This window comes from Waltera sp., assembly GCF_046969025.1.
In the GTDB taxonomy this organism is placed as follows: Bacteria; Bacillota; Clostridia; order Lachnospirales; family Lachnospiraceae; genus Acetatifactor; species Acetatifactor acetigignens.
This window is the reverse complement of record NZ_JBKVQF010000011.1, coordinates 1-107,572: the sequence shown is the minus strand read 5'-3', so window position 1 is coordinate 107,572 and position 107,572 is coordinate 1. Positions and strand designations below refer to the sequence as shown.

96 protein-coding genes are annotated in these 107,572 nt (G+C 46.6%); 11 read left to right on the top strand and 85 right to left on the bottom strand.

Annotation, left to right across the window (positions count from 1 at the left end; translation table 11 throughout):
- Positions 1 to 332: 332 nt before the first annotated feature.
- The 14 genes from gatB to gnpA form a co-directional block, all read right to left on the bottom strand.
- Entirely contained in the window at positions 333 to 1,778 is a 1,446-nt protein-coding gene (gene gatB, locus ACLTOH_RS08145; RefSeq protein ID WP_412223899.1) for an Asp-tRNA(Asn)/Glu-tRNA(Gln) amidotransferase subunit GatB, read from the bottom strand.
- Positions 1,779 to 1,783: 5 nt separating this feature from the next.
- The gene (gene gatA / locus ACLTOH_RS08140; protein WP_412123685.1) at positions 1,784 to 3,217 is read right to left on the bottom strand and encodes an Asp-tRNA(Asn)/Glu-tRNA(Gln) amidotransferase subunit GatA; all 1,434 of its coding nucleotides are present in this window, start codon (positions 3,215 to 3,217) and stop codon (positions 1,784 to 1,786) included.
- Between the two features lie 87 nt (positions 3,218 to 3,304).
- The gene (gene gatC / locus ACLTOH_RS08135) at positions 3,305 to 3,598 is read right to left on the bottom strand and encodes an Asp-tRNA(Asn)/Glu-tRNA(Gln) amidotransferase subunit GatC (protein WP_118502249.1); all 294 of its coding nucleotides are present in this window, start codon (positions 3,596 to 3,598) and stop codon (positions 3,305 to 3,307) included.
- 149 nt (positions 3,599 to 3,747) lie between these two features.
- Positions 3,748 to 5,484 carry an aspartate--tRNA ligase gene (gene aspS / locus ACLTOH_RS08130; protein ID WP_118730560.1) on the bottom strand — a complete coding sequence of 579 codons (1,737 nt, stop codon included), beginning with the start codon at positions 5,482 to 5,484 and terminating at the stop codon, positions 3,748 to 3,750.
- A 497-nt stretch (positions 5,485 to 5,981) separates the two neighbouring features.
- On the bottom strand, positions 5,982 to 7,031 hold the full coding sequence (locus ACLTOH_RS08125) for a spermidine/putrescine ABC transporter substrate-binding protein (RefSeq protein WP_118668983.1): 1,050 nt from the start codon (positions 7,029 to 7,031) through the stop codon (positions 5,982 to 5,984).
- Between the two features lie 94 nt (positions 7,032 to 7,125).
- On the bottom strand, positions 7,126 to 7,926 hold the full coding sequence (locus ACLTOH_RS08120) for an ABC transporter permease (RefSeq protein WP_022312858.1): 801 nt from the start codon (positions 7,924 to 7,926) through the stop codon (positions 7,126 to 7,128).
- Positions 7,927 to 7,929: 3 nt separating this feature from the next.
- Complete coding sequence (locus ACLTOH_RS08115) at positions 7,930 to 8,808, bottom strand: ABC transporter permease (RefSeq protein ID WP_022312859.1); 879 nt, start codon at positions 8,806 to 8,808, stop codon at positions 7,930 to 7,932.
- Positions 8,783 to 9,778: an ABC transporter ATP-binding protein gene (locus ACLTOH_RS08110; RefSeq protein ID WP_022312860.1), complete on the bottom strand. Its 996-nt coding sequence runs from the start codon at positions 9,776 to 9,778 to the stop codon at positions 8,783 to 8,785. The genes ACLTOH_RS08115 and ACLTOH_RS08110 overlap by 26 nt, the downstream gene beginning before the upstream one ends.
- A 192-nt stretch (positions 9,779 to 9,970) precedes the next feature.
- Complete coding sequence (locus ACLTOH_RS08105) at positions 9,971 to 11,260, bottom strand: right-handed parallel beta-helix repeat-containing protein (protein ID WP_022312861.1); 1,290 nt, start codon at positions 11,258 to 11,260, stop codon at positions 9,971 to 9,973.
- Positions 11,211 to 11,684, bottom strand: a complete 474-nt coding sequence (locus tag ACLTOH_RS08100) for a hypothetical protein (RefSeq protein WP_022312862.1) — start codon at positions 11,682 to 11,684, stop codon at positions 11,211 to 11,213. Before ACLTOH_RS08100 ends, ACLTOH_RS08105 begins: the two co-directional genes overlap by 50 nt.
- Positions 11,684 to 12,472, bottom strand: coding sequence for a carbohydrate ABC transporter permease (locus ACLTOH_RS08095; RefSeq protein ID WP_182426979.1), 789 nt, complete (start codon positions 12,470 to 12,472; stop codon positions 11,684 to 11,686). The genes ACLTOH_RS08100 and ACLTOH_RS08095 overlap by 1 nt, the downstream gene beginning before the upstream one ends.
- Positions 12,473 to 12,482: 10 nt before the next feature.
- Positions 12,483 to 13,361: a carbohydrate ABC transporter permease gene (locus ACLTOH_RS08090; RefSeq protein ID WP_022153577.1), complete on the bottom strand. Its 879-nt coding sequence runs from the start codon at positions 13,359 to 13,361 to the stop codon at positions 12,483 to 12,485.
- Positions 13,362 to 13,434: 73 nt separating this feature from the next.
- Positions 13,435 to 14,790 carry an ABC transporter substrate-binding protein gene (locus ACLTOH_RS08085; protein WP_118668979.1) on the bottom strand — a complete coding sequence of 452 codons (1,356 nt, stop codon included), beginning with the start codon at positions 14,788 to 14,790 and terminating at the stop codon, positions 13,435 to 13,437.
- 70 nt (positions 14,791 to 14,860) lie between these two features.
- Positions 14,861 to 17,020, bottom strand: coding sequence for a 1,3-beta-galactosyl-N-acetylhexosamine phosphorylase (gene gnpA, locus ACLTOH_RS08080; protein ID WP_412223893.1), 2,160 nt, complete (start codon positions 17,018 to 17,020; stop codon positions 14,861 to 14,863).
- Between the two features lie 309 nt (positions 17,021 to 17,329).
- On the opposite strand from gnpA, the gene ACLTOH_RS08075 reads away from it, so the two are divergent.
- Complete coding sequence (locus ACLTOH_RS08075; protein ID WP_118502231.1) at positions 17,330 to 18,172, top strand: helix-turn-helix domain-containing protein; 843 nt, start codon at positions 17,330 to 17,332, stop codon at positions 18,170 to 18,172.
- Positions 18,173 to 18,248: 76 nt separating this feature from the next.
- On the opposite strand, the gene ACLTOH_RS08070 is transcribed toward ACLTOH_RS08075, so the two are convergent.
- From ACLTOH_RS08070 to glnA, 5 genes are all read right to left on the bottom strand, one after another.
- Entirely contained in the window at positions 18,249 to 19,364 is a 1,116-nt protein-coding gene (locus tag ACLTOH_RS08070) for a DUF6056 family protein (RefSeq protein WP_412223891.1), read from the bottom strand.
- Positions 19,365 to 19,402: 38 nt separating this feature from the next.
- Positions 19,403 to 20,623, bottom strand: coding sequence for an LL-diaminopimelate aminotransferase (locus ACLTOH_RS08065; RefSeq protein ID WP_337631589.1), 1,221 nt, complete (start codon positions 20,621 to 20,623; stop codon positions 19,403 to 19,405).
- Between the two features lie 86 nt (positions 20,624 to 20,709).
- Entirely contained in the window at positions 20,710 to 21,597 is an 888-nt protein-coding gene (dapF, locus tag ACLTOH_RS08060; RefSeq protein ID WP_118537393.1) for a diaminopimelate epimerase, read from the bottom strand.
- 84 nt (positions 21,598 to 21,681) lie between these two features.
- On the bottom strand, positions 21,682 to 22,230 hold the full coding sequence (locus ACLTOH_RS08055) for an ANTAR domain-containing response regulator (protein ID WP_227064140.1): 549 nt from the start codon (positions 22,228 to 22,230) through the stop codon (positions 21,682 to 21,684).
- Positions 22,231 to 22,404: 174 nt separating this feature from the next.
- Positions 22,405 to 23,739 carry a type I glutamate--ammonia ligase gene (gene glnA / locus ACLTOH_RS08050; RefSeq protein WP_412223890.1) on the bottom strand — a complete coding sequence of 445 codons (1,335 nt, stop codon included), beginning with the start codon at positions 23,737 to 23,739 and terminating at the stop codon, positions 22,405 to 22,407.
- A gap of 196 nt (positions 23,740 to 23,935) precedes the next feature.
- On the opposite strand from glnA, the gene ACLTOH_RS08045 reads away from it, so the two are divergent.
- Complete coding sequence (locus ACLTOH_RS08045) at positions 23,936 to 24,517, top strand: hypothetical protein (RefSeq protein ID WP_412223888.1); 582 nt, start codon at positions 23,936 to 23,938, stop codon at positions 24,515 to 24,517.
- 160 nt (positions 24,518 to 24,677) lie between these two features.
- Here the strand turns inward: ACLTOH_RS08045 and ACLTOH_RS08040 are convergent, their stop codons facing one another.
- The 37 genes from ACLTOH_RS08040 to ACLTOH_RS07860 form a co-directional block, all read right to left on the bottom strand.
- Positions 24,678 to 25,415, bottom strand: a complete 738-nt coding sequence (locus ACLTOH_RS08040; protein ID WP_412223886.1) for a hypothetical protein — start codon at positions 25,413 to 25,415, stop codon at positions 24,678 to 24,680.
- Positions 25,416 to 25,849: 434 nt separating this feature from the next.
- Positions 25,850 to 27,241: a glycosyltransferase family 2 protein gene (locus ACLTOH_RS08035; protein WP_412223885.1), complete on the bottom strand. Its 1,392-nt coding sequence runs from the start codon at positions 27,239 to 27,241 to the stop codon at positions 25,850 to 25,852.
- Positions 27,238 to 28,329, bottom strand: coding sequence for a polysaccharide pyruvyl transferase family protein (locus ACLTOH_RS08030; protein WP_412223883.1), 1,092 nt, complete (start codon positions 28,327 to 28,329; stop codon positions 27,238 to 27,240). Before ACLTOH_RS08030 ends, ACLTOH_RS08035 begins: the two co-directional genes overlap by 4 nt.
- Positions 28,329 to 29,771, bottom strand: coding sequence for an alkaline phosphatase family protein (locus ACLTOH_RS08025; protein WP_412223881.1), 1,443 nt, complete (start codon positions 29,769 to 29,771; stop codon positions 28,329 to 28,331). Before ACLTOH_RS08025 ends, ACLTOH_RS08030 begins: the two co-directional genes overlap by 1 nt.
- Position 29,772: 1 nt before the next feature.
- Positions 29,773 to 30,579 (bottom strand): radical SAM protein, encoded by an 807-nt coding sequence (locus ACLTOH_RS08020; protein WP_412223879.1) that lies wholly within the window; start codon positions 30,577 to 30,579, stop codon positions 29,773 to 29,775.
- 2 nt (positions 30,580 to 30,581) lie between these two features.
- A complete protein-coding gene (locus ACLTOH_RS08015; protein ID WP_412223876.1) occupies positions 30,582 to 31,844 on the bottom strand; it encodes a radical SAM protein in 1,263 nt (420 codons plus the stop codon).
- 23 nt (positions 31,845 to 31,867) lie between these two features.
- Positions 31,868 to 32,578 carry an NTP transferase domain-containing protein gene (locus tag ACLTOH_RS08010; protein ID WP_412223873.1) on the bottom strand — a complete coding sequence of 237 codons (711 nt, stop codon included), beginning with the start codon at positions 32,576 to 32,578 and terminating at the stop codon, positions 31,868 to 31,870.
- 29 nt (positions 32,579 to 32,607) lie between these two features.
- Positions 32,608 to 33,477, bottom strand: a complete 870-nt coding sequence (locus ACLTOH_RS08005) for a hypothetical protein (RefSeq protein ID WP_412223871.1) — start codon at positions 33,475 to 33,477, stop codon at positions 32,608 to 32,610.
- Positions 33,478 to 33,485: 8 nt separating this feature from the next.
- Positions 33,486 to 34,448, bottom strand: a complete 963-nt coding sequence (locus tag ACLTOH_RS08000) for a glycosyltransferase family 2 protein (RefSeq protein ID WP_412223870.1) — start codon at positions 34,446 to 34,448, stop codon at positions 33,486 to 33,488.
- Positions 34,430 to 35,206: a glucose-1-phosphate cytidylyltransferase gene (gene rfbF / locus ACLTOH_RS07995; RefSeq protein WP_412223868.1), complete on the bottom strand. Its 777-nt coding sequence runs from the start codon at positions 35,204 to 35,206 to the stop codon at positions 34,430 to 34,432. Before rfbF ends, ACLTOH_RS08000 begins: the two co-directional genes overlap by 19 nt.
- A 164-nt stretch (positions 35,207 to 35,370) precedes the next feature.
- On the bottom strand, positions 35,371 to 37,566 hold the full coding sequence (locus ACLTOH_RS07990; RefSeq protein ID WP_412223867.1) for a glycosyltransferase: 2,196 nt from the start codon (positions 37,564 to 37,566) through the stop codon (positions 35,371 to 35,373).
- Positions 37,567 to 37,667: 101 nt separating this feature from the next.
- Positions 37,668 to 39,101 (bottom strand): flagellin, encoded by a 1,434-nt coding sequence (locus ACLTOH_RS07985; protein ID WP_412223865.1) that lies wholly within the window; start codon positions 39,099 to 39,101, stop codon positions 37,668 to 37,670.
- Positions 39,102 to 39,395: 294 nt separating this feature from the next.
- Positions 39,396 to 39,923 (bottom strand): hypothetical protein, encoded by a 528-nt coding sequence (locus tag ACLTOH_RS07980; RefSeq protein WP_412223864.1) that lies wholly within the window; start codon positions 39,921 to 39,923, stop codon positions 39,396 to 39,398.
- Positions 39,924 to 40,447: 524 nt separating this feature from the next.
- Positions 40,448 to 41,671 (bottom strand): ATP-binding protein, encoded by a 1,224-nt coding sequence (locus tag ACLTOH_RS07975; protein ID WP_412223862.1) that lies wholly within the window; start codon positions 41,669 to 41,671, stop codon positions 40,448 to 40,450.
- A 192-nt stretch (positions 41,672 to 41,863) separates the two neighbouring features.
- Positions 41,864 to 42,337, bottom strand: a complete 474-nt coding sequence (locus ACLTOH_RS07970) for a flagellar protein FliT (RefSeq protein ID WP_262593861.1) — start codon at positions 42,335 to 42,337, stop codon at positions 41,864 to 41,866.
- The gene (fliS, locus tag ACLTOH_RS07965; protein WP_178049957.1) at positions 42,337 to 42,723 is read right to left on the bottom strand and encodes a flagellar export chaperone FliS; all 387 of its coding nucleotides are present in this window, start codon (positions 42,721 to 42,723) and stop codon (positions 42,337 to 42,339) included. The genes ACLTOH_RS07970 and fliS overlap by 1 nt, the downstream gene beginning before the upstream one ends.
- A 1-nt stretch (position 42,724) precedes the next feature.
- Positions 42,725 to 44,278, bottom strand: coding sequence for a flagellar filament capping protein FliD (gene fliD / locus ACLTOH_RS07960; protein WP_412223861.1), 1,554 nt, complete (start codon positions 44,276 to 44,278; stop codon positions 42,725 to 42,727).
- A 12-nt stretch (positions 44,279 to 44,290) separates the two neighbouring features.
- Positions 44,291 to 44,848, bottom strand: coding sequence for a flagellar protein FlaG (locus ACLTOH_RS07955; protein ID WP_412223859.1), 558 nt, complete (start codon positions 44,846 to 44,848; stop codon positions 44,291 to 44,293).
- Positions 44,849 to 44,890: 42 nt separating this feature from the next.
- Positions 44,891 to 45,802, bottom strand: a complete 912-nt coding sequence (locus tag ACLTOH_RS07950; protein ID WP_337545120.1) for a hypothetical protein — start codon at positions 45,800 to 45,802, stop codon at positions 44,891 to 44,893.
- Positions 45,803 to 46,144: 342 nt separating this feature from the next.
- Positions 46,145 to 46,363 (bottom strand): carbon storage regulator CsrA, encoded by a 219-nt coding sequence (gene csrA, locus ACLTOH_RS07945; RefSeq protein WP_117464631.1) that lies wholly within the window; start codon positions 46,361 to 46,363, stop codon positions 46,145 to 46,147.
- 1 nt (position 46,364) lies between these two features.
- On the bottom strand, positions 46,365 to 46,823 hold the full coding sequence (gene fliW / locus ACLTOH_RS07940) for a flagellar assembly protein FliW (protein ID WP_337415101.1): 459 nt from the start codon (positions 46,821 to 46,823) through the stop codon (positions 46,365 to 46,367).
- 32 nt (positions 46,824 to 46,855) lie between these two features.
- The gene (gene flgL, locus ACLTOH_RS07935; protein ID WP_412223857.1) at positions 46,856 to 48,427 is read right to left on the bottom strand and encodes a flagellar hook-associated protein FlgL; all 1,572 of its coding nucleotides are present in this window, start codon (positions 48,425 to 48,427) and stop codon (positions 46,856 to 46,858) included.
- A 206-nt stretch (positions 48,428 to 48,633) separates the two neighbouring features.
- Entirely contained in the window at positions 48,634 to 50,553 is a 1,920-nt protein-coding gene (gene flgK, locus ACLTOH_RS07930) for a flagellar hook-associated protein FlgK (RefSeq protein WP_412223855.1), read from the bottom strand.
- 24 nt (positions 50,554 to 50,577) lie between these two features.
- Positions 50,578 to 52,308, bottom strand: coding sequence for a flagellar hook-associated protein FlgK (gene flgK, locus ACLTOH_RS07925; RefSeq protein ID WP_412223853.1), 1,731 nt, complete (start codon positions 52,306 to 52,308; stop codon positions 50,578 to 50,580).
- A gap of 49 nt (positions 52,309 to 52,357) precedes the next feature.
- Entirely contained in the window at positions 52,358 to 52,876 is a 519-nt protein-coding gene (locus ACLTOH_RS07920; RefSeq protein ID WP_022312250.1) for a flagellar protein FlgN, read from the bottom strand.
- Positions 52,877 to 52,880: 4 nt separating this feature from the next.
- Entirely contained in the window at positions 52,881 to 53,156 is a 276-nt protein-coding gene (flgM, locus tag ACLTOH_RS07915; RefSeq protein ID WP_022312249.1) for a flagellar biosynthesis anti-sigma factor FlgM, read from the bottom strand.
- Positions 53,157 to 53,294: 138 nt separating this feature from the next.
- Entirely contained in the window at positions 53,295 to 54,407 is a 1,113-nt protein-coding gene (locus tag ACLTOH_RS07910) for an ABC transporter substrate-binding protein (RefSeq protein WP_227064350.1), read from the bottom strand.
- Positions 54,408 to 54,439: 32 nt separating this feature from the next.
- A complete protein-coding gene (locus ACLTOH_RS07905; RefSeq protein WP_148446514.1) occupies positions 54,440 to 56,137 on the bottom strand; it encodes a methyl-accepting chemotaxis protein in 1,698 nt (565 codons plus the stop codon).
- A 104-nt stretch (positions 56,138 to 56,241) separates the two neighbouring features.
- Positions 56,242 to 57,267, bottom strand: a complete 1,026-nt coding sequence (locus ACLTOH_RS07900; protein WP_022312246.1) for an ABC transporter permease — start codon at positions 57,265 to 57,267, stop codon at positions 56,242 to 56,244.
- Position 57,268: 1 nt separating this feature from the next.
- A complete protein-coding gene (locus ACLTOH_RS07895; RefSeq protein ID WP_412223851.1) occupies positions 57,269 to 58,369 on the bottom strand; it encodes an ABC transporter permease in 1,101 nt (366 codons plus the stop codon).
- Complete coding sequence (locus ACLTOH_RS07890; RefSeq protein ID WP_119624302.1) at positions 58,362 to 59,861, bottom strand: sugar ABC transporter ATP-binding protein; 1,500 nt, start codon at positions 59,859 to 59,861, stop codon at positions 58,362 to 58,364. The genes ACLTOH_RS07895 and ACLTOH_RS07890 overlap by 8 nt, the downstream gene beginning before the upstream one ends.
- A gap of 256 nt (positions 59,862 to 60,117) precedes the next feature.
- Positions 60,118 to 61,176, bottom strand: coding sequence for an ABC transporter substrate-binding protein (locus tag ACLTOH_RS07885; protein ID WP_119623416.1), 1,059 nt, complete (start codon positions 61,174 to 61,176; stop codon positions 60,118 to 60,120).
- Positions 61,177 to 61,352: 176 nt separating this feature from the next.
- Positions 61,353 to 62,792, bottom strand: a complete 1,440-nt coding sequence (locus ACLTOH_RS07880; protein ID WP_119623415.1) for a sensor histidine kinase — start codon at positions 62,790 to 62,792, stop codon at positions 61,353 to 61,355.
- Positions 62,793 to 62,819: 27 nt separating this feature from the next.
- Entirely contained in the window at positions 62,820 to 64,424 is a 1,605-nt protein-coding gene (locus ACLTOH_RS07875; RefSeq protein WP_412223848.1) for a response regulator, read from the bottom strand.
- Positions 64,425 to 64,551: 127 nt separating this feature from the next.
- Positions 64,552 to 66,048, bottom strand: coding sequence for an L-arabinose isomerase (gene araA / locus ACLTOH_RS07870; RefSeq protein ID WP_022311773.1), 1,497 nt, complete (start codon positions 66,046 to 66,048; stop codon positions 64,552 to 64,554).
- Between the two features lie 265 nt (positions 66,049 to 66,313).
- On the bottom strand, positions 66,314 to 67,396 hold the full coding sequence (locus ACLTOH_RS07865) for a GntR family transcriptional regulator (RefSeq protein ID WP_412223847.1): 1,083 nt from the start codon (positions 67,394 to 67,396) through the stop codon (positions 66,314 to 66,316).
- 82 nt (positions 67,397 to 67,478) lie between these two features.
- Positions 67,479 to 68,603 (bottom strand): 5' nucleotidase, NT5C type, encoded by a 1,125-nt coding sequence (locus tag ACLTOH_RS07860; RefSeq protein WP_117464797.1) that lies wholly within the window; start codon positions 68,601 to 68,603, stop codon positions 67,479 to 67,481.
- Between the two features lie 358 nt (positions 68,604 to 68,961).
- Between ACLTOH_RS07860 and ACLTOH_RS07855 the strand changes: the two genes are divergently transcribed.
- The 4 genes from ACLTOH_RS07855 (at position 68,962) to ACLTOH_RS07840 (ending at position 73,157) form a co-directional block, all read left to right on the top strand.
- A complete protein-coding gene (locus ACLTOH_RS07855; protein WP_412223846.1) occupies positions 68,962 to 69,489 on the top strand; it encodes a hypothetical protein in 528 nt (175 codons plus the stop codon).
- A 131-nt stretch (positions 69,490 to 69,620) separates the two neighbouring features.
- Complete coding sequence (locus tag ACLTOH_RS07850; RefSeq protein ID WP_022311777.1) at positions 69,621 to 70,091, top strand: MarR family winged helix-turn-helix transcriptional regulator; 471 nt, start codon at positions 69,621 to 69,623, stop codon at positions 70,089 to 70,091.
- 153 nt (positions 70,092 to 70,244) lie between these two features.
- Positions 70,245 to 71,087, top strand: a complete 843-nt coding sequence (locus ACLTOH_RS07845; RefSeq protein WP_227064586.1) for a DegV family protein — start codon at positions 70,245 to 70,247, stop codon at positions 71,085 to 71,087.
- Positions 71,088 to 71,231: 144 nt separating this feature from the next.
- Entirely contained in the window at positions 71,232 to 73,157 is a 1,926-nt protein-coding gene (locus tag ACLTOH_RS07840; RefSeq protein ID WP_412223843.1) for an EAL domain-containing protein, read from the top strand.
- 142 nt (positions 73,158 to 73,299) lie between these two features.
- On the opposite strand, the gene ACLTOH_RS07835 is transcribed toward ACLTOH_RS07840, so the two are convergent.
- From ACLTOH_RS07835 to ACLTOH_RS07750, 18 genes are all read right to left on the bottom strand, one after another.
- Positions 73,300 to 75,033, bottom strand: coding sequence for a carbon starvation protein A (locus tag ACLTOH_RS07835; RefSeq protein WP_118537423.1), 1,734 nt, complete (start codon positions 75,031 to 75,033; stop codon positions 73,300 to 73,302).
- Between the two features lie 146 nt (positions 75,034 to 75,179).
- Positions 75,180 to 75,692 (bottom strand): hypothetical protein, encoded by a 513-nt coding sequence (locus tag ACLTOH_RS07830; RefSeq protein WP_022311781.1) that lies wholly within the window; start codon positions 75,690 to 75,692, stop codon positions 75,180 to 75,182.
- A gap of 293 nt (positions 75,693 to 75,985) precedes the next feature.
- Complete coding sequence (locus tag ACLTOH_RS07825; protein WP_117464798.1) at positions 75,986 to 76,303, bottom strand: DUF1622 domain-containing protein; 318 nt, start codon at positions 76,301 to 76,303, stop codon at positions 75,986 to 75,988.
- A 109-nt stretch (positions 76,304 to 76,412) separates the two neighbouring features.
- Complete coding sequence (gene sufU, locus ACLTOH_RS07820; protein WP_022152742.1) at positions 76,413 to 76,844, bottom strand: Fe-S cluster assembly sulfur transfer protein SufU; 432 nt, start codon at positions 76,842 to 76,844, stop codon at positions 76,413 to 76,415.
- Complete coding sequence (locus ACLTOH_RS07815; RefSeq protein ID WP_412223839.1) at positions 76,834 to 78,057, bottom strand: aminotransferase class V-fold PLP-dependent enzyme; 1,224 nt, start codon at positions 78,055 to 78,057, stop codon at positions 76,834 to 76,836. The genes sufU and ACLTOH_RS07815 overlap by 11 nt, the downstream gene beginning before the upstream one ends.
- Positions 78,058 to 78,073: 16 nt before the next feature.
- On the bottom strand, positions 78,074 to 79,174 hold the full coding sequence (locus tag ACLTOH_RS07810) for a SufB/SufD family protein (RefSeq protein ID WP_412223838.1): 1,101 nt from the start codon (positions 79,172 to 79,174) through the stop codon (positions 78,074 to 78,076).
- Between the two features lie 25 nt (positions 79,175 to 79,199).
- On the bottom strand, positions 79,200 to 80,612 hold the full coding sequence (gene sufB, locus ACLTOH_RS07805) for a Fe-S cluster assembly protein SufB (RefSeq protein WP_022152745.1): 1,413 nt from the start codon (positions 80,610 to 80,612) through the stop codon (positions 79,200 to 79,202).
- A gap of 17 nt (positions 80,613 to 80,629) precedes the next feature.
- A complete protein-coding gene (sufC, locus tag ACLTOH_RS07800) occupies positions 80,630 to 81,376 on the bottom strand; it encodes a Fe-S cluster assembly ATPase SufC (protein ID WP_227064582.1) in 747 nt (248 codons plus the stop codon).
- Positions 81,377 to 81,591: 215 nt separating this feature from the next.
- A complete protein-coding gene (locus ACLTOH_RS07795; protein WP_412223836.1) occupies positions 81,592 to 83,679 on the bottom strand; it encodes a heavy metal translocating P-type ATPase in 2,088 nt (695 codons plus the stop codon).
- A gap of 82 nt (positions 83,680 to 83,761) precedes the next feature.
- Complete coding sequence (locus tag ACLTOH_RS07790; RefSeq protein WP_412223834.1) at positions 83,762 to 84,064, bottom strand: DUF6110 family protein; 303 nt, start codon at positions 84,062 to 84,064, stop codon at positions 83,762 to 83,764.
- A 139-nt stretch (positions 84,065 to 84,203) separates the two neighbouring features.
- A complete protein-coding gene (locus tag ACLTOH_RS07785) occupies positions 84,204 to 85,214 on the bottom strand; it encodes a DnaJ C-terminal domain-containing protein (RefSeq protein ID WP_412196092.1) in 1,011 nt (336 codons plus the stop codon).
- A 235-nt stretch (positions 85,215 to 85,449) separates the two neighbouring features.
- On the bottom strand, positions 85,450 to 86,631 hold the full coding sequence (locus ACLTOH_RS07780) for a D-alanine--D-alanine ligase family protein (protein ID WP_337413896.1): 1,182 nt from the start codon (positions 86,629 to 86,631) through the stop codon (positions 85,450 to 85,452).
- Positions 86,632 to 86,706: 75 nt separating this feature from the next.
- Positions 86,707 to 88,284, bottom strand: a complete 1,578-nt coding sequence (locus tag ACLTOH_RS07775) for a UDP-N-acetylmuramoyl-tripeptide--D-alanyl-D-alanine ligase (RefSeq protein ID WP_412223833.1) — start codon at positions 88,282 to 88,284, stop codon at positions 86,707 to 86,709.
- Positions 88,281 to 89,051, bottom strand: coding sequence for an alpha/beta fold hydrolase (locus tag ACLTOH_RS07770; protein ID WP_118730530.1), 771 nt, complete (start codon positions 89,049 to 89,051; stop codon positions 88,281 to 88,283). Before ACLTOH_RS07770 ends, ACLTOH_RS07775 begins: the two co-directional genes overlap by 4 nt.
- A gap of 93 nt (positions 89,052 to 89,144) precedes the next feature.
- Complete coding sequence (locus ACLTOH_RS07765) at positions 89,145 to 89,438, bottom strand: hypothetical protein (protein ID WP_022312961.1); 294 nt, start codon at positions 89,436 to 89,438, stop codon at positions 89,145 to 89,147.
- A gap of 7 nt (positions 89,439 to 89,445) precedes the next feature.
- Positions 89,446 to 90,609 carry a hypothetical protein gene (locus ACLTOH_RS07760; protein ID WP_249326513.1) on the bottom strand — a complete coding sequence of 388 codons (1,164 nt, stop codon included), beginning with the start codon at positions 90,607 to 90,609 and terminating at the stop codon, positions 89,446 to 89,448.
- The gene (locus tag ACLTOH_RS07755; protein WP_022312959.1) at positions 90,602 to 91,309 is read right to left on the bottom strand and encodes a M15 family metallopeptidase; all 708 of its coding nucleotides are present in this window, start codon (positions 91,307 to 91,309) and stop codon (positions 90,602 to 90,604) included. The genes ACLTOH_RS07760 and ACLTOH_RS07755 overlap by 8 nt, the downstream gene beginning before the upstream one ends.
- Before the next feature lie 162 nt (positions 91,310 to 91,471).
- Positions 91,472 to 92,866 (bottom strand): ATP-binding protein, encoded by a 1,395-nt coding sequence (locus ACLTOH_RS07750; protein ID WP_118730527.1) that lies wholly within the window; start codon positions 92,864 to 92,866, stop codon positions 91,472 to 91,474.
- 341 nt (positions 92,867 to 93,207) lie between these two features.
- Between ACLTOH_RS07750 and ACLTOH_RS07745 the strand changes: the two genes are divergently transcribed.
- Entirely contained in the window at positions 93,208 to 94,314 is a 1,107-nt protein-coding gene (locus ACLTOH_RS07745; protein ID WP_412223829.1) for an endonuclease/exonuclease/phosphatase family protein, read from the top strand.
- 284 nt (positions 94,315 to 94,598) lie between these two features.
- Positions 94,599 to 95,516, top strand: a complete 918-nt coding sequence (locus tag ACLTOH_RS07740; RefSeq protein WP_118502145.1) for a calcium/sodium antiporter — start codon at positions 94,599 to 94,601, stop codon at positions 95,514 to 95,516.
- Positions 95,517 to 95,616: 100 nt separating this feature from the next.
- On the opposite strand, the gene ACLTOH_RS07735 is transcribed toward ACLTOH_RS07740, so the two are convergent.
- The 11 genes from ACLTOH_RS07735 to ACLTOH_RS07685 form a co-directional block, all read right to left on the bottom strand.
- Entirely contained in the window at positions 95,617 to 95,787 is a 171-nt protein-coding gene (locus ACLTOH_RS07735) for a hypothetical protein (RefSeq protein ID WP_178773571.1), read from the bottom strand.
- Between the two features lie 169 nt (positions 95,788 to 95,956).
- Positions 95,957 to 96,346 (bottom strand): DUF1284 domain-containing protein, encoded by a 390-nt coding sequence (locus ACLTOH_RS07730; RefSeq protein ID WP_412223826.1) that lies wholly within the window; start codon positions 96,344 to 96,346, stop codon positions 95,957 to 95,959.
- Positions 96,347 to 96,360: 14 nt separating this feature from the next.
- On the bottom strand, positions 96,361 to 96,927 hold the full coding sequence (locus ACLTOH_RS07725; protein ID WP_022152695.1) for a biotin transporter BioY: 567 nt from the start codon (positions 96,925 to 96,927) through the stop codon (positions 96,361 to 96,363).
- A gap of 119 nt (positions 96,928 to 97,046) precedes the next feature.
- The gene (locus ACLTOH_RS07720) at positions 97,047 to 98,624 is read right to left on the bottom strand and encodes a GGDEF domain-containing protein (protein ID WP_412223824.1); all 1,578 of its coding nucleotides are present in this window, start codon (positions 98,622 to 98,624) and stop codon (positions 97,047 to 97,049) included.
- Positions 98,625 to 98,684: 60 nt separating this feature from the next.
- Positions 98,685 to 99,551 (bottom strand): TIGR02452 family protein, encoded by an 867-nt coding sequence (locus ACLTOH_RS07715; protein WP_337413858.1) that lies wholly within the window; start codon positions 99,549 to 99,551, stop codon positions 98,685 to 98,687.
- Complete coding sequence (locus ACLTOH_RS07710) at positions 99,538 to 100,368, bottom strand: metallophosphoesterase (protein WP_412223822.1); 831 nt, start codon at positions 100,366 to 100,368, stop codon at positions 99,538 to 99,540. Before ACLTOH_RS07710 ends, ACLTOH_RS07715 begins: the two co-directional genes overlap by 14 nt.
- Before the next feature lie 117 nt (positions 100,369 to 100,485).
- Entirely contained in the window at positions 100,486 to 101,625 is a 1,140-nt protein-coding gene (locus ACLTOH_RS07705; protein ID WP_412223821.1) for a type II toxin-antitoxin system HipA family toxin, read from the bottom strand.
- A complete protein-coding gene (locus tag ACLTOH_RS07700; protein WP_243026346.1) occupies positions 101,609 to 101,851 on the bottom strand; it encodes a helix-turn-helix domain-containing protein in 243 nt (80 codons plus the stop codon). The genes ACLTOH_RS07705 and ACLTOH_RS07700 overlap by 17 nt, the downstream gene beginning before the upstream one ends.
- Positions 101,852 to 101,949: 98 nt before the next feature.
- On the bottom strand, positions 101,950 to 102,360 hold the full coding sequence (locus ACLTOH_RS07695) for a peptide deformylase (protein ID WP_412223819.1): 411 nt from the start codon (positions 102,358 to 102,360) through the stop codon (positions 101,950 to 101,952).
- 22 nt (positions 102,361 to 102,382) lie between these two features.
- Positions 102,383 to 102,724 carry an arsenate reductase family protein gene (locus ACLTOH_RS07690; protein ID WP_118537462.1) on the bottom strand — a complete coding sequence of 114 codons (342 nt, stop codon included), beginning with the start codon at positions 102,722 to 102,724 and terminating at the stop codon, positions 102,383 to 102,385.
- A 206-nt stretch (positions 102,725 to 102,930) separates the two neighbouring features.
- A complete protein-coding gene (locus ACLTOH_RS07685) occupies positions 102,931 to 104,472 on the bottom strand; it encodes a bacteriophage abortive infection AbiH family protein (RefSeq protein ID WP_412223817.1) in 1,542 nt (513 codons plus the stop codon).
- Between the two features lie 326 nt (positions 104,473 to 104,798).
- Here ACLTOH_RS07685 and istA point away from each other — a divergent pair, with 326 nt between their 5' ends.
- From istA to ACLTOH_RS07670, 3 genes are read left to right on the top strand one after another with little or no spacing between them, the layout of a single operon-like run.
- Positions 104,799 to 106,319, top strand: coding sequence for an IS21 family transposase (gene istA / locus ACLTOH_RS07680; protein WP_412223901.1), 1,521 nt, complete (start codon positions 104,799 to 104,801; stop codon positions 106,317 to 106,319).
- Positions 106,312 to 107,079, top strand: a complete 768-nt coding sequence (gene istB, locus ACLTOH_RS07675; protein WP_412223815.1) for an IS21-like element helper ATPase IstB — start codon at positions 106,312 to 106,314, stop codon at positions 107,077 to 107,079. Before istA ends, istB begins: the two co-directional genes overlap by 8 nt.
- The gene (locus ACLTOH_RS07670) at positions 107,072 to 107,428 is read left to right on the top strand and encodes a hypothetical protein (RefSeq protein ID WP_412223813.1); all 357 of its coding nucleotides are present in this window, start codon (positions 107,072 to 107,074) and stop codon (positions 107,426 to 107,428) included. Before istB ends, ACLTOH_RS07670 begins: the two co-directional genes overlap by 8 nt.
- The last annotated feature ends 144 nt before the right edge of the window (positions 107,429 to 107,572 follow it).

The following is a 107,572-nucleotide window of genomic DNA, read 5'->3' as shown; positions in this document are numbered from 1 at the left end:
AATGTAGATTACGCCCCGCTTGTCGGAAACTTCCGGGGCTCAACAGAGAAAAAACGTAAATTACAGGGCATTTCGTAACGTAGGCTATAATAAATGCCGCGATGCCCACCGCGGAAGGATGTTCCGTTTGCTGTGGACGTTCGTGGATTTGAAACTACCATCCGCAATGAGCCACGCTATTCATAAGATTGTCAGCAAAGAACGCTGCCAATCTTATTTCATATCGCGGCGTTCGCCGCATCTCGGCATAAGTAAAGACAGCGAATTGTGCGCAAGCGCCCATCGCTGTCTTCACTATGCCTATGCGCGGCTATGCTTTCGTAACTTTCCAGTTACAGCAGTTCCTTCAGCATCTGGTTGACGCTGGCGGGGTCTGCCTTGCCTTTCATGGCCTTCATGGTCTGGCCTACCAGGAAGCCGATGGCTTTCTCTTTGCCGTTGTGGTAATCCTCGACAGACTGGGAATTAGCGGCAATGACTTCCTCCACGACTTTACGCAATGCGCCTTCGTCATTGACGGTCTTTAGTCCCTTCTCTTCCACATACTGTTCGGGATCTACATCTTCCTCAAACATCACCCGGAATACTTCTTTTGCTACAGAAGAGTTGATGACTTTGCCGTCTACCAGCGTGATCAGCCTGCTCAGATGCTCCGGTGAGAACCGGATGTCCTCCGGCTCCATCTCTTTTTCTTTTAACAGGCGCATAGTCTCCACCATCAGCCAGTTGGACACCTTCTTGGGCTGGCTTCCCAGTGCCACGGAAGCTTCAAAGATATCTGCCAGATGCTTGGAGCCGGTGATGATCTCGATGTCGTATTCCGGAATATCGTATTCTTCCTTGTAACGCTTCATTTTCTCGGTGCGGAATTCCGGCTGTCTGCTGCGGATGCTTTCCAGCCACTCATCGCTGATATAGACCGGTACCAGGTCAGGATCCGGGAAGTAACGATAATCCTGTGCATCCTCCTTGGAACGCATCGCATAGGAATATTCCTTATTATCATCCCAGCGTCTGGTCTCCTGAATGACCTCTTTGCCGGCCTCCAGCAGATCGATCTGCCGTTCCCGCTCCCCCTGAATGGCTCTGGCGATGGCCTTGAAGGAATTCAGGTTCTTCATCTCGGTACGGGTTCCGAACTTTTCCGCTCCCAATTCTCTCACGGACAGGTTCACGTCCGCACGCATGGAGCCTTCCTGAAGCTTACAGTCGGACGCTCCCAGATACTGGATCAGCAGACGTAATTTTTCCAGATAAGCAATAACCTCCTCTGCACTGCGCATATCCGGTTCGGATACGATCTCGATCAGAGGCACACCGGAGCGGTTGTAGTCCACCAGTGTGCAATCTTCCCAGTCGTCATGCACCAGTTTACCGGCATCCTCCTCCATGTGGATCTCGTGGATACGCACCGGTTTCGTGTAAGTGTTACCGTCCTCTCCCGCTACCTCGATCTCTACGGAACCGTTGCGGCAGATAGGCAGGTACAGCTGGGAGATCTGATAGTTCTGCGGGTTATCGGGATAGAAATAATTCTTACGATCGAATTTACAATACTGTGTGATGGTGCAGTTGGTCGCAAGACCTACTGCCACCGCATATTCCACCACCTGTTTGTTCAGCACAGGAAGAGATCCCGGCATACCGGTACACACCGGGCAGGTATGAGTGTTGGGTCTGCCGCCGAACGCCGTGGAACAGCCGCAGAATATTTTCGTCTTCGTGGCAAGCTCTACATGCACTTCCAGACCAATTACTGTTTCATATTGTTTTGCCATGTTGCTTACCTCCTCTGCTCATAGGTATAGGCTGCACGGATCAGTGTCTTCTCTTTGAAGCAGTCACCGATGAGCTGCATGCCGATAGGCAGTCCCTTGGAATCCGTGCCGCAGGGAACGCTGATACCGGGCAGTCCCGCCAGGTTGATGGAGATGGTGTAGATGTCTCCCAAATACATCTTGATAGGATCCGCCAGACTGCTGCCCAGCTTCGGTGCCGTGGTGGGTGCCACCGGCCCAAGGATTACATCGTATTTTGAAAATGCCTCATCAAAAGCCTTCTTGATCAATGCTTTTACGCGGAGTGCCTTCAGATAATAAGCATCATAATAGCCGGAACTTAACACGAAGGAGCCCAGCATGATACGACGCTTCACCTCGGGTCCAAAGCCCTGGGAACGGCTTCTCTTGTACATGGTATGCAGATCCTCCGCATCCTGCGCACGGTAACCGTATTTTACACCATCGAAACGTTCCAGGTTGGAGCTGGCCTCTGCAGCCGCGATCGTATAGTAAGTGGGAATCGCATAGTCCACCAGACTTAAATCGAACTCCTCCACTTCTGCCCCCTGTGCTTTCAATACTTCCGCTGCTGCCAGTACCGCATCTCTTACCTCAGGATCCAGTCCTTCCCCGAAATAGTCTCTGGGAATACCAATCTTCATTCCCTTCACATCCGCTACCAGTGCGGAGGTGAAATCTGTGTTCTCCCGCTTCATGGAAGTGGAGTCCTTAGGGTCATGGGAGGTGATGGCCTCCAGTACGGTGGCACAGTCCGTCACGTCCTTCGTCAGCGGTCCGATCTGGTCCAGAGAGGAACCATAAGCAATCAGTCCGTAACGGGATACCGTTCCGTAGGTGGGCTTCATGCCGACGACTCCGCAATAAGATGCGGGCTGTCGAATGGAACCGCCGGTATCGGAACCCAGTGCTGCAAAGCATTCCTGCGCTGCTACTGCCGCTGCAGAGCCGCCGGAGGAACCGCCGGGCACATGCTCCGGGTTTCTGGGATTCTTTGTCACTCCGTAATAAGAAGTCTCCGTGGTGCTGCCCATGGCAAACTCATCCATATTGGTCTTGCCCAGAATCACTGCGCCTGCCTTTTCCAGATTCAGCACTGCTTCCGCACTGAAGGTCGGCACAAAATTCTCTAAGATTTTAGAAGAGCAGGTAGTCAGGGTTCCCTCGGTGCACATATTGTCTTTGATAGCAAAGGGAACCCCGGCCAGAGGCCCGGTCAGTTCGCCTGCTTCGATTTTTTTCTGTACTTCCGCTGCCTGCTGCAATGCCTTTTCCCGTTCTACGGTCACATAGCAGTGGTAGGTATCTTCGCTGGCTGCGATCTTATCCAGAACGGCCTGCGTGGCTTCCACCGCCGTAGTCTTACCTTCCCGGATCGCCTTAGCCAGCTCTACTGCTGTCAGGGATAAAATATCCATATCCATTCTCCTTTTTTAATGTCTGATGGAAAACCATTACCGCCTAAATGCTGTAACCAGATTATAAAGCGGTATTCTACCCGATTTCTAATCAAAAGTCTTTGGTACCACAAACATGTTGTCCTTCTCGCCGGGGGCATTGGCCAGGGTCTGTTCACTCTCATCCCCATTGGTCACCACATCCTCACGGAAGACATTCTGAACCGGGAATACATGAGACATAGGTTCCACTCCCGTTGTATCCAGTTCGCTTAGTTTGTCGATATAGTCCAGCATTCTGCCCATATCCTTTTTCGCCGCTTCCTTCTCTTCATCAGAAAGCTCAAGTTTTGCCAGAATGCCTACATATTCTATGGTCTCGTCACTGATCACGTTCGCCATACTAATTTCCATTCCTTTCCATTCCTGCATGTTTTCAGGTGCTTTCCTACGAAACTCATAGCACCCTGTGCAGTCACAAATTGACGCGTACCATCAGAACTTCTTCACGAAAGAGCCTCTGCTCTGAGTAATCAGAAGTTCTTTCCGCACTAATCTCTCACTTTAATGTGTACCTCACGCAGCTGCTGTTCCGTCACTTCGCCGGGAGCCCCGCACATCAGATCCTGTGCATTGCCGTTCATGGGGAAAGCGATCACCTCACGGATGTTATCCTCGTTCCGAAGCAGCATGATCATACGATCCACGCCGGGAGCCATTCCCGCATGAGGGGGGGCTCCGAACTGGAACGCCTGATACAGTGCTCCAAACTTGGTCTTTAATGTCTCTTCGTCATAACCTGCAATGGCGAACGCTTTTTTCATGATCTCGATGTCATGGTTACGTACTGCACCGGAGGACAGTTCCACGCCGTTGCATACGATGTCGTACTGATAAGCCAGGATCTCCAGCGGATCCATGGTGTTCAGTGCTTCCAGACCGCCCTGGGGCATAGAGAACGGATTGTGGGTGAATCCGATCTGCTTCGTCTCGGGATCCAGCTCAAACATCGGGAAATCGTTCACATAGCAGAAACGGTAAGCATCCTTCTCGATCAGATTCAGTTTCTCGCCCAGCTCAGTACGGATATGACCGGCATAGTAGTTCGCCTTATCCTCTTTGTCCGCAATAAAGAAGATGGTATCTCCGGCCGAAAGTCCTGCCATTTCTGCCAGTTCTCCCTTCATCTCTTCGGGAATAAACTTATCGATGGGTCCCTTGTAGCTCATATCCTCTGCCACTTCGAGATAACCAAGTCCACCCATACCAAGAGAAGTTGCAAAGCTTAGCAGCTTCTCATGGAAGCCTTTGGACATCTCCGCATGTACCTTGATGGCACGGACGGTTCTGCCGATAAACGGCTTAAACGTACATCTCTGGAAAAACTCCGTCACATCCATAATTCTCAAAGGATTGCGCAGATCCGGCTTGTCACAGCCGAACTCCAGCATGGCCTGTTTGTAACTGATGATGGGGAACGGTGTCTCAGTGATCCTGCTGCCTTCGGGAGCAAATTTCTCAAAGGTATCATGCAATACTTCCTCGCCGACCTTGAAGACATCCTCCTGGGTCACGAAGCTCATCTCGAAGTCCAGCTGATAGAACTCTCCGGGAGATCTGTCTGCTCTGGCATCCTCATCACGGAAGCAGGGAGCGATCTGGAAATACTTATCGAAGCCGGAAGCCATAAGCAGCTGCTTATACTGCTGCGGTGCCTGGGGCAGCGCATAGAATTTTCCTTTAAATTTTCTGCTGGGAACAATATAGTCTCTGGCGCCCTCGGGAGAAGAAGCACACAGGATCGGGGTCTGGATCTCCAAAAATCCCATGTCCGTCATCTTCTGGCGCAGATAACTGATCACCTTGGAACGAAATACAATGTTATCCTTTACTTTTGCATTTCTAAGGTCAAGATAACGATATTTTAATCTCACATCTTCCCGGATCTCTTTAGACGTCTGGATCTCGAAAGGAAGCTGTTTATATACTCTTCCCAACACATCGATCTTGTGTGCTTCCAGTTCGATGGTGCCGGAAGGAATCTTCGGGTTGTAGGTCTCTTCGTCTCTGTGTTCCATAAGACCGGTAATGGACAGGCACATTTCCTTGGTGATGCCCTTTAAAAGCTCCGGCTTACGGATGACCACCTGTAACACACCGTACATATCCCGCAGATCGATAAAGGATACGCCGCCGTGGTCACGGATGTTCTCCACCCAGCCTGCCACCTGCAAAGTCTGTCCGATCTGCTGTTCACTGATCTCTTTCATTGTTAAATCTCTGTACATATCGCACCTCCTGTTATATAGTGTCCCGAATGTGCGCTCCCTGTACAGCTTATTTTTGAATACAAAAAGCCCCGGGACATGTTAAAACATATCCCGGGACGAATCATCTAATCCGTGGTACCACCCGAATTGACAGGCGCCTTTGCCTATCCACTTTTGTCACTTAACGCGTGCAACGTGTCATCCTAGCTGCATGTGATATTCTGCAGTTCAGATCACCTGCTCCGGAGTGTTCCCTTCGCCAGCTTCCGCAAACAGCGCTCTCAGTCGGTGACGCTGTATTCCTGTCGTTTCCCTTGGCAAGAGTCTCTTTCATAGCATTTACAAAATAGTTTTTCAACTTAGATTTATAATATTCGCACAAATCAAATCTGTCAAGCGTTTTTTCATTGTAACAGTTCAGCCATGGACATATCCGAGCGCAAAAATCATGCTTGCATGATTTTTCGAACGAATATGTTCATGAGATGAGCGCCGGTTTATGAGCAAAGGGGGGGCTAGTTGCATGCACTCTTGAACTGATTCCAGATCTCCGCATGCAGATCCTCTGCCTCCTGGGAGATATTCTGCACGATCTCGCCCTCCGCTGCATCTTCCGGCAATACGATCATTTTCTTCATGTCGTCGGAAATATACTCTTCCGCAGCTTTGTTGGTGCAGTAGTAGCCGATATACTCATAGCATTTCGCCGCATTCTCAGGATCGTTGATATAGTCCAAAAATGCATAAGCCGCATCTGCATTGGGTGCCTGGGAAGGTATAAATCCGGCCATAATGCCGAAGCCCAGTCCCTCCTTGGGATATACCACTTCCAGATCCGGTCTCGCCTGCAGTGCCGCAGATACCTGGGAAGTATACAGGAACGCTGCTGCCACCTCGCCGCTGATCAGATAATCCTGCGTATTATTGTCATTGATCACACGGATATTGGGAGCCAGACTCAGAAGCTTCTCTCCTGCTGCCCGGATCACATCCAGATCCTCGGTGTTGAAGGATTCTCCCATGGTCTTTAAGGTGATGCCGTCGATAACACGATAGTTTGCCGTCAGTGCCACGTTATTTTCCAGTGCCGGATTCCACAGATCCTCATAGCCTGTGATCTTCACATCCGTCAGTCCCGGATCGTATACGATCAGAGGTATGCCCGCTCCGTAGGGCACGGTATATTCGTTCTTCGGGTCATAGAACTGAGACATAAATACAGGATTCAGGTTATCATAAGTACTGATCCTGGAAGTATCCAGCTTCTGAGCCAGGCCCTCCTGAATGGCCAGCTCAATGATATAGTCATCCGCAATGACCAGATCGTAATCACCGCCCTTGGTTTCTTCCAGCTTCGCCAGCATGTCTTCATCATAATCAAAGTTGGAATAATTGATACGGATACCGGTCTCTTTTTCAAAACCATCTAAAATCTCCTGGGGGAACATGCCGTCCCAGGTATAGAGATTCAGTTCTCCCTTATCTTCTTTCCCGCCTGCTCCACAGCCGGTAAACAACGTGGCCAGCATGGTCGCTGCCAACAGCATTGCCAGCTTTTTCTTCATAATCTCCTCCTTCGATACAGTTCTCCTGCATCATCTGCTATGCATTTTTATGTTGTTATTTATCCGCAATTGCATTTGCGGAATCGTTCTTTCCTCATTTTCCCCCGGCAGCTTTCTCTACAGCTGTCTGCGACTTACGTCCCAGCACATACGCTCCCGCCAGACACAACAATATCACAAACAGCATCACTGTTGCAAGTGCATTGATCTCCGGGGTCACGCCGGTCTTTAATTTCGTATAGATCTTCACCGGCAGGGTGTTGACCTTCGGTCCGGTGACGAAAATACTGATCACCACATCATCGAAGGACATGGCAAATGCAAGCAGCACTCCCGACAGGATCGCCGGCAGGATCTGCGGCAATATCACATCCCGGAATACCTGCCATTTTGTGGCTCCCAGATCCAGTGCCGCCTCTTCCAGCGACCGGTCCATTCCCACCAGTCTCGCCCGCACCATGGTAAAAATATAGGGCACACAGAACGTGGTATGGGCGATCACCAGAGTAACCATGCCAAAGGGCAGTCCCATCAGGGAAAATACGGATAAAAATACCATTCCCAGAATGATCTCCGGGATCATGATGGGCAGCGTGGACACATAGGCCACGGCATCGTCCAGTTTCCGTTTTCTGCGGCTCATCCCCAGTGCTCCCGAAGTGCCAATCAACACCGCAAAGGCACAGCTAAGTACCGCAAGGATCAGGCTGTTAATCAGTGCTTCCCCCAGATCTCTGTCCCGGAACAACTCCCGGTACCATTTCAGGGAAAAGCCTTCCCACACAGAGGTCAGTTTGGAAGCATTGAAGGAATACACCACCGTCAGCAGGATTGGAATATAGGTCAGCACTGTGATCACCGCCACATATACAAAGGGCCATTTTTTCTTTTTCATACGCTACATCATCCCTTCCAGCTGTGAGGTTCCGGTGATCTTGCGGTACAGGCGGATCATCACGGAAGTCAGTATCATCAACACCGCAGACAGCGCCGCCGCAAAAGGCTGGTTCCGCCCCTTGGTGATCTGTTCCTGGATCACACTGCCTACCAGCACGATCTTATTGCCGCCCAGAATATCCGCTATGAAAAACAGTCCCATGGACGGAATAAAGGACAGCACCACGCCGGACAAAAGTCCCGGCAGCGTCAGCCGGAAGCTGACGGTCCAGAAGGCTTTCCACGCCGAGGCTCCCAGATCTCTGGAGGCTTCCACCAGAGAGACATCCAGCTTCTCTGCACTGGAATACACTGCCAGGATCATAAAAGGCAGCAGGGAATAAACCATTCCCACTACCACTGCCGGATAAGTGTAAAGCAGCTTTAACGGCCGATCGGTCAGATGCAGTCCCATCAATATCTTATCCAGCACACCGTTGCTTCGGAAGACAATGATCCAGCCGTAGAGGCGGATCAGCGCACTGGTCCAGAACGGGATCATGATGAGCAGCAGCATTCTCCGTTTCCAGACAGCGTTCATTTTCGCCATGAAATAACCGTATGGATACCCGATCAGTGCCACGAAAAAGGTGGCAGTAAATGCCAGCTTCAACGACTGCCAGAAAGTATCCAGATACAGCGGTTCCAATATTCTCTTATAATTGTCCAGGGTGAATGTAAAGTCCACGCCCCAGACCTGTGCTCTCTGTAAAAAGCTCAAAAGGAACAGATACAGGATCGGCAGAGCCACGAACAGAATCGTGAACACATACATAGGGATCATCAGTCCGACATTCCCGCTTCTCCTGCGGCTGTTACTTGTGATTTTCGTCTTTGTCATTATCTATTACCTTTACTGCGTCTTTCGCATCCCAGCCGATCTGCACCTTCTGTCCCGGCTGTAAGTCATTGTCGATTCCATAGCGGCTGGCGGTCAGAGTCTGTCCGTCCGGCAGGCCAAACAGAATGCGCAGCTGCCCTCCGGCAAAGCTTTTTTCCACCACGACAGCCTCCTGTGTGCAGGCTGCCTCCCCGTTCATCAGAATGTTTTCCGAGCGGATGGCAAAAGTCTCCCCATTTTTATGCAGAATATTCGCATTTCCCACAAAATCCGCCACATAGCTGGTCTGCGGCTGATAGTACACCTCATTGGGCGTCCCCAGCTGTTCCAGGATGCCTTCGTGCATGACACCGATGCGGTCCGACATATTGATGGCTTCTTCCTGATCGTGAGTGATGTAAATAAACGTGATCCCCAGCTGCTTCTGCAGACGTTTCAGTTCCAGCTGCATCTGCCTGCGCAGCTTCAGATCCAGTGCTCCCAGCGGTTCATCTAACAGCAATACTTTCGGCTCATTGATCACCGCTCTGGCAATGGCAATACGCTGCTTCTGTCCACCGGACAGCTGATCCGGCATCCGTTTTCCATACCCTTCCAGCTGTACCAGACGAAGGGCCTGCTCCACTCTCTCTGCAATCTCTGCCTTGGGAACTTTTCGGATCTTCAATCCATATCCTACGTTGTCCGACACATTCATATGCGGAAACAGGGCATAATTCTGGAACACCGTATTGACATCCCGTTTGTTCGGCTCACGGTTCGTAATGTCCTGTCCTTCCAGGATCACCTGTCCGACATCCGGCAGTTCCAACCCCGCAATAATACGCAGCGTCGTGGTCTTGCCGCAGCCAGAAGCTCCCAACAGGGTAATAAATTCTCCCTGTGCCACCTCCAGATCAATGCCTTTTAATACTTCTGTATTGTCAAATGATTTCCGGATCTGCCGAAGTTGTAATATACTTTCGCCCATGCACCGGCTCCTTTCCTCATTTTCATATATCATTTTTGATACAGATTCTACCGTATTTTTTTATCTCAGTCAATCCTTTATCCCCAGGCAATAAAAACGCTAAAAACAGGCTGCCGGCTTCAGAGCCGCCAGAATATCAGGCATTAAAAAATGCCAAGCCACAGGTTTTCATCCTGGGCTCAGCACCATATTTTACAACTCAACAACCCGGTCATTCACCTGTGTAAAGCTGCCTCCGTCCATATTTTTACGTACAAAGGGAACCCCCCTGCGCACATAGTATACATTATCCTGAAGCAGGGCATCCGGATTCTCTGACGGGCTGATCGTACCACCGAGATCATCATAGCTGATATTATCGCGGAAGGTATTATGGATCGCCTCCTGCAGACAGAACATCACACAGCCGCCTTCATTCTGCCTGCTGTAATTGGATTCATACACCGTTCCGTCCCCGGAATCCGCATCATATGCCATGCCGTCCTGATTGAGTCTGGTGTCCGTGACTTCATTATAACGAAACAGGGCATCCTTGCATTTCCAGGGCCAGATCCCGGCTGCCACTTTTCCCATCCGGTCACCCGGCTCGCAATAGATCCGGTCATTGATCTCGCAGGCCACAGAGTCTGCCATATTATGCTCCACCAGAGGACGCAGGGCATACATCGGCGTGATCCCATCCCCACCGGCCTCTTTTACATAATTATTCCGTATCTGCATATTTTCATGTCCATAGTTCAGAAAAACGGCTTCCGTAAGCTCTGCCCCCCGGAACTTATCATGGGCATAGGTATAGCCTGCTGCAATTCCCCAGCGGCTGACCCGGTGCACGAAGCATCCTTCAATAACGATATCCCGATACCGTGCCACACCCGTCAGCTCCTCACATTCCGGGCGGAGCGCTGTCATATAGATCCCACCGTTGTTCATGTGTTTATCGTAGACATTCCCATGGACATCATGGATCCACAGATTCCTAAGTGTAATGCCGCTCCGCACCCCTTTGTCCTTAGCTGCCACAGCCACACCGGTACGGTTCATTTTCTCACCCAAGCTATAACGCTCTCCCGGGATCATGCTGCCTTCATTCGTGATCTCCAGATCCTCGACCACAATATGCTCTGCATCGTACAAAAGCACTGCGGAAGATACATAGCCGTGATACACATGCGTAGGTGCATCCAGCGGGGTCCCATAATCCTGATACCAGATCCCCTGTCCGCAGGCATCGATCCGCGGCGGTGCATCTGCTGTGCCGTACGCTCCGATCACGATCGGTGCCTCTTTCGTACCGCTGTCTGTCACATGCAGATATTGTCCGTAAAATACACTGCCCCGCTCCAGCAGGACACGGTCGCCCGGCTGCAGGTGTCTTCGATTGACAGCAGACAGACTGGCAAACGCCGTACTGCATGTGCGTCCGTCATTTTCATCACTGCCTGTTCTCTGACTCACATAATATGTCGCAGATAAGCCTGTCATATGCATCCTCCCGTAACCGTTTCTCAATGATCTGTGACACCTCCTCATAGGTAAAATAATCCCCATGATAGCGTCCGAACAGATCTCTATTCTGTTCGTAAAAATCCCGTTTCTCCTGCTCCGTGAAATCCGGGCAATAACCACCTTCCCGGACCTTCTCACACGGCTGCACAAAATCCAGCTTCAGGCGGGTCAGCTCATATTGCAGATACGCCGGTGCGGAAAAATAATGCGGTCCGTAGAACCGCTGTCCTTCCTGTTCCATTCTCCGCAGCTCTTCATTGTGCTTCTGTCGTCGGGTCTCCAGACCCTCCATGGTGGGATCCTCGATCAGGCCCATTCTATGCGCCAAAAGGAAGGCTCCCTGAGCCTTCCTGATATGCGCCTGTGTCATAGTTTCCTGTTTTTGCATTTTCTGTTGCATTATTTCACTGCTCCCGTAATTCCATTTGCAAAGCTCTTCTGTAAACACAGGAAGATGATCGCTGTAGGAAGTGTACAGATCAATACTCCCAGCATCAGCATACCATAATCCACACTGTATCCACTCTTCAGATTGGCTACTAACATCGGCATGGTGATCGCCTTGCTGTCCTGTAAAATGATCGTCGGCCACAGATAATTATTCCACGCATTCATAAATGTAACCGTCATCGCCGCTCCATAGGTAGATTTCATCACCGGGATGAACATCCGGAAGAAAATCTGTATTTCGCTCAGACCTTCCAGTCTGGCAGCCTCGATAATATCATGAGGGAAAGAACGTGCCGCCTGTCTGAAAAGCATGATCATAAACGGAGTCGAGATGGATGGCAGTGCCAGTGCGATCCAGGTATTTACCAGCTTCCAGGAGGTAAACATCTTGAACAGGGGGATCATGATCGCTACGAACGGAAGCATCATTGCCAGCAGCAGAATACTCATCAGAATATCCTTGCCCTTATCATGATAGATCTCAAATCCATAACCGGCAATGGAACAGATCAGCAGTGTCACAACCGTGATCACGATCGCATTGCGGAAGGAATTAAACATTGCAAGTCCGAGATTCTGCATGTCGACCAGGGTCTTGAAATTCTCGATCATATAGGTACCCGGGATCAAGCGTCCTCTTACCACATCAATACTCTGGTTAGTCGCGCCGCACAGCATATAATACAGCGGAAATGCTGACAGAAAACTTGCTATCACTAAGATCGTGTAGGAAATCATTTGTTTGAATTTAGTCACGTTTGTCACCCACCTTCATCTGAATTGCAGACAGAACCGCTACCATCACAAGTATGCATACAGACAACGCTGCCGCATAATTAAATTTCGGTGTCTCCACAAAGGAGATATTGTAGATGTAATGCGCCAATGTCATTGTAGATTTTCCGGGACCGCCTGCTGTCAGGTTCATAGACTCATCGAACAGCTGCAGTGTTCCCGAAGTAGACATGATCGCCGTCATCAGAATGGTCGGCTTTAACAACGGTATCGTGATCTTCATAAACTGCTGGAACGGTGTCGCGCCGTCGATGTAGCTTGCCTCATATACAGAATAATCGATATTCTGTAATCCTGCCAGATAGAATACCATATTATATCCGGTCCATCTCCAGATCAGTGCGATCACGATGACCCAACGCGCCGGCCATGTACTCTGGAACCAGTCCACAGAAGACAGTCCGATGGCCATCAGCACTCTGTTGACCACTCCATCCGGAGCAAACAATGACTTAAATATCATGGAATAAGATACCAGTGACGTTGCACACGGAAGAAAGATCAAAGTGCGGAAAATACCTTTCCCTTTTATCTTAGGATTATTCAGCAGCTGCGCCAGCATCAGTGCGAGCACAAGCATGATCGGTACCTGAATCACAAAATAAAAGAAGGTATTGAACAAGCATTGCTGGAATGTTTTATCCTTGAAGATTCTGGCATAATTCGCTACACCATTAAAGACTCCTCCTGTCTTCCGGAAAGAAAGAAGGATGGCCTGTGACATCGGATAGAAACAAAATACAAATATTAAAATCGATGCCGGGAGCAGGAATGCCCATCCGGTCAGATTATGCCTTTTTTCCAAACTTAATTTTGCTTTCTTCTTTTCCATGTTTCTCTCCTACAACAGTACCGGGAACGCACTGCTGCACCCCCGGTACTATCCAGTTTCCATACTCTGGTGATTATTCAGCGATATTAAACTCTACGGTATCCTGAGCGTTTTTGATCTCTGTATCGATATCAGCGTTCTTCTGGACAACGTTGGTGATTGCATCTGTCAGTGCGCTTCTGATGTCAGAGTAGTATGCACCGTAGTCAATTCCGGGAACATGTCCGGCGAACTCTACGATATCCTTGTACACTGCCTGACCGCCGTAGAACTCATTGCCCTCATTATAGGTCTCAGACTGTGCTGCGGGCAGGTAACTTGCGATCGCTCCTGCATTTACCAGCAGATCATCGTATAAATCTACATCCGCACCAAAGGTAGCGTTCAGGAAATCAAATGCCAGATCGGTATTTTTGCAGTTAGAAGATACTGCCCAGCTTGCACCACCGCAGTTAGCGTAGTTGGTTGCGCCTTCTACATCATCTAACTTAGGCATATTCACGATTGCCCATTTACCTGCCTGATCCTCTGCTGCCTGAATGGAGGACATGATCCAGCAGCCCTGGATAACGCCTGCAGCAGTACCCTTGTTCATGGAAGCGATATACTGATCCCAGTCGGTATAATCTGCCATGATTCCTTCATCGATCAGCTGCTTATAGGTCTCGATTGCTTTCTTCAGTGCTGCGTTGTCAACCAGTGTCACCTTTCCATCCACCATGGGAGAAGCGCCTGCAGACTGTAACATCTCGATCACAATCTCAGAACCGCCGGAGCAGGTCAGCATGGGAACATCATTCGCAGCCATTACCTTCTTGGACAGCTCCATGAACTCAGACCATGTGGTATCCTTGAAATCTTCTACCTTAAGGCCTGCTGCTTCTACCATATCGGAACGGATCGCCATGATGGTAGCACCATTATCAAAAGGAATACCATAATGTGTTCCATCTACAGTGGAGTCAGCCAGCTTACCCATGGAAAACTGGGAGAAATCAATTCCGCAGTCATCCAGTGCTGTGAAGATTCCGGGATAATTGGTTGCATTTTTGTGGAAGGAATAATCCTGCATCAGGAAGATATCAGGTAAAGTGCTGTAATCACCTGCTTCAGCCGCTGTGATCAGAGCAGTCTCGATATCGCTATATACCTTCTCCTGAATGTCTAACTTGAAGTTGGGATGATCCACCTGATATGCCTTCTCTGCCTGCTTCATTGCATAGACATTGAAGTTAGGATCCCAGCACCATACGGTCAGTGTCTCGTCTTCTGCGGAAACAGTCGTTTCTGCTGCTGCCTCTGTTTCCTTGGATGTCTCGCTGGGTGCTGCGCTCTGCACATCATTGCCGGCAGGCTTGCTGCCACATCCGGTCAGCATGGACATAGCCATTGCCGCTACTAAGAGCACGCTTAATACTTTCTTTTTCATCTTAAATAACCTCCTTATACTTGTAAAGTACTACCTTATAAAATATGAAACGCCTTTTGCCTTCCATAAGTTACCTGTCTTCCATATCGTCCACCCAACGCATTTCGCCGGGTTTCAGATCCAACACATATGCACATTTTCCTTTGATATACAGCTCTGTGTGCTGTGCCTGTGCCGAGTTGTTGATCACTGCGATCTTGCCGGTCTTCTGGAATACCGTTACTTCGGTATCCACATTCGTTACATAGTAACGTTTCATCTCCTGCTCCATGCCGGCTGCATAATAGATTGCCCGAAGCAGAAGTCTGCAGTTCTGGGGAGAATACGGAAGACCTGCAAAATATACGCTGTGTCCTCTGCCATATTCATTGACCACCAGCTGGCTGTATTCCCCATCCATCGCAAGGATCTGATAATGTCCGCCCTGTGCATAGACGCGGCTGGTGCCCTCGCCGAAATCTAAGCTTCCGTCAATATCCTCTAAGATAAAGTGATCGTCATTTTTCTCATTATATTTGTCCGTACTGAGAGAGAAGCACATCTCGCGGTCTACACCGAGCACATCGGACAATTGGAAATATCTTCCCTGATACTGATAAGCGGTAGGCTCACCCACACCGATGAAGCCACCTCCCTGATCCACAAAGCGTCTGATATTGGTCAGGACCTTTTCGTCGATCCAGTTCTCCGCGCCGCTGAATGCTGTGTACGCATCCCCGACATTAATGATGACCTTGATTTCCTCAGGGATGCCATTCCTGACATCATCAAAGGAAATGAACTCGACCTCAAAAGGCATTCCGCTTAAGCATTCCAGTACTCCCTCTGCGGAATAAGTTTCCCTGTGCCAGATCGCATGATGTACCTGATTGGACATCCACCTTCTCTGACTGCCCCAGCAGTTCAGGATCGCCACCTTGAAAGGTGCCACATAGGAAGCTGTCCCCTGCATATTTTCATGGATCTCCCGAAACTGCGTTACTACATTTTGTATTTCATCAATGAAACCGGGCCAATTACTTGCCAGCTTCAGATAGCCGCCATATCCAATCCTGTCCAGGGGAGACCTGAGTAATGCACGCCTTGCTTTTCTCCAGTTATCCCTTGCCTCTCCGATCGGGTCACCACCCTCGCAGAACACATCCGGGAAAAAGTAAGGTAACAGCCGTCCTTCGGTATAATCCACTCCCTTGATATCAGAGATCATGCGGAGTGTCACACCGCTTCCGACAGAGCCTACCACTGCATCCAGTCCGATGCCTGCGAAATATTTACCGTAGGGCTCTGTTCCGATCCAATGATCTCCGAGGAACATCATAGCTTCCTTGCCATAAGAATGTACAATGTCTACCAGCTCCTTCGCCAGCGCACATACCTCGATCTGCTGGAACTCTATGAAATCCAGGAACTGTTTGCTGGGAACGCGGAACATGCTGTTGTGATATCCCTGATCCACAATGTACTCCGGGCGGAATTTGTAACCTGCCCATTTTTCAAACTGTTCCAGGATATAGGGGCTCACACTTGCGCTGTATCCAAACCACTCTACAAATTTTTCCCGCTTCTTGTCATCGAAGGTCAGTGTAAACTGATGGAAAAAGGTAGTGAAGCGGACCACATCGATATGAGGATTGTCTTCACACCATTTTCTCAGCTTGTCTTTGACATACTGTTTGGTCTTGGGCTGTCTCACATCGTAAGTGAGCTGATGCGGTGTATCCTTCCAGTCATTCGTGATGAAATTGTACATGTGTACCGGATCCCAGATCAAAAATGCCAGAAAGCTTACCGTATACTCATGATAGGGGATCGTACGGATCTCCACTTCACCGGATGCCTCATCAAATTCCCATGCATCCGTCGGCACCACTTCACCGGTCGTTCTGTCGATCACTTCCCACCAACGCTTCGGATCGTCCAGCGTATTGACCTTAAGCTGCTCCGTATGGAAGCCTTCCATCAGTCGGATGCGGAGTGTTTCCCCTCTGGCGGTGATGCGGTTGCTGATCAGGTATTCCTGCTGGATCTCCTCCGGATGCTTCATTGCCCACGCATTATCCTTTCGCGTGGTATAATAAGTTGCATATTTCTTCACCGGCTCTGACAAAAGTGCTTCCGGCATTTCGGTTCCGTCACAGTCTCTTAAAGCGTCTGCACCCAGAAGATTTTTTAAGCGTATCGTTTCGTCAATGATGTCTGCATCGGTCGGCAGCGTCAGTCTTCCTGTCATCGCATGGTTTCCTCCCATCACTTTTGTACTATCTTGCAGCTGATGACTAAAGTATATCGGCTTCCTGACCTGATATCAATTTCTTTGTTGCTTGTTTTGTTATGTTTATTGCTATTTTGTTACTAAAATAGTGGATTTTTTGAAATGATTATGTATAATATGCTTATCATGATCATACATATTTTTATTTTTTCGTCTTTATTACGAATGTTTTTGTGAAATGTTGTTCTTTTTATATATTTAATATAAAAAATACGATAGATTGGAAAATAGTACACAATAAAAATAAGATAAAGAAGGTATCTGGTTATGAGTAATGAATTTATCAATATCGGCTCCGCAAACAGTTCTCCGGAACATTTTCAGCTGCGTTACATCTCCATCTCCAAATACGAAGGTGACTGGCAGTCCCTTCCGCATACACATCACTTTTCAGAACTGTTCTATGTCCTGCGGGGTGAGGGAGCCTTCTATATAGAGAATGAAAAGGTGCCTGTGAAGACGGACGATCTGGTCATCATCAATCCTTATGTAGAGCACACGGAGAAAACGCTTCCCAACGATCCCATGGAATATATCGTATTCGGTGTGGACGGACTTGCATTTTCGTTTTCCGGTGCGGGGCAAGACAACCCGAAGGGCTACAGCTTCTACAGCTACGGCTCTGATAAAAAACAGTTCATCAACTTTGCCCAGCTGATGATGCAGGAATTCCGCGACAAGCTTCCCGGCTTTGAACAGGTATGTCACGGACTGCTTCAGGTGCTCCTGGTATATATTTCCCGGAAGCAGAACCTGTCCGTCATCTCTGACTCCTCCTTCCAGTTGTCCAAGGAATGTGCTCTGGCGAAGCGTTATATCGATTCCAACTATTCCCAGAACATTACACTGGATTCCCTGGCGGAGATCACACATATCAACAAATTCTATCTGGCACATTCCTTTACCGAATGTGTCGGGCAGTCTCCGATCAATTACCTGACAGACCGGAGGCTGGAAGCCTGCAAGGAGCTTCTGGTATCCTCCAATCTGTCGGTAGCTCAGGTAGCCACCAGCGTCGGCTTTTCTTCGCAGTCTTATTTCTCGCAGATCTTCCGTAAAAAGACCGGCATGACACCGCGCCAGTACCGGAGCCGGTATGCCAGAAAATAATGTGTACACTCATAAAAGACCTCACTACCGGCGCATCTGCAGACTGTGAGGTCTTTTATAATGGACATTTATTCACTTATTTGATCCATCCCCAGCATAATCCCAGGTATTCCACCAGAAAATACATGCCCCGCAGCCATACCAGCACGGCACAGCCATAGAACATCCAGACATTTTCTTTCTGCCTGTCTGCGATTTTTCCCGTCATGGATAAAATCGCACAAATCAACAAAACCATCGTTCCGAAAGCCGCCCGATCCGGATAGTGTGGGGACAGGATCATGGCACCCCAGGACAACAGTGCCCCCAGCAATAGCAGCACTGTATTTCTGCCCAGGTTTTCTTTCAGAATGCCTTTGCAGACGATCAGTGCAAATACCGTAAGCAGCAGGGCAGGGAACAGATACTCCATAATTCCCTTCGCTTCTGCGTAGCAACGCAGATACATTCTCCACAGCAGGCTGTAGGCTTCTTCCCCCGTCTCCCCGCTGCGGACAAAATTGCCCGGTGCAGCGATCATCAAAATGGTTCCCGCCAGGCAGCTGATGTTTCCCAGATACATCCACACCGGAGCTTTTTTGTGCTCTCTGTGTCTTAACAGGATCACCAGAAGACTCAGGAGCCATACCGCAGGCCCCATATTCTCATTGCTCCAGCCTGCGATCAATCCCAGTGGAAGGATCCAGATGACGATGCCGGGAAGATTTTTTTCCTCATATTTCAGATAACAGAACAAAAATGCCAGCAGAAAACCCGCCATATACAGATAATTCGCTGCTCCGGCTTCCCAGAACATACTCATTTTCCAGTTGGCATTCAGCCCCAGGATCATCCCCAACGCTGCAAACCAGTACGGGAGCTTACGTCTGTCTGCTATCATGCAGGCCAGCCATCCCAACAGCAGTGTCATTCCTGTATTCAGGATATCCGCCCAGTGTTCTCCGGCCAGCAGGATCAGCTGCAGCAGTGCATGCGCCATGCTTCTGCCGCCCCAGTTGAAATAATGCCAGATCTGCGCACGGATAATGTCACTGAGATTCCGGATCGGTGTATCCGCATACAATACCGTCGAATACCACTCATCATCCATCATAAATTCGATCTCATAGTTGACGCGCCACACGATCAGTGCTGTCAATGCGATCAGTACCGGGCTGATCCACCGGATTGCTTTTTTCTGCTTTTCCTGCATATATCTGCTCCATTCCTCTTATGGCAAAGAACGGCTGCCTATAACTGAATCTTCTTCAGACGATCCACTGCCTCCACGGTATTCTCATAGCTTCCGAAAGCCGTCAGACGGAAATAATGCTCTCCGCTGGGTCCGAAACCGGATCCGGGCGTACCCACCACGTTGACATTCTCCAGAAGGTAATCGAAGAACTCCCAGCTGGTCATGCCGTTAGGCGCTTTCAGCCAGATATAGGGAGCGTTCACACCGCCGGATACCGTGAAGCCCGCTTCCTGCAAGCCCTTCAGGATATACTGTGCGTTGTTCATGTAATAAGCAACCTGCTCCTTCAGCTGTGCCTTGCCTGCTGCAGAGTATACTGCCTCACCGGCGCGCTGTACGATATAGGGTGCTCCATTGTATTTGGTGCCGTGTCTTCTTGCCCACAGTGCATGGAGGCTCACATCCCTGCTCTTTAAATCCTTGGGGATCACGGTAAAGCCCAGACGCACTCCGGTAAAGCCGGCATTCTTGGAGAAGGAACGGAACTCGATGGCACAGGTTCTGGCTCCTTCACATTCATAGATACTGTGAGGCACATCCGGTTCGGAAATATATGCTTCGTATGCCGCATCATAGAGAATGACAGCGCCTACCTTATTGGCATAGTCCACCCACTCCTGCAGCTGCGCCTTGGTAATGGCAGCACCGGTAGGATTATTGGGGAAGCACAGATAGATCAGATCCGGGGTCTCCTTCGGCAGCTCCGGTGCAAAACCGTTCTCTGCCAGACAGGGCATATAGATCACATCACTCCAGGTCTCGGACTTCGGATCGTAAGTGCCGGTTCTGCCCGCCATAACATTAGAATCTACGTATACGGGGTAAACGGGGTCACATACTGCAATCTTGTTGTCCAGACTGAAGATCTCCTGAATATTGCCACAGTCACATTTTGCTCCGTCCGATACAAAGATCTCGTCCGGTGCAATGTCACAGCCTCTTGCCTTATAATCATTCTCTGCAATGGCATTGCGCAGGAATTCATAACCAAGGTCGGGAGCGTAACCATGAAAAGTCTCCGCTTTTCCCATCTCATCCACTGCACCGTGCAGCGCATCAATGATAGCAGGCGCCAAAGGCTGTGTCACGTCACCGATGCCCAGACGGATGATCTTCTTGTCCGGGTGTGCTGCGGAATACGCACTTACCTTTTTGCCGATGGTGGAAAATAAATAGCTTCCGGGAAGTTTTAAATAGTTGTCGTTTACTTTAAACATAGTACGTTCTCCTCTCTATTATCCCTGGTGCAGTATTGCTGTCACCTTGCTGTCGTAAATAAGCAATTTTTCCGCACTACGTGCTATCAGATGGAGTACGGGTCCACTTCACCTTCAAATACGATCTTCGCAGGACCGGTCATGTAGACCAGATTCTCCTTGCGGTCCCATTTGATGTGCAGTTCACCGCCTAATAGTTTAACAGTTATTTCCTCGTCCGTCAAACCATTTAGTACACAAGCCACCGCCGTAGCGCAACATCCGGTACCACAGGCAAGGGTCTCCCCGGTGCCTCTCTCCCAGACGCGCATAAACACATTTTTCCGATCCAGAATCTCTACGAATTCGGTATTGGTCCGGTTAGGAAAACAGGTATGATGCTCAAACTTCGGGCCGATCTTCTCAATGTCAAGATCCTTTACCCCTTCCATAAATACGATGGCATGGGGATTGCCCATGGATACACATGTCATGTGGTATTCCGTGTCGTCTACCATGATGGGAGCATTCACTACCGCCGGTCCGTCTGCCGTCTCCTGTGTGGCTTCCACTGTTACCGGCACCTCTGCCGGAGCAAGGATGGGATTTCCCATGTTCACCTGTACCAGCGTCACCTGTCCTCTGTCCGTGGCGGTCTTTCCCTCCACGGTGAGTTTCAGATATTTTATTTTTCCGGCGCTGACGATGGTAATGTCCTTCTTGTCCGTCAGTCCTTTGTCGTAGACATATTTTGCCACGCAGCGGATGCCGTTGCCGCACATCTCCGAACGGCTGCCGTCCGCATTGTACATTTCCATCTCAAAATCCGCTTCTTCCGCCGGATTGATGAAGATCACACCGTCGCCGCCGATTCCGAAATGTCTGTCACTTAAGCTTCTTACGATCTCCGGCTTCTCTTCCGGTGAAAGCTTCTCCGTAAAGCCGTTGACATATACATAATCGTTGCCGCAGCCCTGCATTTTTGTAAATTTCATGGATTGCTGTTCCTCCTGTTGTTCTCTTTCACATATCCTGTCTGTAACGCCCGGATCCCTGTAATCATTTCCGGGCCGTCCTGCTTACTCCATCATCATGGACAATACCATCTGTGCCGTCTCCACCAGATTGGTACCACTGTCCATACTGGTCTTCTGAAGGTAGCGGTGGGCTTCTTCTTCCGTCATATGATTTCGTGCCATCAGTAATTCCTTGGCATCCTTGATTGCTTTTTCATCCGCTGCATTCCGTACTTTCGGCTGCATACGGCGTTTTCTTCTGCGGCGTTCCACACCTTCCACCATCAGGTTCACGGTATTGATCAGGTCCTGTACCTTTAACGGCATGGAAAGACATACGATGCCATTGCCATAGCATTCACTGATCAGATTCTGGGATGCCATCAGCAGCATCTCGAAACCTTCCGGCAGATCTTCATGTAGTTCTGTGTATATCATGTCCGCCAGCTTGTAGCTGCAGATCACAATACCGTCGTTCAGACCGTCCGCCTGACTGATAGCCTGAGTGCCTGTGGTACAGATACCCGTGACCTGAAAGCCACTGCGCACCAGAATATTCTTGACGCCTTTGGCTTCCTCCAGCTTCGGCAGTACGACAATAATGTTCGTCATCGGCCCACCTCCTTTCTTCTGTCTTGTTGATTCATCTTGTAACTATTCCACCCCTCGCATTCGCAAAACCACACGCTTCTATGCAGCTAGTTTTGCTCATGTACGTGGCGGTGACTCCATTCGAGTCACTTTACGAAGAATAGTCACTCCATTATTACAAAAGAAAGGAATATTTTAATACTTGTACAGATACTCCTGAATCTCCCACTCGGATACCTGAGAACGGTACTCATGCCACTCTTTCCGCTTGGCATCGATGTATTTTCCGGCAATATGATCTCCAAGCACTTTCTGAATGAAAGTATCCTTCTCCAGTTCCTCCACTGCCTCCAGAAGTGTGCCGGGCAGCTGATCGATATGCAATTCCTCACGCTCTTTTTCTGACAGGGCAAAAATATTGGCATTGATGCTCTGAGGCGGCTCTATTTTCTCCCGGATGCCCTCTAATCCTGCACTCAGGCAGACTGCCAGTGTCAGATAAGGGTTAGCAGCAGAATCGGGACTACGCAGCTCGATACGGGTGCCCTCTCCGTCTGCAGCAGCCGGAATACGGATTAAGGGGCTGCGGTTCGTCGTGCTCCATGCAATGTAGACCGGTGCCTCGAAACCGGGTACCAGACGCTTGTAGGAATTCACCAGCGGATTCGTAATGGCTGCCATTCCTTTGATATGTCTCATGATACCGCCGATGAAATAGTAAGCCTCTTCGCTCAGACCATTGGGATCGGAAGCATCCTGGAAAATGTTTTTTCCATCCTTCTGCAAGGACATATTGATGTGCATGCCGGAACCGTTGACACCGAACTTGGGCTTCGGCATAAAAGTAGCGTGCAATCCATGACGTCTCGCAATGGTGCGTACGGCCATCTTGAAGGTCATGATGTTGTCTGCGGTATGTAATGCCTCATCGTATCTGAAATCAATCTCATGCTGGGCCGGAGCCATCTCGTGATGGGAAGCCTCGATGACAAATCCCATATCCTCCAGATTCATGACAATGTCACGACGGGCATTTTCGCCGAAATCCAGGGGACCGATGTCGAAATACCCTGCCTGCTCATGGGTGTTGGTGGTAGGCATGGTATTTTCGTCCGTATTAAATAAGAAAAATTCACACTCGGGGCCTACCTCAAAAGTATATCCCATGTCCTCTGCCTGCTGCACCGCACGCTTTAACACATAACGAGGATCTCCCTCGAAAGGCTGTCCGTTGGGACGATATACATCGCAGATCATACGGGCCACTTTGCCCTGCTGGGGTCTCCAGGGGAAAATCTCCAGTGTCGACAGATCCGGATACAGATACATGTCGGATTCTTCAATCCGTGCAAAACCGTCAATAGCCGAACCGTCAAACATACATTTATTGCTCAATACGCGGTCCAGCTGGCTGGCTGTCACCGCAATATTTTTCAGATTGCCGAACAGATCCGTGAACTGCAGACGGATAAATTCCACATCCTCTTCTTCCACAAGACGGATGACGTCTTCCTTGGTATAATTATTCATCGTTACCCTCGTTTCTGCGCCGCCTGTCTGCTCCTTTTCCACGGGGCGGACGCATCCGTGAAAAATACTTGTCTTAACTATAGCAATGCCTGTTTTGTCTTGTCAATGTGAAGTTCTCCTTATTTGCTGTACTATGAGTACCGGCCTCCGCATACTATTTATAAAGATCATCCCATCATTCCAAGGAGACTTAAGAATGAGTGCAAATACAAAGATTGTTGTACTTCGCAGAAAAGAACTGCTCTATACCGGAATCTTCGCCGCATTGGGAGTGTTGTTCCTGATATTATTGCTCATGCTGCTGTTGCCGGAAAAGGAGCCGGATATACCGGAAGATGTCTCCTCGGGCGCTGTCGCCGATGTCTCAGCGGAAACCGTATCTGCCGATGCCGCTAATACATATATCCCCGGAATCTATACCACTGAACTGATCCTGGGCAGCGAGACTGTCAATGTGGAAGTCATTGTAAACGACCATGCCATTACTTCCTTAAGTCTGGCAGATTCCGATGAGACTCTGACTACCATGTATCCACTCCTGCAGCCTACTATGGATTCCCTTAGTGAACAGATCTGTGAGACCCAGGACTTAAGCCGGGTAACGTATTCCTCAGAGAGCAGATATACTTCCCTGATATTGCTGGAAGCCATCAAGGCATCCCTGGAAAAAGCAAAACCTACGGCCACACCGGAGGCTTCCTCTGCACCGACGGCATCTCCGGAAGAAACCGGCACGCCTGCCAAAATGCCAACAGCTGATATCAATCCCGCAGCATAAAATCTTACGAAAAAAGGGCGCATGCCTCCCGGCATGCACCCCTTTGTGCGTCATATTGTAATATTCTGTTTGCAACACTGGGTCTATTTTATACTATTTAAAAGCAAGATGCAAGGGAAACTATTCACCCATACAAAGATTCCGGTCAGTTTTACAACTACTACCAATACAGCTTCATATCTCTCTGTGCCTCATTCTCCGGTAATTGAAACATCTCTCGGATTCGATTTACTGTCTCTTCAAAGGTCAAGCCAAAATCCTTACAAATCCTGATGGTTCCCTTTACCTCTCCATGCGCTTCTCCCTCGGCTATACCTTCAGCTCTGCCCTCGGCTCTTCCTTCGGCCCTTCCTTCTTCTCTAACGTCATCATCATGTAATAATTCTTTCACGTATTCCGACCTCCACACTTCATTCTTCCTGGCTCTGGCTACGGCCTCATCTATCCTCCGGGTCAGATCTCTTCCGACCTTGCCTGTTCTGATATACTCATATAACTCTCTTAAGTTTTCCGGTATATCCTTTGCATCACTCACGCAGTTATAAAAAATCTTCTCTGTCCCATCCTCTAAGCATAATTCCCGATCTTCCACACACAGATTCTGGAACGAATACTTGCCATATCCTAACCCAAAGGGATCAAACGTACAGATAAACAACACCTTTCCCTCCGGCAGCTCCCGGTAAGATCTCCCCCTGCTCAGATGATCCGTATCCATGGTGGACTGGTAAAATCTGCTTCGTTTCGGCAGTTCCAGCTTCTCAAGCGAATGGTGATTCCGTTTCTGCATCTCCGCATCGTATATACGCTTTTGATCCTTCGTGTACACATCCAGACGGATCGGCTTCCCGAACATCAAATCATCTTCAATCGTCAGTTCTTCATAACGTTTCGCCATCTGTATTCTCCTTCCACACTTTCACAGGAGAAAAACAGCCTTCACGAAACAACATCACACATTGTAATTCCTCGTGTGCTTTCCCCTGCTTTATTATTGTCATTGGGTATCTAAGCAGGGATTCCTCTGAAGTCATAGACATCGGTTTCCGCCGATATAGAAATTTCGAAATAGAAATATCTGCTTATAGGCAAAGGATAACAAACAAAACTATCATTGTCAATGCAGCAAAATAGCAAAATCTGCACTATGCGAATTTAGGCAGTATGCTGTAAAAAATCTTTGACATTTCCTTTTTCATAACTTATTATAATCTAAGAAATGAGTTTCGCTACTGAGTAAGGTCTTTGGGCTGGAAAAGGTTACTCGTTTCTTTTTTATTTTAATAATATCATACAAATAACACTTTCCGCCCATTTACAACAAAACAGCGATTATTTTCTAAATGCACGTTCCATATTGCGTAATTCGCTGTCCTCCGGCAACATTTCCAACCATTCCTGAAGCTCCTGCCAAGCTTCCGTCTGATGCTCATTTTCCCATTTCCAGCAAATCATCTTCTTAGAAAATACAATATATTTTTCTTCCTGATTACTGATTGCCGCTATATTCAGACCGAGCTCCAACCATTTTTCTTCGGTTCTAGTCATGACATTGGGAACATTCAAGAAACATATGATTTCATTCACTGCTGCCTCATAATCCCCCAACGCAATATCTCCCACGACCTTAGAGCACTCGGTTACGTATAATCGGAAATCCTTTTGTGCAATTAATTTCGAAAACCATTCCGTAAATGCAGCAAGCATTGAATAACAGGCTGTCAGATCGGTCTCTTCACACTCTGTATTGCACATCTGTAAGATACCCAAAACAACTCTTTCCGCAAATGCCCTATGGGCTTTTTCTTCCACACAACCCATCATTGTACCTGTCAACGGCTTTTCCATAATTTTTTTAAGTAATGCACACTTACACTTCACCGTCAATTCTGCTGAAAACAGCACCGCCAAAGTATCCATCACCGCATGATAATATACCGCGCACAAAAAAGCTATATTATTCTGTGAAACTTCTCCACACTTTTCCATCAACAGTTCTACCGACTTTTGGAACAAAATCTCATCGGCATCTTCTCTGCCCTCAATCCATTGATAAGAAACCGACTTAGAAGACACATAATAGGAATGAAGCACCTTCGCATATACGCCAATTGCCTGCGATGCTTTAACACATTCATATACATTCACAGTATCTCCACCATATGCCTTAGGAAACCAATCCGGTAAGTAAGTTTCATATCGTGCTTTTGCAGCTTTTGCTGAATACACCTTCCCCCATACCTGCCTAAGATTCCAATGTATCTCCGAAAAATATTGATTATAATCCTCTTTGTCTGTCAGAACTCTATTTCCCGTAAGCTTTCGATCTTCTATTTTTATATTATTTGCAGCATTAATAAAACGAGTCCCACAAGCTGCAATGTCCAGATGATATCTTTCAACAAATGAAATCATTTCCTCCAGAAAAGTAAGATCATATTCATCATCTGCATCCAATATACAGAAATAATCTTCCTCTTTCAATTCATGAGACACTAACCAAAATTGAGGATTCTCTGTCAAATCTCTATTTACTTTGTTATAAAAAGGTACTACCCTACTATCATTCAACGCATATTCCTTGACAATCTCTCCTGTCCTGTCAGTCGATCCATTATCCAATACATAATATGTAATATCTCTGTATGTCTGATTCAAGACACTATCCATCGCTCTTCTTATTGTTTTTTCTGCATTATATGCACAGGTACGAACATAAATCATTCCTGCTCTCCTCTTAAAAAAGCAATTACCGAATCCGGCACTGCCTGCTCCTTATATTGCTGCATCTCAGTATTCAATCTATTTCTCAACACCTGCTGTTCCCGTTGCAATTTTTTAAAGCTTTCACATATTTGCTCCGTTAGATTTTCGTTTTCTATAGGTATTACATACTCTAAAAAACCCAAATCCATGGCAATTCCACTTGCTTTCGTCGAATAGCCAATAGCCAATGTAGGAACGCAGGAAGAATATGCCGCAATCGTCACATGCGTTCGCGCCGCCACACATAGATCCGCTCTCGATATGATATATTTGTATTGCCCGGCAGATAATTTATCAGAGACCCTGACTACCCTTGTATTGTCATGAAATCCAAGTTCATCCAAAACATCCTTATCATTATCCACCGGCATTACTACATGAGGTAAGAGTACAACAGAATAATCTGTCTGATCCATGATCAAAGTTATCAGATTTCTGTATGCATCCAATACTTCTGCATTTTTACGACACACCAACGGACTTAGATTCAATACTATATAATGATTGAATGGGAATTCTACTTTTTGCGGTTCCAGCCCAAAAGCAATGTCACTTACTTTGATAACATTAGTAAGCCCTGCTTTCACAAGTGTACGATACGTCAGGCACTCTCTTGCCAAAACTAAATCATGCGCCTGTAATATTCCAAGCATCTCATCATCTATTGCATTGGCATCTATGGAGCATCCCCATAAAATACTTTTCCCGCCACACTCTTTAGCTTTTTGGTGAATCTGTGCATACCGCTGCCAGTTAGTATAACAATAGTTGTCTCCGCCTACCTGTATTACGGTTGTGTCTGATGTGATTCTCTCTAATGTATCCCGATACATCAACGCATTATCACGTGTCGAACAATTCCTGGTAATTATTTCATCCGGAATTAGTCCAAACTCCCTGTCCTGCTCCGGAAAATGTGTTGACAATGTTATAAAACAATCCGGCACTTGTTTCCTCAATAAATCAATAGTACACCGTGTAATAGCTTCTCCGCCATGGTTGTAAGATCCCCCATGACCATAAAGCAAAAAATGCTTTTGTTGCATTATTTTATCCTCATATATTTCATTTCTTCCGTAGTCTGATTATAAATTCCACAATACACTTCGTCATAATTATCAGACTTGAATTCCTCATATGATACAAATCCTGTAACTCTCGGATTATTCAAGTAGATTTCACGATACTTTTCTTCTCCTACTACTGTAATGCAAGAAAAGCGCTTCTCAATATATAGTTCGTTTAAAATAATATCTGTAACGCTCGGTTGCTGGCATTGAATAAACGCAATCTTCTTTTTTTCTATTTTCTTTTCATCCAACAACAAGTCTTTATTTACAACCTGTCTATTAAATATATCCAATACATAACCTTCACGGGGATCCGGAACCTTTATCTTCATCATTTCTAATAATGTTGGATAAAAGTCAACCGTTCTCATTTCGTCTATATATGTATTTTTCTTTATTCCCAATCCCGACGCAATAAATGTTCCCCTCAATGCATGGGCGGTAAAGAGTAATGCACCATTATGTGCTTCAAAGGCAATGTATCCATTCTTTAACCATAAAACCTCATCTCTGGCAGAGAATGCTTCCCTCTGTATTTTCCGGTTTGTACAATTGACTATATTTTTAAAATTTTGCTGTCCATGATCCGACACAAAAATTGTAATCTCCGGCTGTAGTTTGTCAATCAACTCTCCTATGTATTTATCCAACAGTTGATAAGCCTCTAACAATGTAGGGCTGTCATCGCAATATGTACTGCAATGAGCAATCAAATCTGTTGTCGGAGTGTAGAAAAACATTGCATCCACCGGATACCTTTCCTGTGTTCTTTCCATTGCTCCAAACCAGTATTCCAATTCTTCTTTGAAATTGTTAATAGAATCTTGAAAGTGATACTTCAGGATTGCCCTTTCCGCAAGCTCAGGATCATCTTGAAGATCTTTATAGCAAAATCCCTGCTGAATTAATGTTTTAGGATATAATCTATATATGGGATCTCCTTCTAAAACTTCAGAAGCTATTTTTTTGTCCTTCTCACATATTTCTATGGATCTCGGAGACTTTCTATCATCAACCGGCGTATTCAGCATCTGATATCTCGTAGATATGACATATCCTTTAATCGGAACAGGATTTACACAACTATCCGCCGCCCATAATCCCACAGAATATCCATTATCATTTAATACTTCCCAGAATGGAGATAAATCATCAAAATCTCTCATTTGAGGTCTCCTATTCTCTCCTCTGGAATAATTTGTATTTATATTATGCTGCTTTGGAGTTAAACCGGTATATAATGAAGCCCAATTCTGCTCTGATGAATACGACCCATGGAATCCCTTTTGCACAAAGGCTGAATATGCCGAATACACTCCTTGGTTCATCAATTGCATTAAATTAGGAAACAATTCCTTTTTTTCAAAAATAATATCTGGTGTAACTGAATCAGCTCCTATAATCAACATCTTTAACATTTTACATCTGCTCCCCCGCCGGATAACGTTTTTCATTCTGCGTAGTTCCATAATTACCATTGCAATAATCACAGGCAGTTATATATGCAAGACTTTGTAATTCCTTAAAACGCTTTCTTCGTTCTTCAACAGTCCCTTCAAAAATATTCAAATATTCTTTTTTATCTAACGCAACCTTACCAAGCTCTTTTCCGCGTATAGATCTGCCGCACCAATGCATTTCTCCATTTCGCACATACCAAGAGCCTCCTCTACATACATGCGGACATTTCTGAAATATTTGTTTTAACTCTTCTTTGCTGCGTGCATGTTCCGTAAAATCGCCTTGATCCACCCATCCATCATAGTATTGTTGACTTCCATAATATTTTAAGTATCTATAATCACACCCTATTTGTTTCAACTGCTCTATAATTTTATTAGTAACATCTTGCTTTACGCCATAATCACTAATGTGTACATATATTTTATCTTTATGAGTTTTAATAAATTCTAATATTTCTTTTTTAATAGGAATTGTGCCATTTGTGAGTATCCAAAGTTTGTCAAATTTATCGCTATATTTAAAGCATTCTTCCATCGCTTCACACAGGTATGGATACATAAACGGTTCTCCTCCTGTAATCTGAAGCTTCTTTATATAGTCAATAATTTCAAATACAGCCTTCAGCGAATCTGCTAATTCATCCCTAGACATTTGAGGGCAATACGAATAATGCGGCACCAAAACACCGCACAGTTTGCATTTCAAATTGCACCTCATTGTTGGTGTCAAATTCACCATTTCCACTCGCTGTTCTTCATACATATTTATTTTTCCTCGCATTTCGAAACTTTATCAAATTCTAGCCTTTTGCTAGTCTGCACTGCAACCGGACGCTTGTTCTCAAATTGAATACAATGTCCACCAGAACAATACCTACAAGCATCTAAATATTCTTTTTTCTTTGGTCTATCAATATACTCTTTTATCTTTTTATATAAAGTTTCCTTTTCTTCATTATATTTTTCCATATCTACATAGTTAGATTCAGAAAGCGGAAATGCTCCAATGTTATTTACCGCACTACCCGTACTGCACAAATACAGTTTTCTGTTTAACAGGAATATAACATTACAAGCTGTACACTCTTCAAATTTTCTTTTCAGTGTTTCCTCGTCTTCTGCGGTAAAGCCTATTTGACTAGGAGCATCCCAATATGTATAATTAGCAATTTCGTATTTGATTTTTCGATCTTCCAATACTTTTTTTATATCTTCTGATTTGCTTGACAGAGCTCCATAATCTGAAATTCTTACCCATGTTCTTTTTTCATTTTCCAATACAGAAAGTAGTTTTTCGTTTAACATTATTGTTGCATTTGTAATTATGCTGATTCTGTCAATTCTGTTATCATCCTTTAATTTTTCAATCATTTCTGCCAAATGAGGATGCAATAAAGGCTCTCCTCCATAGAAATTTACAATTCTAATATGCCCCAGGCAGTCTAATACGTTAAAGAAATCATTCATGATCACATTTGCGTCATAATTGCATGGTGATGTTACATAGGGTATAAACATAGAACAATCCCTGCAACACAATGAACATTTTGTTGTGATATTTAAAAAAATTTGATCAATCTTATTGGTTTTTAATGTCTGTTCATATATTGCTCCAAGATATTGCTCCACATTGCGAATAGCATAATCCGGTTCCATCCAGAAATCATAATTTGTAAAATCTATTTCCATAAATAAAGAAGAACAATCAAAGATTTTATTATACCCCATTTTCTTTAAGTCTTCTGAAATAACTGTATGAAACACAGTCGAAATTAAAACCGCGGCATTGGGATATTTTTCTTTTAAATCAGAAGGGCATATAATCGTATGACCACAAAACTCTTTTCCCCATTTATCTTCTGCCACATCACAAAAAGCGCATATTTCTACTTTTTGCTGTTTTAGACAATGCGCCGCCATTCCTCCAATTCTTCCCGCTCCCCATACAACCAGATTTCCACTATATTTTTTAAAATCTATCTTTTCAAATTCTTCAAATTTTTCCGGATATGGATATTTGTATATCATCTTCCTTTTCTCCTTACATACTATTAAAAACGTTTTTTTGCTTCTTCCAAATCTTCTATTGTGTCAATCTCATACCATTGTGACCTAATAACCATTCCTTTGATCAATCCGCATTGCGATTTTATTACATTGCCTAAAGCCATTTCGTAATATTCCTGCTTCCCGTATAATGAAATATATTTCTCTATCTCAGGTAGATACACATCTTTTAAAAAAGCATTTGAAAATTTATAAATATTGACTGTTTTGTATAAAGCATCAGATGTATTAAATATATCTTTTGAAGATACCACCTCTATGATATCATTGCCATATAATTTCATCCTTGTTCCATTCATCCACGATTCCATCTCAGCCAATAATGCTATATTAGGGAATTTAGATTTACATATTTCTTCAACAACGTTATATTCAAAAATCAAATCCGACTCCAAAAGAATCGTATCCTCATCAAAATATTCACCGGCCAAATACAATGACCAAATATTGTTGGTTGTCTCATATTCACTATTTTCTATAAAATGGATTTCTAAGCCTTCAGAATGCGCCATTATATATTTCTCCAACCCTTTAGCCCGGTATCCCGTTACTACAATAATTTTTTCAATTTGAGCTTTTCTAAATGCAAGCACCATTCTCTCCCATAATGTCAAACCGTTGATTCTGGTTAAGCATTTATTTTCATTAGAATGCAATCTTTTCCCCATACCTGCTGCTAAAACAATTGCTTGCATACCCTTCTTGCCTCCATAATTTGTTCAATTTAATAATTACTTTCGAACTTGTAAATAGTTGTTTTCAATCGGAAGTCAGTGGAATCGGCAAGTATTGCACCCAAGCTCTGCATATATTTAATAATTTCGTGATCAAACAAAGCATTGTATCTTGTCCAATGCAATCTTCTGTATTCTCTTGAAATCCTAGCAAAATCATCAAAACCCAGAATCACATATTTTGCATTTTCCACCATCATTCGTAAAAACCATTTCCAGTCAGCACAATATCCAAGAATGCCTATTGCCACAATACATACTCTCTCTCTAGAACATATCCCCTGTTTTTGTGGGAATTCATATTTGTTAAAATCCATCACTCTGGTGTTTTCGGTATATGGCAAATAATCTACAGGTATATATTCTATTCCCTCCGGAATATATTCCTGTAGACGTTCATTTGCTGCGCCTAAATCAATTAACGTATCTATTTTGTCCCATTCAATCATGCTAGCAGCAACCTTTAGTCTGGCTCTGGAATATTCTCCATCTTCTACAGCTTTCAAATTATCTTTATTATTTTTCTTATCTGACCACTCTATATGTTTCCACAGTCTCCGACATTCTCCATCGCCGTTAAAAGCAATTGCCCACATATAATTTTTATTTTCTTTAAATCCCATATCTTTTAGGATTAGTTCTAATTCCGTCTTATAAACAATCGACCCAATTAAAATAATCATATTTTCAGGATCTTCTTCTTTTAATACAGCAATATCTCTAATCGGTTTCCCCAAATATTTTTGTCCGATTAATGATTTATCCACATCCACAAAATAGTCTATACCATCTAGTATTGCATTTTGATCCATCTCATATAAAACTGCATAATCAAACCCGCCAAAAATAATGTGTTTCATATCGTCCTCTAGCCTTTGTATTTTTCTACAATATATTTTCTCATAAACTCGCGTTCAAATTCTTCAATATAAGGAGATTCATAAAATTCTTCATAATGTTCCGTCAGTTCCTTCTTCACAAACTCCAGCTGCTTCCTGCAATTATCCAAGTGATTTTTCTCAATCTTATTACACATGGAAATCATATACGACCATTCACTATACTGTGCATAATCAGCTATTGTGGGGAGTTTTTCTGTCAAATAAACTGTACGCTCCCTAAAAGCCTCAAAGTACTCATCCAATTGCTCCGGTGTCAGCAGCTTATCATTTGTAGTAAAACCGGAATTATTTCCATCATGCCTTAAAATACGATACTTTGGTATCCCATACGCAACAACTTTTTTTGCTTCCGCAAAATATTTATAGGTAGTATGAATATCTTCAAATCTCCTGTTTGTTGCAAACCGAATCTCATCAAACAAATTTCTTTTAAATAACTTAGCCGGCATTCCCGCGCTATATTTCTTACGTTTCAGCAGAGTAACTATCCCTTCCTCCGGTGTCATAACCAGCTTTTCATTGAATACACAATTAGGAATTTCTACCCCATTCACTTTCTTCGTAGAACCGCAGATAGATATGTCCGCGTCCTCATCCGTTGACAGACGATATAAAAAATCAAGTGCATCATCGTCCAGACTGTCGTCATCATCCAAAAAGGTAATATATTCTCCCCTTGCAATATTGAGTCCGGCGTTTCGCCCCGCCCCAATCGTACTCTCCCGAATATGCAATACCCGTATTCTATCGTCTTTCTCTGCATACTGATCCGCAATCATTCCACTTCTGTCCCGGGAACCATTATCCACTATGATAAACTCAAATTCACGCATTGTCTGTGCCAGAACAGACTCTATAGCATGTGTTACCAATTCTTCGCGGTTATGCGTAAGCATTATAACACTTACTTTTACGTCCATTTGATCCATGGAGCTTTTCCCTCCTCTATAAGTCGTTCCAAATAAAATTTATCTCTCTGTGTATCCATGCATTGCCAAAATCCATCATACTTATAAGCAACCAGTTCTTCATTTTCCGCAAGCTGTTCAAAAGGTACTCTCTCCAAAATAGTTGCATCATCGTCTATTAAATCAAAGATTGCCGGTTCTAATACCATAAATCCGGCATTGATCCATCCGCCTTCTTCTTTTCCCTTTTCTGTAAACTTCCGGATAATCTCATGATCTCCTATATCAAGTACGCCGAATTTATTGCCGGGCTGAACTGCCGTAATAGTTGCCTGTCTTCCATGCTGCTTATGAAATTCCACAAGTTTTGTAATATCAATATCCGATACGCCATCACCATAAGTACACAGGAAAGTCTCATCACCTATATATTTCTGAATACGCTTAATTCTGCCGCCTGTCTGTGTACGCAATCCTGTATCCACTACTGTAACGCGCCACGGTTCCGCTATGTTATTATGCACAATCATTTCATTATTATTGGAAAAATCAAAGGTAATATCTGACCTGTGAAGGTAGTAATTCGCAAAATATTCTTTTATGATGTCTCCCTTATAGCCACAACAAATTATAAAATCATTAAAACCATAGTAAGAATAGATTTTCATGATATGCCATAAAATCGGTGCGTCTCCTATTTCAATCATAGGCTTAGGTCGCAAATGACTTTCCTCACTGATACGTGTTCCAAAGCCTCCTGCCAATATTACTACTTTCATTCTTTACTCCCAACCTACTGTTTTTCTCTATAAATTCCAAAGAAAAAAGAAACCGGCAGAAACCGGTTTCTCAGTATTTATATTGTTCAGATTCCCTTCTGACATTCCGCTTCCCTGCTGTTCTATTCTGTTATATTATTTATCGTCATGGAATAAAGCATTCTTTAGCTATGCGAAGAAGTATCCAGATCTTTAAGTATGTTCCTTATCTCTTCATCTTCCGGAACATACTGCTGTGTCTGTAGCAGTATCTGTTTTGCTGCCTCTACATTTCCCAGAGTTATTTGCTTCTTAGCCATTTCTTTCAAGGTTGAAGCCATCTGTAATAACTCCTTCTTAGCCTCATTCACTTCTACAGACTGTTTTTTTATTTCATCCCGAAGCATCTCCGCATAGACAAGCATAGTTTTATCCAGCTTCGGATAAACTCCCAGACATTTCTTCATGGTTTCCAGGGTATTTCGTTCCTGTCCAGATTTGCGATAATCTCGCAATTCTCTTAACTCCAATGCCAATTGAAGTTCGTCCGGAAGTCCAATAGAGTTATCTTGTAACACATCTTCCCTGTAATAAGGCTGGTAGAATTCATATACCATATCCGCATACATCCAAAGCTGATTCTCAAGCTCTGGCAAACTTTCTGTCTTCTTCGTTATCCTTGCCAGATTGCTTCCCATATACTTTATATCAAAGAGATCATACCGAATGTCTTCGCTACTTTTCCATTCTCGGATTCTGGAATTCCATTTATCCCAGTCTTCACTGGATCCCCAATGTTCCATACTCTCCAGTGCTCTGCGCCAGGTACGGTAATCCATTTGCATAAAAAACAGTTCTATTTCTATTTTTCGTTCTTCTGCTATGTCCCAGATATTATCCTCTATTTCCAATATGTTATCTGCATATTTAAGGAATAATTCCTCATAACATTCTTCTATTCCACTTTCTTTTTGAGCATTTTTCCATAAAATTTTCGATGTAATAATATAAAAATGCTTACTTGGTAACGTTGCTACAATGTGACATAAGTTATGTATTTCGTCTTTTTTTCCTTCCAATTCATACTCTTTCTGCAACGCTTGTATTGTAGGATATAGAGTATGAAAATAATTGCCGTCTCCCAGCATTTTCTCTGCTAACTCCGTGTATAATCCATGATATTCCGTTGTACACATTGTTTCTAATACTTTTTTATTTTTTATATCATCCGAAAAGCTTTCTATTTGCTTCCAGTCTACTATTAAAATATTCTCTTGAATTATTTTCCATTCTTTTCGTTTCATGAATGCGGGCAAACACATCATAAATGTTTCTGCAAAATAAATATTACTGAATACATCTGTAACTGCTCCTGCCGTTTTAGATTCCATTGCAGTTCTGTCACTCTTTAATTTATTGTAATTACTCTTATATTTTTTATAGTACTCAATACACAAATCATCATTATCGAGGCACCCATATACTCTTGCTCCCATCATATTGTAAAAAGCAATACATATCTCCATAGTATCTAATTCGTTTAAGGGTTCTGAAGAAGCTCGTTTCAACCATTCCTCTTCCTCTTGATATCTGCCCAATCCTTCAAATGCCAGTAAAAGATACGCATATATCGCTCCAATATGGATGGGCATATATGTTAATTTTTTTCTATATTTTTCCCATTCTTTCAGCCCTTCTATACTCGCCGCAATCACATTCTCATAATTACAGATACAAAAATATTCTTGATCTAACTGCATAATCCATCTAGGATCTCCGGGATATTCTTTTCGGATTTCCAATAATGGTTGAATATTTCTCCATGCATGCTTTATACGTTCCTGTTCATTCTTATACACATATCCATAATGATGTACAAAATTATTAAATTCTTTTCTTGGTTCAAGAAAAGGATCTAAATATTCGTGAATTTTTCCCACAAAATGAATAGTAGAATTCAATTTAACCATTCTGGAAGGATATGAGTCCACATAATTATTTCCATACGGATCCATATAGTTTCTTACAATATAAGATGCTGAATTATATTTCCGATATTCTCCTGTCGTAAAAAAACTTATAATTTCCTGCGGATTTTCAAACCACTCGTCATCATCCAGATACATGAACCATTCACCTTGCGCTTTCTTTAATCCGGCATTTCTAGCTGCTCCAAAATCATTACACCATGTGAAGTTAATGATTTTATCCGCATATTGTTCTGCCAGTGCACGTTGCTTTTCATTGCATCCGGTATCTACTAATATGATTTCCGTAGGAAATGCATTTTTGAAATAAAGAAGTGAGTTCAGGCTTTTCTCCATCTCGTCTCTTCCTGAGATCAACATGGAAATAGATAATAAGATATGTTCCTTGTTCATGTCTGGAATCCTTTCCGCTTTACATTTTACATAGAGAAAAGAGCCCGGCTGCAAAGCCGAGCCCTCTTCCTATTGCTATGTTAGATGCTCTAACTATTTGATTACTGTAACAGAGACAGTACGCCCTGGTTGGACTGGTTAGCCTGAGCCAACATTGCCTGACCTGCCTGAGACAGGATGTTGTTGTTGGAGTACTTAACCATCTCAGTAGCCATATCTGTATCACGGATAGCAGATTCAGCACTTGTGGTGTTCTCTACAACGTTATCCAGGTTGCTGATGGTGTGCTCCAATCTGTTCTGAACAGCACCGAGAGCAGATCTCTGAGTAGATACCTTCTGGATAGCTTCCTTAATGGTCTCGACAGCATTATCTGCATTGGTAGACGTAGCTCCGTCTACTCTTAAGCCGTTTACACCAAGACCCTTAGCGGACATTGCATCCAGATTCAGTTCAATCTTATTGTTGGAAGTAGCATCGGCACCAACATGCAGGGAAAGTTTCAAGCTTCCAACCTGATCCTGAGCGGTCTGAATATTTTTAGCAGGATCTACTTTTGCCACATTACCAAACTCATCATATAAAGTCTTGTCCTTCAGCTGGGTCGTGGTAATAGTTCCATTAGTATCTGTAGTGCTTGTAAAATAATTGCTCAATGCATTCTCAGAAAGCTTGTTGCCATCCTTGTCATAGTATGCAGCATGTGTTCCTGTAGCAGCCTTATTTACAGCCTTGGAATCCAAAGTCAAAGTATCGGACAGTGCAACGGTACCATTGGTATTATCGTTTCCGGCAGAAGCTCTCAGAGTGATGCCCGTGGCAACGCCATCCTTAGATACTTTACCATCTTTGTCAACATCGTAGCCATCAATAGCAATTGCAACATTACCGCCTGTTAATCCTGCTGCGATAGTCACTCTTGCGCCACTCTTCTGCAAAGTTTTCAGTAATTCATTCTGAGCTGCTGCCGCTTTATCATCTGCAGGAGCTTCTGCATTTACGGTAATCTTAGAACCAGTGTTAGATCCTGTAGAAGTTATATTCTTTTGTCCGTCAAATGTAGCTGCTGCGGCTGTAGCCTTACCATAAGAATAGCTGTAACCCTTAACAGCATCCTTGTCACCCTTCAGCAGGTAGGTCTCGTTGAACTTGGTTGTCTCAGCAACACGATCGATTTCGGTGGTCAGCTGATCGATTTCGTTCTGGATGTAAGTTCTGTCGTTCTCGGAATTGGTTCCGTTGGAAGCCTTAACAGCCAGCTCGTTCATTCTCTGCAGCATGTCCTGAACTTCGTTCAGTGCACCTTCAGCGGTCTGTACAGTGGAGATACCGTCTTCTGCGTTAGCGGAAGCCTGTGTCAGTCCTCTGATCTGTTTTCTCATTTTTTCACTGATGGATAATCCTGCTGCATCATCTGCTGCACGGTTGATCTTGTAACCGGAAGACAGCTTCTCAGTTGACTTTGCCTGAGAGCTCTGAGTCAAACCTAACATTCTGTTAGAGTTCATAGCGGTAAGATTGTGTTGTACTACCATAATATATTCCTCCTTGAATTGACGAGCGCTTCCCTGCGCTCCGTTATTTGCTTTGGCAATGTCAGCTTCAAGTTCGCACATCCTGTCACTTTCATCGCCATTGTCTTCCGTCTCTTGGGCGTGCGAAACCTTTAATTCAGAAGAATGGTTAGGTAAGCAATTGTTTCATTTGCTTTACTTGATAAGTATATCGGAGAGGTTTTTAGAAACTTAACCCCTTTTTGCAAAAAATGTTGACTTTTTTATTTTGCTAAGATATATTATATAAAAAGGAAGCAGTTTTTTACCACTTGTTTACTTTGTATTCTTGAGTGGGGTACTTGCTTCCTTTTTTATTTCCACCAAATCATATAAATACAATTTTCCGTCTTGTGTCCTATTTACTACCAGCCTCCCCTTGTAAACATTATATTCCTCTGTCTTTCTATTGTTATCATAAACTGGTAGCGCAAATCTGACCGTATAATAGTTCCAGCCACCTTTTGCGTCTTTCTTATGTTTACTCTTCTTATTTTCACTATGTATTTTATTGGCAGCTGATTCTACCAGTTCTCGGATTCCTTGTGCTGCATTTGCCTTGGCTTTTGCCCGTGCTCCCCTTATATGTTCTGAATACTTTGAGCCCGTATACTCATCTACGAATTTAGTTCCTATTTCTATTTTTTCTTTCGTTTGTTTATTCTCAATTATTTCACCAAGGTACTTCTTTAGGTATTCTTTTACTGCATCCCAGTCAATGTCCTGTTTATTCCAAAATATAATATCCGGTATTATAACAATAGCATTACCTTGTTCATCTCTTACTACTTTTACTTCACTCATATGTTTTCCTTTCAGTATTACTCTTTCCAATCAGAAAGTATTTTTATCATTCTATTACCTTCTCATCCAGTGAAATCAATGGTGATACACCTAAAATTTTTTTGATTTGAATTAAGATTTGGTCTGTCTGTCAGAATTGATATTCTGTGAATTCACAATAGCATATTGTTACCGATAAATCAATCATAATTTGTGCAGTACGCCCTGACTACTCTGATTGGCCTGGGTCAGCATGGATTGTCCTGCCTAGCCATTAATCCCCTCAATTGCCAAAGTAAATTCCGGTCGATCTATCCCCAAAGCTGAAGTTACTTCGGCAAATTCTCAAGCGGAAGTTACTCTTGAAATTTTTACATCTTCGGCTTATTTCATGCTACAACGGGGATCTAAGAATCTCTTGCTGTTTCAAATATTCATCTTGTACAAGTGGAAATTTGTAAGGGAAATTTAGGGACAAAGACGTATACGCAAAAACATTTTTGAAATTATAGGTCCCTGTCTGATATTCAGGCAGGGACTGTATTTTAGATTATCCAGACTGGTACGATATAATTGTCTCTGTCAATCGCACTAAGTCCCGGTTTCATGCAGATAACTGCGCCCTTCGCACGAGGCGTTGATGCCTTGTCGAGTAATTCAAATACCTTTACCAGCTCTGTTCCGGGATTTGCAGTTTTCTTAATCTCAATCGGATTCAATATTCCATCATGTTCCAGGACAATATCAATCTCCCTGGCATCTTTATCACGATAATAGTACAAATACGGCTCTTTTCCACAATTCAGGTAGGTTTTCCGAATTTCCGTGACCACGTAATTTTCCAAAATGGCCCCGTTCATAGCACCGCATTCTAACGTTTCCGCACTGCTCCATTTCGTCAGGTAACACACCAGACCCGTATCGTAGAAATACAGTTTGGGCGTTTTCACAAGGCGCTTCAACAAATTATTAGAATACGGATGAAGATAAAAAATAATTCCCAGCGTTTCCAGAATTGTCAGCCAATCCTTCGCCTGCGTCTGATTGATATCTGCATCTCTGGCAATCTCTGCTGCATTAACCATCTGCCCACATCTTGCTGCCACCGCAGTAATAAACCGAAGGAACTTAAGCGAATCTATGGCATCCGATAATTCTCTTACATCCCGCTCAATATAAGTAGACAGATAACTGCTGTAAAAAAGCTGACTGTTACTGTTAATACCGCTTACGATCGCAGGCATGGAGCCTTGATAAATCCGTTCAAAGATCTCTCTTGCATCAGCTTGCTCTCTCTCTTTCTGCCTCTCGTTTAAATCCTCCAGATCTACCGTAAACGGTTTCATCGTTCCTCCGGATATCTCTGCCTGTGACAGGGATGTAAGTGAAAGTACTGCCACTCTTCCTGCCAGTGACTCCTGTACTCCCTGCATCAATTTGAACACCTGTGATCCCGTAAGCCAAAATGCTCCCGGCTCATGGTTTTTATCTACATTTATCTTGATATAAGTAAACAGTTCCGGTGCATATTGAACCTCATCAATCAATACAGGTGGTTTATGCAGTTGCAGAAACAGTTCCGGATCGGTCTTTGCAATATTTCTTTCGTTTAAATCATCCAGTGTTACATATCCCCGCTCCGTTCCCTCCATCAGTTTTTGGAGCATTGTCGTCTTTCCTACCTGTCTCGGTCCCGTTACCAGGAGTACCGGATATTCCCTGGTTACCTGTCTTACTACATTCTCCAGATTTCTTTTGATATAACTCATAAAAGTCCCTCTTTCGGCTAATCTTTTTTATGATTATATTTTAGCCGGATTGCTTTAAAATATCAAGCATTTTCCGGCTAATCTATACTCTAATTATATTTTAGCCGAAACCACATTTTTATTCTTTCACATTGATTCCGTCATAAAAAAGGGAAGCCGATATCTCTGTCAGCTCCCCTTCATCTGTTGTATTTACTTTTTATTGTCGTACATCTGCGGTGCTACGTATCCTGCTCCGCTCATGCTCTTGTAATAGTCATAAGCACTTTTGGCGTTTTTCCGTCTCTGTCCAATTCCGGCACGTTCCTTCGCAAAATAGCTCTCGATCAGCTTTTTGTTCCGGGCCTCCTGAGCCTGTACAGTCACACTGAGTTCTGTCACCCTGTTGACCTTCTTCTGAAGTTCCCGGATCTGTGCTGCGTAGCGTTCTCTGTTGCCTTCCAGTTCCCTTGCCAGCTTCTCATACATGATTTCAAAGCCTTCATCCAGATGAACCACCTCATCAATAAGCCGCTGTTTTTCCTCCACAGCATCGTCGAACAGGCTCATATCCACCTCTTCCGCGGAAAAGATCTCTTCCTGACGTTTGTTATATTCCCGGATCTTCTGCAATACTTCCAGCTTCTTGTCCAGGCTCTCTGACAAAATGGTAAGCTGATTCTCCATCAGTCATTTCCTTTCTTTGCTCCCGCCTTCATGACTTCTTTCCAGTTGTCACGGATAGCGTGCAGGTGGGTATTGATCTCTTCGAGGATTTCCTTATCTTTTTTGACATTGGCTTCTACCAGACGTCTCTCAAGATAAGTGTAGATGTTGTCAAAGTCCTTGGAGACTTCGTATTTCATGTCCAGCGTGGAATGCAGATATCCAATGATATTCTGCACCTTGCGGATATTTTCATGTGCCTTGGGTACATCGGATTTCTCCACAGCCATCTCTGCAATATTGCAGAACTTGATAGCTCCGTCATAGAGCATCAATGTCAGTTCTGCCGGAGAAGCAGTCAGAACCTTGCTGTTATTATACTGTGCATAAGCACCGGGTAATGCCATATCATGATCCTCCTAACAAGCTGGTCACCGCGCTGGAATTGCTCTGCAGCTTTGCCAGTGCCGTCTCCATTTTGGAGAACTTGGAATACCACTTGTCTTCATAATCGTTCAGCTTATCTTCCAAGTCTTTGATCTTGCTTGTATAATCATCATAATCCGATTTCATCTTTTTGTCATCATAAAAATTACCGTAGGTACGATAACCTTCTACAGACTTGGAGAGATCGCTCATTTTAGTATATAAATTCTTGAACATTCCAGAGAAAAAGCTTACGACCGTATCGGGATCACTGCTGATCATACTCTTAAGCTTGTCTGCATTACCGGAGGTGCTGGAGTCATCTGCATCTCCATCAATGTGGTAGGCATTCTTCTCATTCTCCGCTGCGGTAAAGTAGCTCAAAGTCTCAATACCGAAATCGCTGAGATACATGTTCTTGCCGTTTACTTCCACACTGCCTGCCATGATTTCTTTTAAGGCAGAGCTTACGGTAGACAGATTGCTGTCTCTGCGGAGCAGGGCATCCTTAATCTTGGTCTCATACTTCTCTACTTCGGTATCGGACATGGCATCCTTCTCATCGTCGGTCAGAGGCTCATATCCTCTGGCGGAATCCGCATTATAAAGCTTGTCCATCTCGTTGATCAGGGTATTATATTCCTTCAGGAAGCTCTTGATCATATCGTAGATACCATCTACGTCATCCTGTGTGGTCAGGGTGATCTCTTCATCTGCTCCGGTCTCTTTCAGTGCTGTAATGGTCAGACCATTGATGGAAAATACATTGGAGTTGCTGGTATACTCTGTGTTGTTCAGTGTGATCACAGAATCCTGCCCTTTGATATAGTTGGCATCTGTAATACCCAGCCCCTTCAGCAGGTCATCGGCACCGGTTCCGGTTGCCGTAATAGAGAAATTACCGGCATCGCCGGAGTCCTTTGCACTGATATAGAATCTCTGCTGGGTGGTATCGAAGTTTGCATTCAGTCCGGCTTCCTTCAATTTGGACAGTACATCAGAGATCGTGGTATCTTTGGTAATATTCAGGTCTACGCTTGTATCACCGCTCTGGATTTTAAGCGTTGTATCGTCTCCGGTGGTAATGCCGGCCACGGTGCTGCCATCACTGCCCTTGATCCCCAGATCAGACAATTTTGTCAATGCATTCAGCTTGGTATCCGCAGTGACATTATCCTTCAAGGTCAGCTTGCCACCGGTCATATAGGCGGTCTTGGCCAGCTGTGATACCTTGAGGTTCTGTACACCGGTCATTGCGCCATCACCGGTGATGACACTGACTGCATTGCTGTCGGATACTTTGGTCACTCTCTTGCTATATGCGGATTCAAAACGCATATTATTAACAAACTTGGACTGCAGATTTTTAATCTTGGTATTCAGCTCTTTCCATGCGGTCTGCTTCCATTCCTGTTTGGTCTGTGCCTTTTTCGCATCGTCCACCTTGGTCTGCTTCGCAGACACCAGCTGCTGGATAATGCTCTCTGTGTCCATACCGGAGATCAGTCCGGATAATCTCATTGTTGATGATGCCATATTGGTATCCTCCTATCTCTTCTCGTCCACCAGGATGCCTGCCATCTCCCATACTTTGGCGATCATGTCCAAAGTCTTCTCAGGTGGAAGCTCTTTGATGACTTTCTTGGTATCCTTGTCTATGATTTTGATCGTGATGCGGTTTGTCGCCTCATGAATACCGAAAACAGCTTCTGAATGGGACATCATGTTCTTATTCAGCTTCTCTACTGCTTTCTTGATCTGCTCGTTGGTCACCTGCTGTTGCTGTTCGCTATTAGCATCGGCAGAAGTATTATTCTGATCCTTGCTCTGCGCATTTTCAACAACTGCGGTGGTCTGGTCAAGTTTATCTGCTGCTTTTACATTGGCAGGATTGTATTCTGAGGGATTCTCCTCTGTAGTTACTTTTGTCGCAGTGTTCCTGGCAGCGGCTGTATTCTGTGCCTGCACTGTCATGACACTGGAAATCGGTTCTATGGTCATAATGGTCACCTCCGTGTGATAAAAAGCGCCTTCCGTGGGCGCACGACCTTGCTTCTCTAAGGACTGTATCGGTAAATTCTCCCGAAAAATTAATAGAAGATGCAAAAATTTGCACCTCCTATGCCTAATTTCCTATTTTTCTATTTTCTAATTCCAATACAGGTTCATATTCTCTGTAACGCTTTCTTCTGACAGTTGAAATCGAGTCTTTACTTTCTCAGCCGTAGTATTATAATCCGCCCCCAATTCAATGCATGTTATGATCAATGCCTTAATACCACTCTGCCGTTCCTCCTGTCTTCCTTCTTGTCTCCCTTCGCGCTTTCCCATCCTTACATATTGCTCAAATAATTCACACATAGTGATCTCATCCTCCTCTCTGATATTCATTTCCTTTAAAATAGCAGATTCTGTTGTGGAATCCTCTTCACCGGATAATACATTGATCATTCTGATCAATGCCGCTTTGTGTACCACCTTCTGGTCGGAACGAAGATTATTGCCCTCTGCCAGATAATCCAGCACAATTCTCATATCGCTGTGAAATCTCTCCCGCACCTCTTGGGGCAGGTAACGCATTTCCCAGATATGTACCCTAATATCATCCACATATTTTCGAAGTTCTTCCGGCACTTTTCCACAACATAATTCATGGATTCCCGGTTGCTTCTCCCAGTGCTCCCTTCCCCAGTAAAGTATCATTTCTATAATGGGATACATGTCCATCACTTTGCCTTCGTACTGCTCCCGATATCCTCCGCCGGTATAACCCGCTTTACGCAACACCATTTTGACATCCGGTGCCGACTGATTGGCGATCATATATTGTGCCCTGATCCGTTCCCCTGCCATCTCGTATTTCACCACATCCTGTAACTGGTTTCGCAGCCTGTTTTCTCCGCTCGTATAAATACTTTCCGTCGGTGCCGGCAACAGATTTTCTTTGGTCACAACAAGCTTTCCATTATGCAGCAACGCATTAATAATGTCTGCAGCAACATCTGGAAATGTCTCGAAATTCTTTGTAACAAGGTCGTTTTTCTCTCTGTTTTCCCTCATTTTTTCTCCCTTAAGCACACTAAACTTACCTAAGCAGGAAAAACTGAAACCGTTCCATGCACTATTTCCCTTTCCGCCTGCTTATGTTTTGTCATTTTGTTTGAATTCTTGGCGAAAAGCCCGAAATACACACAAAAGATATTGTCAGAAATTGTCATAAAGAATTCTTTAGATGTTGTAACTATAGCATAACCCTATCGTCTTTTCAAGTTCTTTTTTCCGAAGGTGTATCAATGCGTATATTTACAGTTTTAGGAAAATGTGCCCTTATTTTTCAACAATGGATAAAAGCTCCGGATTTATGTATCCGGAGCCTCTTTCGTTTCCTATTTTTATTTATTTTTACCCCAACAGGTTCTTCAGTGCTGCCATACCTTCGGCATCCACAGCGGCCTTGTTGGCCTCCTGGATCTGGAGGTAGACTTCCTTGCGGTAGATGGGCACTTCCTTGGGTGCGGTGATGCCGATCTTGACCTGATCACCTTTGACCTCCAGAACGGTGATCTCGATATCGTTGTTGATGACGATTGCTTCGTTCTTCTTACGGGACAATGCCAGCATCTTACTCACCCGCCTTTCCGGATTTCAGGATGTCGTATACCGGATATTTTACCGGGTATTTATCTCCCTCAAGGATGATCTGGCAGGCCTTGCGTTCTTCCACGTTGATCACAAAAGGTCCCTGCAGATTCACCGTCATCTTCGTCAGGTCGGCAGGCACCGTCACAGTGACCATGACCAGAATATTCTCCGGGGTAAGATTGCCCACACCGGTAAGCAGCTCGTCATCCACCTCCGGATCATATTCCGGATGGACTACCAGCGGATCCATGACCGGCATGGCGAATCCGGGTTCTTCCAGAGACTGTAAATAGCGGATTCCTACGTTGCTGCCCTTCTCCTCATCGTGGAGCATGGTAAAATGCTTCAGTTCCGGAAATCCGATAATACCTTTGTCAAAAGTGATGATCTTGTCATCCGCAATCTCAACTTCTCCAAAAAATTTTGTATTGATCTTCATAAAATACCTACGCCTTTCCGTAACCCGTTGTTCTAGATGAAATTCAACAGTGTGGTCTGCATTACTTTACCGGTAGCCATCAGTGCCGCTTCATAGGTCATTTCCGCACTCTTCAGATCAATGGCGGTCTCGGTAACATCGATATCCTCGTTTTCACTCTTTAAGGTCTCAAAGGTGGTCTTCTGGCTCTTCATGCGGTTATCGATCAGTTCCAGTTTGCTGCTTCTGGTACCGCAGTTGGTAACGCACAGGTTGGCATCATCCAGATATCCCTGGAACGTAGTAATGCCGCTTTCGAACATCTTCTGGCATTTGTCCTTGGCCAGAGTCAGTGCTTTTTCTACTGCTTCCATCTGCTTCGTCAGGGTCTCTGCATCCGTACCGGTAGCAGTCTCCTGCAGTCCCTCGATCTTGGTCTTCACATTCTCCAGATCCACTACATCCTGCATGGCCTGTACCAGATCGTCCACCGTACGTCCGATACCGTGCTGGAAGCACTCATCTGCAGTGGAATTCACCTGAATGGTCTGGTTGAAGCCTACATCATATTCGATGACCTGTTTTGCCGCATCACCCTTGAGGTATTCCTGATTATATTTCGTTACTTTCTGATCCGCATCCGTACTGGTACATGCAAAATAATGCTCAGGTCTCAGATCACCTTTGACCCAATGATCCTTCTGGTAGGTCACACGGATCTCGCCTTCGTTCTTGCCAGAAGTGGACGGATCGTCCTTGCAGGACATCAGCTTTTCATAACGGTTCTTACCAAGCAGGACCTCACCGGTATCCGGTACATAGATCAGTGCATCATCATCCTTTGCTGCCATAGAATAAGGATCCGCGGTAGAGGAGACCGTCTGGAACATCTTGGAATCCCATGTCGTCATATCCTTTTTATAGGCACCGTTTGCATCTTTCTCCCAGAAAGAAATCGAAGGTTTCGCATCCACATCTCTGCAGTCATCATAAGCCAGCCGGATACGATACACATCTATGGAGCTGACTGAATTTTCCGTAATATCCTTGTAGTCCTGATTCTGATCATTATAGTTATTCGCCGTAATATCCAGCAGTTTTCCGGTATTCACCTTTGTCAGCTGTGTGATGGAGCTGTTGTCCAGCTGCTCGGTGATCTCATATTTCGTATTGTATTCTTTATCAAAACTCAGAGAAGTATCGGTACGATATCCGGTAAACACATAACGGCCCGCATAGTCTGCATCGCCGGTGCTGTACACTTCATCTCCCAGGGCTTTCAGCTGTTCCAGAATGATCTGGCGGTCTGCGGATTTCAGATCTCCGTTAGATGCCTTGGTGCACTGGTTGATCATATTCGTGATGATCTCTGTCAGGTTCTTCAGTGCATCCTCGGTTACGTCCAGCCAGCTCTCCGCATCCGGAATGTTCTTGCTGTAATACTGCGTCACCTCGGTCACATTGCTGCGTAAACGCAGGGCACGGATGGATACCACAGGATCATCGGAAGGACGGCTGACCTTCTTCTGGGTAGACATCTGGGTGCTCAGCTTATCCTGATATACTTTGTTCGTATTGATATTGGACAGATTATTACGCTGCATGATCTTGTTCGTAATTCTCATTTTCTCCGTAACTATTCAGGATTCTAAAAATCAGAATAACTGGTACGTTATGCTTGCATATAAGTAACAGTTTTCTGATTCGAATGGTGACTCGAATAGAGTCACCACACACGTGAGCAAAATTAGCTGCGTAGCAGCGAGAAAGCACGGATACGTGCGTTTTTGCGAACATATGTGGGAATCCGAATAGCTGCCTCCTTTCTAGTTTAGACTCCGGTCTCCAGAATCAGTCTGTCATAAATCTCCGTCAGTGTCTGGATCATCTTGGATGCCAGATTATATCCATTCTGGTATTTTACCAGATTCACAGCTTCTTCATCCTCATCCACACCGGAGATGGAGATTCTCTGGTTGTCGATGGTATTGGAAATGTCTTTAAAGCTTGCATAGAAAGTATTGGCTCTGGAAGCATTCAATGCCACATCCGATAAGATACACTGTAAAAATTCGGAAGCATTACATCCGCGGAAGCTCATCTTGCTCTTATCTGTGGCAAGATTCTTCAGATCGTTCAGCAGGTCATTCTGTTCCACACCGTCAGATGCATTTTTTCGGTTTGCCATCAGGCTGGGATCCTGCTCCATGGCATCCAGAATATCGAAATTCTCCGCTGTCAGACGATAGTAGCTGTCATCGTTGACTTTTACCGTAACTTTACTGTTTTTCTTCTCCTGCTTGTCATATCTCTTGGCTGCATCATCCAACAGGAACTGCTCACTGCTGGTTGCCTTATTGCCGGTGAACATCTTCACGCCGGGATCTCCGTTTCCGCTGTAGCCGGAGGTGAGAATATCGTTGAATTTCTGAGAGAAGGTACGGATCCACTCATTCATCTGGTTCATGTAATAAGGGATGCCCTGATAGGACAGGTCGGTACCGATCTCTGCCTTTTTCCCTACACGGTCATTGGTAATTCCCCGGGGATTCTTCTCACTGTCCGATAAGGTAAAAGTATACGTATAAGTGGCGTTGCCGTTCGCATCATATTCGCAGGTATATTCCCAGGAATCATAATAGAATTCCTGATTGCCCAGATCGATGATACCGCCCTGATCCGACAGATTACATTTATTCAGGTCCTGCAGATAAGCCTTGGTTACTTTTACGGTTACGGTATCGTGGGTCTTGCCGTCTGCCGTGGTCGTCGTGCCGGTGGCGGTCACCTGTCCGGTGAAATTCTCGCCGTTGTTACCGTCACGCATCTGGATCAGTCCCGCCAGATCACCGCCCATGGATGCATTGTACAAGTTGAACTTCTGCCCGTCCGCCCAGTAGACTTCATAGAGACCGTCGATATCGGTCTGGTTTACTTTCTCATAGGAGGTTCTTGCCACACATTCGAGACCGTTGTAATCACTGCCGTCTACCAGCATCTGGCCTCCGGCGATCTTGACCATGTATCTGTTGGCTCCAGTCTCACGGTTCTCGTTGTTGGCATCGATGATCGGAGTCTCCTTGACTTCCACATCCACGATCTTGGATAATTCATCGATCAGCAGGGTTCTGCGGTCACGCAGCTCATTGGCCTTTGTTCCAGCCAGTTCAATGGTGTTGATCTGTTTATTCAGGGAGGCGATCTCACCGGCAAGGGAATTGATCTGATCCACCTTCAGTTTAATCTCTTGGTTGATATCCTTCTGTACTTTTTCCAGATTGCCCGCCATACCGTTGAAATACTCTGTCAAAGCTCCGGCATAGCCTACGAACTGGGATTTGGCTGTGGCACTGTTAGGATCTTTTAAAAGAGCCTGCATACCGGTGATCATCAGCTGATCGAAGATAGTCTTGAATCCGGTACTCTTGCCGTCATCGTCAAAATAGGTCTCCAGCTGCTGCATGTAGTACTGCTTCATATCGTACTCACCCAGCTGTGCGTTGTTGTCCCAGAATCTTCCGTCATAGAATTCATCCCGTACACGCTCAATGGCCAGAGTCTCTACACCGGCACCGGCACAGCCATAGGTCTGGAACACCCGCAGCGCATTGGCGGCCTGTTGTGTCACCTGTTGTCTGCTGTAGCCTTCCGTCTGTACATTGGCGATATTATTGGAAGTGGTATTCATGGCAGCATTACTGGCCAGAAGTCCCGTATATGCAATATTTAATCCAAAAAACTGTGAGGGCATAACTTACCTCCTATTTCTTACACATTACACACCCAGCGTGGAAAGAATGTGGTCCAGCATTTCACTGATCACGTTGATATAACGGCTGGATGCGTTGTATGCGTTCTGGAACTTGATCATGTTGGACAATTCCTCGTCTGTGGAAACACCGATGACCTGCTCTCTGGCACTCTGTGTAGCCTCCACAGTGGTGACCTGATTCTCATAAATACTCCGGAATACATAGCCGGAATTGGATACCTGCGATACCAGGTCGGTATAATAATCTACAAAAGTAGTCTTTTTCTGTACATTAGGATTCAGCGTGTAGGCTTCCTCGGTAAATGCCGCTTTCAAAGCATCTGCGGTCTCCTTATCCTCGGAACCGTCTGCCAAACGGAATCCAAGCTTGGAAGGCTCCTTCGTCAGCGCCGGATTTACCTGAAGATTGCCGATGGTATACAGGCTCTCAGGGCTTTCCGGATCTTCATCCTTCATAATCCAATACTCTGTTACACCGTCTTCTCCGATCACCTTCTCATAGCCATCCGTTGTGACCTTGGTAAACAGCTGGATGGGACTGCCATCCTCCATGCGCATATAGCCATTCGGATCCGAGACACAATAGCGGACATTGGGGCGTGTAGTACCATCTGCAAGTTTCAGATCTCCGGTCTGTACTCCTGCAGCCTTCGCCAGAATATCGTTCACCTTCGTCACCACATTGTGGATCATCTGGTCGAACTCACCCTGAATATTCATGACAACGGACTGGGAGACACTGTCGTATTTTCCTTCCGCCAGATCTGTATAATTGGCTCTGTGATCACCTCTGGCCAGAAGCATTGCCTTCAGGCCGCCGATATCTGTGTTCAGGTCGGAAGAAATCTCCACGGAGAGATCAAATACCTCTGCGCCGTCAATATTATAATCTCTGGTGCCGTCAGCTCTGACGGTGTAGGTGGCATCCTGCGGCCAGAACGGAGTGTAGAAGCCGGTGGCTTCATCCGTCTTCAGAGCGATCTCATAACAGGTTCCGTCCTTTACGAAATCCACGCCCTCGATCTGTACGGATACACTGCCGTATCGATCTTCGGAAAAGGTCATGTTGGTCAGCTCTGCCAGTTCATCCAGAATCTGATTTCTCGCGTCTCTCAGGTCGTTGGCATGTTCAATGCCGCCACTCTCAATGGCACGGATCTGATCGTTCAGCGTTAATAACTGGTTGCCGTATTTATTGATTTTATCTACATTCTGCTTAATCTGTGTGTTCAGGTTGTTCTGGTAGGAGCTCAATCCGCTGTATACTGCTCCGGCTCTCTGTACGAATTCCGTCGCTCTCTGCACCAGCATGCCCTGTGTTACAGAACTGCTGGGATCCTTGGAAAGCTCCTGAATAGCGGTCCAGAAGTCTGTCATGGTGGTCTGGAATGCCTCGCCGTTCAATTCTCCCAGCTGGCTCTCTACCTCTTCCATGACTTCTGTGGACACTTCATAGAACATACTACGTCCGGATTCCTTGCGGTATGTCTTGTCCAGGAAATAATCTCTGACCTGTTTTACGCGGGAATATGTGACACCCAGACCTGTCTGTTTGTTGGAAATAGACTTAGGGTCTGTCGATAATGTGACATAAGCTCTGTTAGACTGCTGTACCTGTTGTCTGGTATAGCCGGTGGTGTCCACATTAGAAAGATTATGCGCTGTGGTATTCAGCGCATTCTGACTTGTCTGTAATCCGGACGAACCTATATATAAACTACCCATTAATGGCATAAACTTTCACCTCTGTATCAGGGGATCCTCAGATCCCCGGGATCCGGTCTTACTGCTTGGCATCGAATCCATGGTCAATGACCCCCATGGTATTGCCTGCATTGTAAGCTCCCCGGTTGTAATTCGCTGTCTCGGGTGCAGCCTTGGATGCCTGGAGGAGATTCATCTCGAATTCCACCATCTCCAGCGCGCTGTTTAACAGTTCACTGTTCTGCTCGTTCACGCGCTTCAGTCCCCGGACCGCTGCCTGTAATCTGTCGTGGGAATCCGCCAGTGCCTGCTGTTCCGCAGGCCGTGCAGATAACATAGTGATCAGATTCGGCAATTTCAAGTCGTTAACATCCCTGTTCAATACATCGGCTATGTCCGCAGTCACTCCCGCTCTCTGCTTGTCCAGATTGTGGATCCTGCTGACCAGCTCCTGCTCCTCGTCCGTGATCTTTTGTAACTCTGCAAGATCACCACCTGCAATAATCGGTGTCTTGCGCTGTGATAGCTGAAGCAGAGCTTCGTACTCCGTACTCTCTCTGTCCAGTACATCTATCAGGTTTTCCATTAAACTAGCCAAGGAACTACCTCATTTCTTCCTGCTTTTGAAGCAGCTTCTCCGCAAAGCTTGCATTATCCACTCCATAAGTACCGTTCTGGATTCTTGCTTTAATGGGAGCCGTTAACTCTTCCCTGATGTCAGGTGCTGCTGCCACTGCTGCCTTAGCGGTCTGGAAATCCTTGCCCTGGCTGCTGATCTGCAGTCTGTCCGTGTGTGACGCTGTCTGAGTCTTCTGAGTTCTGCTGACCTTCTGTGACTGATACAGCTGCTGTACCTGTGTATACGCTTCAATACGCATGTCGACTCCTCCTTCCCGAATGTCTTTTGATGTTTCACAATATGTATCGGACGGATTTGCAATTACTTTAGCCCTCATGGAAAAAAAGTAACGATCCGGACCGCCTGCAGGGGAACGTCCGAATCGTCACAAAATCTGTCAATATGCATTTTCGTTGCGGATCTCATCGTCTACCCGCCGTACCCGGTAGGTCTTGTCTCCCACCGTCACGGCGGTCACCGTATCGTCGTGGGCATACAATCCTTCTTCCACATAAGAAAATTTTTCCGGTGTCCTGCCATCTTCCAGGATCTGGATCAAAGCCTCCACCCTGGGGCCATGCAGTGGATTGCATTCTCCGATGCAGGTGATCTCATCCTTCAGCACGCAGTCCATGGATTCTGTGCTGACACCATCAAAAGACAATATCATAATATCTCCTGCCGCCAGATTGCTGCCGACCCTTTTTCCCGCCGCCCGGATCGCTTCCATGGCGCCAAAGGCCTCATTGTCGTTTTCGCAATAGACCACATTGATATTGTCGTATTTTTTCAGGAAAGCTTCCATGACTTCCTTCCCCTTGGCCTGGGTAAATTCTCCCGATACCTGGTCTAACAGATCCCAACCGTATTTTGCCGCGCCCTGCTCCAATCCTCTGGTACGTCCGATCTGGGCGGAAGCTCCGATATTTCCCTGAATATTTACAATATGAAGATCCTCCGGTGCAATTCCCTTGCTGATGGAAAAGGAATTCAGCCACTCCGACATTTTCAGGCCTTCCAGTTCAAAGTCCGAACCCACGAAGCAGGTGAACAGACTGTCATCCTCCACATCCACCTTACGGTCCACGATGACCACCGGGATCCCGGCATCCTTTGCTTCCCTGAGCACCGTGTCCCATCCGGTCTCCGTCACCGGTGCCAGCACGATGTAGTCCACCTCCTGCTGGATAAAGGTTCGGATGGCCCGGATCTGGTTGGCCTGCTTCTGCTGACCATCCTCGAAGATCAGGTCGTACCCGGCCTCTTTTGTAAAGGTACTTTTCATGGACTCCGTGTTGGCACTGCGCCAGTCGGATTCCGCTCCCACCTGGGAAAATCCCACCACAATACGGTCTGTCTGTGTATCCTCTGGTGTTGCAATATCCTCCGCAGTGCTTTGTCTGTCGCCGCATCCTGCAAGCAGGATTCCCAGCCCCAGCAGCAGACCCGCCATCCATCGTCTTCCTGTTCTGCATTTCTTCATATCTGTAATGTCATCCTGTTCTGTCATACTTCCCGCCCGGAAATCGCTCTGTCATTCTCTCATTTTCCGGCAGGTTCTTTCTCTGTATGAAAATACGCCACAGAGCTCTCCAGTTCCCCGGAGATCTGTTTCATTTTATCACAGTTTGCGCCCACTGTCTGTATCTGTGTCAGGATTTCCTCAATGTTTGCATTCACCTGCTGGTTGTTGGCAGCATTTTCCTCACTGATAGCACTGAGGCTGCCGATATTGCCCAGAATATCCTCTTTCTGCTGTGACAGACGTCCGGTCTCTCCGGCGATCTTGCGGATCTCTTCCGCAGAATGTCTGATACTTTGCTCTAACTGCTGATACTGCTCTCTGGTTGCAATAATGTGATCCTGTTCCTCCCGGATGATATCCTTTACCACATCCGCCTGTTCCACAGTCTCACCGGATTTCTCCATAATGCCCTGGGCCAGATTTTTGATCTGCTCGGCACCGGCAGCGCTCTGCTCCGACAGTTTGCGGATCTCTTCCGCCACCACGGCAAAGCCTCTGCCCGCCTCTCCGGCTCTGGCGGCCTCGATGGAGGCATTCAGACTTAACAGATTGGTCTGTCCGGAAATGGAGAAGATCAGAGCTACCGCCTCATCGATCTTTTCGATATAATCGTTGGTCTCATGAATCTTCGCTGTAATGGTATTCACGGATTCCACAGAACGATTGCTGCCGGTCATGATCTTTTCCATGCCTTCCCCCGCCTTTTTGCTGTTGTCCTGTATTTCTTCCGAATCCTTCTGCAGCTGTCCGGCACTGACACTGATGTCATTGACCGCCTCTCCGATCTCATCCATACGGTCACTGATATTCTGCACATTTTCCGCCATTTCCTCCGCTGCGGAAGACAGCTGCTCCATCGCCTGACTGATCTGTCCAGCCTGTTCTGTGGTGGCATCGCTTCCCTCTGCCACCTGCCGTACACTGTTTAGAAGTTCTCCGGATACCTCCTGTACACCGCCGATGACCTGTGCCAGATTCCGCTGCATCTGTGAGGTATTCTGTAACAGATTACGGATCTCCCGGACAATACTGTCGGATTCTTTTCTGGCACTCAGATCACCTTCCGCCAGGGCATCCACCCTGCTGCCGGTCTCTTTCATCTTGCCCGACAGTGCTCTGCTCAGGAAAAAGCAGATAACACCAAACAGGATCACCATGCCCACTGCGCAGACCATGAATACAACCTCGATCTCCCACAGGGCATCGGTGATCTCATTTTTCCGTTCCGCCGCAAAAGCCACTGCAGTGATCTGTCCGTTATTCATAATCGGGATATAATAACCATAATAAGTATTTCCCTCAATCACTACATTTTTATCATAATATCCCTCCGTCCCAAGATCCTGATCCATGGGGATTTCACGGATACGATAGTCATTTTCATTTTTAATGGATGTGGTAGCCGGAATGCCGTCTGCAAGAATGGCCATCTCCAGGCCTTCTTCCTTCAGGCTGTCCAGGTACTCATAATAACCGCTGGCATTCATTGCCGTGATCTCATTTTCCTTACAGTATTTTGCCAGATTATCCGCAGTTACATGCAGTGTGGTCTGCACACTGCCTTCCAGATTCGTTCTGGTCAGACGTAAAGATGTGGTACTGAGGATCACTGTTGCCAAAACTACCGGTGCCAGTGCCAGCAGCATCAACAACAGGAACAGGCTGCATCCCTGCTTTTTCAGAGTTTTCTGCTTTTTTACCTTCGTTTTTTTCATAACTTCTACCCCCTGATATTCGGTGGATTCCTTTTACTAGCGGAAAAAGAGTGTGACTGCACACCAGCCACGCTCTTTCCGCTCCTCCCTATTTTCAGCTGCTTTTATTTGTTCTGTAGCATTTTCTTTTTTCTTGCGATGACCACACTCTGTACTACCAGGAACAGACACAGCATAGCTGCAATGGTGATACCGGTCCACCATGCCTGATCCAGACCTGCACTGGATACGATATTCTGGATGGTGCTCAGGGACAATACACCGAAGAAGGTTCCGATGATATTGCCGACACCACCAGTCAGCATCGTACCGCCGATGATGGAGGATGCAATGGCGTTCATCTCCATGCCGCTGGCATGAGAAGCAGATCCGCTTCCTACATGCAGGAAGTACACATAACCGCCGATACCTGCCAACAGTCCGCAGAGCAGATGGGACATGAACTTGGTTCTCTTCACATTGATACCTAACATCAGCGCGCTCTGATTGTTACCGCCTACCGCATAGAAGCTGCGGCCCATCTTGGTCCAGCGAAGCATGATAAACATCAGAATGACTACTAAAAGCGCCACAATCACACCGATCTCCACATAAGCATTGACGTAATTGCCCAGTTTGTTCACGGAGCCCATTCCTGGAACGATCACACGGGTTTCCTTCAAAGCAGTGAAACTTTCGTTGGCTACGTTGAAAGGTTTGGTATTTACGATCGTTGTCATACCTCTGGCGAAGAACATACCCGCCAGGGTCACGATAAAGGGCTGGATATCCAGGTATGCTACCAGGAAGCCCTGTACGATACCGAAAGCAAGGCCAATGGCTACTGCCAGTAACATGGATACAAATACATTACCGCCGCCGAAGTCCAGATATACGGCGCAGCTCATGCTGACCAGTGCCACCACACCGCCGACGGAAATATCGATTCCACCGGTAATCATGACTAAACTCATGCCGCAGGACAGAATGATCAGTGCTGCGTTAGCGTTCAGAATGTTGAAAAATGTCTGAGGTTTTAAGAAGCCTTTTCCCTGGAACACGATGGCTCCGATATACATTACGAAGAATACTACGATCGTGATGGTCAGCAGCAGATTGGTATCTGTCATATTTTTTAACTTCTTACCCATATCAGCCAACCTCCTTTACAGCCTTGCCCTGCTTCAGCTTCTTGCCGAAAGCGGACAGCCATTCTCTTACCTTGGGAGTACTTAAGACTACCAGCAGGATAACCACTACCGCCTTGTAAGCAGGAAGTGCATCGGACTGTACGTCGAATTTGTACAAGGTGGTGGTTAGGAACTGGATGACATAAGCACCCAGAATGGAAGCTGCCATGTTGAACTTACCACCGCTTAAAGAGTTGCCTCCCAAAGCTACTGCCAGGATGGCATCCATCTCGATATCCTTTGCAATAACGGAGTAGTTGATGGAGGACAGACGGCTTACTTTGATCAGTGCTGCTACCGCTACACACAGTCCCAGGATCACAAAGGTCAGGAACTTGATAAATGTGGGATTCAGTCCGTTTAACTTGGAGGAATTCTCATTGATACCAACAGACTGGGTGTAAAGTCCCAGTGTTGTGAACTTCAATACCAGGAAGATCACCAGTACACAGACCGCTGCAATGAAGAACGGTGTGGGAATGGGAATTCCCGGAATAAATCCACCGAAATAGCTGAAGGTCGGATCACTTACAATAGGAAGCTCGTTGTTGTTGATCCATGCTGCAATGGAACGTCCTGCCGTATAGAGGATCAGGGTCGCTACCATGGGCTGGATCTTGAAATATGCTACCAGGGCACCGTTAAAGGCACCGAAGAGCATGGCTACCACACAGGCTACCAGAAATGCTACGATAATGGGGGCCTGCAGGGTATCTGGTCTGGAATTCGTACCACACAGTACTCGTAAGATCACGCTGCCTGCGATGGCAATGGTAGCGCCCACGCTGATATCCTGTCCGCCGGAAGCTGCAGTGACCAGTGTCATGCCAATGGCTAAAATAGCCAGTTCGGAACCGTAGTCCAGGATCGTCATCAGGTAACCGGACAATACCGGATCTCCTGCGCTGTTATATCCCAGTGTGATCTTGAAGAAACTGGGGTCTGCGATCAGATTGAATACTGCCAGGATTATCAGGGCTGCAATGGGAATGAAAATCTGCTGCCGGAACAATCCGCTCAGGAAATTTTTATTACCTTTTTCTACTTTCTTTTCATTACTCATGCTTACTTTCACCTCCGGCAATCGTACTCATAATCTTGGTCTGGGTCAGATCTTCTCCGGACAATTCTCCTACCACCTTGCGGTCTCTCATGACTACCAGTCGGGAGCAGGTACGGAGCATCTCGTCGGTCTCGGAAGAGATGAAGGTCACGCTCATGCCTTCACTTGCCAGCTTCAGTACCAGCTTCTGGATATCCACCTTGGTACCGACATCGATACCTCTGGTGGGCTCATCCAGAATCAGATATTCCGGATGGGTCAGAAGCCATCTGGCTAAGATTACCTTCTGCTGATTACCGCCGGACAGCGACTTGATGGGTGTCTCGGCCGATGCCGTCTTGATATCCAGCAGTTTGATGTATTCGTCTGCAAATTTATTAGCTTCCGCCTTGGAAATAGGGTGGAAGAATCCACGAAGTACCTGTAATGCCAGGATAATATTCTCTCTTACGGACAAGTCACCTACGATACCGTCACGCTTACGATCCTCCGGCAGATAGCCGATTCCACAACGCATAGCATCCAGAGGCTTATTGATCTTGACCTGCTTTCCGTTCTTTTTCACCGTACCGCCGATGACACGGTCAGCACCGAAAATAGCGCGGACGCACTCGCTTCGGCCAGATCCCAGCAGTCCCGTAAATCCATTGACCTCGCCCTTCTTAATATAGAAGTCAAAGGGCTTGATTCCGGCATCGCTGCACAGATCTTTGGTCTCAAATAAGGGTTCTCCGTTCTCCGTCTTCTGTTCCGTGGGCTGCTCGCCTTTGATATCGGACAGGTCGTCCAGTTCCTTACCCAACATTTTGGATACCAGTTGTACTCTGGGCAGATCCTTGATGGCATATTCACCTACCAGACTGCCGTCACGCATAACAGTGATCTTGTCACACACTTCATATACCTGATCCAGGAAATGGGTTACGAAGATGATACCCACGCCTCTGGCCTTCAGATCGCGCATCAGGCCGAAGAGCTTTGTCACTTCCTGCTCATCCAGAGAGGAGGTCGGCTCATCCAGGATCAGTACTTTACAATCCATATCTACAGCTCTGGCAATGGCTACCATCTGCTGTACGGCGATGGAACAGCTTGCCAGCTGCTGGGACGCTTTCGCGGGGATATCCAGATTCTGTAAGATCTTGTCTGCGTCCTCATTCATTTTTTTCCAGTTCTGATAGATCTTATTGGAACGTCCTATGTACATGTTCTCCGCCACGGACAGATTCGGGCAGAGTGTAATCTCCTGATATACCGTACTGATGCCCAGCTTCTGTGCCTCCTGCGGAGAGTGAATGGATACGGCTTTGTCATTGCCGTCGATGAAGATCTGACCTTCATCTTTGCTGTAGACACCTGTCAGTACCTTGATCAGGGTTGACTTTCCGGCACCGTTCTCTCCCATCAGCGCATGGATCTCACCTTTGTTCAGATGGAAGTCCACACCTCTCAGAGCACGTACACCGGGAAAGCTTTTGTGAATATTTTTCATTTCCAATACTGTGTTATTGTCCAAAAGTTTCACCCCTTAATCTGTAACTATTCAGAGCCATGTAAATATCATGAAATGTTCTTCGAATGCTGGCATTCGTAAGAATATTTTATGATATTTATAGGGCGAAGTAACCACATTCGCAATAAAGTGGGCTCTGAAAGAGCCTTTTGCGAATGGGGTTCTGAATAGTTACTCTTTTGATAAAAGAAGCGCGGAGCTAGCATGCGCCGCGCTTCTGGTCGTTTACGTCAGATTAGATACCGTAGTTGTCTACATCTTCCTGAGTAATGGTGGTTGCATCGAAGCCTTTCTCATCCATGATGATGGTCTTCTCGGAGATGGTCTCGCCGTTCTCCAGCTTCTTGATGATGTCATCGATATAGGAAGCCTGGAAAGGATTGCACTGTCCATCGTAGTTCCAGTTGCCTGCCTTCAGTTCTTCCAGAGCCCACTTGTTGCAGTCAAAGCCCATAACGATAACGTCTTTACCAACACCGTGGGAGATATTAGCCTTATCCAGAGCTGCTACAGCACCCTTAGCCATATCATCGTTCTCAGCGTAGATTACGTTGAAAGGAGTACCTGCGTCGATTACAGACTGTACGATCTGCTGTGCTTTCTCTGCGTTCCACTCAGCGGTCTGCTGTGTTACCAGATTGAATCCGTCGTTTGCTGCTGCGTCATCCAGAGCACCGGTACGTCCCTGCTGTGCTGCGGAACCCATAACACCCTGTAAGTGGATAATGTTGTATTCACTTAAGTTCTGGCTCTTTAACCAGTCAACTGCGGTCTGGCCTTCCTTTGCCATATCGGATACGATGGATGCCTCATACAGGCTCTCATCTGCATCAATGGTACGGTCGAAGAGGATAACTCTGATACCTGCATCCTGTGCATCCTTCAATACGGAATCCCAACCTGCGGTATCTGCTGCGGACAGAAGCAGATAGTCAACGCCATCCTGAATGAACTTCTGTGCTGCAGTGATCTGCTCATCGTTCTTTAAGCTGTATGCGAAAGATGCTTCGTAGCCGTTAGCCTCGGTAAAGGTATTCTTCATATCCTTATCGTTTGCGGTACGGTAACCGGACTCGTTGGGGTCGTTATTGATGATGCCGACTTTGATCATATCTCCGGAGGAGCTGGAGCTGGTCGTTCCTGCGCTTGCACTTTCGGTTGCTGCGTTTGCACTTCCGGTTGCTGCGTTTGCACTTCCGGTTGCTGCGCTGCTGCCTGCATCAGAGGAGCCGCATGCTACAAGGCTGAATACCATGGTTGCTGCCATTACTGCTGCTAAAATTTTCTTCTTCATTGTGTAACCTCCCAATTTGTTTTTGTTCCCCAAAGAACTATTTCTTTGATGATCTTATTGTAAAGCGGATCCGGGGAAAAAACCATGAAGATACCTCACGGAAAAGTTGAAATTTTTATGGTAAAAAAAACCACCGGCGTAAAAAGTTGATTTTTTTACGATAGTGGTTCATTTTTTTAATGCTGCGGAAGCCGGACCGTGACACAGGTGCCCTCCCCGTAGGTACTGGTAATGGTGATACCATAGTTTTCGCCGAAATTCAGACGGATACGTTCGTTCACATTGTACAGGCCGTAGATATCGGTCTCCCGGGCCTTCCGGTTGCGGATGCCTTTCCTCACCTGCTCCAGCCGCTCCGGCGTCATCCCCTTGCCGTTGTCCGTGATCAACAGAATGCAATCCTCTCCGTCCAGTTCTCCTTCGATCCGTATCATGCCCTTGCCACGTTTGTTCTTGATTCCGTGGTACAGTGCATTTTCCACCAGAGGCTGCAGCGTGATCTTGGGAATCTGGCAATGGTTTAATTCTTCCGGAACACATATCTCATATTGAAGGATGTCCTGATAACGCATCTGCTGGATCTCCAGGTAGCTGCGGACGTGCTGCAGTTCTTCTTTTACATCCAGAATATCCTGTCCCTGATTCAATGAGATCCGGAAAAAGTCCGACAGGCTGCCTACCATGCTCACGACCTTTTTCTGTTCTCCCGCTTCCGCCAGCCATACAATGGCATCCAGCGTATTATATAAGAAGTGCGGATTGATCTGGGACTGCAGCAGTTCAAATTCCGCCTTGCGCAACCGGATCTGCTCCGTCTTCACCTGCTCTAACAGTTCGTTGATCTTGTCGATCATGGTATTCAGTGAATCGCTGAGCACCTGGGCCTCCACGCCCCCCGTCACGTCGGAGCGCACCGTCAGGTCACCTTTTGCCACCTGATCCGTCACCTGGGTAAGGCGTCTTATGGGGCTCGTGATACTTAACGGTATATAATAGGATAAGAATAAAAACAGAACCAGGATCAGTGTAAAGGCAATGATGGAGAAACGGATCATATTCACGAAGAAATCCTGATATTGCTGCCTGCTCTCCTGAATCCCCCGGATCTCGTAATAGATGTACTGGGACATGGTATCACCCACCAGAGACGTCACAATCTGCACATCATTTTCCCAGATTTCCATGTTGTCCTCGTAGCGGTTGCCTTCCCGGATATTGTCCTCGATCCTGCCGATATAGGTCTCCAGATTGTTCAGATATTTTTTGACACTGGTCAGTCGTTTCAGGTTCTCCTGAGATTCCGTCAGTTCTTCCAGACCGGCCACGATGCCATCTGCCTCCACCAGCATATCATGCAGACTGGACTCTTCCAGCGTCTTGTTCCCTACGATCAGCAGATAAGTCTCATAATCGAAATCCTTCTGGAAATCCAGGCTGAACTGGCTGGCCATGACGGAGGAATTGATCATATCCTCGTATCTGCGGTTATTGTTCCATAAATTATAGAAGCAAAAGATCAGGAACAATACAAAAGGCACCAGAAGGCAAAGATAGGAATATCTTATCTTTGCCACCAGTGTCGAATGTTCATACAATTCTTTTATCTTTTTTCTCATAGGAATCCCCCTTATCCATGGCCACGGCTAATTGGTGCCGCCCCGGTACTGGGTAGGGGTCATTCCCTGGGTCTTCTTGAACAGATAGGAGAAATAGTGTGGATCCTTGTAGCCCACCTCCTGGCTGATCAGGCTGCTGCGCTTGCCGGTGCAGCGCAAGAGTTCCTTTGCCTTGTTCATACGATAGTCTGTCAGATATTTGATAAAGCTCTGTCCGGTCTGCTGGCTGAAGATCATGCTCAGATGGTTTGGTGAGAAATTCACGTGGGATGCCAGCAGATTCAGGGAAAGTTCCTCGTCTGCATAATTCTCATCAATGTATTTCATCACCTGTTCCACCACATCATCATACCGGCTGCTGGCAGCCTTATCTCTGACCGCCAGTGCTTTCTGCAGAATTCTGGTAATGTAATGGATCGCACTATCGCTGTCCTGCAGGGTCTTCTCGTCCTGATTGGGTGTTTCCAGTTCCTGCGTATCCGTCTGCAGGCTTTCCAGAAAATCTGCCACACAGAAATAGACATCCATGGTAATATACTGCCTGAAAATATTGGACTGCAGTGCCTTGTTGCTGAGATCCCGGAAAAATTCTTCCACGAAGTAGACCACTTCCTCCCGGTCACCCTGTTTTAAGAATTCCTGGATTCTTGTGCGGTCGATCTGCTTTGGATTGACTTCCTTGATGTCAAAATTATCTTCCTTCTGCGCTTCCTCCGTCATATGTCCGCTGTCCAGGATCCGGCTGTCCTGCACCAGATATCTGTGGGCAAAAGCATGACTGGCCTGTTCAAAAGATGTCGGAAGCTCCCGCAGACGGTTCACCGGCTTGCCGATACCACCGAAATACCGCACATGCTCATAGCCTTCCATAATGTCCTTGATCTTTTCTATGTATTCCTGTTGCAGCAGCAATAGCTGTTCCTCGGAATCGGCTTTTAATAAGAATGCTTTTCCTTCCAGATTACGATCAAAGGTGATCACCGTCCTGCCGTCTTCCAGTCCCCGCAGTTCCTGTTCGATCCGGATCAGGCTGCCGGAATACTCATCCTGCGCATGACGCAGAGACTGGGTCTTGAACAGAATAATATTGTACCAGGGTGCCGACAGATCGATCCCCAGAATCTCTGCCGATTCCAACAGTTCTGCCACGGTGCTTTCTCCGGTGACCAGTTCCTGGAACAGTTTTTTCCGCTCTCTGAGATTGTTTTCCTCCATCTCCTGCAAATACCGCTCTCTGATCTGAATGGCTCTGCGCTTCTCCTCGATCTTCGCCGACAATTCATCCAATTCCGCCAGCAGTTCCTCACCATTGATGGGTTTGGACAGATACTGGGCCACTCCCAGCTTGATAGCTTCCTTGGCATATTCGAATTCCTGGTAACCGGACAGAATAATGATTTCTGTGTCCGGAAGCTCCTTGCGGATCAGACGGCTCAGTTCCAGGCCGTCCATAAACGGCATCCGGATATCGGTGATCACGATATCCGGACGCAATTTCTGGATCATGGGATAGGCCAGCTCTCCGTCGCCGGCCTCCCCACAGAACTCATAGCCATGAGCCTTCCAGTCAATATTATTTTTGATTCCTTCACGGATGACAAATTCATCCTCCACCAAAAACACTTTTAACATTTCTACGATACCCTTCTTCTATCTGCAGGTAACTTCTACCCGCAGATTCTGCCTGCAGATTTTTATTTCGTTCTCTGCAATACTATTTTCTATTATACACGAAAACAGATTTTTCGGGTAGCATATTTTAGCGGTAGAATACTTCTCCCAGCATCAGGTCTCTCTTCAGATCGCGGATCTTCGTATCCTTGTCGATGTATACAGCCTCGATGCCCATCATGGCTGCCCAGTCACCCATCTGCTCTGCGGTCAGATCGTAGGTAAATGCGGTATGATGTGCACCTCCTGCCAGGATCCATGCTTCCGCGCCGGTATACAGATCCGGTTCGGGAGTCCAGAAGTTGGTAGCGGTAGGAAGCTTCGGCATGGGTTTCTCCACTTTCTTGCAGTTCACATCGTTGATGATCAGACGGAAACGATTGCCCATGTCGATCAGGGAAGTAGCGATACCATGACCTTCCTTGGAAGTAAATACCAGTCTTGCAGGATCTTCTCTGTCTCCCATGGACAGGGGCTGGCACTTGATGCTGATGGGACCGTCCGCAATGGTGGGGCAGATCTCCAGCATATGGGCTTCCAGAATACCTTCCTTGCCCTTGATCAGATTGTAGGTGTAATCCTCCAGCATGGAAGTACCCTTGGCATCCTTTTTGCCTGCGGTCATGATCTTCATCAGACGTACCATGGCGGCTACCTTCCAGTCACCTTCTGCGCCGAAGCCGTAGCCCTTCTCCATCAGTCTCTGAATGGCCAGTCCGGGCAGTTGCTTCAACGCACCCAGATCTCCGAAGTGGGTAACGATGGCCTGATAATTCTTCTCTTCCAGGAAACGTTCAAATCCCAGTTCGATCTGTGCCTGTACAGCCACATGTTTTTTAAACTCTTCGGGGTCTCTTCCCTCTAATAAAATATTATATTTCTCGTAGTACTCGTCTACCAGTGCATTGACATCGGATGCAGATACGGCATTTACACTCTCTGCGATCTCGTTTACAGGGTAAGCGTCTACTTCCCAGCCAAACTTGATCTGTGCTTCTACCTTATCACCCTCGGTTACCGCTACATTGCGCATATTGTCAGCCACACGCATGACACGGATATGGCTGCTCTCCACCACGCCGACTGCAGTACGCATCCAGGATGCGATCTTGCCCTGTACCACAGGATCAGACCAGTGGCCTACCACAACCTTACGCTCCATGCGCATGCGGGTCACGATATGACCGTACTCTCTGTCACCGTGGGCAGACTGGTTCTCATTCATGAAATCCATGTCGATGGTGTCATAGGGCAGTTCCTCATTGAACTGAGTATGGAAATGCAGCAGGGGCTTACGATACTCCTGTAATCCCAGGATCCAGGATTTTGCCGGAGAGAAAGTATGCATCCAGGTGATAACACCGGCACAAGTGTCATCCAGATTTGCTTCATTAAAAGTACGGCGGATCAGTTCGTTAGTGATCAGGGTCGGCTTCCATACCACCTCATAAGGTAACACACCGGAAGCGTTCAGGGCATCCACGATCTTGTGAGAGTGCTCCGCTACCTTTGCCAGGCACTCGTCCCCATACAAGTCCTGTGATCCCGTACAAAACCAGAATTGATATTTTTTTGTCTGTAACATAAGTAATACCTCCTGTAGTTGAATACAATGATGTCGGGGTCAAAAGCCCCCGACTTTGATGCCTACGGATTGTTCCGTGCTACGCACTCCCACAATCCTACCCAATATTCGCATATCGTGGGATTATCATCCCACTTTTATGCTCATATCGGGGCGGGTCCTAAGGTCTTTCACCCACCTATGAGCAAGCTCATATGGGCTTAGACCTTTTGACCCTGGCATCATACAATTTCGATATTACCATATTACAACTTGTATGCTCCTGCTAACAAGTTGTATTTCCTACGACAAGCTCCGGCTGGATGAGAATCTTTCTCTCTTCCGGTCCCAGAGATTCCCCATGAAGCAGTGACAGTAACAGCTGTGCCGCCATTTCTCCCAGTTTTTCCTGGGGATGAACGATAGTGGTCAGTTGAAAACCTCCGCCGATGGCCATGTAGGAATTGTCATAACCGGTGACGGAAATGTCCTCCGGGACACGAATCCCCCGGGCCGTCAGCGTCGGGATGACCTGCATGGCGATCTGGTCATTGTAACAGACCACACTGTCGAGTCTGGTTCCCTTGGAGATCAGACGCCGGATTCCCTCCTGTGGGTGGACTTTACGATCCTCGGTATGGAACCAGATCACCTTGTCCGGATCGTAGAGGACACCTGCTTCCTGCAGGGCCTGTACATAGCCCCGGTGACGGTTCTGTCCCTGGATGTCATCTGCCTTGAACACTCCGGCAATATCGCAATGCCCGGTATCCAGGAGATATTTTGTGATCAGATGACCTCCCCTGCAATCGTCCATCAGCACCTGGGGCTTGTCTTCCATCTGGTCGAAGCAGCCTTGAATAAACACATAGGGAATTCCGTATTCTTCCAGCCGCTCATACAGATGCAGATGTCTGCAGCTGATCTGGCTCTTACTGGGTTCGATGATGACCCCGTCGATATCCTTCTGCAACAGTTCCTCCAGACACCGTGCCTCCTGGCTCCGGGAGTTTCTTGTATTTTTTAATAAAATGCTATACCCCTGTGCCGTAAGAACTTCATCGATGCCCTGAATAACCCGGGGAAAAATATAATCCGACAGATAGGTGGTCACCACGGCAATGTTGTGAGACTTATGCTCCGGGCGGACCCGCTCCGACACAAAGGTGCCTTTCCCGTGTACCGCATAGATGTATCCCTCCTGTTCCAGAATGGCCAGTGCCTTGCGGACGGTCTGGCGGCTCACCTGATAAGCGGCGGCCAGCTGGTTCTCCGAGGGAACACGGTCACCGCTGCGCAGTTCTCCCAGTCGGATCTGTTCCTGTAAATCATGATGCATTTTATAGTATTTCAGCTGTTTTTCTTCCATACGTATCCGTCCGCCCCGCTCCTTCTCTATCCGGTTTTGTACAACTCTATTCCGTTTTCCGGGTATCGCTCCCCGGTACATTTCAGTATTTTTCGCCTTCCAGCAGGATCAGCCGCCGGATTTCTTCCGCTCCGCTGACACGTTCCCCTTCTATGGTATCATTATGGATCACATAATCACAGATCTTGCGATTACGCTTCTCCGCATCGATAGACAGGATCCGAAGTGTCTTTTCCTCGGTGTCATAGTCGGAATCAATGATATCGGCGATCAGCTTTTCTTTATCTCTCGCCACATAGATAATATGGGTGGGAAAGGAACGCTTCATGGCAATGGCACCGCACATATCCACGGGGATCACCGCAAACTTTCCCTGATCCAGCAAGGTCTGAATGTCTTCCTTTCTGGTGCCGTACCGTACCCCGGCATAAGCCGTTTTTTCAAAAAAGTTCATCCGGTCGAAGGCTTCCTCCGGGACGTACTTGTGGCCGTAGCGCCCCGGTTCCGTGCAGTAGTTCACCGGGCGGACAAAAATCTCCCCACTCTCTGTCCTTTCGCTCGCGCCTGTCCCTCGGCTACCGCACAAAGCTTCCGTAATCTCCCGTTTGCCGGAGCCGGACGGCCCCACCAGGGCCAGCACCGCCGGAGCAGTGATCTTCTCCGTCTTAGAAGTGGATGCTTTCATGATCTGCTTCACCAGAGAGACAAATTCCGCCATGGTATTTACGGACAACAGCCCCGTCATTTTGGCATTCCAGGGCTTCCGCATCAGCACCGGATACTCCGCCTTGCTCTCCAGAATATTGTGGATGGCATCATCCAGCACAATATCAAAATGGACACGATCCTTGGCACTTCCCAGAATAATATTTTCCGGTGGAAGCTCCGGGAACTGGGTCATGATCTGTTCTGCCCGCACTCCCATAAAATGTGGTGACACCGCAGTAATGAAAAAAACATCCGCGATCTGCATCAGTCTGCGGATCCCTCGTTTCGTCTCCTCGGTCGGAATCTGCCTCCGGTACAGTTCCGGATCGTTATAGAATTCTTTGATCACCGAAGTCCGCCCTTCGTTGGCCCAGGAAGTGATTTCCTCCATGCGATAGGGTTCCTTCGGATGATATTTTTCATTTGCCATACGGATGGCGATACTGTTAAACGGGGCGGTAACATCGTCCCAATCAATACCGATGCTGGGTCTGAGCATGCTGTAGTCCTCACTCTTTCTATGTTCAATGCGATCTATCACACCATGTGATTTTAGTGCATTATGCTTTTTGCACATTGTGCATTCCCGTTTCCGGAATACTTCTGCTATTTAGCATAGCATAAACGAATACGCAGTACAATCCATACCGTAGCCGCTCTCTCTGGCTCTTCTACCGTTCCAATCGGCATTGTTTATTTTGCCGTACTCTTTTTCCTTGGGTATATCATGTTTTTGGGGCTTATCATCCATTTATCATATTTTTTGTTGTAATAATGCACAATCGCTTTTTTCTCTATATTGCCCAATTGTCAGCACTTTTGAACTGTGCTAGTATACATGTACAGGAGGAGAATTCATGACCAACCGGGAATTATTAGAGACGATAGTAATTAAATTAGAAAGTATAGACCAACGACTGGGCAGGGTGGAGCAACGACTTGATAAGGTCGAACAGCGACTCGACAGGGTGGAGCAGCGACTTGATTCACTGGAGCAAAGATTCGATTCTTTGGAACAACGTGTTTCCAATCTGGAATCCGGTCAGATTGCCATGGAACAGCGCCTTACCAATCTGGAATCCGGTCAGATTGCCATGGAACAGCGCCTTACCAATCTGGAATCCGGTCAGATTGCCATGGAACAGCGCCTTGCCAATCTGGAATCCGGTCAGCTCTCTATGGCGAATCGCCTTACCAATATGGAGTTGACTCTTGAGAATGAAGTCAGTCGTAATATCTGTACAATTGCAGAAGCTCATTTAGATTTATCCAGAAAATTCGACCGGGCCTTAAAAGTAAAAGAAGATGATGAACTGGTTCGCGTCCGGCTTAATGTATTGGAAAATGATGTCCGAAAAATAAAGCAGCGGCTGGAAATTGCATAGTTTATTCTTATCAGTACCTTATCTTAATGGATAAGGTATTTTTTTGCCCTTCTTTTTGTTGACTTATCAACATCCTTGTGTTACACTTCATAAAGTTGTTGCAGTGTCAACATTTTACAGGAGGAACCTTCATGCAGGATCGTTTTGAAAGATTTGTGGTATCTATCACAGAATTGCACCGTTATCTGCAAAAATTAAAAGAACTGGAAATGGGACAGATGGACTTAAAAGCCGGTTATACCATGTGTCTGTATTATCTGGGAAAGCACCCGGAAGGGCTGACCGCCACGCAGCTGACGGAGCTGTGTAAGGAAGACAAGGCCGCCATCTCCCGTACCTTAAGCCAGTTGAGTTCCAAGGGGCTGGTGTCCTGCGAGCTGCCGGAACATAAACGTTCCTACCGCACACTGTATTATCTGACAGAAGAAGGCAATACTGTAGTCAAAAAGATCAGTTCCCGGATCTATTCCGCACTGGCTCACGGCGGTGATGGCATGACGGAAGAACAACGGTTGAATCTCTATGACTCTCTGGAACGGATCTCCCATAATCTGGAGCAGTATCTTACAGAGTTTTCTGTCAAGCATCCCACAGAGAAATGATCCATCCGCAACTCACCCTGACCGGCTTTCCAACAGAATTAACAGCAAGGTGACATGAACGATGTCGTATGTCCATCCCGATGGATGCCCCGGCGCATTTCCGCCCGAAAGAATATTCATCATAACTATATATAGAAAGTACAGGAAACAATTATGGAAAAAATACGTTTTATCACGGACTCCGCATCCGATATGAACAATTCAAGAGAGGACGTCACGATTCTCCCCCTGCATATCCGCTTCGGTGAGGAGGAATATGCTGACGGTGTCACCATCAGTCATAAGGAATTCTATGAGAAACTGATCGAATGTGATACTCTGCCCACCACCAGTCTGGTATCTCCCGCAGTCTTCGAAGAAGCCTACGAAAAAGCTGTATCGGCCGGAGAAACTGTCATTGTGGTTACTATTTCCAGCAAGCTGTCCGGCACCTGCCAGAGTGCCCGGATCGCTGCCGAGGATTATGAAGGCAAAGTCTTCGTCGTAGACAGTCTGAATGCCACCATTGGGGAACAGATTCTGGTAGAATACGGCCTGCAGCTGAAAAAGCAGGGAATGACCGCGGAAGAGATCGTAAGCATTCTGCAAGAGCAAAAGCATAAGATCCACACCATGGGACTCTTAGACACTCTGGAATACTTGAAAAAAGGGGGCCGTATCTCCCCCACTGTGGCATTCATCGGGGGTGCTCTGGCCATCAAGCCCGTGGTAGCAGTCGTAGACGGTGAGATCATTATGCTGGGAAAAGCCCGTGGTTCCAAAAACGGCAGTAACTTCCTCATCCGTGAAATTGAAAAAGCGGACGGTGTGGACTTCTCCAAGCCCTTCTGTCTGGGCTATACCGGTCTGAGTGACGAACTTTTACAGAAATACATTCACGACAGTGAGCATCTCTGGAAAGATTATGCCAAGGAGCTTCCCGTCAGCACTCTGGGTGCCACCATCGGAACCCATGTGGGCCCGGGTGCTGTTGCCGTTGCATTCTTCGAACATTAAATCTATTACAATTTTTCCCATTTGCTCAAAATAGGACTAATTTCCCACAGCTGCCCCACTGACAAATTTCTCCTCTTATGGTATATTGTAAAATCATTTTATATTGTTTGTTCATTTTCTACATTACCAGAGAGGAGAATTTTTATGGGGTTGAACCTGTTACTATCCACAAATCATATCGTCATCCACAGTTACTCTCCCGTGGCAGATTTTCTGTTGGTGGTTATGTGTCTTCTGGCATTGTTACTGATCCGACAGACTTTCATTAAACAGAGCCGGACCTTTCGGATCTTCAAGTCCTGTTTTGCCTTGCTTTTCATTGCCGCAGTTTCCAATATTGCCTTTTATTATGCCGACCTTTTTTCCAGACAGAACACCCTACTCTGGATCCTCCGGGCCGTCTACCATATCAGTCTTCTGTCCCTGTTCTGTCTCTATATTGCTTACCTGAAAATACTGATCGTCTTCCCGAAAAATATCGGCAGGAAATATACCTTTCTGTCCTTCGCCATCCTTGTGGTGACCGGAGTTGCCGATCTGGCATCTCCTCTGACCGGCTGGGGATTTCATCAGGATCATTACGGAATCTGGTATGAAAATATCCTGTCCACTCCTTTTATGGTCGGATATCTTCTGTATCTGGCGGTGATCCTCTTTCTGTTGGTTTGCTACCGCCGCAGACTTCCTACCGCACTGTTCCATATGCTGATATTTACTGAGACGGTCTGTGGATTGATTGTAGTCATGGAAGCTGCCATGAATACGACTTCTTTCCTGGCCACAACCTATTTTCTGCCGCTTCTGGTGGTATTGTACATGCTCCATGCCAACGCCTACGACCCGAAGACCGGTGCCCTGGGTTCCACATCCTTGGATGAATATCTGCGCCAGCAGCGACAGACCGCTCAGGATACCTACTACCTGTGCCTGCGCTTTGACATGGATTTCGAATACGTCATGACAGAGGAAATGGGAAAGCTGTTCTACAGCTTCTGGACGGATTATTTTCGAAAGGGTATGTTGTTCAATCCTTCCACCAGCTTCTTCGTACTGGCAGTGGACAGCCACAATGTCCCGGATGCCACAGAAAGGGCAGTATCCCTAATTAAAAAGGTGTTCCAGAAATATTATGAAGAATATAAGCTTCCCTACAAGCTGGTACTCTTCGACCATCTGGACTTTTGTGAGAATCTGGAACAGTTCTACGAAGTATTCAATTACTTTTCCGAAAAAGTAGCGCAGAATTCCTATCGTGTCTTCGGGGAAGAAGATTACCAGACTTATAAAGAAATGCATTATATCAAGTCCCAGTTGAAGGATATTGCGGAACACGGCTCCTTAGATGACGAACGCGTTCTGGTCTATTGTCAGCCGGTACGGAATGTCCACACGGGTACTTACGATACCGCAGAATCCCTGATGCGTTTGCGTCTGCCACAGACAGGACTGGTATTCCCGGATCGTTTTATTCCTCTGGCAGAAAAATACGGCTACATCCACCGCCTCAGCATGATCATTCTGAATAAGACCTGTAGGCAGATCAAGCACATGCAAGATGAGGGCTATCAGATCTCCCGTGTATCCGTAAATCTTTCTGTGGAAGAGCTGGGCGAAAAGGACTTCATGGAAGAATTCAAATCCATCGTACGAGCCGCCGGAATCGACTTCCACACCATTGCCGTTGAGTTTACGGAGTCCCAGAACGATACGGAATACGAACTGGTACAGGAATGCGTCAGTGAGTTCAAACAGTTGGGGGTATGTACTTATCTGGATGATTTTGGAACCGGTTATTCCAATTTCGACCGGATCTTAAGCCTGAAACTGGATGTGGTCAAATTCGACAGAAGCCTTTTACTGATGGCGGATCAGGATGCCAATTCCCGCTTCATGCTGGATTACTTCTCTACCGCCTTTGAGCGTCTGGGTTACAAGGTACTGTACGAAGGTGTAGAGACCGATGCCCAGGAAGAACTGTGTATCATCAGTCATGCAGATTATTTACAGGGCTATAAGTTCTCCAAGCCGATTCCCATTGAAGAATTGCCCCGGTTCCTTACGCGGGGCTGATATTGCGATTGCCGCATCCATTATTATTCCGGACACCGCTTCTGCGGTCCCCGCATACACAATAAAAATCCCGAAGGCCTTTCACAGTCTCCGGGATTTCTCTTTGCTTAACTTTATTTATCTTTTGTATCTTGCGCTTATATTAAGCAGCCTTCTTAGCCTTCTTCTCTTTCATCTGCTTAGCGAAGGTCTGTGCGCCTTCCACTACCAGGAAGATTGCCAGCACTGCCATTGCAGTTGCGAAGAACAGCTGGAACCAGTCACCCCATGCAGCGGTGCCGGCGCCGATAGCCTTACACTTGTTGATTACAGTGATCACCAGGCTGGTCAGGGTTGCAGCAAGCATGAATACCATAGGGAAGTAGAACATCTTGTTGTTCTTACCAACTTCACCCAGCCATGCAGCTACTGCCATCAGTGCGATACCTGCCAGCAACTGGTTGGCTGCACCGAACAGACCCCAGATCTGGCTCAGAGACAGACCACCCAGGATACAACCGATCAGTACCATAGAAACAGTACCGAACAGAGGATGAGCCAGCACTTTACGTGCGCCCTTGGCATCCTTGTAGGTAGCCTCGCCTTCCTTCAGGAACAGCTCGGAGAACATGAAACGGCTCAGACGGGTACCGGTATCCAGACTGGTCAGCGCGAATACGGATACAGACAGAGTTAATAGTGCGTAAATGGTGCCATATGCCTTGGAAGTCTCGGTACCGAACATGGATGCGATACCTGCAGCGAATGCAGCTGCGGGAGATCCGAACTCACCGTTTAAGTACTTCTGATATACTGCACCGACTGCTACCAGAGCGATGATACCCAGAGCAGACTCGATCAGCATGGAGCCGTAACCGATTGCCTTGGCATCCTTCTCGTTAGCTAACTGCTTGGAAGAAGTACCGGTAGCGATCAGGCTGTGGAAACCGGAACATGCACCACATGCTACAGTGATGAACAGCATAGGGAACAGGGTCTGTCCTGCCTTGGGCTCCCAGCTAGTGAAAGCTGGAATATCGAAAGCAACAGTACCGGTGAAAGCACCTGCAACCACACCGATGAATGCCAGACCGATCATAGCGTACAGCAGGAAGCTGGACAGATAGTCACGGGGCTGTAACAGGATCCATACGGGAACCAGGGAAGCTACAGCGATGTACACACCTACGAATACGATCCATGCGATACGGTTCATTGCAAAACCAACGTTCAAGCCAAGAACAGTGATCAGTACGATACCGATGATGCCACCGATGGTAGCGGGCAGAGTCTTGACACCCATTCTGTTGGTCACATAACCATAAATAACAGCCAGAACGATAAATAACAAAGAGATCATAGCGGTAGACTGGTTACCGGTAGGATTGGTCACAAAACCGAAAGCGGTCTTGCCGGCTTCGTCTGCCACAGTCAGGAAAGTACCTGCCACGATGTTAACGAAGGAAGCGATTACCAGAATCAATACCAGAAGTGCGAAGATGATGAAAAGCTTCTTTGCTCTGGATCCCATGGAATCCTCGATGATCTCACCTACAGATTTACCGTCATGTCTGATAGATGCGAATAAAGATCCGAAGTCCTGCAGACCGCCGAAGAAAATACCACCGATAATACACCACAGGAATACGGGAACCCATCCGAAGATGGAAGCCTGGATCGGTCCGTTGATCGGGCCTGCTCCGGCGATAGAGGAAAAATGATGTCCCATAAGTACGGCGGGCTTTGCTGCAACATAGTCTACACCATCCTCCTTCTCAATAGCAGGAGTCTTCTTGGTAGGATCAATGCCCCACTGTTTTGCCAGCCAGGAGCCATAGAACACATAGCCGATAAACAATAATACGATAGCGGCCAAAACAATTAATAATGCTGTCATTTGTGTTTCTCCTTTTCTTATACACAGATTTAATTTTTCGCAAATACACGAATTGCTCCGCTAAAATCCGCTCTCGCAATTCTAAAACTGTTCGGAATCCGTTAATTTACTTTGTAAATTACTGCTTCCTCACATGTCCCTTGTATTTACTGTATTGCCTTTTTCACGAGCTTCTTCAGAATCTGTCCGTGGCGGTTGTGGACGATCCGACCCGAAGATAACTCGGCGACAATCAAACGGTAATTACTCCAGCCATGAAATCCCCAGAGGTAACTCTGATAATGCTTGCACTTTTTCACCTGTGTAAGCGCATCCTCCTCTGCATGACCGGTCAGAATGATCAGGACAACATCGCTGTTCCGATGATTGGATGAGGGCTGCACGTTGGCAGTTCCCCGTTCCCAGGCGATGGAGTCCAGTTCCAGAAGGCGATCCTTTGATAAAGATTCCTCTGTGGCAAAATACACAGTCTCGTTGGTGTCAATATCTGCCACCTTAGCTTTCTTGATCAGAAAGTACTGCTCATTATGGGATCCGAAGATTGCTTCGGCTGCGAATGGCGGTTCTACAGCCTCTGTTTTGATATTGTAGTAGGTCTGATAAGATCGCAGGACGCGTTCCAGCGCTTCCCCGGGAGTAAGTGTCTTTTGTAATTCCATTCTGCTTTCCTTTTAAGCATGCGTAATCGATTACATTTACGTTCATGCTATCGATAGCTTTAGCACGTCGAAGTGTCAAATGCAACGGATTTTTTAGCATTTCTTTACACTTTTTTATAAATACATACTTTATCGTTATATGTTAGTCCTCTGACAGCTTTTTTCCAAGGTGCAAATTTAACCTATATACCATTACAAATTTAATCTCTTTATCTGGATAAACTTATTGACTTTTGTTGGGTAACCGGAAATCATTCTAAAAAAAGCAGCCGATTTTCATCAGCTGCCGATTTTTAGGAATGATTCTTCTCTTCCTTGATCTCCCAATGGATCAGGAAGGTCAGTGCCGCACGAAGTCCGATGATACCGGCTACGGTAACGATCTCCTTCCAGTCTCTGACAATAACGGTCTTAAGGATCTCACTGCACAACTTGAATTCCAGCCCTACAGCAAGCCCCTGCGCCAGGGTGATCTTCATATCCGGCACCCGCCGCACATAATTATAAAACCCTTTCAGACCGGAGAGAATAATAACGATCACTCCGACAAATTCAAAGAACAATATTGCCACCTGGACAATATTGTTCATCACGTTTTCCAGGAATTCAATGATAAGCTCTATGTGGAACATGCACAGACCCCCGCTTTTCTTACACTTCTTTTTTCATTGTAGCGTATCCAAAAAGGGCGTGCAAGATGTATCTTTATCTTTTTATCAGCTATTTTTCTTCTGTTTTCAATAATTCCTGCATAGTATGCCAGCCAAGCACCGCGCATTTTACCCTGGCAGGCATGTGGGCGATATCCTGCAATACGGAGGCCTCTTCCAGCTCATCCTTCTCTTCATCGGTGATACTTCCCTTGATCATTTTCAGGAACAGATCTGCCAGATGCAGTGCCTCTTCCTTACTTCTACCAATGACCAGTTCCAGCATCATGTCCGCAGAAGCCTGGGAGATGGCACAGCCGTCTCCTTCAAAGGCACCGTCCACGACTACACCGTCCTCCACCTTCAGTTCCAGGAAAATATCATCACCGCAGCTGGGATTGACACCTTCTAACACCAGGTTTGCATCCTCCAGCTTGTGTTTGTGATACGGATGCAGATTGTGCTCCGTCAGGATCTCATTATAAAACGTTTTATTCTCCATAGCCCATCTGTCTCCTTATCCCGGCAAGACTTGTTAAAAATGCCTGTATCTCTTCTTCCGTATTGTAGACGCCCAGACTCACTCTGGTGGTGGACAATACTTTCAAATGTTGCAATAACGGCTGGGCGCAGTGATGTCCCGCCCGGACTGCGATGTGATCTGCATCTAAAACAGATGCCACATCATGGGGATGCACGCCGTCCAGCTTAAATGTCACGATGCCGTGATGATCCTCCGCTTTCTGCGATCCTAAAATATGCACCGCAGGGATCTCCTTCATCCCATCCATCAGCAGTTTTGTCAGCTTTGCTTCTCTCTCTTCGATGAAATCAAAGCCGATCTTCTGCACATAACGGATAGCCTCTGCGAGGGCATAAGCACCGGCACCGTTCACCGTACCTGCCTCGAACTTGTGAGGCACCTCTGCCCACACGGCTCCTGTACGGCTGACGGAATCGATCATTTCTCCACCGCATAAAAACGGCGGCATCTGCTCTAACAGCTCTCTCTTCGCATATAACACACCGATTCCCATGGGCGCATACATTTTATGCCCGGAAAATGCCAGAAAATCCACATCCAGATCCTGTACGTCCACTGCCATATGGGGCACGCTCTGGGCTCCGTCTGCCACGAAATAAGCGCCTGCCTCATGTGCCAGCTGTGCAAAACGCTTGATATCATTTTTGCAGCCCAGCACATTGGATACCTGGGTCATAGCAACGATCTTCGTTCGTTCGCTCAGTGCCTCCTTAAAAGCTTCCTCGGTATATTTTCCGTCTTCGGTGCACTCCAGATACTTCACCACTGCTCCGGTTCTGGCTGCCGCCTGCTGCCAGGGCAGGAGATTGCTGTGGTGCTCCATAATGCTCACCAGGATCTCATCTCCCGGTTTCAGTACCAGTGAGCCGAAACTGTAGGCCACCAGATTCAAGCCTTCCGTGGCATTGCGGACGAAAACGATCTCCGCCGCCTCTCTGGCATTTAAAAACTCCCGGACCGTCTCTCTGGCTTCTTCGTATTTTTCGGTTGCCGCCTCTCCCAGCTCGTATAATCCGCGCAGGGGATTGGCATTGTATTTTTCATAAAATGTTCTCTCTGCCTCCAGAACACAGGACGGCTTCTGGGAAGTCGCCGCCGTGTCCAGATAAATCACATCGTTACTCATAAGCAGAGGAAAATCCTTACGGATCTCGCTGATTGAAGTCGTCATACTTCCTCCTGTTATCTTACTCTTCCGCTTCCTCTTCTTCCCCGGCTCTGCCAAGGAACTCCTGTACCTTAGCCCGTGTAGCTGCATCAGGAATCTTGCGGCAGACCGCATCCACCTTGGCCATAGCCATCATCTCATAGATCTGCTCTCTGTTCATGCTGCGGCTCTCCAGGTAGAACAGCAGCTCATCGTCCAGTTTGCCAATGGTGGCGCCGTGATTACCTTCCACATCTTCCTCCGCACAGAGGATCAGGGGAATGGTCTGGTTCACCACATCGTTGGATAATAACAGTACATCCTCTTTTTCATTGCCTACTGCACCTTTAGCCCCCCATTTGAAATCAATGGTGCCACGATACAGCTTGAAAGCATGATCCCGCAGAACGCCGCCGGCCTGCATATTGCTCTGGGTCTTTTTGCCTTCATGCACAGCTACATAATTCATATCCAGTCTTCCGTCACCGCCCACGATATAAGCGGTGTCGGCATTCAGGCTGCTCTCTCTGCCCTGTAAGGTAGTCTTGCATCCAAGGTAAGTATTCTTTCCGCCGAGGATCAGCTGGATCACTTCCAGGGAAGCCTTCTCTTCACACAGGGCTCCGATATCATTCATAAAAGTAAAATCACTGCCCAGTCTCTGCACCTGGATCAGCCGGAGCTTCGCTCCTTCTTCCAGATACAGTCTGGTGGATACTGCCGCCTGCCCTGCTGCCTCCCTGTCGGAAGCAAAATCCTGGATCACAGTGATTTCACTGTTTTTCCGGGCTCTCACTGCTACGGCACCGGCCTGTAAACTATTTTGTACGTAGGCATAATCCAACAGCAACGGCTGTGCTTCTGTGGTTTCCTCAGACGCCTCATAATGTTGTGCCTTCACTCCCGCTGCTGTCAGAAGACCGTCCATGTCCTCTCCCATGCCGGATGGGATGCCTGCAAAATCCGCATTCCAGGGCTGGGATCCCTCATTTTCTGCTGTTGTTATTTTTTCCGGCAGGCTTACCTTTACCCCTCCTGCCGTAGGTACTTCTATCTTTTCCAACTGCGTCTCGTTCATGCGAAGCCAGTTCCAGGTCTTCGCCGGCAGTCTGTTAATGGTCATATTATATTCTTTTTCCATACTGATCTCCATTCCTCCTGCCACATTAACCGATGCTGCCCTTCATCTCCAGACGGATCAGATTGTTCATCTCCACCGCGTATTCCAACGGCAGCTCCTTCGATACATTGTCTGCGAATCCGCTGACGATCATGGCTCTGGCATCCTCTTCTGAGATACCGCGGGACATCAGATAGAACACTGCTTCATCGCTGATCCGGCCGATCTTCGCCTCGTGTCCGATATCGGCATCCTGGGTACGGATATCCATGGCCGGGATGGTATCGGAGCGGGACTTGTCATCCAGCATCAGGGACTGACAGGATACGGCGGATTTGCTCTTTGCCGCACTGTTCTTCACCACTACGGAACTTCGGAAAGTACTGATACCTCCATCCTTGGAGATGGACTTGGTATTGATATAGGAAGTGGTCTCCGGTGCATTGTGGACAACTTTGGTACCGGTATCCAGATTCTGTCCGGCTCCCGCAAAGGTGATGCCGGTGAATTCCGCTCTGGCCCCCTTACCGTTCAGCACGCTCATGGGGTACAGATAGGATACGTGGGATCCGAAGGAACCGGATACCCATTCTATGGTACCGCCTTCTTCCACCAACGCCCGCTTGGTATTCAGATTGTACATATTCTTGGACCAGTTCTCGATGGTGGAGTAACGCAGTTTTGCATTTTTCCCCACGAACAGCTCCACACAGCCGGCATGGAGGTTCGCCACGTTGTACTTCGGGGCGGAACAGCCTTCGATAAAATGCAGGTATGCACCCTCGTCCACAATGATCAGGGTATGCTCGAACTGTCCGGCTCCCGGTGCGTTCAGTCGAAAATAAGACTGCAGGGGAATCGTCACAGACACTCCGGGGGGAACATATACGAAGGAGCCGCCGGACCACACAGCACCGTGCAGCGCTGCGAATTTGTGATCTCTGGGGGTCACCAGCTTCATAAAATGCTTCCTCACCATATCCGCATATTCCCCATTCAGGGCACTCTCCATATCGGTATAGACTACGCCCTGGGCTGCCACTTCTTCCCTGACATTGTGATATACCAGCTCGGAATCGTACTGGGCGCCCACACCGGCGAGGGACTTCCGCTCCGCCTGTGGGATCCCCAATTTTTCGAAGGTATCCTTGATGTCCTCCGGCACTTCGGACCATTTGGCGCTCATATGGGTATTAGGTTTTACATAGGTTACGATGTCTTCCATGTTCAGACCCTCAATAGAGGGACCCCAGTCGGGAACTTCCATCTCATTATAGATCTGCAGAGACTGTAATCTGAAATTTGCCATCCATGCGGGATCCTTCTTTTTCTCGGAAATCTCCGCCACAATATCGGGAGTCAGTCCCTTTTTAATACGATAGACGTCCTTCTCCTCATTACGGATATCATAAATGCTTCTGTTGACGTCTTCCACGTATGTCTTTTCACGTTCACTCATTCAGATCGTCAACCTCCTTATGCTTCCAGAAAACGCTCGAAACCATGCTCGTTGATCTCGTCTACGAGAGAAGCATCGCCGGATGCCACGATCTTACCATTCACCAGTACATGGGTCTTGTCCACATGGAGAGACTCTAAAATTCTGGTGCTGTGGGTAATGATCAACAGCGCACCCTTTTTGTCCTTCTGGTACTCTTCCACGCCCTTGGATACGGTACGCACTGCATCCACGTCCAGGCCGGAATCCGTCTCATCCAAGATTGCCAACGAGGGTTTTAACATAAGTAACTGTAAGATCTCCGCCTTTTTCTTCTCACCGCCGGAGAATCCCACGTTCAGATCACGGTCACCATAGGAAGGATCCATCTGCAATACTTCCATGGCCTGCTCCAGTTCCTTTTTGAAGGTCCACAGCTTGATACGGGAACCGCTTCTCTGTTCCACGGCATTACGAATGAAATTCCGAAGCGATACTCCGGGTACCTCCAGGGGATTCTGGAAGGACAGGAAAATACCATCCTTCGCTCTCTGGTCTGCAGTTTCCTCTAATAATTCCTTCCCTTTGAACAGGATCTCACCACCGGTCACCTCATAACGGGGACTTCCCATGATGGTGTAACCCAGTGTGGATTTGCCCGCACCGTTGGGTCCCATGAGGACATGGGTCTCTCCGGGACGAACCTCTAAATCTATTCCATGAAGGATGGGCTTGTCCTCTACACTTACGGACAAGTTACGCACCTGTAATAATTGTTCTGACATATACTTCCTCCTATCTCTAGCGTCCAACTAGGAATTACTATATCATTATATACATACATCTGCAAATATGCAACATATAATTCCTACAAAAGTACCGTACATTCTCGACGAATTGTATTACACTTTGTGGTTAGTTCAGACTTACTATAAAGCAAAATGCAGGCCACCGCAAGGGGAACTCATCCTTCCCCTTACAATGGCCTATGTTTTTTTCTTTATACTTCTTCTTTGTCCAGAAGATTCTTCATGCTCTTGGTGCTGATCCACAGGGTAGATGTATTATGCAGCAGAGCGGAAGTGGTGGGCGGGATCATGCCTGCCACACCCAGAACGATCAGTCCGGTGTTGATGCCCACGATCATGCGGTAATTTTTATGAATCCGCGCCATCAGGGCATTGCTCAGTTCCTTCAGGGTAGCCACTTCATACAGATTGTCTGCGCCGATGGTCACATCTGCGATCTCTCTGGCAATCTGTGCACCGTCACTGATGGCGATACCTACATCTGCTGCGGACAGTGCGGGAGAATCATTGATACCATCTCCGATCATAATGACCTTATGGCCGGACTGCTTCTCCTGTTCTACGAACTTTGCCTTGTCCTCCGGCAGTACCTCGGAATAATATTCATCCACACCAACGATATTTGCGATGGACTTTGCAATGCGGTCGCTGTCTCCCGTCATCATTACGACTTTGCTGATTCCTAAGTTTTTCAGCTGACGGATGACCTCCGGTGCTTCCTCTCTCAAAGGATCCTCGATACAGATCACCGCTGCCAGTTTACCATCAATGGCCATATACAGATGAGAGTACTCTTCAGAGAGATGATCGAACAGTTCCTGCCTGCCTTCCGGAATCTGTGCCTGTTCATCCTCGAATACGAAGTGATAACTTCCGATAATGATCTTCTTGCCATCCAGGGTAGAAGAAATACCGTGAGCCACGATATATTCCACTTTGGTATGCAGTTCTTCATGCACCAGCTCCTTGCGGGCTGCCTCACGTACCACTGCCTTTGCCATGGAATGAGGGAAATGCTCCTCCAGGCAGGCAGCAATCCGAAGCAGCTCATCCGCAGACTGCCCGTTAAAGGATATCACATCTGCCACCGTGGGCTGTGCCTTGGTCAGTGTTCCGGTCTTGTCAAATACAATGGTGGTGGCATCTGCCATAGCCTCTAAGTATTTGCCGCCCTTCACCGTGATCTCATAGGTGCTTGCCTCACGGATCGCAGACAATACCGCTAACGGCATAGACAGCTTCAATGCGCAGGAGAAATCCACCATCAGCACGGATAATGCCTTAGTCACATTCCGCGTGAACAACCATATCAGGCCGGTACCTATGAACGTGTAGGGTACCAGCTTATCTGCCAGGTGCTCTGCCTTACCCTCCAGAGAGGATTTCAGCTTCTCGGATTCCTCGATCATGGTCATGATCTTCTCGTATTTGCTGGAGCCGCCGTTTTCTTTCACACAGATAGTCAGCTCGCCTTCTTCTACCACAGTTCCGGCATAGACGGTTCCACCGGGGATTTTTCTCACGGGAACAGACTCGCCGGTGAGAGATGCCTGGTTCACCATACCTTCTCCGTCCGTCACTGTGCCGTCAAAAGGAATCACATTGCCCATGTGGATCCTTACCAGATCTCCTGACTTAATGGATGTGGACGGCACCAGGATCTCCTGTCCGTCGCTCACAACCCATACCTTGTCAATGTTTAAGGACATGCTCCTCGCCAGATCACCGACAGACTTTTTGTGCGTCCACTCCTCCAAAATCTCACCGATGCCTAACAGGAACATCACAGAGGCTGCGGTGTTGTAATCACCACGCAGCACAGATACACCGATAGCAGTGGCATCCAGTACCGGTACTTCGATCTTGCCCTTCGCCAGAGTCTTCACGCCGTGCCAGAGATATTTGAAAGACTTCACTGTGGTGATCACGGAACGGATATCCATGGGCAGAAACAGCCTGATCCCATAATGCATTACCACTTTATTGATCAGCTGATCCTTATATTCCCGGTTCATCTCTCTGCCGGAATTGGCCAGATAGTTCTCCGGCACTTCCGTACTCTGATACGTAAAATTCTCCAGTGTCTTCAGTGCCTCCTCCCTGGAACCGGTATAGACTACCGTAACATCCAGGGTGCGCTCCTGAATTTTGGCACTGACAATATTACTCTGTCCATCCAGATAGTATTGCAGTGTATCTGCCTGTGCAAAGCTCATGCGGCTCTGCAGAATGTGAACCCTGAGTCTCCCCTTTATCTCATGCTTGATCAAAAATCTCATAATTTATGCCTGCTTTCATGAAAACACCTGCGATGCCGGAGCATGCAGGTGTCATTTATTCTGTGTTGTAAGCTTCGATGGATTATTCAGCGTCTGCTGCAGTCTCTGCTGCCTCAACCTCACTGTCGAACTCCTGAGCTGCCTTTGCTGCTCTGTCCTCGTTGATCTGCTGAGCTTCTGCGTAGATATCCTCTGCGTTCTCCTGGATGGTGGTCGCAGTCTTCATGACACACTCTTTTGCGCGCAGAACTGCTGCGGTGCAGTTGGTGTACAGCTTCTTCGCATCCTTGCTGGACAGTACTTTGATGCCTGCGGTTCCGAACAGAACGCCTGCTGCGAAAATACCGGTTTTTGCTTTATCAATCTTTTTTAAACATTTCAACATAATTCATTTCCTCCTGTGCGAATTCTTTGGTTTATTCTATTTATGAATGAATATTATAAACACCTATTTTTCCTATTTCCAGCTTTTTTCGTTTAATGAAAAATTTTATCATTTATCAAAAACACAAAAGGCCAGTGGATCAAAATCCACTGACCTTCTTGTATTCCTGTAATTTTTCTTTTGCTGCCGGGGTCAGATTCTTAGGCACCTGAATCTGGATCACGACATACTGATCGCCGTGGGCATTTTTATCCTTCATGGATACCACACCCTTGCCTTTCAGACGGATCTTACTGCCGGACTGCGTACCTTCCTTCACTTTGCACATGACATCACCGTACAATGTGGGGACTCGGATCTCTCCACCCAGTGCCGCAGTAGTATAGGGGATATTGACCGTGGTATACAGATCCTGTCCTCTACGCTCCCAGCCCGGCTTCTCCTGTACCGTCACCTTCAGATACAGGTCACCGCTCTCACCGCCGGAGTAACCTCCACCACCCTTACCTTTCAGACGGATACTTTTACCGGTGTCGATACCTGCCGGAATGTGCACCTGCACGGATTCGGACTTGCCGGTAGCCGGATCTCTTAAGGTAAAGGTCTTGTCGCAGCCATGCATTGCTTCGTCAAAACTGATGGTGATGCCGGATTCCACATCCTGACCTTTACTGCGGTAGTTCGCCCGGCTGCCCCGTCCGGAGCCTTTCTGTCCCTTGAAATACTGTCCGAACAGATTGTCAAAAATATCCTCATCCCCGCCGAAGCTGCCGAAATCACCGGTACCGAAACCGCTTCCTCCGGTGCTGTAATGGAACGTGCCGTTGCCAAAGCCGCCGAATCCATCGGTGCCGAAGCCGCCTCCGTTCTTAAACTGCTCCTGATACTGTCTGGCTGCCTCCTCATTAAATCCCTCCTGGAAAGCAGCAAAACCGTAAGTATCATATAGTTTCTTCTTTTTTTCATCCCCCAGCACATCGTAAGCTTCGTTGACTTCCTTCAGCTTCTCCTCTGCCACAGGGTCTCCTGCATTGGTATCCGGATGGTATTTTTTCGCCAGTTTCCGGTATGCTTTTTTTATCGCTGCGGCGTCCGCTGTCTTGCTGACACCCAGTACTTCATAATAATCTCTTTTTGTTGTCTTCGTCATATTCCCTCCATTCTGCCCAACCGGTGAGCCACACAACCAAGACGTTTTCCATGTAAAAATCAGCCGACACAGTTCCCTGCGCGGCTGACCACTTCACATCTCTTTTCAAACAATTGTCTGCTGTTGCAGTCGCTTGTTCCTCTTACAGAGATTATATTATCACTATAGATTAGCACTCGCAAGTGGTGAGTGCTAAAAAATATATTAAATAATCATAAAATCCATAAACCGGCTATTACAATTTGCCACCCTTAGAACCGCCAAAGCTTGCGGAATTCAGGATATTGGTGTCAAAGGTAAAGGTCAGTCTCTCCTCGGTGCGGGCTCTCTTCAAAGACAGCTGGATCATACGATCCAGAAGCTCTTTGTAAGGAACTCCTACCGGCTCCCACAGATAAAATGCCAGAGATCCCGGGATGGTATTGATCTCGTTAAAATACAGCTTGCCGTTGTCCTCATCGATCATAAAATCGATACGGGACACACCGTTACAGCCCAGTGCTTTAAAGGATCTGACTGCCAGTTCCCGGACTTCCTCTCTCTTCTCCGGAGACAGTTCTGCGGGGATTTTGCGGGATACGCTCGCCATGCCCTTGGAGCCGCTGCCCTTGGCATTGCTGACGTATTTATCTTCATAACTTAAGATATCTTTGGTGTGCAGGGGTTCTTCGCACTCGGAAGCAATAGCGTCATTCTCATCTCCCAGTACCGAGCAGTTGATCTCACGTAAATTGGTGATGGCGTGCTCCACCAGCACTTTGGTCGCATACTTGAACGCATCATCGACGGAGTGGGTCAGTTCCACACGATTTTTAGCTACACTGATGCCTACGCTGGAGCCTAAGTTGACCGGTTTTACGATCACCGGATATCCCAGTCCTTTTTCCACTTTGTCGAGCAGAGTCTCCATCTCCGCATAATCTGCCAGAGTATACAGCTGTGCATCCAGTACCGGCACATCGCATTCCTTTAAGACAGCTTTCATAATGTATTTGTCCATGCCGATGGCAGATGCGGTCACATCACAGCCCACGAAGGGGATGCCCATGGTCTTCAGGTAACCCTGGAAAGCGCCGTCCTCTACGTTGGTACCATGCACTACCGGGAAAGCCACATCGATCTCCACGGCTTTCTTTCCGCCGAACATCTTCACCGGGAACGGAGTCAGGAATACCTTGCCGTCCTCGTTGGTCATGATGACTCTCTGGGACTTTTTCAACAGTTCATCGATATTTTTATAGGATTCGATCTTGCCGATCTCCTCACCGATGTACATTTCATTGCGCTTGGTCATATAGACCGGGATTACTTCGTATTTGTCAGTATCCATGTTCATGACAGCCTGGATACCGGAGATCACTGATACTTCGTGTTCTACACTCTTGCCGCCAAACAGCATTGCTACTCTTGTCTTCATTTATTTTCCCTCCTGAATTTTCCTACTCTCTGCCAACTATCCGGAACCTCTTTCACAAAATTGCCTCTGAATCTTCTAATAGTTATCCGTCAGGTCATTCTCTAATAAAATATACTTATGTCCCTGCCCTTTAATGGCATAGGCGTAAGATACAGCTTCCTCCAGCTTGTCGAATACCAGGCATTTCTCTTCCGGAAATCCCTTCTCCAACACGCCCTCCCTGATGGGCTCGGTATGTCGTCTGCCCACTAACAGGATGTAATCGCAGCAATCCGCTGCGTAGTTACCGAATTTATGATTGTATTCCGCTTCCTTATCACCCAGCTCCACCATGCCCGGCGTGATCAGGATCCGGATACCGTCAAACATAGCCAGCGTCTCGACCGCAGCCTTAGAACCTACAGGGTTGGAATTGTAAGCATCATCGATGATCGTCACCAGACCGTGCTCCCGCATCTGCATACGATGGGGTACCGGCTCGATCCGGCGTACCGGGATCCGCAGTTCCTGCAGCGTCATACCCATTTTATGAGCGACCGCGATAGCCCCCACCACATTGATGACATTGTGGGCACCGATGAGACGCATTTGGAATCTCTCGCTCTCGCCGTCCGGGGTCACTACCGTGAACTCCGTACCTAACTGGGATACCTTCACATCTTTGGCACAGTATCCTGTCCCTTCCGTCTCGGAATAATAGAATATCTTCTCCGGAGTCTGATCATACGCGGGAGAAGCCGCCTGCTGCTGAATATAATCGTTGTCACCGTTCAAGAACAACATGCCGCCTTCCGGCAGGGCATCCGCCAACTCGAACTTCGTCTTCTGGATATTCTCCATATTAAAAAAGGTCTCTAAATGCTGCGGTCCGATAGATGTGATCACACCGTGCTCAGGATGCACCATATCACAGATCTCCTTGATGTCGCCCACATGACGGGCTCCCATCTCGCAGACAAAAATCTCTGTGGTAGGCTTCAGGGAACCGCGGATGGTCCGCACCACACCCATAGGCGTATTGAAACTCTCCGGCGTCACCAGTACGTTATATTTTTCCTGTAAAAGTGTCTGCAAATAGAACTTCACACTGGTCTTGCCGTAGCTGCCGGTCACACCGATGACGGTAAGTCCCGGGACGCTTTTCAGCTTTCTCACAGCGTCATTGATATAATGCTGATTGATCCCCGCCTCCATGGGATGATTGATGACATTAGCCACAATATCCAGAAACAGATTCACAGATACCAGAATCAGGCACAGCCCCGGGATCCGCTTCATTCCGCCCAATCCACACACCAGAGCGAATACCGCAGCCGTAAGGATCAGCTCCGTAGTGAGCAATCTCTTGACCCGGGCAGTATACACCAGCTTTTTCTTCGTATTCATCCGCTTCATGGCACGATATACCACGATGATCACGAACAGTACCAGATACTCGAAGATTTCAAGGGCAAGGTACGGAAACACACAGGTTACAATGCCCAATGCCAGACCAAAATAGAGAATCCATTGCAGCCGGAACTTCTTCTTCAGCCAGTGAAGGTGTTCTTTATTCTTATAGCCGTTCTGCTGGAACATATGAATGTTATACCGCATGGTATAAAAATATGCCGGAACAGCAAGCGCGACCGCTATCAGCACACGTATGATCATTTCAGATATGCCTCCATAATTCCCCGGAACTGTGCCGGTTTCTCAAGGAAAGAAAAATGACCGGTTCCCGGGATCACTGCCAGACCGCAGTTGGGTATCTTCTCTTCCATAATATGTGCATCCCGGATAGGAGTTGCCGTATCCTGATCTCCCCAGATCAGCAGCACTTCCTGACGGATCTTCGGAAGCAGCTCCGTCAGATCCTCATTCACCGCCTTCACCATACACTGACGCATCATGGGTGTCGCATTGCGGTAGTCTGCCGATCCCTGTCGGCTCCTCCAGTCATCGATCACCTCCGGGAACATGGCATAGATCAGCTTCATGTTCAGGAATTTCTTCAAAATCTTGTACTTGCGGATCTTCCATTTCTGTGCAGTAGTCCGCACCGGCAGGACACCGGCGCTGTCGATCAGGATAATATTCGTGATCTCAAAAGGGATGCTCTCTCTGGCTGCCAGCTTGATGATCACGCGTCCGCCGTAGGAATGCCCGATGAGGGTGGCCTGCTTTACCTGCATTACTTCCATAAATCTGCAGAAAAAATCCGCAAATCCGTCCACATCCCAGGGTTCCTTCGGTTCATCGCTGCCGCCGAAGCCCGGGAAATCAAACTGGATCACACGGTACCTGCTGCCGTCTATCACACCGGCTACGGAATCATACACTCCCAGATCCGTACCCCAGCCCTGTAAGATCACGACTGTCTTATCGCCGGTACCGGTTGTTTTATAACATATATTATATCCGTCTACTACTATATTCATTGAAAACCTCAATTCAGTGTCATTGCTGTTACAATCTTTTATTATAATCGGAATCTGCTACAATGGCAACCGAAAACAAATCCGTTTATTTCCTCAGGTTTCGTCCTCCGTGTCCAGTCCCTGCATCAGAATACGATTCCATTCCGCATTATTACTTTCCAGTTCTTTCTTCTGCATAATACGATTGCGGTCACTTAAGATCGCCAGCATTTCGTCCGCGATCTCCTCCGGCGGCAGATCAGAATAATGACACAGATAACCGATCATACGGCTCGCCGTAAAATCCGTATTCAGATTCTTCGTCACCAGATCACAGAAGGACTCCGGATACCCGCGGGATAGGAGCATTTTATATAATTGCATACTTTGGGGAGATCTTGGTTTCATATTTATTCTACGCCTTCTTAATATGGAAGATCACGCCGCTCTTGGGGTAGATCCACTCGTCCTTGATCGCAATGTCATAGAGTCCGGCTCTCTGGATGCAGGCTCCGACATTGGCAGTGCTTTCCTTATTGAGATAGGAATACATAGTGACATCCATTCCATTCTTGTATTTCAGCTTGATATGGGGCTCCTTGGTCGGATCCACCAGAGTCACCTCGAAAATAGAGTTCCATACCCGGGGCATCTTGAAATAGATGCTGACCAGATGCTCCCCGCTTGCCTCGTTGCGGTCAAAATCCAACTTGAATTTCAGGATAAATCCGTTGCTCTTTCGCTCTACTTCGAACTGCGCTTCGTCGTCATTATCTCCGCTGTTGTCAATTCGCAAGATCGGCATGAACAGATCATTGATCACATCCCGTATCTTATCCGCGGGAATACTGTTGATGAAGTCCACAGCTTCCGGTTCCACCACCAGATCCTCATTGAAAATGCTCTTGGTGAAATCCGCATCCTGCCCGGTCTCCAACAATCCACCGTCTAGACTCTTTTTATCATAGGCGAAACCGAGTCTGATCACATCGCCCGCGTAGTTCTCGTCTGTTCCTCCCAGACACTTTACGCTGAACTTCAATTCCTCATCGATCAGGTAATACTTTCCGTCTGTGGCTCCGGGGAAACCGGCTTTCACATATTCCTCTGTCAGATTCGGCTCCAGATTGATCGTGTAATCGAACATTTTCCGGATCCTGGCGCCTCTTGCCCTGTCAAAATATTTCTCCATATTGGTAGAAAGCATATCCACCGCATCTTCATCCTTTATCATGGAGGTAATGGTGGATTTCAGGAAAGTCTTTTTATCTTCATCGCTGAAAGAATCCAGGATCTCCGGCTCTCCCATCAGCGTCTTGGTGATCTGCTGGGAGGTCTCTCTGGCGTAGGCATCCTGGGTCAGCTTGTTGTTCAGTATATCGAATAACAGAAATGCCGCCAGCACACCGATGAGATTCCCCACGATATTGTCAATCAGGTCATCCAAGGTGTAACCGTTCTTCAGTGCCAGATAGGTATATCCCACAAATACCAGCAATAGTGCGATCAGCACCAGTACCATGGTAGCGGACAAGGTGTCCATCACACTTTTTTTCTTCTTTTGTTTCTGATTATCCATGAATTTCCTCCCTCGTAAATACACCCTCATAGATGGCCGGCTGTTTCCTGTAATATGCCCAGAACCGGTCACCGTAATCATAATGCCACCATTCCGACGGCAGATTGGTAAATCCCGCATCTATCATAGCATAATAAAGCAGACGGCGATTTTCACGGACCTGCTCGTCCTCTGCCCCCTGTACATGCTCCGGTGCCTCAAAATACGCTGCACAGGTCTTATCCGTAAAAGCATCGAATCCACATCCCATAGGAAGCTCTCTGCCCTCCGGATCCAGAAGCGTCAGATCAATGGCTCCTCCGGTGGTATGGGCGGGAGGCACCTTTGTATCCGGTACCGGGTCCGAGACAAATTTGCAGATCGCAGCTCTCCTTTTTGCCTCCGGCAACTCTTCTAAATGAAAATCCCGGATGATGTCCACAGAATACTTTTCAAACAATTCATGCTGCAGCGCAAAGGGGCGCCAGGCATCCCAGATGCGGAACCGGTAACCATCCGGCAGATTCCCCGCCGCCTTCACCAGCCTCTCATACATCTCCTTACGGACGAAGCACTTCTCTTCCGCATGGTCCATATGCAGGATCGGATACAGCATTTTCACATCCCACAGATCACAACTTTTCAATTCTATAAACGCGGAATCCACAAACGCACTGTCTATATAGCGCTCCGGATCCCCGATCACCGGTATCGGCCTCATGGGATCAGCCTCCTTATTATTTATATTTATCATAATACCCCTTTTCCAATAAATATGGCAAGTGTCTGGTGCATTTCATATAATCAGATGCCCGGTGTTGGCCTCGCTCCGGTCAAAATCAGTATTTGCAGCCCTGTTTCGCTGACAAATTATATTTTTCTTTTATTTTTTGATTTTAATAAGTGCCGTTGGTGATTTTGGCTTACCATCCCTATATATCTCCCCTGATTTCATAAGCGGATTTATAACTTCATTTAAGAATTGACTTCTACTCCGATAGTTAAGAGACATCTGTAGTTCCTTTATAGGCTTTGGTCCTTCCATCTTAAGAATAGCCATAACTTTTTCCGCATCTGTAAGGTTTTCTAAATCCAGTTCTATAGCCTCATCTCTAAATAATCTGTCATATAATCTCAAATTCAAAAATCCGGGATATATAGATACTACCGGCTGTAATTCATCTGGACTGGACTTGTAAGATTCCATCATGGTTTGAAAACCAGTTCCACCTCTCTCCATCAGATTTGCCACATCCAGACAAGCTGCTATGATGGCATTTCTTCTGATAGACGGTATAGAACCGGCTGGATATGCATTGTAATCTTTTGGCAGTAACCATGACCCCGGTGAAACTATTTCAATTCTGTCTGAATAGATATCAACATCAATCTGTGTTCCCGAAATAGAATAATCCCTATGGGCAATGGCATTTACCAATGCCTCTCTTACAGCTTCCTTAGGATACGATCTGATTTCATCCCGTCCACCCTTTTCTGTTTTTACCCAGCCTGTTTTGGTGTTTCGTTCAATAAAGTTTAATGCATTCTCAAATACGTTTGCAATAGAACCTCTTAATCTGCTGCTATCTAAAACAATACCTGTCTTGTTTTTCCCTTTCCATAAACGGCAGCATATCATTGTGTCGTCTTCATTATAGTTGTCTGAAAACATTATAAATCCTGATTTTGCATACCCATCTTTTGAAACTATTTCTTCGTTCTGCAATTCTTTCATTGTTGGAGCAGATTTATCTTGTCTGTATTCCTTACAAAGATTAAGGTATTCTGACCACTGATTATCAGTATATGCCACCTCGCTTGTCTCATTATCTACACCATATTTTCTCTTTGAAAGTGAAATAATTTCTTCCGGTGTTGCAGGAGTCGCATTTCCATCTCCCTTTATAAAAACTGTTTCATTGTAATCTCCTTCTCTATATCTTATTACAGAATCTGCAGGAGCAACTTTAACAGCTAATACAAAATGTTCCGCATTAGAATCCACACTTCTCATCATATATGAAATCTTAATGTGTGGAAAAATATGTCTATCATTAATCCTTGAAATTAATAGTTTTGTTTTATCAACTTCTTCAAGATCAATTCCAAAGGCCTCCCCATCGTTTGATACACCTATAAATAAGGTTCCTCCTTTATCATTTGCATATCCAATAAGAGTTTTTGCCCATTTAATAGGATTATCCGGATTCAATACTGCTTTATATTCATAACTTGTATCTTCTGTAATAACATCTGGATATAGCTCTTTGATTTTCATGAATCTCCTCCATATAATAATGTTCTTGGCATAACTATATCAAACATTACTAAACATTACAACAACATTACAATTACATCATAGGTGAAAATTTACTTGCATTTCTGCCTATGATACAGTAGAATAAGGATTTTAAATAATATATGACATTATATAAACATTATTACAACATTACTTAAACATTATTCACTATAATGACAGGTACAAGTCCCATTCGTAGGCATCAAAGTCGGGGGCTTTTGACCCCGACATCATTAAATACAAAAACGGCATGCGAGTGCCTATTTCTCATAGAAATTTTAACATTTGCCATTTCCCGCAAGGCTTGTTAAAATAAGGATATGAAAAAGAAAAATTTATGTAAAACGTTATTAAAAACCATGTGTATCGTGCTGGGGATCCTCATCCTCGCACTGTTGGCTTACATCGTCTACCTCTATGCCAGTTATTACAGGATCGAGGACAATCAGGAACTGGTGGTGGAGGCACCGGTCGACGATACCACCACAGGTGCGGCTGCGGTGCTGGCTACGGATACGGAATATTCCGCAGTGACCTACAACATCGGTTTCGGTGCTTATCTGCCGGATTACAGCTTCTTCATGGACGGCGGTACCTCCTCCTGGGCGGAGAGCCCTGAGACCGTACAGTATGCCATAAACGGTGCGGGAGAGCTGGTGAAGTCATTAGACCCGGATTTTGCCCTGATCCAGGAGATCGATCTGGATGCCACCAGAAGCTATCATACGAATGAATATGAAATGCTGCGCAGCAGCCTGTCGGAGTACACTACCGTATTTGCACAGAATTACGACTCGGCCTTCCTGTTCTATCCGTTTACCCAGCCCCACGGAAGCAGCAGATCCGGACTCGGCCTGTTTTCCAGATACCCGGTAAGTTCCGCTCTGCGCCGAAGCTTCCCCATCTCCACTTCCTTCAGCAAGTTCTTTGATCTGGACCGCTGCTACAGCGTCTCCCGGATCCCGGTGGACAATGGCAAGGAGCTGGTGATCTTCAATCTGCATATGTCCGCTTACGGCAACAGCGATGCCATCCGCCAGGGACAGATTGAAATGCTGTGCAATGATATGGCAAAAGAATACGAAGCCGGCAATTATGTGCTCTGCGGCGGCGACTTTAACCACGACCTGAAGGCTTCCGAAGAGGATACGGAGAGCTGTGAGTCCTGGGCATTTCCTTTTCCGAGAACGGAGCTGCCGGAGCATTTTGCTTTCTGCCTGGATCTGTTAAGTACAGAGGAGCAGGCAGCGCTCTGGAACAGTGCCAGGAACGCAGATATGGAATATGTCCCCGGTGTAACTTATACCGTAACTTTGGACGGATTCATTATCTCCGACAATATCGAGTGCCTGTCCTACGAGAATGTAAACACCGGCTATTCCTACTCCGACCATGATCCCGTGAAGGTGGAGTTCATGTTAAAATAGTGTCAAGATTTACAAAGTCTGTTGACAGTGCTTGTCCTTTTTTGTAGAATGAGGGCACAGTTAAGAGGGAGTAGTTCCCGGATGGTTTCTGATAGAATGGTAACCTAGAATGGTAACCGAATGATACATGAAGCTGTCCGGAATGATAATCGTCATCACGTCCGTCGGACCGGTTATTATTGTAAGCAACGAGACTTTTATCGATCATTTTTGATGCGGTAAAAGTCTCTATTTTTATACTTTTTTCTAAGAATACAGACGCTTGCTGCAGGAAAGGACAGCTTATGGAATACATATTGTTACTCGTAGGATTTATACTTCTGATCAAAGGTGCAGACTTTTTCGTGGAGGGAAGCTCCTCCCTGGCGGGGATCCTGAAGGTCCCCAGCGTCATCATCGGACTGACCATCGTGGCCATGGGCACCAGCGCGCCGGAGGCTTCCGTCAGCATCAATGCTGCCCTGGCTGGCAGTAATGATATCGCCATCAGTAATGTCGTCGGCTCGAATATCTTCAACGGGCTGGTGGTGGTAGGTATCTGCGCATTCCTGCACAGCTTTATGCCCCACGGAGAGATCCTGAAGCGGGATATGCCGTTAAATATCCTGGTAACCGTCGTATTATGTCTGATGTTTTTAGATGGCAGCTTAAGCCGCATTGAAGGCGCTGTCCTGTTGCTGGGCATGATCGTATATCTCGGATTTATGATCTATTCTGCCCGGAAAAACAGAGAAGAGTGCGAACCCGGCAAGATCCTCTCCCTGCCCCGCAGCCTTTTGTATATTGCCGGAGGTCTGGCTGCCGTTATCTTCGGTGGGGATCTGGTGGTAGATAAAGCCTGCATCATAGCTACGAATTTTGGTGTCAGCCAGAATTTCATCGGACTGACCATTATCGCCATCGGCACCTCCCTGCCGGAGCTGGTGACCTCCATCGTTGCCACGAAAAAGGGAGACAGCGGGCTGGCGCTGGGCAATGCCATCGGCTCCAACCTGTTCAACATCCTGTTTATCCTCGGAATGTCCGCGGTGATCAGCCCTCTGCATGTCCTCGGAGAGTCCGTCATCGACACCGTACTGCTCCTTGGCAGTGCCATTCTGCTCTTCGTATTCGCCCGTACCGGCAGACGCATGACCCGCAGTGAGGGGGCTGCGTGCGTGCTTCTGTATGTTGCATATACGGCTTACCTCTTCGTGAGATAACAGTGCGGCTATAGACGCACAAAAAAGCGCACCTAAGGGGAGGTGCGCTTTTTTGTGCTAATATCCTCTTCCGCCTTGGGAAGAATTTGCACTTTATACATTATTTTCCGTTATACCTGCTTTCCAACTCTGCGAAAAAAACTTTGTAATCTCTACCTTTTCCGCTCAACATATCTTGATAGCTATCCATTACTTTTTGGCGAACTACATTATTATCTACTTTGCTATCCGAATCGACAATATGTCTGTTCCCTTGAGCCATTACTTCCATAGCCTACATCCTCCTTACCTTAAAATCAAATCCGGTCTAATATGTTCAACGGTATTCTCACACATTCCGATTTTATTATATCCGACTCTTCACGTTTAATCAACATATAATCACTGAATTCAGATCTCATGTAATACAAAAGAGCACTCCCGCATGGGAATGCTCTTCATTATTTGTGGCAGATATCTCTCCACTGGCAGTCTCCGCAGATGACCTTGCCATATCCCGGCTGCAGAATCTTCTCTTCCACGATCCGCTCAAATTCCGCAAAAGTCATTTCCTGCCCTGCCTTTAATCCGGTGTATTTCAATACACCCGCATCATACCGGTCTACCTTCTCCGCAGACTCGCAGTTGCCACCCTTATTATGGGGGCAGGCGCTGCAGATCTCATCCGTCGCTCCGACCAGCTGCAGGGATGCCGGTCCGTTTTTCCCCAGAAGCCATTCCTTCACCTCCGCCATATGCTTAGTGAACCCTTCACTGTATCCCTTCCCTTCGAAAAAATACAGGCACATGCCGTGATGCGGACGGATCCGGTAAGTTGTTGTTACTTCCATATCCGGTGTATCCTTTATTCCTGTCCGTTCAGCTTCAGAGCCTTAGACAGTCTCTTGCTCAGTGTCAGTGCCAGTGCGATCTTCACCAGATCCGGAATGATGAAAGGAATTACACACCAACCCAGTACGGTAGCCAGACCGACAGCTCCGGAATTCTGCGCATATACAACCATGAACCACACCGTTCCGATAGCATAGCACACGATCAGACCCAGTACCATGGAGATACCCAGCACCCATGTCTTACGTCCGAACAGCTTCTCGATCAGCCACATCAGCAGTGCGGAGAATAAAAATCCGATAATGTAACCGCCGGTGTTGCCCAGTAACTGACCGATACCACCAGAGAACCCGGCGAATACAGGAATGCCTACCGCACCCAGTAAAATATAGATCAATACCGCAAGGCTTCCTCTCTTACCGCCCAGTACGCCGACTGCCAGGAATACTGCGAAGGTCTGTAACGTAAAAGGAACCGTCATCGGGATGGAGATCCAGGAGCAGATCGCGATCAGAACCGCAAATACTGCAATGTATACCATGTCATAAGTCTTGCTACGAGTTGTTGTCTGTGTTGTCATAATAAAAAACCATGCCTTTCTGTCAGATGTCTTTTGTAAAAACCTCTGTTAGAATAGCATGGTGTTTTTCAATTGTCAACCTTTTTATAATATGGTTAACAATCGAGTAGATTCTCTGGTCAGGACTGCTTCATCGCCTTCTTATTCCGGTACATATCCTCATCTGCACGCTCACGCACCTTCTCCGGATCCGTATCATCCGCCGTGAATACAGCATACCCATAGGCAATTCCCACAGGAACGGGAATGATGTTCTTATGATTCAAGATCTCTACATCCTGATCGATCTTATGCATCACACGTTCTATCTTAAAATATCTTCCCTTCGGAATGATACAGCAGAATTCATCTCCGCCAATGCGATAACATTTCCCATAGCGTTCAAAATTGTCCTCTATGATATGTGCCGCGTTGATAATATACTCATCCCCTGCCCTGTGACCATATTGATCGTTACACTGCTTAAGATTATTCAGGTCAAAGGTCACTATGACATACCCTTCAAAATCCTTCTCATTTTTCACAAAATAATCATAAGCATTTCGATTGTACATGCCGGTCATGGAATCATTCAGGGCAAACTGTTCCAACTCCTCCACCCTGCGACCTTTTTTCAGCCGGGCAACCGTCTGTCTGGCGGATTCTATTCCCAGCACCACAATAAAGATCAAGAAAGAGATTCTGCCAAAGACACCTACATCATTGCTGGTTTTATAATAACCACTCACATCTACAATGGTAGCAAAAAATACAAGCAGCAGTGCCCCTACACATGCCTTCAGCCTCTGATCCAGCTGCCTTCTGGCAATTTTGCTACAGATGACCACCAGCAGGTATAGAATCATCAGAATGATCAACGCATGCGTCATCCACAGGCTTCTCCGGAACTCATATATCTCTGTTGCATTCAGTATATGCGTCAGGACGATCAATGCCAGATTAGCATTACAGATAATTCTACAAAACCGGTCATCCCTGATCTCCAGAAAGCTCTTCACAAACAGGATAAAGGACATCGGCAACAGCATGAGCGTAGCAAATGCCAGATAAGAGCATCCCTGCCTGTTGGCCAGGAGCAGCGTTGCCACATCCGTCTCATTGGCCGACCATGTTCCCAGCAGGATCGAAAAAATACCCAGATACAATAAGGTTCCGTCGATCCGGCTTCCGCAGCGGATAACGATCCAATAAATACTAATATACAATCCTACCAGTATCACCATCATGCTGATGAGAAAGGCAGGCATTGCCCGGCGCATCACCCAACGATAGATATTATAGCCGCCACCGATATAAAACGTCTTCTGCTGGCCTGCCGTTTCCGGATAACAAGGGGTGAACTGTACCTGCAAGCTGCTCACATTACTTGAAAACCTGACAATATTCCAGGTCCAGCCCGGAGTATTTCCCCATATGCCGGGTACAGCATCCAGTTGATAGATCAGCTTCCCATCTGCATACACCACAATCTCCTGATGTGTCGAATAAAACACGATCGATTTCGTCTCATCATCGTTTTGATCCAATATAAAATCGTACAGCTCCCTGCCGTCATCCAAGACGCTGACTGCGTCCGGCGTACACTCCTGTAATGACTTTACCTCCGGCACACTGTCTGAGGTGCAGATCATGCACAGAAGCACCATAGCAAATACGACTGATACAATTATAATAAGCTTTCCCTGTTCCTTCTCCATTACTTCCCTCAATATCCAACGTGTTGTTTGGTACTATAGTACTAGTTTCCTTATCATTTGTCAACGCAATGTCGTATCTATCTCACGTTTGAAAATATTATAATTCTGCTCATCCCTGGGGGAACAATAAATGGCCAGTTCTATGGTTTTAAAACATTTTCTGTAACGAGCGATCACATTGGAAAACGCAGCTGCCACAGCCTCCGGATCATTCTCAAAAGCTCCGCATCCGAACGCCCCCAGAATGACCACTTCATTGCCTCCCGCCACGGCCACATCCAGAATTCTGGTCAGACGCTTCTCATGCAATGCCTGCTGCTGTGCTCTCGTCATCTTCACGGTCTTATTACCGTCTCCGGGATTCATCCCATTGGCCGGGAGCAGACGCAGATTCGGTGCTGCACAGGTGATCACATTAACGGAGTACCAGTCTTTTTCCGGAAGTGGTGACGGTGACGCAGTATCGGATTTGAATACAATGACTTCCGGCGTATAGATGCAGTCATCATTGTGGATCGGATCCTGCGCATATCTGTGTGGAGAATAAAAGCCTGCCCACATTTCCTTCGTATTCAGACAAAAATACAGGGTGGAGCAGCGGCACAGGCATTCCTCCTGGGCAGAGCTTCCCTTGGTCACACCACCTCCGGGATTCGTCGCTGATGCAAAATTGTGAACACATACCCTTTCTCCCGGATACCCGGCAGCTGCCTCATAGCTTCGCTTCTTCGACACTATGATTTCCGCATCCTTCTCATATCTGTCACGATTCTGTGCAAGCTCCGGCATCAGGTCCGTGACTTCCATCATCTCCGGGATCAGCACCTGTTCTGCCACAGAGCGCTTCACTGCCTCTTGCAGCCCCGGATCTTCCTTTACCCGTTTTTCTGTATCCTGAAAAATTCTAACATTCTCATCCCTTGCCATGATCCGTTTCTCCTCCCATCTGTCCCGGCACTGGCACTGCAGCTGCACTTTCCTTCTGCTCCAGCGGCAGTATCGCATAGTATACCAGCGTGTGCTTGTCATCCGGCTGACAGTCCCGGTGATAATGGCCGAAATACCAATGCCTGTAATGCAGCTTCTGTTCCAAAGTCTCCAGGTAGTCCGTCAGCAGATCCGGGGCACAGGAGCGTCCCGTCCCGGCATTGATCCGGTCCTGCAGCGTGCTGGCACAACAGTGTGTGATCACATAATCTACCTCGTAATGATATCGTTCCAGATTGCGCAGGCCCTCCTGCAGTTCTCCCTCTGTCGGCAGCTCCTGGGGCCACCAGCTTTCCTGAAGGATCCGATAGGGAAGATAATTCCGGTCTGCCCTGCGCTTCTGTTCTGCGAAATCCACCGTCTGACGATCCATAATTCCTCCCTGAATGTCATGGGAAGATGCCCCTCCGAAGGTGAAAAAGGTCTTGCCGTCAATCTCGAAGACCTGTCCCCGTTCCAGCAATATCACCCTGTCCCGGATAATGTGCCGCGCTTTCCCGCCATGCCATTCTTCCAGCGGATATTCCCCGATCATATCATAGTTTTCATGGTTTCCTTGTACCCACAGAATGGTGTAAGGTTTCTCCGCAAAATTTTTACAATGATACTCAAAAGTTTTATCCTTCGCCCAGCACAGTCCAAAATCTCCGCAGATAATGATGTAATCTTCTTTTGTCAGTTCCATGCCGGTTCTCCGTAACCTTTTAGTGGAAAACCTTGCGAAATCCCCATGCGTATCTCCCGGTATGTAAATCATACCATTCTCCCCCGGTATCTGATCAGAATCCTCTCCATGTTGCCCCTCCCCCTGTAGTAGGATAACATTAGCATACTGCAGGGAAAGAAATAATGTTTCAGGCAAAGTTTATAAGAGCTATTCTATCCTATCAGATAAATAGTCCCGCAATCGTTCCTGCACACATTCCTGAATCTCTGCTACCGTTTTTCTTGCCTTTGTCATTCCAAGTCCTATCTTTTTTGCTACCGAAAGAAGATCCTCCATTCCAGGATCTACACCATTTCCATTTACTGTTGTTGCATGCTCTCCACCAATAGAATTGGAATACGTGAGATCATATGCTGGAGAAAGTATCCATCGCTTCTCCCTATCCCTGTATATATAGGAAAAATTCTTGGAATGATCATCTCTGTTATGTGCGAAAACATTGAAACACATAAGACGGTAAAGTTTCTCGCACTCCTCCATGGATTTCGTAAGCTGAAGAGTTAGTTTCATAAGAATATCATAGTCCAGATTGGGAATTCTGTGAGACGTCTCAAGAATTGCCGCTGCCGAAATCATATGAACTTTTCCGTTCTCTCCCTCAGCGACCCGATCAAACCGCTTTGTTCCAAAATATCCTTGTGTTTTTTCCGAAGGAAACAGACGAACTTCTTCCATCTCTATTCCACACTCTTTTGCGCAGAGTGCATAGTCGTACTCCTGCCTACCAACATCCTTGCTATCCTCTGACGAAGGAAATTTTATAATCCAGTCTTCGTTATCTATACGTGATAGTATTTTGGGTCTCGCGCCACCGGAGGATCCTCCTTTTGCAAATAGATAATCCAACTTTTCACTGGTATCTGTCTGAAGAATGCGCTCACATTCTTTTGCGATTTCATCCAATGTTAATTCGTTATAAACGGATTCTAAGGGAATCATGGGGCGGTAAGTCAAGGCTCCCATACCTGTATTTCCTACAATTGCAAGTCTCTCCAGACTCCCTACTGTATGAGGATTCAACCCGTTTTTTCTCATCAGTCGATCTACCAGAAGACGTCCCCAGCCATCCGGAAGACTGTCCGCAAATACACCAAACAGTCCTTCAAACGGATCTATTTTCGGCACAAAAACCCTCTTTTCCAAAGGAAGAGAAAATGGGCTGATCGAGAATCCCTCCTGTAGCCATTCATCACCATACGCAAACGCCGCAAGCCGGTTTTGATATAATGCCATTGTTCCGACCTTCCGGTCATGATAATATACATCCAGCTTATTCAGTCTGTCCATGAAGTATCTCCTCTATGGAATCAAATGGTACCTCCTCAAATAAAGCTTCCAGCTCTCCCTCCACTCCAAGAGCTATTGCAAGTTTTGTAAAAGACTGCAGTGAAATCTCTCCGGTCTGCTCAAAACGCTTCAACGATCCGAGACTTACACCTGATCTGACCGCGAATTCCTTTTGGGAAATTTTCTTTCTCTTTCGAAGCTGTACTATTCGCTTTGCAAGTTCCATATTTATTTCTGCCCATGTTTTTTGATATAAATTAACCATGCTAATATTTTATCCATTTTCAATCAAAATAGCAAGAAATAGATAAAATATTATCCCTTTTATATAACGATTCCGTTGCAGTGATCTACTTCATGCTGGATGATCTGGGCTGTCCAGCCGGTGTATTTGCCGTGTTGTTTCCGGAAATTGCTATCCAGATAATCCACTTCAATCTCTTCGTATCTCGTGCAGGGTCTCACGCCTTCCAGCGACAGGCATCCTTCCTCTGTCTGGTACGGACGCAGTTTCTTCGTGATCACCGGATTGACCATGGCAAACTGAAAGAGTCCTGCTGCCACTACAATAATATTTTTCCGGACTCCTATCATATTTGCCGCCATTCCGACACAATGATCCAGATTCGCTCTCAGAGTATCCAGCAGATCTGTCACTACCTGTTTGTCCGTCTCCGTCGCATTCTCGGATTTCTGTGCAAGAAACATCGGGTCTCTCATAATTGTTCTAATCATCCTCCCATTCCTTCACGTTTCCTCAGTTCCAGCCCTTCCATACCTCCGGGCAGTAACCAATCGTAGACTGTTTTCCGTTTCTGACAATCGGTGTGCGGATCACCGATGGATTCTCCAACACCTTTGCCAGCTTGTCCTCTTCCGCAATGTACTTAATAAGCGCCAAGGTGTCCTGATCCTTCCCCTCCCAGTTGACCATGTTCTCCAGGCCGCCGTTCGCCTGCGCAACGGAAGTAAACTCTCCCTTGCTCATGCCTTTTTCCTTCATGTCGATGAATTGATATTTGATGCCACGCTCCTTGAAAAAACGCTCGGCCTTCTTTGTATCGTTGCACTTTTTTGTGCCAAAAATCTGGATGTTCATTTGAATCTCCTGCTATCTTATTCCATACTTCTTCTGCATTGCATTCATTACTTCCGGATCATCTAATGTTGCAATCTTGTCTGCATCCCCTCCGGCATGGTGATCTTTTCCTTTTTGTTCCAGTATTGAGCTGCCTGTTCAAATTGTTCGTGGGTCATAATGCCATCTCCATACTCCTGAAATTCACACTTTTATTCCAGAAAAACTTAATAAAACCCTGTTCTGTATATCCCTTTAAACTTTTGTGTCAAATCTTCGCCTTCCGTCTCGAAAGCATGCCTTACGGCCTTATTATATACCAGTTTTCCCGTTTCGACATCATATTTTCGGATTCTGCTGTTATATACAAAAATCAGCCGGTTGTCCCTCAACAATATTTTTTGCAGACGTTTGGTAATCACTCCCTGATGTGGGATTGGCTCCAGTTCCCCTGTATATTGCCATTCTCCGTTGACGAACCGGAATAAAAATACCCCTGCATCCAGTCCTCTTGCCACCAAAAGCAACACCGTGCCACTGTAGTCGAAAACAGCTCCGCTCATGTATGTCGAAAATATTCTTGCACAGCTGCAACTGTTTGCTGTTCTATCAATAATATTGACCTTCCTGCCCTCGCGGACAACCTGCCACTTTCCATCCTCAGAGGAAGCCAGTACCTTCCGATGCTTAACATTTGCCTTGGGCTTTTCCCCCTTATTATCCGCCAATAATGTTACAGGAATCGTATCCGTCCGAAAAATTGCGACTTGATCTTTATTTATCCCAAAGGTATTGATAAAAGTCTGTACCCGCTCCAGATCTCCGGTTCCATAACAGCCAAAGAACCATTGCATCCGGTTCCTGTCTTTATTACACTTTATGATCTCTGCAAAATAATCCCAGTCCACCGGATACAGCGAATGCCCTATGGTGACTATCTGCCGGATATCCGCTAATCCATCAAAAAAGGCATGATTACTCTGAATGATCTCCTTACATTTTTTCGTCAATGTATCATCAGCCTCCACAACCATCTGCAAAGCGATCTGCTGCACATCGTATAATAGCTGGGCATGCTCATCCAGATTATCGATTGCAGAGTAATCATCTTCAAATTCATAAGCCGCATCATTGGCTCCCGGAATATGCCCCAGAATCAACCTTTGCCGTCCCCTTCCAGTCTTCTTCCGACAGCCATGGATATAGCAAATATTCCCGGCATCCACACCATACAAGTCTTCAACAAACTCCGTATAATTAAAATTTAATGCTTTCCCGTCTTTGATTACATTGCATAATGGTCTGTCATTCGTATTGGTATGCAGACTGCCGATCCATTTACGGAACCGGTCCATTAATTCCGTCGACATGGAAAGGATCGGCTCCACCGCCATTTCTGCGGACATATAGATCTCGGCCGCACCTGCATCCTCATCGTATGCCCCATTTATATCCAGGAAATTATCGATGATATACGGCTGGCACATAGCCTCTATGTTGATCTTCCCCAATGCCCCTTCAAAATCCGCCCACAGGTCATCGGTTTTCAGATATTTTTCCAGATAAAACCGGACCGTACTTCTCTTTCCCAGAGTCCTGCTGAAATCGTAATAGCTGGATCTGACGCCATGCAGCATATCAAATCCGTTGCCAATCACATAAAGAGAACCCTCCTTAACAGATTCCCCCATCTCTTCCAGAGATAACAGATTCCATTCTTTCAGATTCTCTTCAAAACTTTTACTACGTTGAAATTCTTCGTTGGTCATAAATAATTTTTCTTATCCTCAAGGCATACAGCTTTTGATCTTTTCGATCAGTGTCACATCCGCCGGAAGCCACTGCACGGAATCCAGTTCCTCCTTCGTCAGCCTGTTTCTTGTATAATAAAAATACCAATTATTGCAGAGGGCAGTCCTCAAAGTTGCAGAGGGAATTTCCCTATTATTGCAGAGTTCTGTTTGGTATTTTCCTAAGTTCACAGTTCCTGTGAATTTAGGAAAATATCAAACATCCATTGCAGACATACCTGTCTTTATGTATCCTTGAAATGTCGTTGCGGACAACATTCAAGGAGAAAAGGAGTATGCTTGCAATGGACAAGATCCATTCTATCAGACAGCTCTATTACGAGCAAGGGAAAACTATCCCTGAAATCATTACTGAAACCGGTCATGACCGTAAGACCATTACGAAATATCTTGACATGACCGATTTTAATGCTCCGGAACCAGTGACACCGGATCCGGAAGGTATCTGCCCCAAACTGGAACCCTATAAGTCCCTGATCGATACATGGCTCATGGAAGACAAAAAGGTTCCGCGGAAGCAGCGCCACACTGCCAGACGCGTCTATCGCCGACTGGGTAAGGAAGCCGATGGCTTTGACTGCTCTTACCGGCTTGTGGCACAGTATGTGGCATTCCGTAAATCCCAGATGCACCTTGACAATAAGAAAGGTTATCTGCCGCTAGTCCATCACCCCGGTGAAGGGCAGGCCGACTTTGGAACTGCAAGGTTCTACGAAAACAGCTTCTGCCGGGAAGGAAAATATCTGGTGCTTTCCTTTCCACACAGCAACGGTGGGTATTGCCAGCTGATGTATGGTGAAAATACCGAGTGTTTTATGGAAAGTATGATTGCCATATTTGAACACATCGGTGGTGTCCCAACTGAACTTTGGTTTGACAACACCTCCACCATCGTAACAAAGATCCTGAAAGACGGTGGACGGCAGTTGACCGACAGGTTCTTACGTTTCAGCGAACACTACGGATTCCGTTACCGCTTTATGAACCCAGAGTCCGGCTGGGAAAAAGGCAGCGTGGAAAACAAGGTCGGTTATGTCCGGCGCAATTTTCTGGTGCCTCCGCCCCGCTTCACAAGCCTAGCTGACTTCAACAAAGAACTGCTTGAGGAAGCTGACCGGGACATGGAACGGGAACACTATCATTATGACCAGACGATCCGGGAACGGTATGAGGAAGACCGCAGGGCATTCCTTCCACTGCCGGACATTGCCTTTGACTCTGCCAGATATATGGCAGTGCTTACCGATAAATGGGGACGCTTCACACTGGAATCGGGCAGACATGAATACTCTGTCTCTCCGGAATACACCTGTGTGAATGTATGGCTGAAGATCACTGCCACACAGGTAAAGGTCATGGATATGCAACATCATCCGGTCGTTACGCACCAGCGGCTCTATGGGGAACAGAAGCAGTCCAGCATGAACTGGCTGCCCTATCTGAGATCCATTTCCAAAAAGCCAAGATCATTGTTTCACAGCGGTATCTTTGATATGATGCCGGAAAACATGAAGCAGTATATGCGGACCTGCAGCAGCGCAGACAGAGGTTCTATCCTGAAAGTCCTGGCTGAGCTGACCGACCGTACCGGCTTTGACAGTGCCCTGCAGACCATAAACCAGGCACTTCTATATCAGGTCACGGATCCTGACAGCCTGAAAAACCTGTACAGACGGCTGTATTCCGATGTTCCGGAAATGCCGCCGTTCCCACAGCAGAGTGGGATCCCAAATGTGGCACAGATGCCCGCCGACCTGTCGGCTTACGACAGGCTCCTTAAGAAGGGAGGTGCCGTAAATGGATGAGTACAGGGATGCCATTGCTTCCTGCTGCAGGCAGCTGCGTCTGTCAGCAAATCTCGTTGATAACGCAATGAGCCAGTCCGGAGAAAGCCATCAGGAGTATCTTTACAATCTCCTGAGTGAAGAGATCCGGTACCGTAAAGCAACAAGGGTGGCAAAGCTGGTAAATACGGCAGGATTTCCCATACAGCATAATTTTGCGGCCTTTCGCCCGGATGAAGTACAGTTCCCATCCGGTGTTACCGTGGATTCCCTGAAAGCACTGGATTTCTACAGATCCGGCAATAACCTTGTGATGTATGGCGGAACCGGAACAGGGAAGACCATGCTGTCCATCTGCATCGGCATGCAGGCATGTCAGAAGGGGATCGCGGTAAAGTTCTTCCGTACAGCGGCACTGATCAATCAGCTGTCCGAGGCACAGGAAAACGGAAACCTGTCATCCCTGCATAAAAAACTGTCCCGGGCAGATATCCTGATCCTGGATGAATTCGGATATGTTCCCTATAACCGGACAGGTTCCCAGCTGCTGTTTGACTACCTTTCCGAGATCCATGAGAAGAAAGTCATCATCCTGAATACAAATCTGGAATTCTCCAGATGGGTCAATGTATTGTATGATGAGCAGATGACGGCTGCCCTTGTCGGAAGACTGATGCACCACTGCCACCTGATCCTGTTTCCGGGAGAAAACAACCGTCTCCGGGAATCCAGTATCAATGACCTGTTTTCCGCTCAGAGGGGAGGTGGACAGAATGGCTGAGCATGAGGTTATCAAAGAGCAGCTGCATACGGAATGTATCAGTGACTGCGATACGGTATGCAGCTTTCTGAAACTCACGGATGAGATGGTCAAAACGATACTGGAGCTGGATGAGGAGCTCATCCGCTGGCGGCAGGCACTGATAAAATATCTGCCACCCGAATGGGCGGACGGCCTGCAGCAGGACATCTTCAATAACACATCCCGTGACTTTGAAGGAGACCCTGCATACGATCTATATGTCAGACTGGTCTGTGGCGGTCAGGATCCACAACAGGTGGCTTCCAGAACCGACCGGCTGCACCGGCTTGCAAGGGGCACCGATGAGACCAGCATTACATATCTGTAACTATTAATCAAAGTATGTCTGCAACGACATGCCTCTGGAGCCTTTAACAGGCTTCGGGAAGCTTATGCAACTTTGAGGAATTTCCCGCTGCAACTTTTGGGAAGTGCCTCTGCATTTTTAGGTAATTTGTACTTGCAAAAAACA

Bases quoted from the DNA above. Each gene is read 5' to 3' on its own strand.
- gatB (WP_412223899.1), bottom strand. From the start codon at position 1,778: ATGGCAAAACAATATGAAACAGTAATTGGTCTGGAAGTGCATGTAGAG.
- gatA (WP_412123685.1), bottom strand. From the start codon at position 3,217: ATGGATATTTTATCCCTGACAGCAGTAGAGCTGGCTAAGGCGATCCGG.
- gatC (WP_118502249.1), bottom strand. From the start codon at position 3,598: ATGGCGAACGTGATCAGTGACGAGACCATAGAATATGTAGGCATTCTG.
- aspS (WP_118730560.1), bottom strand. From the start codon at position 5,484: ATGTACAGAGATTTAACAATGAAAGAGATCAGTGAACAGCAGATCGGA.
- ACLTOH_RS08125 (WP_118668983.1), bottom strand. From the start codon at position 7,031: ATGAAGAAAAAGCTGGCAATGCTGTTGGCAGCGACCATGCTGGCCACG.
- ACLTOH_RS08120 (WP_022312858.1), bottom strand. From the start codon at position 7,926: ATGAAAAAGAAAAAATGGCCCTTTGTATATGTGGCGGTGATCACAGTG.
- ACLTOH_RS08115 (WP_022312859.1), bottom strand. From the start codon at position 8,808: ATGACAAAGACGAAAATCACAAGTAACAGCCGCAGGAGAAGCGGGAAT.
- ACLTOH_RS08110 (WP_022312860.1), bottom strand. From the start codon at position 9,778: ATGGGCGAAAGTATATTACAACTTCGGCAGATCCGGAAATCATTTGAC.
- ACLTOH_RS08105 (WP_022312861.1), bottom strand. From the start codon at position 11,260: ATGACAGGCTTATCTGCGACATATTATGTGAGTCAGAGAACAGGCAGT.
- ACLTOH_RS08100 (WP_022312862.1), bottom strand. From the start codon at position 11,684: ATGCAACAGAAAATGCAAAAACAGGAAACTATGACACAGGCGCATATC.
- ACLTOH_RS08095 (WP_182426979.1), bottom strand. From the start codon at position 12,472: ATGATTTCCTACACGATCTTAGTGATAGCAAGTTTTCTGTCAGCATTT.
- ACLTOH_RS08090 (WP_022153577.1), bottom strand. From the start codon at position 13,361: ATGGAAAAGAAGAAAGCAAAATTAAGTTTGGAAAAAAGGCATAATCTG.
- ACLTOH_RS08085 (WP_118668979.1), bottom strand. From the start codon at position 14,790: ATGAAAAAGAAAGTATTAAGCGTGCTCTTAGTAGCGGCAATGGCTATG.
- gnpA (WP_412223893.1), bottom strand. From the start codon at position 17,020: ATGACAGGAAGACTGACGCTGCCGACCGATGCAGACATCATTGACGAA.
- ACLTOH_RS08075 (WP_118502231.1), top strand. From the start codon at position 17,330: ATGAGTAATGAATTTATCAATATCGGCTCCGCAAACAGTTCTCCGGAA.
- ACLTOH_RS08070 (WP_412223891.1), bottom strand. From the start codon at position 19,364: ATGCAGGAAAAGCAGAAAAAAGCAATCCGGTGGATCAGCCCGGTACTG.
- ACLTOH_RS08065 (WP_337631589.1), bottom strand. From the start codon at position 20,623: ATGTTTAAAGTAAACGACAACTATTTAAAACTTCCCGGAAGCTATTTA.
- dapF (WP_118537393.1), bottom strand. From the start codon at position 21,597: ATGAAATTTACAAAAATGCAGGGCTGCGGCAACGATTATGTATATGTC.
- ACLTOH_RS08055 (WP_227064140.1), bottom strand. From the start codon at position 22,230: ATGACGAACATTATTGTCGTACTGCCGAAGCTGGAGGAAGCCAAAGGC.
- glnA (WP_412223890.1), bottom strand. From the start codon at position 23,739: ATGAATAATTATACCAAGGAAGACGTCATCCGTCTTGTGGAAGAAGAG.
- ACLTOH_RS08045 (WP_412223888.1), top strand. From the start codon at position 23,936: ATGAGTGCAAATACAAAGATTGTTGTACTTCGCAGAAAAGAACTGCTC.
- ACLTOH_RS08040 (WP_412223886.1), bottom strand. From the start codon at position 25,415: ATGGCGAAACGTTATGAAGAACTGACGATTGAAGATGATTTGATGTTC.
- ACLTOH_RS08035 (WP_412223885.1), bottom strand. From the start codon at position 27,241: ATGATTTATGTTCGTACCTGTGCATATAATGCAGAAAAAACAATAAGA.
- ACLTOH_RS08030 (WP_412223883.1), bottom strand. From the start codon at position 28,329: ATGCAACAAAAGCATTTTTTGCTTTATGGTCATGGGGGATCTTACAAC.
- ACLTOH_RS08025 (WP_412223881.1), bottom strand. From the start codon at position 29,771: ATGTTAAAGATGTTGATTATAGGAGCTGATTCAGTTACACCAGATATT.
- ACLTOH_RS08020 (WP_412223879.1), bottom strand. From the start codon at position 30,579: ATGTATGAAGAACAGCGAGTGGAAATGGTGAATTTGACACCAACAATG.
- ACLTOH_RS08015 (WP_412223876.1), bottom strand. From the start codon at position 31,844: ATGATATACAAATATCCATATCCGGAAAAATTTGAAGAATTTGAAAAG.
- ACLTOH_RS08010 (WP_412223873.1), bottom strand. From the start codon at position 32,578: ATGCAAGCAATTGTTTTAGCAGCAGGTATGGGGAAAAGATTGCATTCT.
- ACLTOH_RS08005 (WP_412223871.1), bottom strand. From the start codon at position 33,477: ATGAAACACATTATTTTTGGCGGGTTTGATTATGCAGTTTTATATGAG.
- ACLTOH_RS08000 (WP_412223870.1), bottom strand. From the start codon at position 34,448: ATGGATCAAATGGACGTAAAAGTAAGTGTTATAATGCTTACGCATAAC.
- rfbF (WP_412223868.1), bottom strand. From the start codon at position 35,206: ATGAAAGTAGTAATATTGGCAGGAGGCTTTGGAACACGTATCAGTGAG.
- ACLTOH_RS07990 (WP_412223867.1), bottom strand. From the start codon at position 37,566: ATGAACAAGGAACATATCTTATTATCTATTTCCATGTTGATCTCAGGA.
- ACLTOH_RS07985 (WP_412223865.1), bottom strand. From the start codon at position 39,101: ATGGTAGTACAACACAATCTTACCGCTATGAACTCTAACAGAATGTTA.
- ACLTOH_RS07980 (WP_412223864.1), bottom strand. From the start codon at position 39,923: ATGAGTGAAGTAAAAGTAGTAAGAGATGAACAAGGTAATGCTATTGTT.
- ACLTOH_RS07975 (WP_412223862.1), bottom strand. From the start codon at position 41,671: ATGAGTTATATCAAAAGAAATCTGGAGAATGTAGTAAGACAGGTAACC.
- ACLTOH_RS07970 (WP_262593861.1), bottom strand. From the start codon at position 42,337: ATGGAGAATCAGCTTACCATTTTGTCAGAGAGCCTGGACAAGAAGCTG.
- fliS (WP_178049957.1), bottom strand. From the start codon at position 42,723: ATGGCATTACCCGGTGCTTATGCACAGTATAATAACAGCAAGGTTCTG.
- fliD (WP_412223861.1), bottom strand. From the start codon at position 44,278: ATGGCATCATCAACAATGAGATTATCCGGACTGATCTCCGGTATGGAC.
- ACLTOH_RS07950 (WP_337545120.1), bottom strand. From the start codon at position 45,802: ATGAGGGAAAACAGAGAGAAAAACGACCTTGTTACAAAGAATTTCGAG.
- csrA (WP_117464631.1), bottom strand. From the start codon at position 46,363: ATGCTGGCATTGTCCCGTAAGAAGAACGAAGCAATCGTCATCAACAAC.
- fliW (WP_337415101.1), bottom strand. From the start codon at position 46,823: ATGAAGATCAATACAAAATTTTTTGGAGAAGTTGAGATTGCGGATGAC.
- flgL (WP_412223857.1), bottom strand. From the start codon at position 48,427: ATGAGAATTACGAACAAGATCATGCAGCGTAATAATCTGTCCAATATC.
- flgK (WP_412223855.1), bottom strand. From the start codon at position 50,553: ATGCCCTCACAGTTTTTTGGATTAAATATTGCATATACGGGACTTCTG.
- flgK (WP_412223853.1), bottom strand. From the start codon at position 52,308: ATGCCATTAATGGGTAGTTTATATATAGGTTCGTCCGGATTACAGACA.
- flgM (WP_022312249.1), bottom strand. From the start codon at position 53,156: ATGCGTATTGAAGCGTATACACAGGTACAGCAGCTGTATCAGTCACAG.
- ACLTOH_RS07910 (WP_227064350.1), bottom strand. From the start codon at position 54,407: ATGACAGAACAGGATGACATTACAGATATGAAGAAATGCAGAACAGGA.
- ACLTOH_RS07905 (WP_148446514.1), bottom strand. From the start codon at position 56,137: ATGAAAAAAACGAAGGTAAAAAAGCAGAAAACTCTGAAAAAGCAGGGA.
- ACLTOH_RS07900 (WP_022312246.1), bottom strand. From the start codon at position 57,267: ATGGGTAAGAAGTTAAAAAATATGACAGATACCAATCTGCTGCTGACC.
- ACLTOH_RS07895 (WP_412223851.1), bottom strand. From the start codon at position 58,369: ATGAGTAATGAAAAGAAAGTAGAAAAAGGTAATAAAAATTTCCTGAGC.
- ACLTOH_RS07890 (WP_119624302.1), bottom strand. From the start codon at position 59,861: ATGAAAAATATTCACAAAAGCTTTCCCGGTGTACGTGCTCTGAGAGGT.
- ACLTOH_RS07885 (WP_119623416.1), bottom strand. From the start codon at position 61,176: ATGAAGAAGAAAATTTTAGCAGCAGTAATGGCAGCAACCATGGTATTC.
- ACLTOH_RS07880 (WP_119623415.1), bottom strand. From the start codon at position 62,792: ATGAGAAAAAAGATAAAAGAATTGTATGAACATTCGACACTGGTGGCA.
- ACLTOH_RS07875 (WP_412223848.1), bottom strand. From the start codon at position 64,424: ATGTTAAAAGTGTTTTTGGTGGAGGATGAATTTGTCATCCGTGAAGGA.
- araA (WP_022311773.1), bottom strand. From the start codon at position 66,048: ATGTTACAGACAAAAAAATATCAATTCTGGTTTTGTACGGGATCACAG.
- ACLTOH_RS07865 (WP_412223847.1), bottom strand. From the start codon at position 67,396: ATGGAAGAAAAACAGCTGAAATACTATAAAATGCATCATGATTTACAG.
- ACLTOH_RS07860 (WP_117464797.1), bottom strand. From the start codon at position 68,603: ATGCTCAGACCCAGCATCGGTATTGATTGGGACGATGTTACCGCCCCG.
- ACLTOH_RS07855 (WP_412223846.1), top strand. From the start codon at position 68,962: ATGACCAACCGGGAATTATTAGAGACGATAGTAATTAAATTAGAAAGT.
- ACLTOH_RS07850 (WP_022311777.1), top strand. From the start codon at position 69,621: ATGCAGGATCGTTTTGAAAGATTTGTGGTATCTATCACAGAATTGCAC.
- ACLTOH_RS07845 (WP_227064586.1), top strand. From the start codon at position 70,245: ATGGAAAAAATACGTTTTATCACGGACTCCGCATCCGATATGAACAAT.
- ACLTOH_RS07840 (WP_412223843.1), top strand. From the start codon at position 71,232: ATGGGGTTGAACCTGTTACTATCCACAAATCATATCGTCATCCACAGT.
- ACLTOH_RS07835 (WP_118537423.1), bottom strand. From the start codon at position 75,033: ATGACAGCATTATTAATTGTTTTGGCCGCTATCGTATTATTGTTTATC.
- ACLTOH_RS07830 (WP_022311781.1), bottom strand. From the start codon at position 75,692: ATGGAATTACAAAAGACACTTACTCCCGGGGAAGCGCTGGAACGCGTC.
- sufU (WP_022152742.1), bottom strand. From the start codon at position 76,844: ATGGAGAATAAAACGTTTTATAATGAGATCCTGACGGAGCACAATCTG.
- ACLTOH_RS07815 (WP_412223839.1), bottom strand. From the start codon at position 78,057: ATGACGACTTCAATCAGCGAGATCCGTAAGGATTTTCCTCTGCTTATG.
- ACLTOH_RS07810 (WP_412223838.1), bottom strand. From the start codon at position 79,174: ATGGAAAAAGAATATAATATGACCATTAACAGACTGCCGGCGAAGACC.
- sufB (WP_022152745.1), bottom strand. From the start codon at position 80,612: ATGAGTGAACGTGAAAAGACATACGTGGAAGACGTCAACAGAAGCATT.
- sufC (WP_227064582.1), bottom strand. From the start codon at position 81,376: ATGTCAGAACAATTATTACAGGTGCGTAACTTGTCCGTAAGTGTAGAG.
- ACLTOH_RS07795 (WP_412223836.1), bottom strand. From the start codon at position 83,679: ATGAGATTTTTGATCAAGCATGAGATAAAGGGGAGACTCAGGGTTCAC.
- ACLTOH_RS07790 (WP_412223834.1), bottom strand. From the start codon at position 84,064: ATGTTGAAATGTTTAAAAAAGATTGATAAAGCAAAAACCGGTATTTTC.
- ACLTOH_RS07785 (WP_412196092.1), bottom strand. From the start codon at position 85,214: ATGACGAAGACAACAAAAAGAGATTATTATGAAGTACTGGGTGTCAGC.
- ACLTOH_RS07780 (WP_337413896.1), bottom strand. From the start codon at position 86,631: ATGAAGACAAGAGTAGCAATGCTGTTTGGCGGCAAGAGTGTAGAACAC.
- ACLTOH_RS07775 (WP_412223833.1), bottom strand. From the start codon at position 88,284: ATGATCATACGTGTGCTGATAGCGGTCGCGCTTGCTGTTCCGGCATAT.
- ACLTOH_RS07770 (WP_118730530.1), bottom strand. From the start codon at position 89,051: ATGAATATAGTAGTAGACGGATATAATATATGTTATAAAACAACCGGT.
- ACLTOH_RS07765 (WP_022312961.1), bottom strand. From the start codon at position 89,438: ATGAAACCAAGATCTCCCCAAAGTATGCAATTATATAAAATGCTCCTA.
- ACLTOH_RS07760 (WP_249326513.1), bottom strand. From the start codon at position 90,609: ATGGATAATCAGAAACAAAAGAAGAAAAAAAGTGTGATGGACACCTTG.
- ACLTOH_RS07755 (WP_022312959.1), bottom strand. From the start codon at position 91,309: ATGAGGCCGATACCGGTGATCGGGGATCCGGAGCGCTATATAGACAGT.
- ACLTOH_RS07750 (WP_118730527.1), bottom strand. From the start codon at position 92,866: ATGAAAATCAAAGAGCTATATCCAGATGTTATTACAGAAGATACAAGT.
- ACLTOH_RS07745 (WP_412223829.1), top strand. From the start codon at position 93,208: ATGAAAAAGAAAAATTTATGTAAAACGTTATTAAAAACCATGTGTATC.
- ACLTOH_RS07740 (WP_118502145.1), top strand. From the start codon at position 94,599: ATGGAATACATATTGTTACTCGTAGGATTTATACTTCTGATCAAAGGT.
- ACLTOH_RS07735 (WP_178773571.1), bottom strand. From the start codon at position 95,787: ATGGAAGTAATGGCTCAAGGGAACAGACATATTGTCGATTCGGATAGC.
- ACLTOH_RS07730 (WP_412223826.1), bottom strand. From the start codon at position 96,346: ATGGAAGTAACAACAACTTACCGGATCCGTCCGCATCACGGCATGTGC.
- ACLTOH_RS07725 (WP_022152695.1), bottom strand. From the start codon at position 96,927: ATGACAACACAGACAACAACTCGTAGCAAGACTTATGACATGGTATAC.
- ACLTOH_RS07720 (WP_412223824.1), bottom strand. From the start codon at position 98,624: ATGGAGAAGGAACAGGGAAAGCTTATTATAATTGTATCAGTCGTATTT.
- ACLTOH_RS07715 (WP_337413858.1), bottom strand. From the start codon at position 99,551: ATGGCAAGGGATGAGAATGTTAGAATTTTTCAGGATACAGAAAAACGG.
- ACLTOH_RS07710 (WP_412223822.1), bottom strand. From the start codon at position 100,368: ATGATTTACATACCGGGAGATACGCATGGGGATTTCGCAAGGTTTTCC.
- ACLTOH_RS07705 (WP_412223821.1), bottom strand. From the start codon at position 101,625: ATGGACAGACTGAATAAGCTGGATGTATATTATCATGACCGGAAGGTC.
- ACLTOH_RS07700 (WP_243026346.1), bottom strand. From the start codon at position 101,851: ATGGAACTTGCAAAGCGAATAGTACAGCTTCGAAAGAGAAAGAAAATT.
- ACLTOH_RS07695 (WP_412223819.1), bottom strand. From the start codon at position 102,360: ATGATTAGAACAATTATGAGAGACCCGATGTTTCTTGCACAGAAATCC.
- ACLTOH_RS07690 (WP_118537462.1), bottom strand. From the start codon at position 102,724: ATGAACATCCAGATTTTTGGCACAAAAAAGTGCAACGATACAAAGAAG.
- ACLTOH_RS07685 (WP_412223817.1), bottom strand. From the start codon at position 104,472: ATGACCAACGAAGAATTTCAACGTAGTAAAAGTTTTGAAGAGAATCTG.
- istA (WP_412223901.1), top strand. From the start codon at position 104,799: ATGGACAAGATCCATTCTATCAGACAGCTCTATTACGAGCAAGGGAAA.
- istB (WP_412223815.1), top strand. From the start codon at position 106,312: ATGGATGAGTACAGGGATGCCATTGCTTCCTGCTGCAGGCAGCTGCGT.
- ACLTOH_RS07670 (WP_412223813.1), top strand. From the start codon at position 107,072: ATGGCTGAGCATGAGGTTATCAAAGAGCAGCTGCATACGGAATGTATC.